Annotated in this window: 95 protein-coding genes and 1 tRNA gene (2 of these 96 only partly in view); 34 read left to right on the top strand and 62 right to left on the bottom strand. The window is 38.3% G+C overall.

What is annotated here, in order from left to right; all coding sequences use genetic code 11:
- The 3 genes from thrA to thrC all read left to right on the top strand — a co-directional run.
- Nucleotides 1-1,648, top strand: partial view of a bifunctional aspartate kinase/homoserine dehydrogenase I gene (gene thrA, locus IEV57_RS02630; protein WP_188439350.1) — the 3' portion only. The gene continues 809 nt to the left of window position 1, outside the view; 1,648 of the gene's 2,457 nt are visible here — the last part of the coding sequence; the start codon falls outside the window, past its left edge; the stop codon is at nucleotides 1,646-1,648.
- On the top strand, nucleotides 1,645-2,574 hold the full coding sequence (locus IEV57_RS02625; RefSeq protein WP_188439348.1) for a homoserine kinase: 930 nt from the start codon (nucleotides 1,645-1,647) through the stop codon (nucleotides 2,572-2,574). The genes thrA and IEV57_RS02625 overlap by 4 nt, the downstream gene beginning before the upstream one ends.
- 169 nt (nucleotides 2,575-2,743) lie before the next feature.
- Nucleotides 2,744-4,051, top strand: a complete 1,308-nt coding sequence (gene thrC / locus IEV57_RS02620) for a threonine synthase (RefSeq protein ID WP_188439346.1) — start codon at nucleotides 2,744-2,746, stop codon at nucleotides 4,049-4,051.
- A 199-nt stretch (nucleotides 4,052-4,250) separates the two neighbouring features.
- Here thrC and lpdA read toward each other — a convergent pair whose 3' ends face one another.
- From lpdA to IEV57_RS02560, 12 genes are all read right to left on the bottom strand, one after another.
- The gene (gene lpdA / locus IEV57_RS02615) at nucleotides 4,251-5,648 is read right to left on the bottom strand and encodes a dihydrolipoyl dehydrogenase (protein WP_188439344.1); all 1,398 of its coding nucleotides are present in this window, start codon (nucleotides 5,646-5,648) and stop codon (nucleotides 4,251-4,253) included.
- Between the two features lie 52 nt (nucleotides 5,649-5,700).
- Nucleotides 5,701-6,057: a four helix bundle protein gene (locus IEV57_RS02610; protein WP_188439342.1), complete on the bottom strand. Its 357-nt coding sequence runs from the start codon at nucleotides 6,055-6,057 to the stop codon at nucleotides 5,701-5,703.
- Nucleotides 6,058-6,225: 168 nt separating this feature from the next.
- Nucleotides 6,226-7,770 carry a 2-oxoglutarate dehydrogenase complex dihydrolipoyllysine-residue succinyltransferase gene (gene odhB / locus IEV57_RS02605; protein WP_188439340.1) on the bottom strand — a complete coding sequence of 515 codons (1,545 nt, stop codon included), beginning with the start codon at nucleotides 7,768-7,770 and terminating at the stop codon, nucleotides 6,226-6,228.
- A 112-nt stretch (nucleotides 7,771-7,882) separates the two neighbouring features.
- Nucleotides 7,883-10,684 (bottom strand): 2-oxoglutarate dehydrogenase E1 component, encoded by a 2,802-nt coding sequence (locus IEV57_RS02600; protein ID WP_188439338.1) that lies wholly within the window; start codon nucleotides 10,682-10,684, stop codon nucleotides 7,883-7,885.
- A 309-nt stretch (nucleotides 10,685-10,993) separates the two neighbouring features.
- A complete protein-coding gene (locus IEV57_RS02595; protein WP_188439336.1) occupies nucleotides 10,994-12,442 on the bottom strand; it encodes a RagB/SusD family nutrient uptake outer membrane protein in 1,449 nt (482 codons plus the stop codon).
- Between the two features lie 12 nt (nucleotides 12,443-12,454).
- The gene (locus tag IEV57_RS02590; RefSeq protein WP_188439334.1) at nucleotides 12,455-15,394 is read right to left on the bottom strand and encodes a SusC/RagA family TonB-linked outer membrane protein; all 2,940 of its coding nucleotides are present in this window, start codon (nucleotides 15,392-15,394) and stop codon (nucleotides 12,455-12,457) included.
- Between the two features lie 219 nt (nucleotides 15,395-15,613).
- Nucleotides 15,614-16,975, bottom strand: coding sequence for a RagB/SusD family nutrient uptake outer membrane protein (locus tag IEV57_RS02585; protein ID WP_188439332.1), 1,362 nt, complete (start codon nucleotides 16,973-16,975; stop codon nucleotides 15,614-15,616).
- A 13-nt stretch (nucleotides 16,976-16,988) separates the two neighbouring features.
- Nucleotides 16,989-19,994: a SusC/RagA family TonB-linked outer membrane protein gene (locus IEV57_RS02580; RefSeq protein WP_188439331.1), complete on the bottom strand. Its 3,006-nt coding sequence runs from the start codon at nucleotides 19,992-19,994 to the stop codon at nucleotides 16,989-16,991.
- Between the two features lie 572 nt (nucleotides 19,995-20,566).
- Complete coding sequence (locus IEV57_RS02575; RefSeq protein ID WP_188439329.1) at nucleotides 20,567-21,049, bottom strand: hypothetical protein; 483 nt, start codon at nucleotides 21,047-21,049, stop codon at nucleotides 20,567-20,569.
- A 34-nt stretch (nucleotides 21,050-21,083) separates the two neighbouring features.
- The gene (locus IEV57_RS02570) at nucleotides 21,084-21,650 is read right to left on the bottom strand and encodes a 5-formyltetrahydrofolate cyclo-ligase (RefSeq protein WP_188439327.1); all 567 of its coding nucleotides are present in this window, start codon (nucleotides 21,648-21,650) and stop codon (nucleotides 21,084-21,086) included.
- Nucleotides 21,643-23,211 carry a bacillithiol biosynthesis cysteine-adding enzyme BshC gene (gene bshC, locus IEV57_RS02565; RefSeq protein ID WP_188439325.1) on the bottom strand — a complete coding sequence of 523 codons (1,569 nt, stop codon included), beginning with the start codon at nucleotides 23,209-23,211 and terminating at the stop codon, nucleotides 21,643-21,645. The genes IEV57_RS02570 and bshC overlap by 8 nt, the downstream gene beginning before the upstream one ends.
- 281 nt (nucleotides 23,212-23,492) lie before the next feature.
- Entirely contained in the window at nucleotides 23,493-23,714 is a 222-nt protein-coding gene (locus IEV57_RS02560; protein WP_188439317.1) for a hypothetical protein, read from the bottom strand.
- Between the two features lie 308 nt (nucleotides 23,715-24,022).
- Here IEV57_RS02560 and IEV57_RS02555 point away from each other — a divergent pair, with 308 nt between their 5' ends.
- The 5 genes from IEV57_RS02555 to mnmC2 all read left to right on the top strand — a co-directional run bounded on the left by IEV57_RS02555 (nucleotide 24,023) and on the right by mnmC2 (nucleotide 28,988).
- Entirely contained in the window at nucleotides 24,023-26,206 is a 2,184-nt protein-coding gene (locus IEV57_RS02555) for a heavy metal translocating P-type ATPase (protein WP_188439315.1), read from the top strand.
- Nucleotides 26,207-26,227: 21 nt separating this feature from the next.
- Nucleotides 26,228-26,431 carry a heavy-metal-associated domain-containing protein gene (locus IEV57_RS02550; protein ID WP_188439313.1) on the top strand — a complete coding sequence of 68 codons (204 nt, stop codon included), beginning with the start codon at nucleotides 26,228-26,230 and terminating at the stop codon, nucleotides 26,429-26,431.
- A 56-nt stretch (nucleotides 26,432-26,487) separates the two neighbouring features.
- Nucleotides 26,488-27,732 (top strand): M16 family metallopeptidase, encoded by a 1,245-nt coding sequence (locus IEV57_RS02545; protein WP_188439311.1) that lies wholly within the window; start codon nucleotides 26,488-26,490, stop codon nucleotides 27,730-27,732.
- Nucleotides 27,733-27,819: 87 nt separating this feature from the next.
- Nucleotides 27,820-28,302, top strand: coding sequence for a 2-C-methyl-D-erythritol 2,4-cyclodiphosphate synthase (ispF, locus tag IEV57_RS02540; RefSeq protein ID WP_188439310.1), 483 nt, complete (start codon nucleotides 27,820-27,822; stop codon nucleotides 28,300-28,302).
- Between the two features lie 2 nt (nucleotides 28,303-28,304).
- Nucleotides 28,305-28,988 carry a tRNA (5-methylaminomethyl-2-thiouridine)(34)-methyltransferase MnmC2 gene (mnmC2, locus tag IEV57_RS02535; RefSeq protein WP_188439308.1) on the top strand — a complete coding sequence of 228 codons (684 nt, stop codon included), beginning with the start codon at nucleotides 28,305-28,307 and terminating at the stop codon, nucleotides 28,986-28,988.
- 131 nt (nucleotides 28,989-29,119) lie between these two features.
- On the opposite strand, the gene IEV57_RS02530 is transcribed toward mnmC2, so the two are convergent.
- The 3 genes from IEV57_RS02530 to IEV57_RS02520 all read right to left on the bottom strand — a co-directional run bounded on the left by IEV57_RS02530 (nucleotide 29,120) and on the right by IEV57_RS02520 (nucleotide 36,356).
- On the bottom strand, nucleotides 29,120-30,370 hold the full coding sequence (locus IEV57_RS02530; RefSeq protein ID WP_188439306.1) for a glycosyltransferase: 1,251 nt from the start codon (nucleotides 30,368-30,370) through the stop codon (nucleotides 29,120-29,122).
- A 56-nt stretch (nucleotides 30,371-30,426) separates the two neighbouring features.
- The gene (locus tag IEV57_RS02525) at nucleotides 30,427-34,770 is read right to left on the bottom strand and encodes an AsmA family protein (protein WP_229744209.1); all 4,344 of its coding nucleotides are present in this window, start codon (nucleotides 34,768-34,770) and stop codon (nucleotides 30,427-30,429) included.
- Nucleotides 34,771-35,315: 545 nt separating this feature from the next.
- Nucleotides 35,316-36,356, bottom strand: coding sequence for an RluA family pseudouridine synthase (locus IEV57_RS02520; protein WP_188439303.1), 1,041 nt, complete (start codon nucleotides 36,354-36,356; stop codon nucleotides 35,316-35,318).
- Between the two features lie 62 nt (nucleotides 36,357-36,418).
- Between IEV57_RS02520 and IEV57_RS02515 the strand changes: the two genes are divergently transcribed.
- On the top strand, nucleotides 36,419-37,333 hold the full coding sequence (locus IEV57_RS02515; RefSeq protein WP_188439301.1) for a 1-aminocyclopropane-1-carboxylate deaminase/D-cysteine desulfhydrase: 915 nt from the start codon (nucleotides 36,419-36,421) through the stop codon (nucleotides 37,331-37,333).
- Here the strand turns inward: IEV57_RS02515 and IEV57_RS02510 are convergent, their stop codons facing one another.
- From IEV57_RS02510 to IEV57_RS02500, 3 genes are all read right to left on the bottom strand, one after another.
- A complete protein-coding gene (locus IEV57_RS02510) occupies nucleotides 37,334-37,969 on the bottom strand; it encodes an AlbA family DNA-binding domain-containing protein (RefSeq protein WP_188439299.1) in 636 nt (211 codons plus the stop codon).
- Nucleotides 37,970-38,154: 185 nt separating this feature from the next.
- Nucleotides 38,155-40,197, bottom strand: a complete 2,043-nt coding sequence (uvrB, locus tag IEV57_RS02505) for an excinuclease ABC subunit UvrB (RefSeq protein ID WP_188439297.1) — start codon at nucleotides 40,195-40,197, stop codon at nucleotides 38,155-38,157.
- A 58-nt stretch (nucleotides 40,198-40,255) separates the two neighbouring features.
- On the bottom strand, nucleotides 40,256-41,455 hold the full coding sequence (locus IEV57_RS02500; RefSeq protein WP_188439294.1) for an Lnb N-terminal periplasmic domain-containing protein: 1,200 nt from the start codon (nucleotides 41,453-41,455) through the stop codon (nucleotides 40,256-40,258).
- Between the two features lie 38 nt (nucleotides 41,456-41,493).
- On the opposite strand from IEV57_RS02500, the gene IEV57_RS02495 reads away from it, so the two are divergent.
- Nucleotides 41,494-43,821 carry a T9SS type A sorting domain-containing protein gene (locus IEV57_RS02495; RefSeq protein ID WP_188439292.1) on the top strand — a complete coding sequence of 776 codons (2,328 nt, stop codon included), beginning with the start codon at nucleotides 41,494-41,496 and terminating at the stop codon, nucleotides 43,819-43,821.
- A gap of 97 nt (nucleotides 43,822-43,918) precedes the next feature.
- On the top strand, nucleotides 43,919-44,383 hold the full coding sequence (locus IEV57_RS02490; RefSeq protein ID WP_188439290.1) for a RidA family protein: 465 nt from the start codon (nucleotides 43,919-43,921) through the stop codon (nucleotides 44,381-44,383).
- A 159-nt stretch (nucleotides 44,384-44,542) separates the two neighbouring features.
- Here the strand turns inward: IEV57_RS02490 and IEV57_RS02485 are convergent, their stop codons facing one another.
- From IEV57_RS02485 to IEV57_RS02475, 3 genes are all read right to left on the bottom strand, one after another.
- Entirely contained in the window at nucleotides 44,543-45,529 is a 987-nt protein-coding gene (locus IEV57_RS02485; protein ID WP_188439288.1) for a D-alanine--D-alanine ligase, read from the bottom strand.
- 141 nt (nucleotides 45,530-45,670) lie between these two features.
- Nucleotides 45,671-47,161 carry a RagB/SusD family nutrient uptake outer membrane protein gene (locus IEV57_RS02480; protein ID WP_188439286.1) on the bottom strand — a complete coding sequence of 497 codons (1,491 nt, stop codon included), beginning with the start codon at nucleotides 47,159-47,161 and terminating at the stop codon, nucleotides 45,671-45,673.
- A 12-nt stretch (nucleotides 47,162-47,173) separates the two neighbouring features.
- Complete coding sequence (locus IEV57_RS02475) at nucleotides 47,174-50,308, bottom strand: SusC/RagA family TonB-linked outer membrane protein (RefSeq protein ID WP_188439284.1); 3,135 nt, start codon at nucleotides 50,306-50,308, stop codon at nucleotides 47,174-47,176.
- A gap of 361 nt (nucleotides 50,309-50,669) precedes the next feature.
- Here IEV57_RS02475 and IEV57_RS02470 point away from each other — a divergent pair, with 361 nt between their 5' ends.
- The 3 genes from IEV57_RS02470 (at nucleotide 50,670) to IEV57_RS02460 (ending at nucleotide 54,027) form a co-directional block, all read left to right on the top strand.
- The gene (locus tag IEV57_RS02470) at nucleotides 50,670-52,850 is read left to right on the top strand and encodes a S9 family peptidase (RefSeq protein ID WP_188439282.1); all 2,181 of its coding nucleotides are present in this window, start codon (nucleotides 50,670-50,672) and stop codon (nucleotides 52,848-52,850) included.
- Between the two features lie 259 nt (nucleotides 52,851-53,109).
- Nucleotides 53,110-53,487, top strand: a complete 378-nt coding sequence (locus IEV57_RS02465) for a hypothetical protein (protein WP_188439280.1) — start codon at nucleotides 53,110-53,112, stop codon at nucleotides 53,485-53,487.
- 66 nt (nucleotides 53,488-53,553) lie between these two features.
- Nucleotides 53,554-54,027 carry a Clp protease ClpB gene (locus tag IEV57_RS02460; protein ID WP_188439278.1) on the top strand — a complete coding sequence of 158 codons (474 nt, stop codon included), beginning with the start codon at nucleotides 53,554-53,556 and terminating at the stop codon, nucleotides 54,025-54,027.
- Nucleotides 54,028-54,325: 298 nt separating this feature from the next.
- Here IEV57_RS02460 and IEV57_RS02455 read toward each other — a convergent pair whose 3' ends face one another.
- From IEV57_RS02455 to IEV57_RS02435, 5 genes are all read right to left on the bottom strand, one after another.
- Complete coding sequence (locus tag IEV57_RS02455) at nucleotides 54,326-54,985, bottom strand: phosphatidylserine decarboxylase family protein (RefSeq protein WP_188439276.1); 660 nt, start codon at nucleotides 54,983-54,985, stop codon at nucleotides 54,326-54,328.
- An 81-nt stretch (nucleotides 54,986-55,066) separates the two neighbouring features.
- Nucleotides 55,067-56,344, bottom strand: a complete 1,278-nt coding sequence (locus tag IEV57_RS02450) for a Glu/Leu/Phe/Val family dehydrogenase (protein ID WP_188439274.1) — start codon at nucleotides 56,342-56,344, stop codon at nucleotides 55,067-55,069.
- 74 nt (nucleotides 56,345-56,418) lie between these two features.
- Complete coding sequence (locus tag IEV57_RS02445; protein ID WP_188439272.1) at nucleotides 56,419-57,276, bottom strand: phosphatidate cytidylyltransferase; 858 nt, start codon at nucleotides 57,274-57,276, stop codon at nucleotides 56,419-56,421.
- Complete coding sequence (locus IEV57_RS02440; RefSeq protein ID WP_188439270.1) at nucleotides 57,260-57,466, bottom strand: putative signal transducing protein; 207 nt, start codon at nucleotides 57,464-57,466, stop codon at nucleotides 57,260-57,262. Before IEV57_RS02440 ends, IEV57_RS02445 begins: the two co-directional genes overlap by 17 nt.
- Complete coding sequence (locus IEV57_RS02435) at nucleotides 57,450-58,400, bottom strand: CPBP family intramembrane glutamic endopeptidase (RefSeq protein WP_188439268.1); 951 nt, start codon at nucleotides 58,398-58,400, stop codon at nucleotides 57,450-57,452. The genes IEV57_RS02440 and IEV57_RS02435 overlap by 17 nt, the downstream gene beginning before the upstream one ends.
- 38 nt (nucleotides 58,401-58,438) lie before the next feature.
- Here IEV57_RS02435 and dusB point away from each other — a divergent pair, with 38 nt between their 5' ends.
- A complete protein-coding gene (gene dusB / locus IEV57_RS02430) occupies nucleotides 58,439-59,431 on the top strand; it encodes a tRNA dihydrouridine synthase DusB (RefSeq protein ID WP_188439266.1) in 993 nt (330 codons plus the stop codon).
- A 32-nt stretch (nucleotides 59,432-59,463) separates the two neighbouring features.
- Nucleotides 59,464-60,363, top strand: a complete 900-nt coding sequence (locus tag IEV57_RS02425) for a DMT family transporter (protein WP_188439250.1) — start codon at nucleotides 59,464-59,466, stop codon at nucleotides 60,361-60,363.
- A gap of 1 nt (nucleotide 60,364) precedes the next feature.
- Here the strand turns inward: IEV57_RS02425 and IEV57_RS02420 are convergent, their stop codons facing one another.
- From IEV57_RS02420 to gltX, 5 genes are all read right to left on the bottom strand, one after another.
- Nucleotides 60,365-61,441, bottom strand: coding sequence for a DUF3810 domain-containing protein (locus tag IEV57_RS02420; protein ID WP_188439248.1), 1,077 nt, complete (start codon nucleotides 61,439-61,441; stop codon nucleotides 60,365-60,367).
- 4 nt (nucleotides 61,442-61,445) lie between these two features.
- Nucleotides 61,446-62,027 (bottom strand): NifU family protein, encoded by a 582-nt coding sequence (locus tag IEV57_RS02415; RefSeq protein WP_188439246.1) that lies wholly within the window; start codon nucleotides 62,025-62,027, stop codon nucleotides 61,446-61,448.
- A 61-nt stretch (nucleotides 62,028-62,088) separates the two neighbouring features.
- Nucleotides 62,089-62,754: a porin family protein gene (locus tag IEV57_RS02410; RefSeq protein ID WP_188439244.1), complete on the bottom strand. Its 666-nt coding sequence runs from the start codon at nucleotides 62,752-62,754 to the stop codon at nucleotides 62,089-62,091.
- A 10-nt stretch (nucleotides 62,755-62,764) separates the two neighbouring features.
- Nucleotides 62,765-62,968, bottom strand: coding sequence for a hypothetical protein (locus IEV57_RS02405; protein ID WP_188439242.1), 204 nt, complete (start codon nucleotides 62,966-62,968; stop codon nucleotides 62,765-62,767).
- A gap of 56 nt (nucleotides 62,969-63,024) precedes the next feature.
- Nucleotides 63,025-64,563: a glutamate--tRNA ligase gene (gene gltX, locus IEV57_RS02400; protein ID WP_188439240.1), complete on the bottom strand. Its 1,539-nt coding sequence runs from the start codon at nucleotides 64,561-64,563 to the stop codon at nucleotides 63,025-63,027.
- A gap of 279 nt (nucleotides 64,564-64,842) precedes the next feature.
- Here gltX and IEV57_RS02395 point away from each other — a divergent pair, with 279 nt between their 5' ends.
- A complete protein-coding gene (locus tag IEV57_RS02395) occupies nucleotides 64,843-65,739 on the top strand; it encodes a M23 family metallopeptidase (RefSeq protein WP_188439238.1) in 897 nt (298 codons plus the stop codon).
- Between the two features lie 81 nt (nucleotides 65,740-65,820).
- On the opposite strand, the gene rplS is transcribed toward IEV57_RS02395, so the two are convergent.
- The 4 genes from rplS to IEV57_RS02375 form a co-directional block, all read right to left on the bottom strand.
- Complete coding sequence (rplS, locus tag IEV57_RS02390; protein WP_188439236.1) at nucleotides 65,821-66,192, bottom strand: 50S ribosomal protein L19; 372 nt, start codon at nucleotides 66,190-66,192, stop codon at nucleotides 65,821-65,823.
- A 92-nt stretch (nucleotides 66,193-66,284) separates the two neighbouring features.
- Nucleotides 66,285-66,971, bottom strand: coding sequence for a tRNA (guanosine(37)-N1)-methyltransferase TrmD (trmD, locus tag IEV57_RS02385; RefSeq protein ID WP_188439234.1), 687 nt, complete (start codon nucleotides 66,969-66,971; stop codon nucleotides 66,285-66,287).
- A 2-nt stretch (nucleotides 66,972-66,973) separates the two neighbouring features.
- Nucleotides 66,974-67,504 (bottom strand): ribosome maturation factor RimM, encoded by a 531-nt coding sequence (gene rimM / locus IEV57_RS02380; RefSeq protein ID WP_188439232.1) that lies wholly within the window; start codon nucleotides 67,502-67,504, stop codon nucleotides 66,974-66,976.
- 14 nt (nucleotides 67,505-67,518) lie between these two features.
- Nucleotides 67,519-68,091 carry a 30S ribosomal protein S16 gene (locus IEV57_RS02375; protein ID WP_188439229.1) on the bottom strand — a complete coding sequence of 191 codons (573 nt, stop codon included), beginning with the start codon at nucleotides 68,089-68,091 and terminating at the stop codon, nucleotides 67,519-67,521.
- A gap of 298 nt (nucleotides 68,092-68,389) precedes the next feature.
- On the opposite strand from IEV57_RS02375, the gene IEV57_RS02370 reads away from it, so the two are divergent.
- A tRNA-Arg gene (locus IEV57_RS02370) sits at nucleotides 68,390-68,461 on the top strand.
- Between the two features lie 183 nt (nucleotides 68,462-68,644).
- Here the strand turns inward: IEV57_RS02370 and IEV57_RS02365 are convergent.
- Nucleotides 68,645-68,893 (bottom strand): tyrosine-type recombinase/integrase, encoded by a 249-nt coding sequence (locus IEV57_RS02365; protein WP_188439227.1) that lies wholly within the window; start codon nucleotides 68,891-68,893, stop codon nucleotides 68,645-68,647.
- A gap of 250 nt (nucleotides 68,894-69,143) precedes the next feature.
- Between IEV57_RS02365 and IEV57_RS02360 the strand changes: the two genes are divergently transcribed.
- Nucleotides 69,144-70,487 (top strand): tetratricopeptide repeat protein, encoded by a 1,344-nt coding sequence (locus IEV57_RS02360; RefSeq protein WP_188439225.1) that lies wholly within the window; start codon nucleotides 69,144-69,146, stop codon nucleotides 70,485-70,487.
- A 317-nt stretch (nucleotides 70,488-70,804) separates the two neighbouring features.
- A complete protein-coding gene (locus tag IEV57_RS02355) occupies nucleotides 70,805-71,149 on the top strand; it encodes a hypothetical protein (RefSeq protein ID WP_188439223.1) in 345 nt (114 codons plus the stop codon).
- Between the two features lie 239 nt (nucleotides 71,150-71,388).
- Here IEV57_RS02355 and metK read toward each other — a convergent pair whose 3' ends face one another.
- The gene (metK, locus tag IEV57_RS02350) at nucleotides 71,389-72,642 is read right to left on the bottom strand and encodes a methionine adenosyltransferase (protein ID WP_188439221.1); all 1,254 of its coding nucleotides are present in this window, start codon (nucleotides 72,640-72,642) and stop codon (nucleotides 71,389-71,391) included.
- A gap of 178 nt (nucleotides 72,643-72,820) precedes the next feature.
- Here metK and IEV57_RS02345 point away from each other — a divergent pair, with 178 nt between their 5' ends.
- Both IEV57_RS02345 and IEV57_RS02340 read left to right on the top strand, forming a co-directional pair.
- Nucleotides 72,821-73,267 carry a hypothetical protein gene (locus tag IEV57_RS02345; protein ID WP_188439219.1) on the top strand — a complete coding sequence of 149 codons (447 nt, stop codon included), beginning with the start codon at nucleotides 72,821-72,823 and terminating at the stop codon, nucleotides 73,265-73,267.
- A 12-nt stretch (nucleotides 73,268-73,279) separates the two neighbouring features.
- Nucleotides 73,280-73,465: a hypothetical protein gene (locus IEV57_RS02340; protein ID WP_188439217.1), complete on the top strand. Its 186-nt coding sequence runs from the start codon at nucleotides 73,280-73,282 to the stop codon at nucleotides 73,463-73,465.
- Between the two features lie 55 nt (nucleotides 73,466-73,520).
- Here IEV57_RS02340 and IEV57_RS02335 read toward each other — a convergent pair whose 3' ends face one another.
- The 3 genes from IEV57_RS02335 to IEV57_RS02325 are packed head-to-tail and all read right to left on the bottom strand — an operon-like array spanning nucleotide 73,521 to nucleotide 76,184.
- Nucleotides 73,521-74,363, bottom strand: coding sequence for a mechanosensitive ion channel family protein (locus tag IEV57_RS02335; RefSeq protein WP_188439215.1), 843 nt, complete (start codon nucleotides 74,361-74,363; stop codon nucleotides 73,521-73,523).
- 37 nt (nucleotides 74,364-74,400) lie between these two features.
- Complete coding sequence (locus tag IEV57_RS02330; protein WP_188439212.1) at nucleotides 74,401-75,108, bottom strand: methyltransferase domain-containing protein; 708 nt, start codon at nucleotides 75,106-75,108, stop codon at nucleotides 74,401-74,403.
- On the bottom strand, nucleotides 75,108-76,184 hold the full coding sequence (locus tag IEV57_RS02325) for a type III polyketide synthase (protein WP_188439210.1): 1,077 nt from the start codon (nucleotides 76,182-76,184) through the stop codon (nucleotides 75,108-75,110). The genes IEV57_RS02330 and IEV57_RS02325 overlap by 1 nt, the downstream gene beginning before the upstream one ends.
- An 86-nt stretch (nucleotides 76,185-76,270) precedes the next feature.
- On the opposite strand from IEV57_RS02325, the gene IEV57_RS02320 reads away from it, so the two are divergent.
- Nucleotides 76,271-77,161, top strand: coding sequence for a UbiA family prenyltransferase (locus IEV57_RS02320; RefSeq protein WP_188439208.1), 891 nt, complete (start codon nucleotides 76,271-76,273; stop codon nucleotides 77,159-77,161).
- Between the two features lie 3 nt (nucleotides 77,162-77,164).
- Here IEV57_RS02320 and IEV57_RS02315 read toward each other — a convergent pair whose 3' ends face one another.
- Nucleotides 77,165-78,277 carry an NAD(P)/FAD-dependent oxidoreductase gene (locus tag IEV57_RS02315; RefSeq protein ID WP_188439205.1) on the bottom strand — a complete coding sequence of 371 codons (1,113 nt, stop codon included), beginning with the start codon at nucleotides 78,275-78,277 and terminating at the stop codon, nucleotides 77,165-77,167.
- 118 nt (nucleotides 78,278-78,395) lie between these two features.
- On the opposite strand from IEV57_RS02315, the gene IEV57_RS02310 reads away from it, so the two are divergent.
- Nucleotides 78,396-80,903, top strand: a complete 2,508-nt coding sequence (locus IEV57_RS02310) for a zinc-dependent metalloprotease (protein WP_188439203.1) — start codon at nucleotides 78,396-78,398, stop codon at nucleotides 80,901-80,903.
- Nucleotides 80,904-81,442: 539 nt separating this feature from the next.
- Nucleotides 81,443-81,862, top strand: a complete 420-nt coding sequence (locus tag IEV57_RS02305) for a Fur family transcriptional regulator (RefSeq protein ID WP_188439201.1) — start codon at nucleotides 81,443-81,445, stop codon at nucleotides 81,860-81,862.
- Here IEV57_RS02305 and IEV57_RS02300 read toward each other — a convergent pair.
- Nucleotides 81,859-82,092 carry a hypothetical protein gene (locus tag IEV57_RS02300; protein WP_188439199.1) on the bottom strand — a complete coding sequence of 78 codons (234 nt, stop codon included), beginning with the start codon at nucleotides 82,090-82,092 and terminating at the stop codon, nucleotides 81,859-81,861. The genes IEV57_RS02305 and IEV57_RS02300 overlap by 4 nt on opposite strands.
- Before the next feature lie 167 nt (nucleotides 82,093-82,259).
- Between IEV57_RS02300 and IEV57_RS02295 the strand changes: the two genes are divergently transcribed.
- Entirely contained in the window at nucleotides 82,260-82,739 is a 480-nt protein-coding gene (locus tag IEV57_RS02295) for a YcxB family protein (RefSeq protein WP_188439197.1), read from the top strand.
- A gap of 62 nt (nucleotides 82,740-82,801) precedes the next feature.
- Here the strand turns inward: IEV57_RS02295 and IEV57_RS02290 are convergent, their stop codons facing one another.
- On the bottom strand, nucleotides 82,802-83,305 hold the full coding sequence (locus tag IEV57_RS02290; RefSeq protein ID WP_188439195.1) for a fasciclin domain-containing protein: 504 nt from the start codon (nucleotides 83,303-83,305) through the stop codon (nucleotides 82,802-82,804).
- A gap of 250 nt (nucleotides 83,306-83,555) precedes the next feature.
- Here IEV57_RS02290 and rlmH point away from each other — a divergent pair, with 250 nt between their 5' ends.
- A complete protein-coding gene (gene rlmH / locus IEV57_RS02285; protein WP_188439193.1) occupies nucleotides 83,556-84,029 on the top strand; it encodes a 23S rRNA (pseudouridine(1915)-N(3))-methyltransferase RlmH in 474 nt (157 codons plus the stop codon).
- Between the two features lie 104 nt (nucleotides 84,030-84,133).
- Nucleotides 84,134-86,932 (top strand): M16 family metallopeptidase, encoded by a 2,799-nt coding sequence (locus IEV57_RS02280; protein WP_188439191.1) that lies wholly within the window; start codon nucleotides 84,134-84,136, stop codon nucleotides 86,930-86,932.
- A 225-nt stretch (nucleotides 86,933-87,157) separates the two neighbouring features.
- Here IEV57_RS02280 and guaB read toward each other — a convergent pair whose 3' ends face one another.
- On the bottom strand, nucleotides 87,158-88,636 hold the full coding sequence (gene guaB / locus IEV57_RS02275) for an IMP dehydrogenase (protein WP_188439188.1): 1,479 nt from the start codon (nucleotides 88,634-88,636) through the stop codon (nucleotides 87,158-87,160).
- 545 nt (nucleotides 88,637-89,181) lie between these two features.
- Between guaB and IEV57_RS02265 the strand changes: the two genes are divergently transcribed.
- Entirely contained in the window at nucleotides 89,182-90,648 is a 1,467-nt protein-coding gene (locus IEV57_RS02265) for a glycine--tRNA ligase (protein ID WP_188439183.1), read from the top strand.
- A gap of 127 nt (nucleotides 90,649-90,775) precedes the next feature.
- Here the strand turns inward: IEV57_RS02265 and IEV57_RS02260 are convergent, their stop codons facing one another.
- The 13 genes from IEV57_RS02260 to IEV57_RS02200 all read right to left on the bottom strand — a co-directional run bounded on the left by IEV57_RS02260 (nucleotide 90,776) and on the right by IEV57_RS02200 (nucleotide 105,709).
- Nucleotides 90,776-91,303 carry a hypothetical protein gene (locus IEV57_RS02260; protein WP_188439181.1) on the bottom strand — a complete coding sequence of 176 codons (528 nt, stop codon included), beginning with the start codon at nucleotides 91,301-91,303 and terminating at the stop codon, nucleotides 90,776-90,778.
- Between the two features lie 196 nt (nucleotides 91,304-91,499).
- Nucleotides 91,500-92,174: a 3'-5' exonuclease gene (locus tag IEV57_RS02255; RefSeq protein WP_188439179.1), complete on the bottom strand. Its 675-nt coding sequence runs from the start codon at nucleotides 92,172-92,174 to the stop codon at nucleotides 91,500-91,502.
- A 1-nt stretch (nucleotide 92,175) separates the two neighbouring features.
- Complete coding sequence (locus IEV57_RS02250) at nucleotides 92,176-94,122, bottom strand: DUF294 nucleotidyltransferase-like domain-containing protein (protein WP_188439177.1); 1,947 nt, start codon at nucleotides 94,120-94,122, stop codon at nucleotides 92,176-92,178.
- Between the two features lie 295 nt (nucleotides 94,123-94,417).
- On the bottom strand, nucleotides 94,418-96,310 hold the full coding sequence (acs, locus tag IEV57_RS02245) for an acetate--CoA ligase (protein WP_188439175.1): 1,893 nt from the start codon (nucleotides 96,308-96,310) through the stop codon (nucleotides 94,418-94,420).
- A gap of 24 nt (nucleotides 96,311-96,334) precedes the next feature.
- Nucleotides 96,335-96,691, bottom strand: coding sequence for a response regulator transcription factor (locus IEV57_RS02240; protein ID WP_188439173.1), 357 nt, complete (start codon nucleotides 96,689-96,691; stop codon nucleotides 96,335-96,337).
- Nucleotides 96,692-96,698: 7 nt separating this feature from the next.
- Nucleotides 96,699-99,422 (bottom strand): sensor histidine kinase, encoded by a 2,724-nt coding sequence (locus tag IEV57_RS02235; protein ID WP_188439170.1) that lies wholly within the window; start codon nucleotides 99,420-99,422, stop codon nucleotides 96,699-96,701.
- A complete protein-coding gene (locus IEV57_RS02230) occupies nucleotides 99,415-99,621 on the bottom strand; it encodes a hypothetical protein (RefSeq protein ID WP_188439168.1) in 207 nt (68 codons plus the stop codon). The genes IEV57_RS02235 and IEV57_RS02230 overlap by 8 nt, the downstream gene beginning before the upstream one ends.
- Before the next feature lie 100 nt (nucleotides 99,622-99,721).
- A complete protein-coding gene (locus tag IEV57_RS02225) occupies nucleotides 99,722-101,407 on the bottom strand; it encodes a sodium:solute symporter family protein (protein WP_188439167.1) in 1,686 nt (561 codons plus the stop codon).
- 21 nt (nucleotides 101,408-101,428) lie between these two features.
- Nucleotides 101,429-101,692: a DUF4212 domain-containing protein gene (locus IEV57_RS02220; protein ID WP_188439166.1), complete on the bottom strand. Its 264-nt coding sequence runs from the start codon at nucleotides 101,690-101,692 to the stop codon at nucleotides 101,429-101,431.
- A 12-nt stretch (nucleotides 101,693-101,704) separates the two neighbouring features.
- On the bottom strand, nucleotides 101,705-103,156 hold the full coding sequence (locus IEV57_RS02215) for a porin (RefSeq protein ID WP_188439165.1): 1,452 nt from the start codon (nucleotides 103,154-103,156) through the stop codon (nucleotides 101,705-101,707).
- A 135-nt stretch (nucleotides 103,157-103,291) separates the two neighbouring features.
- Nucleotides 103,292-103,714 carry an IS1/IS1595 family N-terminal zinc-binding domain-containing protein gene (locus IEV57_RS02210; RefSeq protein WP_188439164.1) on the bottom strand — a complete coding sequence of 141 codons (423 nt, stop codon included), beginning with the start codon at nucleotides 103,712-103,714 and terminating at the stop codon, nucleotides 103,292-103,294.
- Nucleotides 103,715-103,849: 135 nt separating this feature from the next.
- Complete coding sequence (locus IEV57_RS02205) at nucleotides 103,850-104,620, bottom strand: ZIP family metal transporter (RefSeq protein ID WP_188439163.1); 771 nt, start codon at nucleotides 104,618-104,620, stop codon at nucleotides 103,850-103,852.
- A gap of 27 nt (nucleotides 104,621-104,647) precedes the next feature.
- The gene (locus IEV57_RS02200; RefSeq protein WP_188439161.1) at nucleotides 104,648-105,709 is read right to left on the bottom strand and encodes an FAD:protein FMN transferase; all 1,062 of its coding nucleotides are present in this window, start codon (nucleotides 105,707-105,709) and stop codon (nucleotides 104,648-104,650) included.
- A 156-nt stretch (nucleotides 105,710-105,865) separates the two neighbouring features.
- Here IEV57_RS02200 and ruvB point away from each other — a divergent pair, with 156 nt between their 5' ends.
- Nucleotides 105,866-106,900 carry a Holliday junction branch migration DNA helicase RuvB gene (gene ruvB / locus IEV57_RS02195; protein ID WP_188439159.1) on the top strand — a complete coding sequence of 345 codons (1,035 nt, stop codon included), beginning with the start codon at nucleotides 105,866-105,868 and terminating at the stop codon, nucleotides 106,898-106,900.
- A 12-nt stretch (nucleotides 106,901-106,912) separates the two neighbouring features.
- Nucleotides 106,913-107,848 carry a tRNA epoxyqueuosine(34) reductase QueG gene (queG, locus tag IEV57_RS02190; RefSeq protein WP_188439157.1) on the top strand — a complete coding sequence of 312 codons (936 nt, stop codon included), beginning with the start codon at nucleotides 106,913-106,915 and terminating at the stop codon, nucleotides 107,846-107,848.
- Between the two features lie 37 nt (nucleotides 107,849-107,885).
- Here the strand turns inward: queG and IEV57_RS02185 are convergent, their stop codons facing one another.
- Complete coding sequence (locus IEV57_RS02185) at nucleotides 107,886-108,077, bottom strand: hypothetical protein (RefSeq protein ID WP_188439154.1); 192 nt, start codon at nucleotides 108,075-108,077, stop codon at nucleotides 107,886-107,888.
- Nucleotides 108,078-108,192: 115 nt separating this feature from the next.
- Here IEV57_RS02185 and IEV57_RS02180 point away from each other — a divergent pair, with 115 nt between their 5' ends.
- The 3 genes from IEV57_RS02180 to IEV57_RS02170 are packed head-to-tail and all read left to right on the top strand — an operon-like array spanning nucleotide 108,193 to nucleotide 112,076.
- A complete protein-coding gene (locus tag IEV57_RS02180) occupies nucleotides 108,193-109,635 on the top strand; it encodes a BatD family protein (RefSeq protein WP_188439152.1) in 1,443 nt (480 codons plus the stop codon).
- Nucleotides 109,635-110,711, top strand: coding sequence for a chorismate synthase (gene aroC, locus IEV57_RS02175; RefSeq protein WP_188439150.1), 1,077 nt, complete (start codon nucleotides 109,635-109,637; stop codon nucleotides 110,709-110,711). Before IEV57_RS02180 ends, aroC begins: the two co-directional genes overlap by 1 nt.
- Before the next feature lie 18 nt (nucleotides 110,712-110,729).
- Nucleotides 110,730-112,076 (top strand): dicarboxylate/amino acid:cation symporter, encoded by a 1,347-nt coding sequence (locus IEV57_RS02170; protein WP_188439148.1) that lies wholly within the window; start codon nucleotides 110,730-110,732, stop codon nucleotides 112,074-112,076.
- 99 nt (nucleotides 112,077-112,175) lie between these two features.
- On the opposite strand, the gene IEV57_RS02165 is transcribed toward IEV57_RS02170, so the two are convergent.
- The 4 genes from IEV57_RS02165 to glyA form a co-directional block, all read right to left on the bottom strand.
- The gene (locus tag IEV57_RS02165) at nucleotides 112,176-112,967 is read right to left on the bottom strand and encodes a M15 family metallopeptidase (protein WP_188439146.1); all 792 of its coding nucleotides are present in this window, start codon (nucleotides 112,965-112,967) and stop codon (nucleotides 112,176-112,178) included.
- A gap of 132 nt (nucleotides 112,968-113,099) precedes the next feature.
- The gene (rpiB, locus tag IEV57_RS02160; protein WP_188439145.1) at nucleotides 113,100-113,537 is read right to left on the bottom strand and encodes a ribose 5-phosphate isomerase B; all 438 of its coding nucleotides are present in this window, start codon (nucleotides 113,535-113,537) and stop codon (nucleotides 113,100-113,102) included.
- Nucleotides 113,538-113,541: 4 nt separating this feature from the next.
- Nucleotides 113,542-114,390: a twin-arginine translocase subunit TatC gene (gene tatC, locus IEV57_RS02155; protein WP_188439144.1), complete on the bottom strand. Its 849-nt coding sequence runs from the start codon at nucleotides 114,388-114,390 to the stop codon at nucleotides 113,542-113,544.
- 15 nt (nucleotides 114,391-114,405) lie between these two features.
- Nucleotides 114,406-115,343, bottom strand: partial view of a serine hydroxymethyltransferase gene (gene glyA / locus IEV57_RS02150; protein WP_188439143.1) — the 3' portion only. It continues 331 nt past the right edge of the window; only the last 938 of its 1,269 coding nucleotides appear in the window; its start codon lies off the right edge, out of view; its stop codon occupies nucleotides 114,406-114,408.

The raw sequence follows: 115,343 nt of genomic DNA, 5'->3' as shown, positions 1-115,343 counted from the left end.
TGCGATGAAAAAGGGAATTCCCATTTACATCAAAAATACTTTTGAGCCATCAAACCCAGGTACCTTGATCAACGGCGATGCCCCTGCTGGAAAGTTGATTAAAGGAATTTCGTCCATGTCTGACATTGCTGTGCTGAATATTCAGGGAGCAGGAATCTTGGATGTCATTGATGTTAATAGAAGGATTTTCACAGCACTGGCTAGTGTAAATGTAAATGTCCTTCTGATTTCTCAAGCATCTTCGGAGCAAATCACTTGTCTCGCCATCAAAGCAAACGAAATTTCTCTCGCCAAAGAAGCAATTGAAAAAGAATTTTTCCATGAAATTAGAAATGGAGAAATCGATGTCGTTCACGTGATCTCTGATTTGGCCATTGTAGCGGTTGTGGGTGAAAATATGAAGCAAAACCCGGGAGCAAGTGGAAGGATGTTTCAAGCTTTAGGGAGAAACAATGTGAACGTCTATGCCATAGCTCAAGGAAGCTCTGAGCTAAATATTTCCGCAGTCGTATCGAAAACCGACCTTCAGAAAGCGCTCAATGCCTTGCATGAAGCTTTCTTCTTGTCCGACAATAAAGTGTTGCACGTTTTCTTAGTCGGCGTAGGTTTGATCGGACAGGCTTTGATTAAGATGATTGCCAATCAGCAAGAAAAGTTACAAAAAGAAAACTTACTTGATATTCAAATCCACGGTATCGCCAATTCGAGATTTATGGCATTTCATGAAGACGGTTTTGAGCTAAAAAACAGTCCGCTTCCTGAAAATGCTGAAGGGGCTTTGCCAATGAATCTAGACCAATTTATCTCTCAAATGGAATCCATGAACTTCTCCAATTCCGTTTTTGTGGATTGTACGGCAAGTCAAGATGTGGCTGACTTTTATGAAAGAGTATTGGATGCTAAAGTGGCCATCGTCACTCCAAACAAAAAGGCGAATTCAAGTTCTTTAGAAAAATACAAAAACCTGAAGAAACTCGCTGGGAAAAGAAGTGTCAAATTTCTCTACGAAACCAATGTAGCAGCAGGACTTCCAGTCATCAATACCTTACAGGATTTGATGCTGAGTGGAGACAAAGTGATCAAAATAGAAGCTGTCCTCAGTGGATCTATGAATTATATTTTCAGTGAATTGGAAAAAGGAGCGCCATTTAGCGACGTCGTCAAACTAGCAAAAGAAAAAGGCTACACCGAACCTGATCCAAGAGATGATTTGAGCGGAATGGATGTGGCTAGAAAAATTTTGATCTTGGGAAGAGAAGCAGAACAAGACTTACATTTCGAAGATATCAGCATTCAAAGCATGGTTCCTGAAGATTGTGTTGATCCAAAAACAGTTAGTGAGTTTTTTGAGAAACTGAAAGGACACGACCAAGAGTTTGCAAAACTTCTTTCTGAAGCATCAGACAGAGGAGAAAAACTTCGCTTTATGGCTACGCTTGAAAATGGAAAAGCAAAAGTTGGACTGAAATCTCTTGATAATTCGCACCCATTCAGCACCTTGAAGGGAAGTGACAATATGATCTTGTTTACAACCGAAAGATACCATGATTTTCCGATGATTATCAGAGGACCTGGAGCAGGAGCAGACGTGACTGCGGCAGGTGTTTTTGCGGATGTCATTCGTCTTGGAAATTACACGAGATCATGAAGAAAACTATAAGAGCATTTGCCCCGGCTACTGTGGCCAACGTGTCATGTGGCTTTGACATCTTAGGTTTTGCCATAGATGAATTGGGTGATCAGGTGGAGGTAAGCTTGAGCGAAACTCCCGGACTCAAAGTCATAAAAATAGAAGGTGATGGAGGAAGATTGCCTTATGAAGCGGATAAAAATACGTGTACAGTAGCAATTCAAGCGATGTTGGATCACCTTGGATATACTAAGGGGATGGACATCTCTTTGTACAAAGGGCTTCCTTTAGGTTCTGGAATGGGTTCCTCCGCCGCAAGTGCTGCCGCAGCTTTAGTGGCTGCTAATGCTTTGCTTGGATATCCATTTGACAAAAAACAACTTGTGAATTTCGCCATAGAAGCTGAAAGAATCGCTTGTGGTGCTGCCCATGCTGATAATGTAGCGCCTTCCCTACTTGGCGGATTCGTTTTGATCAGAGATTATGAACCTCTAGATGTCATCAAGCTTCCTGTTCCTTCTGGACTTTATTGTACGCTTTTGCATCCTCATTTGGAACTCAATACTTCTGATTCACGGTCTGTATTGAGAAAGCAGATTTCCCTTAAGGATTCGACCATCCAATCTGGCAATATTGCTGGTTTGATCGCAGGACTCTTTCAAGAGGACTTCAACTTGATCAGTAGATCGCTCAAGGATGTGATTGCAGAACCAACAAGGGCACTATTGATCCCAGGGTTCTACGAATTGCGTGAAGCTATTCAAACTATTGGCGCATTAGGATCGGGAATTTCGGGTTCTGGCCCTACCATATTTACCTTGTCTCCATCGCAAGCCATCGCAAAAAAAGTGGGGTCTGCGGGAAAAGAAGTCTTCAAAAAAATTGGTCTTGACGTTGATGTTTATATATCTGAAGTCAATGACAGAGGCGCTTATGTGATTTAAAGCGTTGTGTTTATACGCTATGATCTCAGGAAGTAAACACCTGAATTATTTATCATCAGTCCTCTGTCGACGGTCAACAGCTGATTAAAGAAACTTTAAATACTGTTGTAAGTAAAAAAATAATGAAGAGGTGATTTTATATAATATTTTATACTAAGTTTTAATTCTTATGAATTTTTATAGTACCAATAATCCAAAACATTCGGTCAGTCTCAAAGAGTCTGTGATCAGAGGTCTTGCACCTGATCAAGGTTTATACATGCCTGAAAAAATACCAGTTTTATCTAAAGACTTTATTCAAGATTTACCAAACTTAAGTTTCCTTGAGATTGGTTATCATGTAATTACCGAACTTTTTGGTGAGGATTTGACAAAAGAGCAAATCAAAGAGCTTGTAGATCATACGTTGACTTTTGATGCACCTTTGGTCAAGGTTGAAGAGGATGTTTATAGCCTTGAACTTTTTCATGGTCCAACATTGGCTTTCAAGGATTTTGGTGCTCGTTTTTGCTCCAAATTGATGTCGATCTTGATGCATGGCGAAGAAAGAAATGTTCGTGTCCTTGTAGCAACTTCAGGAGACACGGGAAGTGCAGTCGCCAATGGATTTTATAAAGTCCCAAACGTAGAGGTAATCATTCTTTACCCAAAAGGAAAAGTCAGTGAACTCCAAGAAAAGCAATTCACCACTTTAGGAGAAAATATTACCACGCTTGAAGTGGATGGCGTTTTTGACGATTGTCAAAAAATGGTCAAAGAAGCATTTTTGGATAAAGAACTCAACGAAAAAATGCTCTTGACTTCTGCAAATTCCATTAATATTGCTCGATGGATTCCACAATGTTTGTACTATTTCTATGCCTATTCAAGGCTTCCTAAAACAGATAAAAAAATAGCAGTATCAGTTCCTAGTGGAAATTTTGGAAATCTAGGAGCAGGAATTTTGGCAGAAAGAATGGGCTTACCCATTGATGTCTTTATAGCTTCCACCAACCTAAATAATGTTGTTCCTGATTACCTAGCTGGGAATCCGTTTATTTCAAAGTCTTCTCTACAAACTATAAGCAACAGCATGGATGTAGGAAATCCAAGTAATTTTTTCAGACTCCTCGCCTTGTATGACAATGATGAAAAGCTATTTAGAGAAAAGGTGAAAGGTTTCTACTTTGAAGATCAAGATACCAAATATGGAATGTTGAAAGTCAAAGAAAACAGCAACTATATCATGGACCCCCATGGTGCAGTGGGATATTTGGGTTTAAGGAACTTTAGAAAGCAGAACCCTGATCAATATATAGGTATATTTTTAGAAACCGCGCATCCAGGAAAATTTAGAAATGTGGTAGAAGAAACCTTAGGGCTCAAGCTTGAGCTTCCCGAGAGATTAGAAAAATTTATGAAAGGCGAAAAGAAAACTACTCCTTTGAAAAATGATTACCAGGAGTTTAAGAAGTATTTGGAAAATGTAGTTTCTTGAATGCTCAAAAGTGAGCAAATTAAGAGAATAATTGGAATTGGAAATAACTAAAGGAAAGCCCTTCAAAAATTAATTTTGAAGGGCTTTTTAATTCTATCCTCCACCCCATTTGGGGTTAGATTTTTCTAGGACTATTAAAAGTAAGTTTCTCTCTTGCGTCCTCGGCTCCTTTGCTACCTTAGCGAGATGCCTCCCACTACTAAATATGCAATGCTCTATTATCCGTAGCAGCCAAACAAGCTTCTTTGAAAGCTTCGGTGTAAGTTGGATGTGCATGGGACATTCTAGCAATGTCTTCAGCAGATGCACGGAATTCCATGGCGACAACCGCCTCAGCAATCATATCAGCAGTTCGCGGACCGATCATGTGAACTCCTAAGATCTCATCTGTCTCAGCATCTGCCAATACTTTTACCAAACCATCTGTATCCATCGAAGCTCTTGCTCTTCCTGATGCCATAAATGGGAACTTACCTGTTTTATATTTTACACCTTTTTCCTTCAATTCTTCTTCCGTATAGCCTACTGCTGATACTTCAGGCCAGGTATAAACTACTCCCGGTATTAAATTATAATTGATATGCGGCTTTTGTCCAGCAATTACCTCTGCTACAAATGTTCCTTCTTCCTCCGCTTTGTGAGCAAGCATAGCGCCTTTGACCACATCACCGATAGCGTAAATATTTGGAACATTTGTTCTCAAATGACCATCTACTTCTACTTGTCCACGATCTGTGATTTTTACTCCTGCAGCTTCAGTATTCAATCCCTCGGTGTAAGGCTTTCTACCTATAGATACCAACACATAATCACCTTTCAATTCTATAGTTTCGCCTTTAGAATTTTCTGCTTTAACGGTTACCTCTTTACCTTTATTTTCTACTGCTACCACTTTATGTTTCAAGAAGAACTCAAAGCCCAATTTTTTCAAAGACTTTTGCAATTCCTTGCCCATTGTTCTGTCCATCGTTGGAATTAAAGAATCCATGTACTCTACAACAGAAACTTTCGCTCCCATTCTACCATAAACAGAACCCAATTCCATTCCTATAACACCACCGCCGATTACGATCAGGTGCTTAGGAATTTCTTTCATTTTCAACGCTTCCGTAGAAGTAATCACTCTGTCTTTATCTAGTTTGATAAAAGGAAGTGACGCAGGCTTTGAACCTGTGGCGATGATGATGTTTTTGCCTTGGATACTTTCTGAAGAACCGTCATCCTTGGTCACTTTCACTGTTGTCTTATCGACAAAAGAACCCAATCCTTGATGAACATCAATCTTGTTTTTCTTCATCAAGTAATCAATCCCATCCACATTCTGCTTGACCACATCATCTTTTCTAGCGATCATCTGCTTCAAATCAACTTTCAAACTGCTCAAGTTGATCCCATGCGTTTTGAAAGTATGAGCGGCATTATGGTAATGTTCAGAAGAATCCAAAAGTGCCTTTGAAGGAATACAGCCAACATTCAAGCATGTTCCGCCAAGTGTTGGATATTTTTCAATGATGGCAGTTTTCATTCCCAATTGAGCTGCTCTGATAGCTGCCACATATCCTCCAGGTCCGGAGCCAATTACGATTACGTCGTACATATTTTTCTATTTGTACCAAGTACCATGTAATAAGTACAAAGTCCTTAGTCTGTTATTGAAATTTAATACTCATCTTCAACTTTGCGATCATATTTTGAAGATGTTCTAATTCATTTTCCAAGATTTGAAAATCCTGATCATTTAAGTAATCTAGTCGATTCGAAATAATTACTTGCGTATCCAATTCAAATGAAGAACCTAAAGCCATGCCCAGAAAATTATTGAAATCCTTCTCTGTATTTCTCCCAGCTCCTTCGGCAATATTTGAAGGTATGGAAACTGCTGCTCGATTCATTTGGCTAATAAGGCCAAAACGCTCTTCTTTTGGTAGTTTTTCTGTAATTCTATAGACTTCAACCGCTAGATCTATGGCCTTTTGCCATACTTTTAATTCTTTGTATCGATGCATGATAGAATGGTTTTAGTGAGAAATGATAAATCTGAATTTACTATATCTCACTGAAAACCTGAAATTAACCTATCATTTTAAACGTATAATATCAGTTGCTTTTAATTCCACTGGGTTTTTGAAAACTCCGATACTTGGTACATCGTACTTCGTACTTTGTACAATCAATTAAACTCCGAAAAGCAATCTCGTAGGATCCTCTAGAAGTTGTTTTACTCTTACTAGGAAGCTAACAGATTCTCTGCCATCAATGATTCTGTGGTCATAAGAGAGTGCCAAGTACATCATTGGAAGGATTTTTACCTCTCCATTCACTGCCATTGGTCTTTCTACGATATTGTGCATTCCAAGGATTGCGGATTGAGGGGCGTTGATGATTGGAGTAGACATCATGGATCCGAAGATTCCACCATTAGTCAAAGTGAATGTACCACCTGTCATTTCCTCAATAGACAATTTATTGTCTCTCGCTTTCATAGCAAGTCTTACCACCTCTTTTTCGATTTCTTCAAAGCTCATGGCCTCAGCATTTCTGATGACAGGAACTACAAGTCCTTTTGGCGCAGAAACAGCAATAGAAATATCACAGAAATCATTATAAACGATTTCGTTTCCATCAATTTGAGCATTCACAGCAGGCCATTCTTGCAATGCCACGCATACTGCTTTGGTGAAGAAAGACATGAAACCAAGGTTCACACCATGCTTCTCCTTGAATTGATCTTTGAATTTCTTTCTCATTTCCATGATTGGACCCATGTTCACTTCATTGAACGTGGTCAACATGGCTGTTTCGTTTTTCACAGAAACCAATCTTCTGGAAACAGTTTTTCTAAGAGAAGTCATTTTCTCTCTTCTGCTATCTCTTGATCCAGCTACTTTTGGAGCAGCTTCAGATTTTTCTTCTTTTTTGGATTCAGCTGGTTTCGCTGCTGCTGGTTTTGGTGCAGATTTCTCAGCTTTTTCAGCGTCTTCTTTCGTGATTCTACCATCCTTGCCAGTTCCTTTGATTTCATTGGCACTGATTCCTTTTTCTGCAAGAATCTTCGCAGCTGCCGGAGAAGCATGTCCAGTGGCATAAGTGTCCTTATCAGTAGAAGATACACTGGATGAAGCAGAAGACCCTGAGGCAGGAGCAGCTTCTTCCGATGTAGGAGCTCCACCTTCCATCACTTCGATCTTACAGATCAATCCGCCGATTTCTAAAGTATCGCCTTCCTGAGCTACATGTCTTAAAATACCATTTGCCTCAGCAGGAAGCTCAAAAGTTGCTTTGTCAGAATCAACCTCAGCGATGATTTCGTCCAACTCCACATAATCTCCATCAGCTTTTAACCAATTAGCCAACGTAACTTCAGTAATTGACTCACCTACTGTTGGAACGATCATATCTTTCATTTCGCCAGTTTTTCCTCCTGCAGATGAAGAAGTGGATTCAGCAGGTTTTTCTGATTTTTCAATTTTCCCACCAGCTTGGCCATCTGTATTGATTTCACAAATAACAGCACCGATTTCTAAGGTATCGCCTTCAGCTGCCATGGTTTTCAAAATTCCAGCAGCCTCTGCCGCCAATTCAAAAGTTGCTTTATCGGATTCTAATTCACAGATCACTTCATCCATTTCTACGAAGTCGCCGTCTTTTTTGAACCACTGTCCAATGGTCACTTCACTGATAGATTCCCCTACGGTAGGGACTTTGATTTCTAGGCTCATTGTTTTTTCTTTTTTACCCCCAAATTCATTTGCAGAATTTAAGGTTAATTTAACATGAATAAATTTAAATTAAACCTAAGCCAGCTATTTAGTAAAAGCTGGCTAGGGGTTTTTATGAAAGTTTTAATGCTTTTTTAACAATATTTAATTGCTCTTCTACGTGGACTTTGTTGTAGCCTGTAGCTGGGGAAGCACTCATTTTTCGTGCTATGACATCCATTGGGAGCTCTTTATACAACATCCTCAAGATGTAATTCCAATACCCCATGTTTTCTGGCTCTTCCTGAACCCATACGATCTCGGCATCTTTGTAAGCCTTCAAGGCTTCAGTCATTTGCTTTTTAGGAAGTGGGTGGAGTTGCTCAATTCTAATGATCGCTACGTCTTTCACCTTTTCCTTTTCTCTCATCTCTTCAAGATCGTAGTAGATTTTTCCAGAACAAAGAAGCACACGCTTCACATCTTTAGCCTTAACGGTATTATCCAAAATAATTTCTCTAAAGCCTCCAGAAGTGAATTCTTCAATTGGAGAAACAACCTTTGGATGTCTCAAAAGTGATTTTGGTGACATCACGATACATGGCTTTCTAAATTCCCAAGCCATTTGTCTTCTCAATAAATGGAAGAAGTTGGACGGTTCAGTAATGTTTGCAACGACCATGTTGTATTCAGCAGAAAGCTGTAAAAATCTTTCTGGGCGGGCATTAGAGTGTTCTGGACCTTGACCTTCGTATCCGTGAGGAAGAAGCATCACCAAACCATTCATTTTTTGCCATTTGGATTCTCCAGAAGAGATAAATTGATCAATCATAGTCTGCGCACCATTGGCGAAATCTCCAAATTGCGCTTCCCATATCGCCAAGGAATTAGGACTTGCCATGGCGTATCCATATTCAAATCCCAATACGGCATATTCTGAAAGTAGGGAATTGTAAATACTGAATTGACCTTTGCTGTCTTTCATTTCCTTAAGGAAATTGTATGGCTTATTGGTCGTAGAATCATGCACTACTGCATGTCTGTGAGAGAATGTACCCCTCTGAACATCCTGACCTGTTAATCTAACTGTCTTTCCTTCCAAAAGCAAAGAACCATATGCCAATAACTCTGCTGAAGCCCAATTCAATGATTTAGCATTGAAGAACATGTCTTTTCTTTGCTTCAGCTGAATATCAATCTGCTTGATAGGCTTGAATCCTTTTGGAACATGCGTGATCGCATCAGCCACTTTTTCGATGAAATCTTGAGAAATGGAAGTGTCCGGAGATTGATCAAAATCCTCAGGTGTTGATCTTCTAAGTGATTGCCACTCCTTCTCAAACTTGGTAAATTGATACGGAAGAGGTTTTTCCTTTACCATATTCAATCTGTCCTGAAGCAATTGTCTAAACTCAGCATCCATCTGCTTGGCAATTTTTGCATCAAGGTCTCCCCTTTCAGAAAGTCTCTTTACATAAATCTCTCTTGGGTTTGGATGCTTTGAAATGATATTGTAAAGCTCTGGCTGCGTGAATTTCGGTTCGTCAGATTCATTGTGTCCATGACGACGGTAGCAGACCATGTCAATAAAAATATCCTTTTTGAATTTTTGACGGAATTCTGCTGCTAATCTTGCTGCAAAAACTACTGCTTCTGCATCATCTCCATTCACGTGAATCACAGGAGCATCGATGATCTTCGCTACATCTGTACAGTAAATTGATGTTCTAGCATCATCGAAATCAGTAGTAAAACCAACTTGGTTGTTGATGACAAAGTGGATGGTTCCACCCGTATTGTAACCTTTCAAGCCTGCCATTTGTGTAACTTCATACACGATCCCCTGACCAGCAACAGCGGCATCGCCATGAATAAGAATTGGAAGTGCTTTGGTAGAATCACCTTGATGTTGAGAATCAATTTTTGCTCTGATAAAACCTTCTACAACAGGATTAACCGCCTCTAGGTGAGATGGGTTTGGTGCTAACTTAAGGTTTACTTTTTTATCGTCTATTGTAGTGATATCACTAGAATAACCCATGTGGTACTTCACGTCACCATCACCCATGGTCAAGTCAGGCTTCGCCGTTCCTTCAAATTCTGAGAAAATTTGCTCGTATGTTTTCCCCATGATGTTGGCAAGAACATTTAATCTTCCTCTGTGTGCCATCCCAATCATGACTTCCTCTACTCCTAATTGAGCACCTTTATTGATGACAGCATCCAAAAATGGAATAGTACTTTCTCCACCTTCTAGTGAAAAACGCTTTTGACCAAGGTATTTGGTATGTAAAAAGTTTTCGAAAACTACCGCCTCGTTAAGTTTAGAAAGTATTCTTTTCTTTTCCTCAGTTGGGGGGTTGAAAGAAAGTGCTTCTTTTTCAATTTTGGTTTTCAACCAATCCAACATCTCAGGATCTCTGATATAGAGATACTCAAATCCCATTGGACCTTCATAGATGGTTTTAAGAGACTCAATGATTTTAGAAAGCTTAGCTGCCCCTATTCCAATCTCATTTCCTGCTTGGAATTCGGTGTTCAAATCATTTTGATCCAAACCAAAATCTTCCAAATCAATCAATGCTTTTCTATCTCTTCTTTCCCTTACAGGGTTTGTTTTTGAGCGAAGATGGGCTCTGGAACGATGAGCGTGAATCAAAGCGCGAACTTTGATTTCTTTTGGCAACTGCTCCATATCCATGATGGTACCTCTTGTGGCAAGAGCACCATTTTCAGCTGGTTTGGATTGATTTGAAGCAGAGGATACTTGTGCCCCACCATTTTGATCTTCCCCGTATTGGGTAATGGCAAATTCAAATCCATCAAAAAATGTTTTCCAGCTTGGATCTATAGCGTCTGGATTGTTTTTGTAATCTGCGTAGAGCTCATCAATGTAAGCTACATGTGCATTGGCGATATATGAATATTTATCCATGATTGAGTTTTTGCTAATGACACAAATGTACTGAGGATTGTTTTTAATTGAAAACTGTTTATTCGTTTATACAAATATTATTGATAAACAAACTGATAGAACAAGCATTTATTAAACGAAATTAATATAATGTCCAGATGAAAGTATTCATTTAAATAAAAATAAAATATGGGATAGATAAGATAAACAAATAAAAATTATGGAATCAATACCAAAAAACTCTTCAAAAAATTAAATCAAATCATAACAATTAAAAATAAAAGAGGCTCCAAATGGAGCCTCTTTTACTGATACTTCTTAAAAGTTAAATTAATAACCTGGATTTTGATCCTCGTCATTAATCAAATCATTAGCGATGATTTCACCAATAGGAATTGGCCAAACCCAAGCTCTATTTCCTGACACCAAAGAACAACTTGTGAAATTAGTACCGCAGTCTGATCTAACAAGGTTTCTGTCTGTTCTTTTCACATCAAAGAATCTATGGCCTTCTACAAATAGTTCTTTTCTTCTTTCCAATTCAATAGCATCTCTCAACCCTTGTCCAACAAGAACCGCAGGCACATATCCAGCGATTCTAGCAGTTCTAAGAGAATTAAGATCTGCTAATGCATTAAGATCATTTCCTGGAATATTGGTATAAGCTTCCGCTCTGATCAAATACATTTCACTTACACGGATAACTTTCCAGTTGACAATACCATCTCTCAAATTACCTTTTCCTAAATATTTGCTCACTACATCTCTATTTCCCACCCTTTGGAAATATGAAGCAAATCTGATGTCATTTACCTGATCATACTGCCCATAAACTTCAGAAGATGGTCTGAATGAAGATCTATTTCCGCTTGCAAAGTAAACATTAGCTGCTGGAGTTCCTTCACCAGAATTAAATGGAATACTCCAGATCAATTCATTGCTTCCGATATTCTCATCTCTCCAAATCGCACCAAAACTTTGTCTTGGAGCTAAAGGAACTTGATTAATTACCGAAGTTGCAGCAGTTACCGCTTGGTCATATTGACGAGAATATAAATAAGCTCTAGCCAATATTGCGTCCACAGTAATCAAATCAATATTTGCTCTTAAAGAAAAATTACCAGAACTATTAACAGTTCTGTCTACATCTCCTAGCAAAGCTCTCGCATCAGCAAGATCAGCAAAGATACCTTGCCATGTTTGAGCAACAGTTGGTCTTGCAATATTGTCTTGGTTGAATTCAGTTTTGTAAGGTACACCAAGAGTGGTCGAGTTTACTCCCAAATCATCAGCAAAATATCTCAAAAGATCAAAATGAACATATGCTCTAATTGCTAGTGCTTGTCCTTTGATTCTATTGTATTGACCTGGATTCTCTGAAGCAAATTCATCAATCCCTCTCAATGTAACATTAGCTTGTGCAATGATTCTGTAAGCTGCTGTCCATAATCCCTCTATGGCTCCATTATCAGAGGCGTAATCCCAATTAACCAACTGTCTGAAGTTAGCTAAGGACTCACCTGTTTCGGTCAAATTATCTGACATCATATCAGGCATAGTTGAAAACCCTCCGGCTGGACCAGAAGCATTTCCATAATAAGCCGTAGACCTAAATTGAGCGTAGGTTCCAATTAAGGAAAACTCATAATCATCAAGACTTTTAAAACGTTGAGTACCGTCAAGAACGAATTCTGGCTCAATATCAATTACATCATTACAAGATATCAGCATTGAAGCAGATACCATTGCTAGACTTAGAATTACATATTTAAATTTCATGTCTTCTTTATTTTAAAATCCTACATTAACACCAAAAGTAACTGTCCTAAGAGCAGGATATTGAGAACCAATAAGGTTACCTGATAATTCTGGATCAAATCCTCTGAAATCTGTGAAAGTCAAAAGATTTTGTCCTTGAACAAATACTCTCAAGGATGCAATTTTCAATTTCTCAATTGTTGCTGATGGAATTGTGTATGATAAATTCACATTTCTTAATCTGATGAAATCTCCTGATTCTACAAATCTGCTTGTACCAGAGAAGAATGGATTATCTGCAGCTGGTATATCAGTAATTTGACCTGGAGTTCTCCACTCATTGATCATCACTCTTGACAAGTTGTCAAACAGGTAAGCAGGGTTTTCAATGTTATTTCTATCGTTGTTATAAAGAACATTACCTGATACGTAACTAAATAACGCATCAAATCTAAAGTTTTTGTAACTAAACATAGTGCCAAAACCACCAAACCAAGGAGCATCAGTAGTTCCTAAAATAGTTCTGTCAGCTGGATTATAGACATTGGTAGTTTCATTATTAGAATTCAAATAAAGTGCATCTCCATTCGCTGGATCAACACCATCGAATCTTACCAAATATAAACTATTGATAGGTTCTCCTATTCTAGTAATAAAATCACCAGAAATAAATTCGTCTTGATCGCCTACTAAAGAAAGTACTTCATTTTGATTGTAGGTAATATTCGCACTTAATTCCCATTTGAAATCAGCCTTATCGATAACCTTACCAATGAAAGATACTTCAACTCCTCTGTTTCTCATGCTACCAATATTGGTGTTTTGAGAAACAAAACCTGATGTTCTAGAAAGTTGTCTATTTAAGAAAAGGTCATCTGTTACGTTATCATAATATTCAACAATACCGTTGATTTTCCCTTTTGCTAAGGCAAATTCCACACCTGTATTAAACATTCTTTGCTTCTCCCATCTTAAAGCAGGATTAGGCAAACCAGATAAAGCAAAACCACCGATACCATTAAAGATAGATCTTGTTAAACGTTCTCTTGAATCAAAATTACCAATACCTTCTTGGTTACCTACTGTACCGTAACTGATCTTAAATTTCAATTCATTAAAGAAATTACCTTTAAGACTTTGCATGAATTCTTCATCACTTACAATCCAACTTGCTCCCAAAGAACCAAAAGTTGCGTATTTATTATCAGCACCAAATCTTGATGAACCATCACGACGAATACCTCCACTTAAAAAATACCTTCCCTTGTATCCATAAGTCGCATCCGCGAAATAAGAAACTAAAGCATTCTGACCGCCATTACCTCTTACAACTGGAATAAAACCATTAAGTGGGTTACCTGGAGTAATCCCTGCTTCATTCTGGAAAGGACCTACTAATCCAAAGCCAGTAAAACCAAAGCTTCTGAAATCATTGTCCAATACTTCATTGTATAGGGATACACTAAATTCATTATCTACATTAATTTGTCTTTTGTAGCTAATTGAAGTAGTACCTGTGTATCTAAAGTTTCTGTTGAAACCTCTATCCAAACTACCATTTCTACCTTGAGCGATAAAGCCTCTATACGACTCTCTATCAAGATATTGTTGTGTTTCATTTTGCGTATAATCTATACCCCAATTCGTTCTAAATGACAACCCTTCTAGGAAAGGAGCATCATATTGAACAAATCCAATAGCAACCCCTTTAATTTGGTTACGCAATGTTTGGTTTTGCAATAGCTCTTGAAGTGCATTTGGCTGACCAGAAACTAACTGAGTGTAGCTTCCATCTGCCTGATATGGTGTTTCATAAGGGTTAGACCATCTGATTGCATTCAATGGAGATCCAATAAAAGAATCACCTTCTAGCGTATTGTTAAACTTAGAATAACCACCTGATACGTTCATACCGAAAGTGAAATTATTCAACTTCGTCTCAACATTCATTCTTGCAGTATATCTTTTCAAATCTGTATTAGGAACAGTACCTGTTTGATCAAATACAGATCCTGACAAGAAGAAGGTAGTATTATCATTTCCACCTGAAGCTGAAATCTGATGATTCTGAGTATAGCCTGTTCTCAACAAGACATCTTCCCAATTGGTATCCGTTTGTCTAAGCTCTTCTAACTCTGCGTTAGACCAACCATAAGGATTACCATTTGCCAATTCATATTCCAACTTCTCAGCTGTATTCATTACTTGCTCAGGATGGCTAGGTGCTTGAGAAAATCCAGTTTGAAAATCATAATTCACTCTAGTTTTTCCACTTTTACCACGTTTGGTAGTAATCACGATTACACCATTTGCTCCTCTCGATCCATAAATAGAAGTTGAAGAAGCATCTTTCAAAATCGAAAAAGATTCAAAATCATTTGGGTTCAATGTAGCAAAATCAGCAGCTGTAATTTGAATACCATCCAAAATATACAAAGGATCATTCGAACCATTGATTGTACCCTTACCTCTGATTGTCACAGAAGCTGCTGCTCCCGGCTGTCCAGAGTTTGCCTGTATCAATACGCCTGGCGCTCTTCCTTGTAAAGCCTGGTCAAAAGAACCAATAGGAACTTCACGAATTTGTTCGCCAGATACCACATTTACTGAACCTGCTATTTCTCTTGAATTCTGAGTCTTATAACCAGTAACTACAACTTCTCCTAAGATTTTTGAATCTAATTCTAAAGTCAGATCTATCGTTGATCGGTTTCCTACCGAAACTTCCTGTGTAGTAAACCCGATAAATGAAAAGATCAAAGTTTCATCATTAGAAGCCTGAATAGAATATTCCCCATCAATATTGGAGACAGAACCTCTTGTAGAGCCTTTAACTCTAACATTCACACCTGGTAAAGGCAAATTATCCTCAGCGGATAATACCGTCCCAGTTATCTGTCGCTGTTGCGCCCATACTTCTCCATGAAGTGAAAAGGCGAATAGCGTAACAATTAATAGTAAAGCTTTTCTCATTATTTTATATTTTATTTAACTAACAAATATGAGTCAAATATATGTTTAATCAAAAAAAACCTTAGAAAAACTATACTAGATTTCGAATTTATATATATTTATTATATTAAATTTTGATAAGTTTAATCTATACAAAATAAAAAAGAGGCTCTTTGCAGAACCTCTTTAATAATATAAGTTTCGTTTGGAATCTTATATAAAACTTACATTGATGTTTAATTAATTATACCCTTGATTCTGAACCAAATTTGGATTGGCATCCATTTCTCTTTGAGGAATAGGGAATACCATTCTTGGATCATTGAACTGATAACTTGTGCTACCTTCAGTTACTGTTCCACGGGTTCTTCTGATATCGTGGATTGAATGGCCTTCGTGAGCCAATTCAAGTTTTCTTTCTCTCAAAATCTGAGAAACAGAAACAGTCAATAGCGGAGGCAAACCAACTCTTGCTCTTATCCTATTGACATCAGCCAAAGGTGTCGCACCTACAGAGGTGCTTTCTCTTAGGTTAGCCTCTGCCCTTGTCAGGTATAATTCTGCCAAACGCATCACTTTCACATTCTTAAATTGATCTCTCCATTTAGCAGTTCTTTCTTCACCAGCTGAGAAGAAAAACTGACTTCTTCTATTGTCTAGTAAATCATATTGATCGATGTGTACTGGCTGAATTGACACATCCCCACCTCTAGCACCAAACTCCGGCAAGGAATAAAATGTGAACATATCATTTGCAGGATCTTGAGTATTCACTTGAATAGTAAATAAATCCTCATTGGAATCATTGTCTGTATTAAAGGCATTCATGTAAACAGGTATCAAACTTTTACCGTTTGTCGTAGCTGCATTAATAGCTCTATTAGCAGCATCTCTTGCATCAGCAAATCTTTCCATTTGAAGATACACTCTAGAAAGCTGTCCAGCGGCAACATAATTACGAGCCAAAAAGCTATTTACAGCCGGCAAAAGAGACTCTGCTCTATTCAAATCATCAAGAATTTGCTGATAAACTTCTGCTACTGTATTCCTAGAAACAAAATTCTCCTCCGTGATTGCTCTAGTTGGAGTTAAGATCAGCGGAACACCAAGGTTAGTTGTTGTATTTCCACTCGACCATGGCTGGGCATAAAGTTTAATCAATTCGAAGTACATTGACCCCCTAATAAATAAAGCCTCTCCTTCTACTCTTGCTCTGTCTGATTCATTCACCACATCAAGTGCAGAAAGAACATTATTTGAAATATTGATTGCTCTATAAGCTGCAGCCCAAGTACCTTCTACAAAGGAGTTGTTTACAAAGATTTGTTTGTTGAACATTTCTCTTGGCTGATTGAAAGTACCCTCCCATCTTACCTCACTATTTGCGCCAAGCATTTCGGAAAAAAGCTGTAATCTTCCTCCATAAAGTGGCGTCCCTCTCATCTCTCCATATGCACCGATCAATACACTTTTCACATTAGCATCGCTATTCAATGCTAAACTTTGATCTATACTTTGAAAAGGTGTCTGAAACAGTTGATCATCGCAACTACTGAAAATTGCAGTCAAACTGATTAGTCCTGTTATTATATATTTTTTCATCTTCTTTTCTTAATTAAAATCCAACATTAATACCAAGAGAGAATGTTTTTGCCTGAGGCGCTGAGTAGAAATCATTGCCTTGGAATACGTTGCTAGCGAGGTAATCTGCATTTACTTCAGGATCCCATCCTTTATATTTCGTGAAAGTCAGTAAGTTTTGTCCCGTGAAGAAAACCCTCATTGAACTTACCTTGAATCTTTCTAGAGTAGCCTTAGGAATAGAATAACCAAGAGTCATCGTTCTTAATCTCAAATAACTCCCATCAGAAATGTATCTACTTGACGCATTACATCCATTACACTCACCTAATCTAGCTTGAGGCACATCTGTAATATCACCAGGATTCTGCCATCTATTCATTTGATCTAAGGTAGAGTTATCAAACCAATCTCCGTTAGCAGCGAAGAATCCGCCACCACCATCGTAGATATCATTACCAAATACTCCCTGAAATAAAATGCTCAAATCGAAATTACCAATAGTAAAACTATTCGTCAGACCTCCAAAGAATCGTGGATTTGGATCTCCAACAAACATTCTTTCGGCGTCATTGTAATTATTGGTTGTTTCAGTTTTCTCAGCATTAGAATAATACAATGCGTCACCGTTGGCAGGATCTACTCCTGCATAAGCTGGACCATAGAATACCCCAATGGATTGACCAATAAACACACCATTCAAGAATCTAGAAGAAGCTGGAGGTATTGATTCCTGACCTGGAGCTAATTCTCTCACTCTATTGATATTTCTAGCAAAGTTGAAAGATGTATTCCAAGTAAAATTCTGCTTAGCAACATTGACAGAATTTAAAACTACTTCAAAACCATAGTTCTGCATTCTACCAATATTCTGCCTTTGGATGTTGAATCCAGAAGTAGCAGGTACAGGCACATTCAAAAGAAGGTCAGTGGTATTTTTGTCATAGAAATCCAATTCCCCCGTAATTCTATCATTGAATAAGGCGAATTCAATTCCCAAATCTAGTTGAGCAGTTTTTTCCCAAGTCAAATTAGGATTTGGAATCTGAGAAGGTCTCAATCCTGGAATCAATGCATACGAAGAAGAACCAAAAAGTCCCAAATGATCAAAGTTTCCAATTTCAGCATTCCCCGTTAGACCATAAGACCCTCTTACTTTCAAGAGACTCAATTTTGAGTTGCCCTTTAAGAAGCTTTCCTCAGAAACCAACCAACCTACAGATGCAGCTGGAAAGAAACCGTATTTGTTATTGTCACCAAATCTTGAAGAACCATCAACTCTTGCACTAAAAGTAGCTAAATATTTATCTGCATACTTATAGTTGATTCTTGAGAAATAGGACAAGAATGTAAAGTTGGTTACTGAAGATGAACCTCCAGTAATTTCAGCCGCCGAAGCTAAAGTTCTTAACTCGTCCAAAGGAAACTCCTGACCTTCTACAAAAGTAAAATACTGATCAGACTTTTGGAATGACATCCCAGCCACTGCTTCAAAATTATGTTTCTCAGCAAATACTTTGTTGTATGTAAAGTAATTATTGGTGTTGTAATTGAAAATTCGCGTCCATCTAGATCTACCAAAACCATTGGTAGAAAGACCTAGATTGGTTCTTGAACCAAAAAACTGCTCCTCATTCTGATTGAAAATATCAACACCGAATTCAGATCTGAATTTCAGATCTTCTCTTATTTTGTATTCACCGAAAATATTGGTGATGTTTCTAAAAGAAGTATTTAACCATTGGGCATTTTCAGAATCTATTAGATTATTATAGTATGTAGCCGTTGGTCTATCATAAAGCTGACCATTCAGATCTCTGATTGGTGTAATTGGTGCAAGTGCTACCAATTGAATTGGATTATTGAATTGGTTATCATCAGCCAATCTATTATTCTGCGTTCTGCTCAATCCAAAGTTTGCCCCAAGCGTAAATCTTTCAGTTACTTTATGATCTAAATTCAATCTTCCTGAAATTCTCTCGAAGTCATTTCTGATCAAAATACCAGTTTGATTGTCATAAGCACCACTGAAAAAGAATCGGGTTTTTTCATCCCCTCCTGAAGCCGAGAAATTCACATTTGTAGTTCCAGCATCAGGGTTAAAAGCTTCTTTCTGCCAATCTGTGTCAGTTTCGTTAGTTCTCCAGTCTGACCAACCAGAGTATCTATCAAGTCTAGATTCCACAAAAGCTAAATCCCCAACATTATCGCCGGATTCTCTCATTAACTCTACAAACTCTTCCGCATTCAAGAACTCTCTCAATCTAGTAGGTGAAGAGACACCCCTTTGAATTCCTACATTGAATTTAGTTTTCCCTTTTACTCCCGATTTGGTTGTAATCAAAACAACCCCATTTGCGGCACGAGCACCATAAATGGCTGCTGCAGAAGCATCCTTCAATACTTCAAATGACTCTACATCATTAAAGTTGATATCTGAGAGTGGATTATATAAACCAATACCTCCCGACGAAGTCATTGGTACACCATCGATGACGTAAAGAGGGTCATTACCACCAGAGATTGACGTAGTACCTCTGACCCTGATTTTAACTCCTTCTCCCAATTTACCACTGGAAGATTCCACAAAAACACCTGCCATTCTTCCTTGAAGTGCTTCTTGGAAATTCGGAACAGGAATAGTTGCTAAGTCTGCTCCTTTAACGGAAGCGATGTTTCCCGTTAGGTCACCTTTAGTTTGACTACCGTAACCCACGACTACCACTTCTCCAAGTGTTTTGGCATCTGGATCTAGTGTTATATTGATATTTGATCTGTTTCCAACAATAAATTCTTTGGAAACAAAACCGACAAATGAAAATACTAAAGTTTCATTTGCATCCGCTTGGATAGAATATCTTCCATCCAAATCTGAAATCACTCCTCGGGTTGTTCCTTTAATCAAGATATTTACCCCTGGTAGAGGTTCATTATCTTCACTAGAAATTACTGTCCCCGAAACTTGCCGCTGTTGCGCTGTCACTTCTATACTGAGTGATAACGTGAAAAGCGCAATAACAAAGAGTAAAGCTTTTCTCATAAGGTAATTTAGTTTAGTTAGACAGTAAATATTGCCCAATTCATGCAAATATCAAAATCATACAACTAAGCTATTTTTGTTGTAAATATTATGTTTTATATAAAAAATATATAATTTTTTCCGATATAGAAAAATAAATAAAATATTGAACAATGTATAATAAAATAATAAGGAAATAATCAATTAAGAGTGGTTTATTCTTAATTTAATCGGTAAATAAGTTGATTATTTGGTTTATAATAAAAAAAATAAAACGATTCTACTTTACAATATTGAAAATTGGTTATAATAAAAATTATCTATCGAAAACATTATTCATTACCTGTTATTAAAATTTTAAATATTTATTACTTTTTTTAAAAATATTTTATTGTTACGACATACTTTTGTTAAAAAAGTAAATTATTACCTAATTTTTTAACTAAACAATAAAAGATTAAAATATGTCTAAGAATAAAGCATCTAAAAAATTTTATTCTTCTTTTTTTACAAAAAAATTTATAAAAGACTAATAAAAAACAAAAGCCATAGAATTAATTCTACGGCTTTTGACAATTGCAATATTTTAAATTTTAGAAAGTGAATCTTATTGATAAGGCTACTTCATCACCCCACCAACCATTATAACCAGAGAAATTGAAAGCAGGCTTATAATCTAAGGACAAGTTCACTGGAGCATCTTGAAATTTGTAATCCAAACCAATAATTGCATCTAGCCCGAATACTGTATAACTTCTATTTGGTTCACCCCAAGGTGTATTACCTCTATTGGCATTCCAAGTACCCAAATGAGCTCCACCACCATAAAACCACTGAAGCCCTTGAACTTCGCGAATATCATTGTGAACTTCATATAGTCCACCAACGATTAATCCTCTCCAACGGGTATAAAGGATACCTTCTAATGCAGCCTTTTGGCTTATAAAATGCTTCACAGTAAGACCGTTACCAGAACCTGCTCTAAGACCTATTCCGGTATTATAACCTTGCGCTAAGGCCTCATTTCCTAATGACATAAAGGCAAATAGGATTAGTGTGTAAATAACTTTTTTCATTTCGTGTGTTGTTTTGAATAAATATATCAAATAATCAGAATAAAAACACCTCTGAGGGCGTGATACAAACATCTAAGGGAATATCGTGCCATTCTGCTTCAATTTGATCAATAGGCTGAAAAAAATTTAATCCTACTTTCAAAACGTCTGACGCTAGGGTATTTAAAAAACCATCATAATACCCCTTTCCATAACCGATTCTATTCCCATTTTTGTCACATGCCAATAAGGGTATCAAAACCAATTGTATTGGATCTGTAGAAACCACTTGTTTTTGACGTGGAATAGGAATGCCCCAAGAATCATGATCTAAATCCTGAATGTCGGTTAGGCAAACTGTTTCCAAAACTCCTGATTTTGCATCCAAAATCGACGTATATAATTCATGCCCTTCCTGAAGGAGTTCATCTATCAAAGGGAACACATCAACTTCCTTCAATTTCAATATCGGCAAAAATAGATGAATGTGACGAAGCTGTTTTCTTTCATTTAAAAAATCACGGACTCTTTGTCGAATCTGAATCGATAAGCGATCGATCTCTTCCCCCTTAAGCTGTTTTCGCTTTTCTTTAAATAAAACTCGAATTTCCTCTTTAGTCATTTTCTGGCTTCAAAATCATAAAGTTAAAATCAAATGGATCAAATAGGCCAAGCAATTCATCGATGAAATACGGATTTTCAAGGTAGAATTTCATGAAATTCTCAACCCTTTCCTGAGGACTTCCATTGGGATTGATAAATGCTTTTATCGCATCCATCCTTCCAATTTCAATCCTTAACCTTCTTTCTTCAGCTTTTCTTACTTTTCCGGAAAGATGATCCATAATTTTACTCACTCGGACTTTTGCAGCTTCGTAAGCACTATTCAAACTTTGATCAACCTGCGATGCCTCAGTTCCTGATTCTTCAAAAATTCTCGATAGTTTCTCCTTTTCGGCTTTCAGAAAAATGTCTAAACTGGATTTTTCTGCTACAAAACTTTTCTTCCAAGCTATATAATCACAAAAGAGATCTTCATTAGATAAACTTAGTGAGTTCATCTTTTTGACTGTCAAAGAATCCAAAACCAAAGCAAAATTTCTCGGCATCACCGCAGGAAATACTTCCCCAAAATGATCAAATACAGTCTTCAACTGCAGCCAATAAATCACCTCCGCAGGCCCTCCCAAATAAGCAATATTTGGAAGAATCATTTCCTGATATAGTGGTCTCAATACAACATTTGGACTGAATTTTTCAGGACAATTATGAATCAGAGCTTTAATCTCCTCTTCCTCAAACTTCAATTCTGTATCTAAAATGTAATATGTTTTATCCCGCTTTTCTATTCTTTCGCGAAGCCCATTTTCCATGTAGAAAAAATTGATCTCCCTCGGGAAAATCTGACTTTTATAACCTAATGCTTCTAATTTATCTGTTTGCTCCTGAGCTTTTTCATTAGCAACACCAGTTAGAATATCTTGTTCTATAACTGGAATAAGCAGTTTTTTCAGTTCAGAATCATTTCCATCAACGATCACAAGACCTTTTTCACCAAATAGATGATGAACATATTTTCTCACAGCCTCTGCCAGCGTCTTTGAACTTGAATATGCTTCTTTGAAGAAATCCGGAGCAAAACTCACAGACTTCAGGAATTCAGCAAATGATTTGTCTAACTCAAAATCTCCTACTGCGCCACTTTGATCTGAATTCCACTGATACTTTTTTCCATCAAGTTTGAAATAATTGATCTCATCAAAATCATGGTCTTCTGTTGCCATCCAATAAACTGGCACAAAATGATGTTGAGGATACTTTTTACCTAACTGTTTGGCCAAATTAACCGTCGAGACAATCTTATAAATAAAATATAATGGCCCAGTAAATAAATTGAGCTGATGACCTGTGGTAACTGTGAATGTATTCTCTTTCCCGAGACTTTCAATCTGTTCGGCAAAATCATCTGAGAAATCTATTTCCTGATATTGGCTTTTCAAGGATTGAACCAGAATTTCTCTTTTTTCAGCAGTGAATTTTTTGGCTTCGATCAGCTTATCGAAATTCTCAATTCTAGGGTATTGACTGTAAAAGTCCCTTAATTCTGGTTTTTCTTGGATATAATCTAAAAATAATTGTGAGAATTGGCCTGTACAGGCGGGGTCCACTGTTGCCTTGATCATGGAAATATCGGGTTGAAAATGATGTTTATCGGTACAAGTTCAATAAACTTGTTAACAAAGTTTTTTAAGCCTTGATAATCAATGTTTTATTGAATTTAGGGTGTGTTTTAGGGTTAAAATGAAGTGAAGTTATTCATTCCTTTTTATTAACCTTTTGTTTATAACATACAGTTCCAAATGTAAAAAAAATATTAGGATCATGAAGACCAAAGGGATTATAAAACGTTTTTCATTAAATAAATCTCAGGACATTTAAAAAGATTTATCGCTGTTTATCAATTCTAAACTCTTACTAGTTTTAATAACGGTTCAAAAGCATAAAGAGCAGGCCTTCTACCTGATGATTCTTCGATAGTTCTTATAAGCTCTTTTTCTAAAAGCATGCGTGTGAATCTAGCTGCTGTTGGACCCGGAATCCCACTTTTTGAAGTAAATCTGTTATTTCTGAAAATTGGATATGTAAAAATATAATCTAGTGCATTTAAACTCCATTTGACGTTCATATATTTCAATAAATGATTGTCAAGAATGTTTGACGTTCATAATTAAACATCAAAATGAAAGACAATACATAATACACGGTTTTAGAAGGGTAGCTTTACTTGTAGAATTTAGATCATTCTTAATATTTATCTTTTCCCAATCTAAAGTTATTTCAATGTCGAATTAATGATCAGAAAAAAAAGAAACATTATGATATTTTCGAAAGGTGTCAATTAAAAAAACGGTGCTTTGCTGTTTATTAAAATCAAAAATTATGTAAGTCTGGCAGCGTAAAGGATTCTACCTTTACAAACCAAAGCATAAAAAAATGAAAAAGAAAGAAATTCCTGTAGATGGAATGAGCTGTGCCGCTTGTGCCATTTCTATCGAAAATACATTAAAGAATACCCCCGGAGTCAAAGTTGCCCATGTCAATTATGCCAACCATGCAGCAACATTGGAATGGGAAGAAAAAGAAGTAAGCTTAGAAGATTTACAAAACCATGTACGGTCAACTGGCTACGATCTCCTTATTGCGGATATCACGCAGGAGGAACTTGATGAAAAGCAGAAGGAAGCCTATCTCAATGTAAAGAAAAAAACAATCTATGCTGGGATTCTGGCGTTACCTGTATTTTTGATTGGGATGTTTTGGATGAATATGCCCTATGGAAATTACATCATGTGGGCATTGACGACACCGATATTGTTGGTTTTTGGCAATCAATTTTTCAAAAATGCCTGGAACCAGACTAAGAATCTGACAGCAAACATGGACACCCTTGTCGCCATCAGTACCGGAATAGCCTATCTATACAGTAGTTTCAATACATTTTTCCCAGAATACCTCAGCCAAAAGGGGATAGCGCCACATGTCTATTTTGAAGCTGCTGCAGTTATTCAATTTTTTATTCTCTTGGGAAAAACCTTAGAAGCAGGTGCAAAAGCGGGAACAGGTGAAGCGCTTAGAAAATTGATGGGACTGCAACCAAATGATTTGACAGTGCTGGAAAATGACAAAGAAATCATCAAAAAAACAAACGAGGTAAGACTAGGAGAAAAAGTGCTGATTAAACCTGGCCAAAAAATCCCCTTGGATGGCAAAGTCATCGAAGGTGAATCTTATGTCAATGAAAATATGCTAACAGGAGAACCTATTCCAGTCATGAAGACACTTGACTCCAAAGTTTTTGCAGGTACTATCAATCAATCTGGAAGCTTTGTCTTTGAGGTCGAAAAAGTAAGTGCCAACACATTATTATCTCAAATCATTAGCAGAGTAAAAGAGGCACAAGGCTCCAAAGCTCCCGTTCAAAAGCTGGTAGATAAAATCGCCTCTATTTTCGTCCCTGTAGTTTTATTGATTGGATTGATTACGCTTTTGGTCTGGGGATTTAGCGGTGTGGAAGAACCTTGGCTTAGAGGAATGCTTGCCATGGTGACAGTATTTGTAATCGCTTGTCCATGCGCACTTGGACTCGCCACTCCAACTGCCATTATCACAGCGATGGGACGAGGTGCCGAGATGGGCTTTTTGATCAAAGATGCCGAAAGCTTGGAAAAAGGAGTTAAAATAGACACCATCATCCTAGACAAAACCGGCACCATCACAGAAGGGAAGCCGAAAGTCTCCACCTTCCGACAAACTCAATATTATAATTCCGCTGACGCAAAAGCACTTTACAGTTTGGAAAAGAAGAGTGAACACCCACTTGCAAGTGCTATATCAGCCTATCTAAATGAAGAATTGGTCACGATTCAAAACTTCAAAAGTATCACAGGTAACGGTGTCAAAGGAGAATTTGAAGGTAAATCCTACAAAATAGGAAATCTAAAATGGTTGAAAAATGAAGGACTTGGGCTTGATGAAGATCTAGAAGCTGAAGCAAATCAAGCTTTAGAAGAAGGGGCTATTGTCGTCTTCGCTGCCAAGAACGAGCAAATACTTGGCTTCTTCAAAATTGCCGATCAGATCAAAGAAAATTCCAAAAAAGCTATCAGCCGATTGCAGGAGATGGGTATAGAAGTTCATATGGTAACCGGTGATCAGCAGAAGACTGCTTCCTATATTGCATCACAAGTTGGCATAGACCAAGTCGCTGCAAGCATGCTTCCGCAAGACAAGTCACAATACATCAAAACGCTTCAAGCCAAGGGTAAAAAAGTCGCGATGGTTGGAGATGGAATCAATGACAGTGAAGCATTAAGTGTGGCAGATTTGAGCATCGCGATGGGACAGGGAACTGACATTGCCATGGATATAGCTGAGATCACCTTGGTTCATTCTGATCTGAATCACATTCCTCAAGCGCTCGGATTGACAAAAAAAACCGTAAAAATCATCCGACAGAATCTCTTTTGGGCATTTATCTATAATGTGATTGGAATTCCTTTGGCCGCGGGGGTGTTATTTCCTGCCTTCGGATTCCTTCTCAATCCAATGATTGCAGGCGCTGCGATGGCTTTATCATCTGTTTCCGTCGTGGCAAATAGTTTAAGATTAAGAAAATAATTGACTTTAAATTTAAAAAATATGAAAACGCAACAATTCAAAACAAACGTAAAATGTGGCGCTTGTGTCGCTACGATCACTCCTGAAATGGAAAAAATAAATAACGCAACTTGGAAAGTGGATCTTTCACATCCTGATCGCATTTTGACCGTAGAAGGAGAGGTGACAACCGAAACGATCATCGAAGCCATTGAAAAATCGGGATACAAAGCGGAAAGCTTTTAATTAAACAATTTTCAGTCATTTTACATTAATTGTTTAGCTTTGCTCAAAATAAAAATATGATTAACTACCAACAATTCGTACTGGATAATGGCTTGCAAGTGCTGGTTCACGAAGACCACAGCACCAAAATTGCCGTAGTCAACATCCTGTATAAAGTTGGCTCTAGAAACGAAATCGCTGGAAAAACCGGTCTTGCACATTACTTCGAACACTTGATGTTTGGAGGCACGAAGCATGTACCTGTTTTCGATACAGCTTTGGAGAAAGTTGGTGGCTCTTGCAATGCATTCACAAATACAGACATTACCAATTATTATATCACTTTGCCGGCAGTAAACATTGAAACTGCTTTTTGGCTAGAGTCTGAGAGAATGTTGCACTTGAGTTTGAGCGAAAAGACCATCGAGACACAAAGGAAAGTGGTTATCGAAGAATTCAAGCAGCGCTATCTCAACCAACCTTACGGGGATGTATTCCATCACCTCAGAGATTTGGCTTATGATAGACATCCTTATCAGTGGCCTACGATCGGAAAAGATATAGAAGATATCGTCAATTACAAAAAGGAGTTTGTAGAAGAGTTCTACTACACTCACTATCGCCCTGACAATGCCGTCATGGTAGTTGCTGGAGATGTCACGCTAGACCAAATTAAAAAACTATCAGATAAGTGGTTTGCTGATATCCCTTCTGGAAAAATCCCTAAGAAAACCATCACAGAGGAACTTCCTCAAGTAAGTAAAAAAGCTATCACCATAGAAGCAGATGTCCCAACTGATGCACTTTACAAAGTATATCACATGCCGGGAAAATTGCAAGAAGGGTATTTGGAAGCTGATTTGATTACTGATATCCTAGGGTTCGGCAGATCTTCGACACTCGAGCAGCAACTTGTCAAAAACGGAAATATCTTCGCTTCAATTGGTGGATATGTTTTGGGCACAGTGGATCCTGGATTGATGGTGTTTTCTGGAAAGATGGAAAAAGGACAAAGTGCAGAGGCTGCCGAAAAAGCTTTGGACGAGGTGGTGGAAGAATTCAAAAAGAATACCATATCAGATAGCATCCTCCATAAAGTAAGAAATCAAGCAGAAGCGATGAAAACTTATGAATCCATTCAGCTTTTGAATAGAGCGATGAGCTTGGCATATTATGCACATTTGGGCAATCCTGATTTGCATGAATTGGATTATCAGAAGAAAATCCAAATCCCTTCCGAAAAGATTTTGGATTGGGCTAATACAATTCTGAGAGAAGAAAATTCTTCTGTCATCTATTATAAGAGTAAAGCTTCGAGTTAAGGTTGAGGTAAGATACAAGAGGTAAGACCGAAGATATAATAGCCAAGAAATAAGAAAAATCACACGATTTAATTTAATTTAAATAAAATGGGAAAAATTAGAGTTGGATTCGGATATGATGTGCATCAGCTGAAAGAAGGTTACGACTTTTGGTTAGGTGGAATACAAGTGCCACACGAAAAAGGTGCAGTTGGGCATTCGGATGCAGATGTGTTAATTCACGTTATCTGTGATGCACTTCTAGGTGCAGCTAATTTGAGAGACATTGGTTTCCATTTTTCAGATACAGACCCACAATACAAAGGAATAGACAGCAAGATCTTGCTTAAAGATGTGATGCTTTTGATTCGTGAGCAAGGCTATGAAGTAGGAAACATTGACACGACAATCTGCCTTCAACTCCCTAAGGTAAATCCACATATTCCTGAAATGAAGAAATGTTTGGCAGAGGTGATGGGGATTGAAGAAGATGATATTTCTATCAAGGCAACTACGACAGAAAAACTTGGTTTTGTAGGCAGGCAAGAAGGCGTTTCTGCCTACTGTGCAGTATTGATCGAAAAGAAATAAATATGGCAAAAGAAGTCAAAATCATCACAACCGAAGACGGTTCTCATTCTTTGTTTTTACCTGAAATCAACGAAGCATATCACTCTTTCCATGGTGCATATCGGGAATCCGTACACGTTTTTATGCTTTATGGATTAGAAAGCTGGTTTGTACGCAATCAAGGCGTTCAGCCGATCAGAATCTTCGAAGTGGGTTTTGGAACAGGCTTGAATGCTTGGCTTTCTCTAGTTTGGGCAGAGCAAAATAAAACTCCAGTATTGTATCACAGCATAGAACCTTTTCCATTGGAAGAGAAAATATACAGTCAGCTGAATTATACCAAGATCGATGAAACGATCATGCATTATGAGCCATTTTTTCAGATTATCCATCAGGAGCCTTGGAATGAAGGTGGAGTAGTGACGGAATATTTCAATATGAAAAAAGACAGTGTCGGATTGGAAGAGGCACAACTTTATCCATGCGATGTAGTATTCTACGATGCCTTCGCACCCAATAAACAACCTGAGTTATGGACAAAGGAAATGCTGTCTAAAGTCGTCGATGCAATGAATCCAGGTGGAGTTTTCGTTACTTATTCTGCAAAAGGAAAATTAAAAAGAGATTTGGAAGAATTAGGATTAAAAGTAGAAACGCTGCCAGGACCTCCAGGAAAAAAAGAGATGACTAGGGGGGTGAAAATCTGATATACGGAGATTAAACTCTTATTTAATTATACCGAATATTAGTGGAAGAAGTGAAATAAGGTGGAAATACTGTACGAATATGCCTTCGGCGAAATATGTGATTCACTTGGATTTAAATATTTAAATTAAGCTTATTTCATGTTATCAAATCCTTCGACAAAAATACTTTCTATTTTTTCAATAGTCTTTTGAATTCCGTTTTCCTTATCTAATTCCAACTTGAGCTGAATGGCTTTTTCATACCTTTTTTCAATTATTAAAAGGTCCTTGACTGATTCTAAGAAGCTTCTTTCTGTCATTTTGCCTAATGGAACAGGCTTCACTGCCAACCCCATTTCGAATGATACTTTTCCCCAAAATGCTTGGTCACCGATCGGATAAAGTATGGGACAAATCATAAAAGGCTTACCCGCACGAAGGCATTCCGATGTTGTACCTATACCTCCATGATGTATAATCGCTTTTACTCTCGGAAACAATTTTTCATAAGGAGCATTGTCAATTATCTTTATATAGGAATTATTTTCAAGATTTTCCGTGGAGTCAAAACCCCAACCTTTGACTATAACAAACCTTACATTTAATTGAGTGGACAGCTTTAAGATCGCTTCTTGCAAATCAAATTTACATTTGAAAGGCATACTTCCGAAAGTAACAAGAAGTGGTGAATCTCTCTTCTCAAGAAACTCTTGCAGGTCCTCAGGCAGATCCTCTTCTGTTTCCTCAAACCAAAATCCAGAGAATTGAGATGAGTCGGGATAATCTTTTGGGGTTGGTAAAAATAGCTCACTCAAATTATAAATATTCTTGACCTCAGGAAGTTGGTATTTCTTCGGTAAATTAAAATTTGCCCTGAATTCTCCGATTGGCTTAGAAAGTAATTTGATACTTGCGTTTGCTAGTTTAAAGCTCAACCTATTCATGAATTTTGGAATGGGAATTCCGCTTAGTGCTGGATTTGCAAATTCTTTTGTGGGCTCTACAATAGGCAACAAAGATGCTCGAATCATCTTTTCAGGAAACTGATCTGCAAAGGTATCTGCCAAAGTTTTGACATGGTAAAGGACGATATCGCTGTCTTTTGCCAAAGCATAAAATATACTAAGTGAGTTGGTAATTAATGGATAAATCCATGTTTTTAGATTCCTTTTGATGGTAAATGGATTGGCTTTCATCATTTTCTTCCCTTCATCGGAGGCCAATACTTCTTGAAAGTCTGCTTCTACAGGTTGGAATCCAATCCCGTAAGAATTGACAAGGGATTCAAAGTTTTTTGCTGTTGATAAAGTTACTTTATGACCTCTTGCTTGGAGGGCTTTGCCCAAAACAGCATAAGGCTGAACATCTCCACGTGTTCCCAATGTCAAAATCGCAATCTTCATCTTCTAGATATTTTATTCGCTAATGACTATTTCAACACGTCTTTAGGGAAAAACCACTACTTCTCATCTTCTTTCCTTTTTAAGATTGGTAATTTTTTCGGTGGTTTGGCTTGTCCAAGACCAAGACTTCCCTTCAAGCCAGACAATGTTGTGGTCCACCAATAATTGAAGATGAATTTTTCAGTATTGCGAGGTTCGTAGATCGATCCACGAACGGTATTACGAGGAAATTTACGAGGGTTGTTGCTTTTCACTGCAAATACATTCAATACAAAAGTCAATATTTTTTTTCTTCCCAATCCTCTTTCAAGTGTCCTCTCGTCCAAAAGCATCACATTGAGATCATTGTAGAGCAAGAGCATGCTTCCTTTCGCTTCTTTGTTGTCAGCAGTAAAAGACCAATCTCCACTCTGTACACGACCTTCTCTTATCCTCGCAAATGCATTAGGAACCAAGATTGAGTTGATCGATCGCAAATCAAATTCACCTATTTGTGCATTGATATTCATGGGATAAGGAGCATCAAAAGACATTTGACCTTGCAAATTGATTTGAGCTTCACCGTTTAGCTTAGCCATTGCCAGTAAATTAGCGTTTTTGATTTCATATTCGGCTGGATTTTTTCCTAAATGAAAGGGGTAAACAGCAGCATAGAGTTCAGAAAAATAAATCTCTCCTGGAACCAGACCCTTTTCAGGAAACTCTACATATCGAATATTACCATTTCTTAATTGTAATGTGTCTAGTTGAGCGACAATGCCAACTTGCTTCATCAGTTCTTGAGGCATGAATTTATAAACGCCTTGAGGAAGTGGAAAACGCTTATCTCTGTAAATGGTCGCGTCAAGATCCAATACTTCAAGTAAAACTGCACTCAGCTCCTGCCTTTCAATCAAACGTGGCAAATCTGGGTGGTGGATAATTATTTCGGGAATGAAAAGTTCTATCACATCTACTTCCTTGCCAACCTGCCTGGTGTATGAAAAACGACCCATTCTTGGTTTCATACTGACATTTTGAAGCGAAATCCTATCATTTGAGACAGTTGCTAGACCAATCTCAATGACATTCATGCTGTCTTTAGTCAAAAATTTATAATCAGGTAGATTTATTACAAAAGCCTTCTCAAGAAGATCTAACTTATCGAAACCAGACATGTTGTCAAGGTCAAATTTAAGCTCATCTAGAGAAATATTGAGTCCCTTAAAATGCTGTGGTTCTTTAGAAGAGTTTTTATCAAAGAAAGCTAAATTACCTTCCACAATTTCAAATTCATCAATCCGAATCGTTTCCAAAACAGATTTTATATCTTCCTCTGCTTCTTCTTCAGTTTTTTCAGCCTTAACTTCATCTAAGAAAATCTCAATATCAGGTCTAAATAATCTTAACTCACTAATCCATAAATCTTTCCGCATTTGAATATCTGCAAGAGCCGAAGTCTTTATCAAAGCGGTGGGTACATGCCCAGAAATCACAGGAATCCCAGGCTTGCCAGAAAGAGAATGAGGTATAATTCTTAAATTATTTAATAGAATTCCTTCATATCGTGTATCCAATTCTACCTTTGAAAAAGTGACTCTATGCACACTGTCTGAGAGCGTCAGCCAAAACTCATCTATATCTAAGGCTAAGCCACCAAAAAACCCGGAAATATCTCCCTTAGCCAGAACAGTAGAATCCAACATAAAATCGAAAATAGACAGATTAATTCCTGTTTTGACTAACTCACTTCTACTCCCTTGCTCTTGGTATGAAAGGCTGAAGTTGGCATTTTCAGCAGAAACGGTATCGATGGTGATGACATTGATTGTTTTGGGTAAAATTCGCTCTCGGTTTCTCTGTCTATTGCTGACTTCTTTATTTTCAAAATCTCTGTCTACTAGAATATTTACCGAAGAACCTGAAAACTTTACTTTTTTGAGATTAAGATTATTTTCAAATAGAAATGATTCCAAATCAACCCCCGTAAATGAGAGTGTTGGGATTACAGCTGAGATTTGTGTCTTTACATCTGCCTGTCTACTTGGTGTCAGCCTAACATTGGACGTGATGATTTCTTCTCTCGAAGTATTAAAATTAATCCTGTCAGCGACAATATTGTACTTCCCATCTGCAATGCTAAAAACGTAATTATTCAAACTCAAATCTACTTCCTCAGAAAATAAAGACCTGAAATCTTCCGAATCTGTATTTTGATCGATAAAGAAATTCTTCACTGCAATACTCACATTATCTTCAGCAAATGTCCTCAATCTATCCCTTATGGTATTTTCATAGTTAAGGCTTCCTTTAATCAAAATCAGAGAGTCTACAGATACTTCTGTAAAGTAATTTTCTAATAAATTCAAAAGCTCCTCTCTTTCAACTTTCTCCTCATTTTCTTCATCTTTTGATCGGTAAGTATAAATATTGATTTTTGGAGAAGGAATGCGAATTTGATTGATGTTCAGTTTTTTATTAAAGTAAGCCTCTGAAATATCAACTCCAACAGCGGTAAACCTTGGAACATAAATATCCAAAGCTGTATGTTTATCATACCTATCAAGGGCTGTTTGAATCTGACTTGGCGCAAAGGGACGAATTGAAAACCCATCGATCTGAACTTGGGAAGATTTTGTATCTAAGAACAGCCTATCTGCCTTGAATACATGGAGATTATCCGCCAATTTCAAAGCATAATCAGTCAGCTCGATTTGCAATTCTTCAGCGAAAAAGATATCCCTATTTCCATATCGATCTACTTTTTCATCAAGAGCAAATTTCTCCAAAACAAAACTAACCTTCCCAAAGGAAAGACTATCTTGCCTCACTCTCAAGTTGTTATCAACAACCAAAGACCCTTCATTTACTTCAAAGCGATCAACATATATTGCTTTCAAAAAATCTTCTGTCAAATCCTGAAGATCAAAAGGTTTTCGCTCTTGGTTATTTCCTTGAACATCCCTCAAAATTATTTCAGGTCGATTGACATATATTTCCCGTATATCGATGATCCCTTCATTATAAATCTTTCGAAGATCTGCCTCATTTAGCTGCAACTCTGGAATATTGATTTCAAAAAGGGTTCTATCGTCATTTGTATTGCCGTTTTCCTCAGGCAAGATTTTCATTCCTGTAATCTCTATTGCATCAGTAAAAGAGGATAAAGAAACAAAATCACCTTTGATCATATGAACCTTATCTCCAAGAGCTACTTCTACTTCACGAAGCTCCAAAGCAGCATCTTGTGCATAAAAAAACTGATTGATTTTCCTCTTTTCATCAGGACCGACATAGACATTTTGCATCATGAAGTCTATCTCATTTGCCTTTATCCTGTGATTTGCTTGATCTTGATAATCTCTCTGAACAAATTTCCCCTCAACAATTTGAAGGTCTCTGATTGCAATGGATCCCAAAATACCTTCTATCAATTCATAAAGATCAAAAATGCCTTTATCGGATTTTTGCTGTACTCCAGCAGAATAAAGGCTAAACTCAGGTCTCAAAAGCATTAGCGCTCCAATATCTACTTCAGAGGTATAGAAAACTTTGTTGATATCAGCTTCTGTGAGATTTAAATCCTCTAATTTTACTTCGAAATAGTTTGTCGACTTTTGGGTTAAGTCTGGAATAATATCTACTTTTTGAACTTTGATAAATTGCTCCAATGATGAAATATGCACTTCGGAAGCCCGAACAGTATGAACCGAATCAGCCAGTAGGATTTCGAAGTTTTCTAGATCAAGAGCAAAACCTTCCGCATTGAATGGTGTCTCAGGATCTCGTTTTTTCAAAAGCTGAATATCCTTGAGCTGAACATGTGCATTTTCTACTTGAATAGCTCTTTGAGAAATAAAATTTTGCAAAAGTAAATCCGCATCATCCACAAAAAGATTCTTGATTCGGATTTCTTCTAAACCCAAATCTCCAAAGGTCTTCTTAATTTCTTCCTCTAGCAGTTTCAAAGCTGAAGTTTCACCTTCATTAAACAACTCTTCAAGTTCATCTTCAAGTCGGAATTCGATAGAAGGGCTTGTCAAATTGATCGCCCCAAGTTGAAGCTCTTTCTTTCTGAAAAGATAATTGAGTCGAGTAATGGAGATTTCTGGAGCTGAAATTTTGTAATAAGGGATATCTGTCAATTCTGCAAAAGCTTCTTCTACAGGAATTAGGGAAAAACCTTTTAAAATCACCCCTCGCTGAAAAAGTGAGATGTAGAATTTGTCAAAATCAATTTCGTACTTCTCTCCGGATGCTTCACTGACTTTTTGCTTCAAATAGCTCCGAAGAAAAAAGTCGGAAGTAAAATAAATGACCACTTGTAAAAACAACAAAATCGACAAAACAATCACAAGAGGTTTGAGAAATCTCCTACCTGCATGATTTGATTTTTTTGATTCTTTTTTTGCTTGACTCATAGTGCTTTCTACTAAAGTAAAAGTAATACAAATCATGTGCAAAAGAAGAATTTGCTCGATTTATCACAACTGATATTTGCTAATTTTGCATAAAAAAAGCTATGAAATAGAATTCCATAGCTTAGTCAATTAACAATAAACCCAAAATAACCTGCTGATTGATAAGGATTCGAACCTCTTTTCTATTTATTAAAGAACCGTGACCAACTCACTTCAAACAGTTGAAAGAAACTTTTTTTTCTTATTACTCTACAAATATACGCACTAAATTTTATTCTTGAAAATATTACAACTTATTGGCTAAAAATTTACATTAAATTTAATTTTAAGCCTAAAATCATGAATGATCAATAATTATAACGATTGCGAAAATTCGATTATTGAAAACTTGATAACGGAAATCAAGTTTCCTTTTGATTATATTAGAATGTACAGGCGGAATTTTATAAATCACATAATTATATTGATAAATTTTACGGATTCATAAAAGAGATGTCTCTAAAGAGGTTTTTCTTCATTCTAAGAAGAAAATGTTTTGCTATTTGTTAATTTTCATAAATAACATACTGCTCCCATTTTTCTAAAACAGCTCTAAAATCCTCAGGAAGTGGGGCCTCAAAATACATTCTTTCCTTGGTAATCGGGTGAACAAAACCTAAGGATTTGGCATGAAGTGCTTGTCTAGGGATGATTTTGAAACAGTTGTCTATAAAAGATTTATACTTCGAAAACTGTGTCCCTTTTCTGATCTTATCTCCTCCATACATTGCATCATTGAAAAGCGGATGACCAATATGCTTCATGTGTGCACGGATTTGGTGCGTCCTCCCAGTCTCAAGGTTACATTGGATCAAAGACACATAGCGCAATCTTTTCATTACGCTGTAGTGGGTAATTGCATGTTTGCCTTCACTTCCATCAGGGAAAGCGGCCATCACTTTTCGGTCTTTCGCACTGCGTCCGACGTGTGCATTGATTGTCCCTTCGTCTTCCTGAGGTTCTCCCCACACCAAGGCAATATAAGTTCGGTCTATGGTATGATGAAAAAATTGATTTGCAAGATCAGTCATCGCTGTTTCTGATTTTGCAATTACCAGCAAGCCTGACGTGTCTTTATCTATCCTATGAACTAGACCAGGACGGCCACTATTCCCAGGCAACTCGGGCAATTGATTAAAATAATGTACTAGGCCATTGACCAAAGTGCCCGTCCAGTTACCATGGGCAGGATGTACGACCATACCTGCAGGCTTATTGATGATCAACAAGTACTCATCTTCAAAAATAATATCTAAAGGAATTTCTTCAGGTAGTACCTCAGAATGCATCACCGGCTTCTCAAGAAACACCTTGATTTCATCCAAAGGTTTGATTTTGTAATTAGACTTCACGGTCTTTCCGTTGACCAGTACATGGCCATTATCTATTGCTACTTGAACCTTGTTTCTTGTTGAATTCGCAATTCGATCTGTCAAAAACTTATCAATCCTGAGCAAGGACTGTTTTTTGTCTATATTAAAACTGTAATGCTCAAAAAGCTCAACTTCCTCTTCATCGAAGTTTTCTAATTCAAATTCCTCTGCCATAGCGCAAAAGTAAGGCTTGTTTAACAAAGTTTCGGATATTTACTCATATAAAAACCTTTTCTATGCTTATACCACAATCGATCAGCACTCAGAAAATCAATTATCCACTTTGGGAAAATAGAAATATAGAAGTCTGGATCAAGCGTTTGGATCAGATTCATCCACTTGCTTCAGGCAATAAATTTTTCAAACTTAAGTACAATCTTGAAGAAGCAATTTCTGAAAATCACGACACCATTTTAACCTTCGGTGGTGCCTATTCCAATCATATTTATGCAACTGCTGCCGCTGCAAAATCTTTGGGGCTTCATAGCATTGGAATCATTCGGGGAGAAGAAACACTACCTCTCAACCCAACGCTCGCATCGGCTAAAGAAAATGGGATGGTGATTCATTATGTAGCAAGAGAAGCCTATCGAAAAAAAACTGAGCCAGAATTTTTATTTTCTCTCAAAGAAAAATTTGGAAACTTCTATCATATCCCTGAAGGCGGAACCAATGCTGAGGCGATCCAAGGAACAAGTGAGATTTTGGAAGAAAAAGACGCTGAATTCACACACATTACTTGCTCTATAGGAACCGGAGGCACTTTTACCGGACTTGCCAATTCAATAGAAGAACATCAGACGCTCCTTGGGTTCTCGTCATTGAAAGGAGATTTTATTCATACAGAAATCAAGGATCTATTGAAAAGTCAGCAAGTGAACCCTAAGGGAAAATACCAGATTTTAGATCAATTTCACTTTGGTGGCTATGGAAAAGTCACTGCTGATTTGATTGATTTCATCAAATGGTTTTATAAAGAATTTGAAATTGCTTTGGAGCCGATTTATACTGGGAAAATGATTTATGGCTTATTCGAGCTGATCAAAAATGAAACAATCGAAAATGACTCTAAAATTCTAATTATTCATACAGGCGGGCTTCAGGGTTTAGCTGGGTTCAATCATCGCTTTGGAACTTCCCTGCCGCTTTGATCAAGATTTTAAAATGTAATAATCCTCGATTTCTTGTGGGACAATTTGAATGACATTTGCTAGAGTAAGTCTTACTAATGTCTTTGAAGCTAAAAACTTTGGTAATTTGGCTAAAACCGCAAATTCCTTGACAGTGATTTTTTCTTTTTCTGCCAAGGCTTGCATCAGTACGGTTTCTTTTTGACCGTAAGTAAAAACCATATCTTTAGGATTTCTACCCCTACGCAAAATCTCCCAAACTTCCTTACTTGCTTGGACAGTCTTGTCTTTTACACGGATAAATGCCTTCCTTTTTTCCCCTTCTTTGATGTAATGTGGCCTCGAAAGTGATTTAGGAATCTGAAAGACTGCCACACCTTTTTTGGGATTCATTTTGAAAAATTTCACCTCGTATTCCAAAACTGGGAGAATTAATTCCTTGATCGCTTTCTCCATCACAAAAATCTCCTCTTCGATAAATCGCTGACCACTTACCGTTCCATCATCGTCCACCCCAAGCAACAAAACCCCTCCTTCTGTATTTGCCAAAGCAATAATTTCACGCACAATCTTCTCAGGATGGGCTGCTTTTTTCTTGAATTCTATCTTCAAGCCCTCCCCTTGTTGTGCATATCTCTGAATTTCTTGCAATGTCATATTGAATTTGTTTTTAGAAAGGATTTGGGATAAAGAGAAAATAGGTAGGGTGGATTAAAGTCCATGGGTTGATACCCATGGCAAATGAATATTTAAACCAATTTAGAAAATCTCATCCGCCTAGGCGGACAAGTCATCTCATATCTAGTTTCTCCTCTTGGTTCTAGCTTCTTAGCTCTTGCTTCTCACTTCTTCACTCCCCTTTCTAGATCAGCAAGTCTATTTTTCATTCCTTGCCATTCGTCTCTTAGACGAGCAGCTTCCATGAAGTTCAATTCTTTTGCCGCTTTTTCCATTTGCTTTTGCGTGGATGCAATCAGTTTCTCCAACTTTTCTTTGCTGAGATATTGTACCAGCGGGTCTGCTGCCACCATAGCTTCGAGTTCGAGATTCTCTTGATAAAGCTTCGCATTCTTTTTGCTATCAGCGACCTTGGTTTGACCCATAATTCGGTCTCTCGATTTGAGAATTGTAGTTGGAGTGATACCATGTTTTTCATTGTATTCCATCTGAACTCCTCGTCTTCGCTTAGTTTCGTCGATAGCCAGTTTCATAGAATCAGTAACTTTATCAGCATACATGATTACTCTGCCATTTTCGTTTCTAGCAGCACGACCAATCGTCTGAACCAAACTCCTTTCATTTCTCAAAAACCCTTCTTTGTCCGCATCCAAGATTGCAACCAACGAAACTTCAGGTAAATCAAGCCCTTCTCTCAGCAAATTCACTCCTACCAAAACATCAAATACGCCGAGCCTAAGCTCTCTCAAAATCTCTACCCTATCCAAAGGCTTCACTTCTGAGTGAATATATCTGCTTTTGACACCTGTTCTCTCCAAATATTTCTGGAGTTCTTCGGCCATCCTTTTCGTTAAAGTAGTTACCAAAACTCTTGCATCAGTCTTGATCGTCTGATCAATTTCTTCCAGTAAATCATCAATCTGATTGGCACTCGGCCTCACCTCAATCAATGGATCGAGCAAGCCTGTTGGTCGAATGATTTGTTCGACGACAATTCCTTCTGTTTTTGCCAATTCATAATCAGCCGGTGTAGCACTGACATAGATGACTTGATTCGTCAAACTTTCAAACTCATCAAACTTCAAAGGTCTATTGTCCAAAGCCGATGGTAATCTAAATCCATAATCTACCAAGTTCACTTTTCTAGACCTGTCTCCACCCCACATCGCTCTAACTTGTGGCAGGGTCACGTGACTTTCATCTATCACCAATAAAAAATCATCAGGAAAATAATCTAGCAAACAGAACGGCCTTGTTCCTGGCATTCTGCGATCAAAGTAGCGAGAGTAATTTTCCACTCCAGAACAATATCCAAGCTCTCTGATCATTTCCAAATCAAACTCAGTCCGTTCTTTTAGCCGCTTGGCCTCTATCAATTTCATATCTTTTTCAAAAAATGAAACTTGAGCCATCATATCGTCCTGAATTTCGTGGATAGCGGTGTCAATGACATCTCTGCCCGTTACGAAAAGGTTAGCAGGGAAAATAGAAATAATTTTTTCATCAGAAATCTTCTTCCCAGTAGCTGGGTCTACTCTCTGAATAGCTTCAATCTCATCACCCCAAAAGAAAATTCTGTAAGCAAAATCTGCATAAGCAACAAATATATCAACCGTATCTCCTTTCACCCGAAATGTACCGTGGGTAAGGTCATTGTTTGTTCGGCTATAGAGAATGTCCACCAATTTAAAAAGCAATTGATTCCTTGGAATTCTATCTCCCTCTTGAAGTCGGATCACATTTTTGGCAAACTCTTCCGGATTTCCAATACCATAAATACAAGAAACAGATGCCACCACGATCACATCTCGTCTCCCTGATAATAAAGCCGAAGTAGCGCTTAATCGCAATTTTTCAATTTCTTCATTGATCGAAAGATCCTTTTCGATGTAAGTTCCACTTGTAGGGATGAAAGCTTCCGGCTGATAATAGTCGTAGTAAGAAATGAAGTATTCTACGGAATTCTCGGGGAAAAATTGCTTGAACTCTCCGTACAATTGCGCTGCAAGTGTCTTGTTGTGACTCAAAACCAAAGTCGGTTTTTGGACTTGCTGAATCACATTGGCTATGGTGAAAGTTTTTCCAGAACCCGTCACTCCTAAAAGAACCTGAGCCGGATCTCCCTCATTCACTCCATGAACCAATTGCTCAATGGCAACAGGCTGATCTCCGGTAGGTTTGTACTCTGATTGTAAGTTAAAATCCATGTTGTCTTTGCGCTATCCATGCTTAACAAAGAAAGACCCTCAAATAGTTTGAAAAAATCTATTTTTCCATATTCAATTTGTGCTTTTTGAATTTTTCAAAATTGTAATAAAGGAAGTTTGTTCGAAGAATAATCACCAATAAAATAGGAATCAAACTAGGGTGAAAAGACTGCCAACCAAGTATCCAAAAGATAACCGCCGCATCAGCCATAATCAAAGCAAACATCAGATATTTCCTCACCCAAACGGATGCTTCTTTTTTCAACAAACCATAAACCAATCCCAAATGCAAAGGAAAAGCCCAAAGTAAATTCCAGTTCCATTTGGTTTGAGAATGGAAGGTTAGGAACCAAAGCACCACGACCAACAGGCCTACAAGACCCAAAACTGTAAATAAAGCCACATCAAATCCTACATACAACCTTTTCCTTTTATAGCCAAAATAAGTGATTACCATAAAGACAATCGCAATCAGCCACATGATCAAATAAGGATTGAACAAACTTCCACCCGTATTTCGCTCAGGAAACTCTAGGATAGTTCTTTGTGACAACACCAAAGGTCGGGAAGGTCCGTCGCCTTCTATAATCGCTCTTTGGAAAGCTGCTTCCATATAATCTGGAAGAAATTGCTTATGCCTTTCACTCGCTTGGGCATCGATCACTGACCCCAAAGCCAGATCTATCCCCAAATCATACCAAGGCAGCGGATAAACATATTCATCAATCAATTCCCTAAAAGACTTTTCCTCAGCATTAGGTTGATCATTCCACTGAAGTTGATTACCTAGCACCGTTTCGAAAAGGTCTCGAACTCTCGTAGCACAATTGTCATAAAAGAAATCGTAGCGATAAAGCTTGTTCTCTGGAAGGGCATTGATCTGCAGAAACTTGATGATTTCTTGCGTTTGATCCGGATTAAGGTCGAGCACTTGCTCCCTTACATTTCTTTGAAAATATTGGTATTCATAAATAAAACGATCAAACGTCGTCACACTAAGCATATAATCTAATGTTCGCTGAGTGAATTTGACCACGAAATAAGGAGCATTAAAGTCAAAAGTCCCATAGTTGAAGACTAAATCCTGCCCAGTTTCCTGATTGATAATTCTGATCGCACTGTGCCCAAACACAGAGTAAATCTCATCTCCAGGATCACATGTCAAGAGGCTAACCTGATAAGTCTCTGCTTGTGCAAAAAAGCTAAACGTATAAATAAACGTATAAGTGAGGAAAAGCTTTTTGAAAGTACTATTCATAAAACTAAATTTATATCCTTGGTCAATTTTTTATACCTATGACTTTTTGGATTTATATATATCAATGTGAAGCAGTTCGTAATTGGCTACGAATTTACAGGATTATCTTGTTTTTTTTGGTTTATCTTTTTTTTGTCCTTTCATCTTTCTCTCAGATCATCTTAGAAAATGGAGATTACCGAACCATTGCAACAGGAGATTTTGACAACCCAGCGATTTGGGAAGTATGGAATGGTACCACTTGGCAGGCTGCTACTGTAAAACCAAACGATGCAAACAATATATTCCTTCAGCAGGGTCACGAAGTCAGACTTCTAGCAAATGAAGAAGCAAAAAATGTTTATTTATATAGTGCTGCAACTCCTGGAAGAAAATTGAATTTGCAAACCTTTGAGCTTAGAGTTAGTGGTGCACTTAGAGGGCTGAGATTAGAATCGGGTGAATTTGAAATTAACACCGTAACAAACGCAACGACGGACTGGATTTATCCTGAGACTGGAAGTATTGTGTTTGTAGGAAATTCTAGAATTGTTGTAGACCGAGCTTCTTGGAGTGCTAATAATAGTAACAGCAGATATCGGATTATTTTTAGGCCGAATGCAGGGCAAACCCTGACGGTAAATTCTGCTTTCAAAGCAAATGCTTTTATAATTGAATCTGGAACAGTAAGGCAAACTTTAAATACAACTGGTGTTCCAGCATGCTCCACCTTTTCTTACAACATACAAGCAGCCTTCAATGGAACTGGTCCTTATGGCGATTTTATCATAGAACCTGGAGCCACATTGATTTCTGAATGTATAGGACCTCCGCAGGAACAAATCATCAGAAGAACGAATACCATTCCCGGCGCAATATTCCATCTTAAGCTTGGAGCAAATTTTATTTTGCTTGGAAATAGTCCTCAAATGGATGTGGCAGAGTTTCGGTTCGAAGGAAATGTCTATTACCGATCAAATGCAGGAAGCCAAAATCTGATTCAAACAACCTTTGCCAATTCAGGAAATCCAAAACATTACCATAATCTCCTTTTCGAAAATGCAGCGTTGAAAGTATTGCCTGACTCTATTTTCTTAACCGGAGATATTGGAAGATTGACAGGTCCTGAGCCGAGTGATGGTCCTACTTTCTTGAGTTTTCAAGGGACCGGAGAGCAACAAATTGTCAATTGGGATATCGATGTTTCTCAGATTGAAGTTGATAAACCATCAGGAAGAATCATGGCTTTCAATGATATAGCCAGTAAAGGAAACTTCTTTATGAACTCTGGTCAGATCGATTTCAATGGTTTTGATCTTGATGTAAATACAGCTGGAATTGGAGAATACATTTATACAGGTGGAACATGGAGAAACATTCAGAATTTCAACTACCAAAATATTCCAACTACACTAAATGGAAGCAATTCCAATTTTCCATTTGAAGACGCCTATCAAGGTGGAGTAAGGCGCATGCGCCTTACTGGAAATTCTCCAGGAGGGAATTTGAACATAAGATACATTGAAATCCCTGGATCAAATGATAACCCCGATTATAATGATACAGACGGAACACCAATTTTGTATCAATTGAATTCATATTTCGAGTTAAGTGGGTTGTCTTCCGGAACAGATCCAATTAGGATGGAATTAGCAGCAGAAAATTTAATTGTAGATGCAGTTGATGACCTCAGGATAGTCAGAAATGGTCTTGCTGCTCCTGGCACACATGTCCCTGGTGTGGATGCAGACACTTTATGGGCAAGAAGAGATTTGCTATTTGACGAGCTCAATAATCAAACTTTTACCATCGGAAGTTACAGATACCTTTCCATCCTTCCAGTAACTTATTTAGAACAAAAAGCAATATGGAGCCAAGGAAAAATCAAAGTAACCTGGACCACGGCCGAAGAAAAAGACAATCAATTTTTTGAAATTGAAAAAGCTATCGAGACGTTAGATAATTTCCAAGTAATCGCAAAAATTGCTAGCAACACAAAAAATGAATCAATAAATACTTACAGTTATGAATTTGAATCTAAGGAACCAATCAAAAACACTTATTTCAGAATTAAGCAAACAGATGTGGACGGAACAAAAACTTTTAGCAAGGTTTTTCGATTAGAAGGAGCTTGGAAAGAGTTAGAATCACCAAAACTTTATCCAAATCCAATTGGATCGGAACCACTGCATTTGATTCTGCCTTCACATTACAACCAAGAAGAGACAATGATACAAATCGTTGACATGAATGGAGTCATCCGTTTTTCTGATTCACTACCAGTCTTCAAAGATTCTTTTGACAGCTCAACACTAAATCGTGGAATCTATATTTTTATAATTCATGATAGAGCACATCGCCACACTATCAAGCTTATAAGGAAGTGATTTAAGACTTAATCAAAGATATTACTTTAGGCTTCAGCGTTTTTTTATATCTTTTCGTTTCATTACATTAACGATTCATCTTAAATAATTCGGATTCATGCAAAACCCAGAAGCAAACTTTGAAGCCTTAGGCCTAATTTTACCGCCTCCACCCAAACCAATTGGAGTCTACAGACCTTTTTTAATTGACGGTAAACACCTTTATCTATCCGGACATGGCTCCTTCAATGAAGATGGAAGCTTGATTATTGGAAAGGTTGGTGATGATATGGATATTTTAACTGGCAAAATGGCTGCTAAACAAGTTGGCCTCGCCATGTTAGCCACTATCAAAGCCAATCTTGGTTCCCTCAACAGAGTTAAAAGAGTGATCAAAGTTCTTGGTATGGTCAATTGTACCCCGGATTTTGAAAAACACCCCTATATCATCAATGGCTGCAGCGAGCTTTTTGCTGCTGTGTGGGGGCCTGATAATGGTATTGGTGTAAGAAGTGCCGTCGGTTTCAATTCCCTTCCTGACAACATCCCTGTGGAGATAGAGGCAATGTTTGAATTAATATAGGGGATTAGTTAATTGAGTAAAAGGTTAATTGGGCAAAAAAGTTATTCCATAAAAATAGACCTGTCAGATTTTTAAAACCTGACAGGTCTTTCAACTTCAAAATTTTTTAATCTTTCAATCCTGTGCGCCTGGGGCGTAACGGATAATTTCTTCCAATCTTTAATCAAACATCTCCTCTATCAAATCAGTGTAAAAATCTTTGGCTTCCATTCCGATGGCTCTGACTTGCTGAGAAATTAAGCTGGTTTCTGTTTGTCCAGGAACTGTATTGATCTCAATGAAATAGAATTTTCCCGTTTCATTTTCCAGAAAATAATCTACCCTTACAGCACCTTTACAATTCAATTTCAAGTAAATTTTTTCACAAATCCTTTTTACTCTTACCACTTCCTCCTCACTCATCCTTCCTGGAGTGATTTCTTCTGCTACTCCAGGAGAATACTTCGCCTCAAAATCAAAAAATTCCTTGCTACTCACTATTTCTGTGGCCGGCAATACGGTTGTTTTTCCTTTAGCATGGAAAATTCCAATAGAAAATTCTCTTCCTGATACAAATTCCTCAACCAAAACTTGGTCATCCTCCGCAAAAGCTTTGACCAATGCTTCTTCCAATTCGCAAGGCTCTTTGACTTTAGTCATTCCAATGCTACTCCCTCCATTATTAGGTTTCACGAATAAAGGAAGTCTTAAATCACGAAGAATCTCTTTCCTTTTTTCTTCCGTGTTTTTAAATAGATGAAAAGATCGGGCAACAAACAATTCGGGAATATCATGAACGATCGCTTTTGTGTAGCCTTTATTCATGGTAATTGCTGAGGTCATTGCATCGCATGTAGTGTATGGAATCTTTAGCATATCAAAATAGCCAGCCAACTTCCCATCTTCACCAGGAGAACCATGAAGGATATTAAAAACACCATCAAAAGTGATTTTTTGATTATCTAAAAATATCGAAAAGTCATTCAAATCAACTTTGATTTTTTCTCCTGATTTGGTTTCATGATACCAACTTCCAGGGTAGATTAAAATTTTGAAAACATCATATCTTTCCACGTCCAAGTGTTTTTCTACTACAGCCGCACTTTTAAGTGAAATGACAGATTCCCCTGTAAAACCTCCGGTAACTAAGGCAATTCTTTTCTTCATAGATGTAAAATTAGTGCGGATTGTTTGAAATTTTAAGGAAGATAGAAAAAGACTCAAAGAAAATAAAAAAGGCCAGCTCAAAATAAATTTGAACTGGCCTAATTAATATTTTTTCAGGCATTTACCCGAATTATCAAAACCTTAATCAGGATTTTGAACTATAAATTCATTCGCATTCAATTCCGAAATAGGAATCTTGAACTGCCAATTATTTGTACCTGCTGGCTCTTCAAATTTACCATTGATTACCGTCGACACGTGATTTGCACCTGTTCTGTCCAATGGCAAGTTCAAACGCTTCAAGTCATAGAATCTAAATCCTTCTCCCCAAAGTTCAACTCTTCTTTGAATCATGATTTCATCGATAAGTGCTTGACCAATATTTGTTGATTTGGTGTATTCACTATCTCTAGCCGAAGCAAATTCGAACAACACATCTTGTGCAGCACCGACTTGACCATCTCTTGCTAAAGCTTCTGCTTCAATCAGATACATCTCTGCAGCTCTCATGTATGGAACGTCTCCAACAGAAGAAGCATTTGCTTGAGCTACAAACTTTCTATTCATATAATTTCTTTTAGAGAAATTTGAAAGAGTAACCTCATCAATAAAAGGGTCTCTTAAAGTAGCATTGGCCGCATTTGGATCCCATAGCCTCTTTCTAGAATCAGTATCTGAAATCTGATCATAAAGTAAACTGTTAATTGCTTTCGGATTACTTCTAATGTTAGTAGAACTGAAGTTTACTGACAAATAGGCGAAGAAAGAAGCAAAGAAAGTCTGCTGATCATCTTGCTGTCTACTTCCCCAAATCCACTCAGGATTATCAAGATTATTGAATCCCTCTAATATCTGCGTCTGAGACATCAATGGATAGCCTTCTCTTGCCAATCTCGCCTGCTGTGCTGCAAGTGGATAGATACCTTGAGTCATTGCTACCCGAGCTTTAATACCCCTTGCTACATTGATATTAATATGTGACTTAGCTGTTCTGTTAGTTTCTAACAAAGCAATAGCGGCATCAATATCCGTATTTACTTGAGCATATACTTCTGCAACAGTATTTCTTGGGCCTCCCTCTGTGATTGGTTCTAATACAATAGGAACACCTAATTGTGTGTTAGCACCACCTACTTCAAAGCGCTGACCAAACAACTGAACCAAATTCCAATGAGCCCAAGCTCTATAAGCTAAAGCCTGTCCTTTGATCTCGTCCTTATCTGACTGAGGACCTTCAGCATTGTCAATATTTGCGATAATCATATTTGCATTACCGATGATCGCATAGTAGAATCTCCATACAAAACGAACATCTCCACCATTCTCATTGACGTGATTCAACCACCTTGAATAGGATACAAACCAACCATTACCTTGAGTGGTCATTACCAAATCATCACCCAATACGTCTCTTGCTATCATAACGCCACCTTCTCCAGGTTGACCTTGGCTATCCCAACGAATAAACATAATTCTGTGGATACCATTCAAGGCTGTTCTTGCATTCTGTGTAGTCGTGAATACTAAGCCCTCTGATACCGCATCAGTTGGTAGAGTATCCAAATAATCTTCAGCGCATCCAAAACTTAGGAATGCAACCAAAATGAATATTTTATTTATAATTTTTTTCATGATCTTTATCTATTAAAGGTTCAAGTTTACACCTAAAGTAAAGGTCCTAGCTGGCGTATAAACATTGCCAGTCGTCCCCGCAAATGAACCAGAAACATACATACCTTTTCTAGCTGACCACCATCCAAGGTTTTCTCCAGCTAAATATACTGTAGCTGATTTCATTTTTAATTTATTCAGCAATGGCTTAGGCACATTGTAGGATAAATTCACCGAACGCAAGTTGAGATAAGATGAAGACACTAACCACCTGTCCGATGCCACATCTGTTTGTGCAGAACCAGTTACATCCATCTTAGGAACATCTGTAATGTCTCCAGGCTGCTGCCATCTGTTCAATAAGTCAACATGTGAAGCTCTTCCATTAGGATCAGCACTCATCAAACTTGCATAAGCACCATCATAGATTTTACCTCCAAGAGAATAACTCAAAAGTACATTTAGAGAGAATGCTTTGTATCTGAAAGTATTTCCTATACCACCAAATAACTTTGGTATAGCGTTTCCATTGAAGTGGAATCTAGCATTTTGGAATCTGGTAGTCAAGGTATCAGTGCCTATGATTTTTATGTTTTCATCATCAGCATCATAAACATCTGCTCTGTAAAGACCTTCACCTGTTTCTGGATCCACACCATACCAATCTCTCAACCAGAAGTCATAAATACCTCTACCTACTACAAGTTTCTTTGTGCCTGTGATTTGCTCTTCGAAAGGAAGTTCTTTGAACTCATTTCTGTAAGAAGAAGCATTGAAGTTTGCATTCCAAGAGAAATCACCTCTTCTCATCACTTCACCTTGGATGTTGAATTCAAATCCTTGGTTAGCCATTGTACCAATATTTTGGAATACACTTGATAAACCAGTTGTCAAAGACAAAGGAACTGAGAACAACAAGTTTTGAGATTCTCTATTGAAGAATTCCAATGTACCTGAGAATCTTCTACCAAAAGCAAAATCAACTCCAATGTCATAAGTGGCATTAGTTTCCCACTCTAATTGTCTTGCTGAAAGAGAAGCTTGTCTAATGCCTGGTTCAGTAGCGTTATTGAAACCTAAGTCATAAAGTGCTTGCCACGGATAGAATCCTCCTACGTTGTTGTTACCAACTTCACCATAAGAAGCTCTCAATTTCAACATTTGGAAGAAATTAGAACTGAAAAATGCTTCTTTATCTATATTCCAAGCACCACCTACAGAGAAGAAAGTACCCCATCTTGATTCAGGAGCGAATCTAGAAGAACCATCTGCTCTTAATGAAGCTGAGAATGAATATTTATCATCATATACATAATTCACTCTAGAGAAATAAGACTCGATACGATCTCTATCTACTCTACCGTTTGCGCTACTGATAGTTACAAAATTATCCAATTCAGTATTACCCGCAAGAATTTGATCTTGCTTAGAAATAGTCTGCACTGCAAAGGTGTAATCATAATTCTCATGACCTGCCAATACTTCAACAAAATGCTTGTTATTGAATGTATTTGTGTAAGTCAAAAGTTGATTGATTGTGTAAGAGTTCGTTCTGCTGTTGTTTCTTCTTGATCTACCAGCAGGTGCACCATCACCAACGATCGTGTTGTCATATCCAATACTCAAAAGGGAAGTAAAGTCATTTGACGCGTTTACTCTAAAAGTGAAATTTTTCAAGAAAGAAGCCTCAACAAAGAATCTTGTTGATACAGCATCTCTATCGAATAAGTCATCATTCAAAAGCGTCTCTTGAACGACATGTCTTCCTGGGAATGACCCAGCACCTCTAGTTGGTAAACCAAATTGAGACAAATCACCTGTATCAAATATTCTATTCCCGTCTGGATCAAGTATAAATCCTCCTGTTTGCATATTTTGTGCATATACCGGGTAAATAGGTCCTACCGATCTTGCTGTGAAGAAAGGATTTACAAAAGAAGAACCTCCATCAGCACGAGCATTGTTACCATCACTCATCGTTGCTGACAAATTGATGCCAGTTTTCAACCAATCTGTGGCTTGTGTATTGATATTGATTCGACCTGTGAAACGTTCAAAATCTGATTTTTGGATATAACCATCTTCTTTCAAATAATTGATAGAAGTATAAAAATCAGTTCTATCAGAAGCTCCTGAATAGGTCATGTTATACTCACTTCTAATGCCTGTACGCTCAATTTCATCCCACCAGTTAAGGCCTTGGAAATTATTTACTGCATTTGGATTCAACTGACCATCAACTCCTACAACTTGATTATTTGGGATATTGTAAATGTTATAACCTAAAACGTCAATAAGTTGATTTGAAGCTGTTTGTGCAGCTGGACCTGGTTCGATACCCTGACCAAGTTGAGAGTTTCTCAAAGCTTCCCACTGAAGAGGATAATACTGATCTGCATTTACTCTGTCATACTCAGGCAAAGCTCTTGAAGATGTACCTTGCTGACCTTTGAAACTGAAATTTGATTTTCCTTTAGTTCCTTTTTTGGTTGTAATCATAATTACACCATTGGCAGCTCTTGATCCATAAAGTGCAGCAGAAGAGGCATCTTTCAATACTGTCATATCCGCAATATCTTCTGGGTTCAAATTTGATAGGTTTCCGTCAAAAGGAACACCATCGACTACGTAAAGTGGCGAAGATGAAGCGTTAACTGAACCAACACCTCTAATTCTCACCGCGGGAGTAGAACCTGGTTGACCGTTTGCTGAAGTTGTAATTACCCCTGCAACTTGGCCTTCAATCGCGTTAACTACGTTGTTGATTGGTCTGTTAGCTATTTGATCAGATTTCAAGGCTACAGCAGATCCTGTAAAGTTTCCCTTATCGGCTGTACCGTAAGCTGTAATGATTACTTCCTCCAAATTTTGAGTATCTGGATTTAAAGTAACATTTAAAACTGATCTGTTACCTACTACCTCTTGATATGTAGTATAACCAATAAAACTAAAAACAAGGGTTGCATTATCACCTTGTACCGCGATGGAAAACTCTCCATCTAAATCTGTAATTACACCAGTTGTTGTGCCTTTGAGTACAACGTTTACACCTGGCAATCCTGCTGGCTCCTCCTCTGAAATTACCTTACCTGTCACAATTCGCGTTTGCGACCATGCCATTGAGATAGTGAAGAGCACTAAGACGAAACTTAGTAGACCTTTTCTCATAAATTTTGTGGGATTAATTTAATTTAATTAGAAATTGACCACTCGATCAATTCTATACTAGACCTTAAATATAAGAGAGCTAATTCAAAAATTTCACAATTATTAACTTCAATAGGTGGAAATTTGCTCGTTTTTTATTTTAATGGTGTAAAAAGCTTAAATTTTGGTTTAAACTAAATCAGGTTTATAAGCACTAAATAATTAGACTATTCAGGTACAATCAGAAAATGTTTTTTACATAACCTTAATAGTTCTGCAAGACTTTATTTATATATCTCTAAACTCAATTTGATCAGAGGTTAGCAATTAAGTCTGGCTTTTCTCTAATTTAGCACTTAGAAAATAAACTCATAAAAATAATATGTATCTATTGAATAGAATTTTGAGTACTGCTTTAGTCATGCTCTTCAGTATCGGCGCATTCGCTCAGGACAAAAAAAAGATTAGCCTAGAGGATGTTTTTAAATCCAATACTTTCTCAGCAAAATCAGTATACGGGATCAATTGGATGAATGATGGGCAATATTACAGTTCCCTCGTTCGTGGAGCCAATGGCTCATCCGTGGTGAAAATCAATGTAGCCACAGGCAAGGTTGAACAAACACTAATCGATGGTGCTAAAATTGGAGTGAACTTCTCATCCTACAGTTTTAATTCTGACGAAACAAAAGCACTGATCGCCTCTTCTACTGAAAGAATATACAGAAGATCTAGTAAAAGTATCTATCACCTTGTCGACCTCGCGACTGGAGAAGCACAACTCTTGATCGATGGAGCGAAAATTATGTATGCAAGTCTTTCTCCAGACAACGACAAAGTGGCTTATGTGAAAGACAACAACCTGTTTTTCGTAGAGTTAGCAAGTAACAAAATAACTCAAGTGACGCAAGATGGAAAATGGAATCACATCATAAATGGTTCTGCTGATTGGGTTTATGAAGAAGAGTTCTCAATGGCAAAGGCCTTTGATTGGTCACCTGACGGAAAAAAATTAGCATTTATCCGATTCGATGAAAATGATGTCCCAGAATTCAACATGCAAACTTGGGGGGAACTTTATCCTCAGGATTACAAATTCAAATATCCTAAGGCTGGAGAGAAAAATGCAGAAGTAAGTATCCATGTTTATGATTTAGCTTCACAAAAAACGATAAATGTTAATTCAGGAGAAGAAAAAGACATTTATTTGCCAAGGATTTATTGGACAAGTAATTCTAATACACTAGCCTATTTGAGATTGAACAGGCTACAAAACCAGCTTGACTTACTTTATGCAAATACTGCTACTGGAGATAGTAAATTAGTCTTACAGGAGAAATCTGACACCTACGTGGATTTGAATTATAACGATAACCTTTATTTCTTAAAGGACAACAAAGGGTTCATTAGAACTTCTGAGCAAGATGGTTTCAAACATATCTATCACCATGAAGAAAGTGGGAAGTTGATCCGTCAGGTGACTTCTGGGAAGTGGGAAGTAAGCAGCATGGTAGGTGTAGATGAAAAAGGAAAGAAAATCTATTTCATTTCCACTGAAGCTTCACCATTGGAAAGAAACCTGTATGTCATTAACATGGATGGAAAAGGTAAAAAAATTCTTACCCCTGAAAAAGGTACTCATTCAGTCAACATGAGCAAGGATTTCAAATATTATATCGGTTATCACAGCGATGCAAACTCTCCATCAAAAGTCACTTTAAACCACGCTTCAGGAAAGCAACTGCAAGTATTAGAAGATAATCAGGAGTTGAAGGATAAATTGAAAAACTTTGCCATCTCAGAGAAGGAATTTTTCGATTTCAAAACTGTAGAAGGCACCTCTTTGAATGCATACATGATTAAGCCTGCTGATTTTGACCCTACAAAAAAATATCCTGTATTGATGTACGTATATGGAGGGCCTGGCTCTCAAAACGTAACCAATTCTTGGGGAGGAACGCGTGATTTCTGGCATCATCACCTTGCTGCTGAAGGCTACATTGTAGTTTGTGTAGACAACAGAGGCACAGGAGCAAGAGGTAGAGATTTCAAACATAGCACTTACGCCAATTTGGGTAAAATCGAAGTAGAGGATCAAATTGCGGGAGCAAAACACCTGGGAACATTGCCTTATGTTGACAAGGGAAGAATTGGAATTTGGGGCTGGTCTTATGGGGGCTACATGTCTTCGCTTGCCTTGATGATCGGAAATGATGTTTTCAAATCTGCTATTGCAGTAGCTCCTGTGACTACTTGGAGATACTATGACACCATCTACACAGAACGATATTTACAAACACCACAACTCAATGCTGCGGGTTACGACGACAATAGCCCTATAACGCATGTGAATAAACTGAAGGGCAACTTACTGTTGATCCACGGAACAGGTGATGACAATGTGCATTTCCAAAATGCGGTTGATTTGGTGGATGCATTGATTAAAGCAGACAAACAGTTTGACTCCTTTTATTATCCCAACAGAAATCATGGTATTTCAGGAGGCAACACAAGTTGGCACTTGTACAACATGATGACTGATTTTATCAAGAATAAATTATAAAAATGAAAATGATTATCCGCTATAATACCAGTATTTGAATATTTCACTTATAATCATGCGGAAAATCGCCCACAGAAGCTACAAATAAATATTATACATTACTTTAAGTCGCTTCCAGTGGAAAATAGATATTTCTAAATGATGGTATGGCTTTGATTGACATATTCATTCAAAGCCATACCTTTTTTATTCAATAAGTCAAATTGCATTTAAAGGATTTAATACCTATCTTTTTTATTCAAACCCAAAACACCCCACTATGAGAGAAAGATTAAATACTTCTATTCAGTCCTTAAGTTTAATTCTTGTTGCAGCTGGCTTAGCTTGGGTCGTTTGGTCTGGTGATACGACCATGAAGCAGATGCTTACTTATTTGATAATTGCAGTAGCATTTATTGAAATTCTGAGCTTGTATTTGGTTAATAAAATCTATCCTGAAAGTCATACTTCATTTAAGATGGGGTCAATCGCATCCCTATTTATTCTTTTGGGGATAAAATCTATGGCTCCCGGTTTTTTTATACCTTTGACAATTGCGGTTTTTGCAGTCAATTTCCTCTACAATTTTTATACAAACAACAAGAGAAGAGCCGGTACATTCAAAAGACGTGCTGGTAAAAAGATGAAGATGCGTTAAGTAAATTATGATAGTGTTGTGATCGGCACATTATTTGATTTTGGGGTATAGAAGAATTTTATACTCATGAAAAAATTAATACTTATAATCTTATTATCCCTCCCTTTCAATCTTTTTGCTCAAGCCAAGCTTGATAAAATGTTGCAAGACAGACAAGCTTTACATCAACAATGGCAAAATGCGGAGAGCAAAAAATCTGGCATTTTTGGCAATAGGACAAAAAAAGACATGATCGAAACCAACAATTGGATGGAAAGAATCATACAAAAAGACAATCAGATTATGGAGGAATTGCGGATGCTCAGTGATATTGAAAAGACTGAAATTACCTACGAAAAGAATGATTACAAATTCATCTCACAAAAGCAGGAAAGAGAAATCGCAACTTTGAAAAGAGCTTTACTAGAAAAAGATTCCGAAATCGTAGAAAAGAAATCTGATAAAAGGTCTTACGAATGGACAACACTTATTTTCTTCCTCTCCACACTAACCTTTGGTTATCTGTATTGGAAAAAAGTCAAAGGAAAATTCATCAACTAGTCTTGCCAAGAACAATAAATATTTAATCACAACGAAAACAAAGGTTTCAAAAAGAACTGTAATGCCCTCTTTGAAACCTTTGTTTTTAATTTGTATATTTTTTGATTAGCTGTTTTGGGTACAGATTTATTATCGGTAGCTGCTCAAAATAATGCAGTATTGATTTTCTCTCCAGCTACTGTGGACGGACGGCTGTGGACCGTTAGCAGTTGACACTTGTGCGCCTAGTTGACAATTTTATCCGCAAGATTATTTATGATAAAATTGTATACTGATGTCATTGCGGAAAATATTTGCTCTATTTCAACCTTGCTATAGGCGTTTTTCCTCCTTTTGTTTTTTGATCCATATTGACCAATACTTCTGCATCTAGTGGCAAGAAAACATCAACTCTTGAGCCAAACTTGATAAATCCGAATTCGCCACATTGCTGAAGCGGGGTGCTTTCTGATACATACCACTTGATTCTTCTTGCTAAAGCTCCAGCAATCTGTCTTACAAGAACTTTCGTTCCATCTGTTCCTTTGATCACCATGGTGGTTCTTTCATTTTCGAAGCTGGATTTTGGATGCCAAGCTACAAGATATTTTCCTGGATGATATTTGAAATATTCCACAACTCCCGCCATAGGAGAGCGATTGACATGGACATTAAAGGGAGACATAAAAATGGAAATTTGCTTTCTTTTTTCCTTCAAATATTCATCCTCTACAGTTTCTTCAATCACAACAACCTTACCGTCAGCTGGTGCATAAATCATCCCATCATCCTGCCTGATTGGCACAAATGGATTTCTGAAAAACTGTAAAACAATCAAGTAAAATACTACACTTATAAGTAAAACCAAGTTTAATAGTAGCTCTTGACTAGGGAAATAATAATATAGAGCATAATTGCCCGCGGAAAGTATCAAGAGCAACCAAAATAACAGGGATCTTCCCTCACGATGTATCGACATAATTATATATTTTTCTAATGTAAAAAGGTGTGAAAGTTTGACTTCCACACCTCAAATATAACAAACTTTCTTTTGAAGCTCTTAGAAGCCCCCTCTGTAGGTATAAGTTTTTGCTACTTTATCAATTGCGACGATATATGCGGCTATTCTCATAGGAACATCATATTTGATAGAGGCTTCATATACATGGTCAAATGCATCCTTCATGATCCTATCAGATCTTCGATTGACTCTTTCTGCAGTCCACTTGTAACCTAATCTATTCTGTACCCATTCGAAATAGGAAACTGTTACACCTCCTGCGTTTGCAAGTATATCTGGAACAGCCATAATTCCTTTTTCATTGATGATTGCATCTGCTTTGGCCGAAGTAGGTCCATTTGCACCTTCTACAATTAGCTTAGCTTTGATTCTATCCACATTGTGAATCGTAATCACATCTTCTACCGCTGCTGGCACCAAAACGTCGACTTCAAGTTCTAAAAGCTCCATAGCATCTGCCATTTTTTCTGCTCCTTTGAAACCTTCTAAAGTACCATTATTTCCATCTCTATAAGCAATCGCTTCTTGAATATTGATCCCGTTTTCATTGTGGTACGCTCCTGAAATATCAGAGATTGCCACAATCTTCAAGCCTCTTTCTTCCAAAAGAATAGAAGCCCATGAACCAACATTTCCAAATCCTTGTACTGCACAAGTCGCTTGGAATGGATTGATTTTTAATTTCTGCATTGCTGCCAAAGCAGAAACCATTACGCCTCTACCTGTCGCCTCTGTTCTTCCAAGAGATCCACCCAATACAAGCGGCTTCCCAGTAACAACCGCATTTACAGTCATTCCATGCGCTTTAGAATATTCATCCATCAGCCATGCCATTTCTCTAGGTCCTGTACCCATGTCCGGAGCAGGAATATCTTTATCTGGACCGAATACATCAATCATTGCGAGCGTGTAAGCTCTCATCAATCTTTCGATCTCACCTTTTGACATTTCTCTAGGATTGCACTTTACTCCACCTTTACCACCACCATAAGGGATGTCAACTACCGCACATTTCCATGTCATCCATGCTGCGAGGGCTTTCACCTCATCTAAGTGTACATCTGGTGCAAATCTAATTCCTCCTTTGGCAGGGCCAAGAATATTGGAATGGATCACACGAATTCCTTCGAAAACCTGGATTTTTCCATTATCCATGGTAATTGGAAGTGAGACGATAACTTGTTTTGCGGGGTTTTTCAGGACGTTGTAAACTTCTTCTGAGAGTCCTAGTTTTTCAGCTGCAAGGTTAAACCTTTCCATCATTGACTCCAAAGGATTTTCTGCATCCTTAATTGGGGCCGGTTCAATGTAAGCCATATTTGGGTTTCTTTAGTTGAGCTTTGAATTATAATACAATATTAACGAGTATTTTCAATATGATATAGGCATTTTTAAAAGATTTTCAAAAATGCTGCTATAAATGGTGCCGATAATAGCAATCCGTCAAAACGATCCATAAATCCTCCATGTCCAGGAAGTATTTTTCCTGAATCTTTGATCTCAATACTTCGCTTAAAAAGTGACTCAATCAAGTCCCCATAAGTTCCAGCAATGATGATGATTGAACTGATACAAAACCACTGCCATTCTTCGAGTGAAGTAAAATATTTACTCAAAATATACGCTACAGTAAATGCTAAAAGCGCTCCACCAAGAAAACCTTCCCAAGACTTCTTAGGAGATACCCTTTCGAATAGTTTGGTCTTCCCGAATTTGGTACCTGCAAAATATGCCCCCGAATCGGATGCCCAAAGTATCACCAAAGAACCTATGATAATTTCGTAATGAAATGTACCATCTACTGAGAAAGCTGCTAGGTTGAGCAGCGAAAATGGAACAGCTACATAAAAAATCCCAAGAAAAGTATATGCTACACCTGTGAAGGGTTTTTTATCAGATTTTCGATAGAGCTTGATAAAGAAAACTAAAGAGACCAAAGGGAAAATGAGAAAATAATATTTATCCTCAAGATGCTTCAACTCAATCAGAAATGTCAGCGTAAAAATAGCCACACCAAGGAAAGTCCCAAAGCTCTTCAGAGGAAGCATACCATCCAAGCCCGAAAGCTTGTAAAACTCCATTTGAGAAAATATAAGTATCGAACCAAAAATGATGAAATAAAGCCATTCACTGTAATAGGCCCCAGCTACGATCGCAGATGCTCCGATAAGTCCTGTGATTACCCTTTGTCCGAGATTACTGTAATTATTGATATTAAATCTTGATCTGAGCTTAAAAGGTGACCTCATCTTCGATTATTTTTGTCGCTATTGAAGAATTCTCTTTCTGCACCATCACCTCGCAGTAACCATGGATTTTGTAAGCAGACTCTTTTCTGTCAAGAATCACTGCTCCGATGCCGTGGGACTCTAAGACTCCTTTCACAATTTCTGCTCTTACAGGTGACGCGTCTTCAAATATCTTAATCCAATTCTCCATTTTTAATTTGAGTTTTATTCTTCTCTTTGAAAATCCTTAATCCTATTAACAATATCAAAAGGCCAAGCAATGCTAACGGTATTGATACTTCATCTGTTTCTTCGATATTGAATTCAACTTTACCCAATTTATTCATATAAACCAAGATTACCGTCACGGTATTGTTGAGAACATGAGCAATAATAGGATATATTAAACTTCCTGAATATAGATATAAATATCCAAATACCGCTCCCAAAAGCACTCTTGGAAAGAATCCAAAAAACTGAAAGTGAATCGCTGAAAAAATAAAAGCTGTCAACCATACCCCTACATGGGCATTCCCTGTATAAAGATGAAGCTTAGGCTGAAGGACTCCACGAAATAATAACTCCTCTCCCAAGCCTGCAAAAACTCCAATCACCAAGATCCCCATCAGAAACTCTGCAAAGGAATCAAAATCAGTGATGTATTTTGTTAAGACCATGGCTGAATCCTCCATCGCTCTCATTTTCTCCTCCAAGGAAGACAAAAAATCAGGGAATTGAACATTGGCATTCCAATCGATCAGAAGGGTGTTGAAAATCATCCCTCCAAGCAAAACCATAATCATCACCATAAAAGAACTGAACCTAAACCTATTCACTTGCTGTTTCCATCTCAAGTCAGCCTTGTCAATTAATTTGGCTACTAATAAAGCAGCTACAAAAAAACCAAGACCTGCACCGAGACCTTGGACAAAAAGTAAAGCCATCCGTGCATTAGGATTGCTACCTTGTCCACTCAAGGTGGCCATAAATTCATCTAAAGGAATCTCAAACAAGGGTGGAACAAGAACAAGGGCAAGGCCTTGAAGAACAGCCATTACACCGAAAGTGACGAGCAGGATAATAATTAATGACAATAACCAATTACCTTTGCGGGCAATCGAGGCTTGGGTTTTATAAATCTCCATAATTGCCGTAAATTTACAAGATTAAATAGATTTCAGAAGTGGTAAAGATAGGAAACTTAGAATTAGGGGATTTTCCCTTGCTTTTGGCTCCAATGGAAGATGTGAGTGATCCGCCTTTCAGAGCAGTATGTAAGGAGAATGGGGCGGATTTGATGTACACGGAGTTCATCAGCTCAGATGGGCTGATTCGTGATGCAGCAAAAAGTATTCAGAAGTTAGATATTTTTGATTATGAAAAACCAATAGGTATACAAATTTTCGGAAGTGATATTGAGTCTATGCGTGAAGCTGCAGCTATTGCAGCAGAAGCAGGACCAGATATTTTAGATATCAATTATGGCTGCCCCGTGAACAAAGTCGCCTGTAAAGGTGCTGGCGCAGGCATTCTTCTCGATATCGATAAAATGGTCTCCATGACAGCGGAGATTGTGAAAGCTGTCAATATTCCAGTAACCGTAAAAACCCGACTTGGCTGGTCACAAGACACGATCAGAATCGTAGAAGTAGCCGAGCGTCTTCAGGATGTCGGCATTCAAGCCATCAGCATCCATGCTCGTACTAGACAACAAATGTACAAAGGTGAAGCAGACTGGTCTTATTTAAATTTGGTGAAAGCTAATCCAAGGTTGCACATTCCAGTCTTCGGCAATGGAGATATAGACTCGCCGCAAAAAGCAAAAGAATACAAAGAAAAATACAATGTGGATGGCATGATGATCGGAAGAGCATCAATCGGTTACCCTTGGATTTTCAATGAAATCAAGCATTTCTTGGCAACCGGTGAAATGCTAGCTGCTCCAGGGCTAGAAGAAAGAATCAATGTGGCAAAAAAACACCTGGATTTTTCTGTTCAGTGGAAGGGTGAAAAGCAAGGTATCTTAGAAATGCGCAGACATTACACCAATTATTTCAGAGGAATGCCGAATTTTAAACCGTTCCGAACAGAGATGGTAACAGCGGAAACTTATGAACATGTAGCAACTATCCTAGATCAAGTTGCTGAGGTTTATGCCGATTATCAATTTCAATGATTTCCAGTTCCAATAAACCTCTATAATCACTTATGTCCCGAGATATACAAGCCGAAGGAGCCTTAAAGGCTTGGGGCTTTTTGTTTTTACTTGCTTTGATTTGGGGAAGTTCATTCATCCTAATCAAGCGTGGTTTAGAAATATTCTCCCCGGGCGAAGTAGGTGCCTTCAGGATTGTAGCTGCTGGTATGATACTTTTGCCACTTTCTCTTCCAAGACTCAAAACCCTCAATAAAAGACAAGTTAAAAACTTGATCATCGTCGGGTTTGTAGGGAGTTTTATCCCAGCTTTTCTATTTGCCAAAGCACAAACTCAACTCAGTAGCTCCCTCACAGGTGTGTTCAATGCCATGACACCTCTTTTTGTTGTGATAATTGGTGCTTTGTTTTTCAACGCGAGAATTACACGAAGAAATACCATAGGTTTATTCATCGCATTTATTGGGGTGGTGTTGCTACTTATTGTTAAGGAAGGAAGCGGTTTTGGTACATTTTCGGACATCAATTCATATGCGTTTTTTGTACTCCTTGCTTGTGCTTGTTATGGTGTGAACTTGAATATCATCAAATACAGATTTGTTGAACTCAAGCCGATAGCAATTACTGCCATTTCACTTTTGATGGTATTGCCGCTTGGATTGATTTACTTATTCGCATTTACAGACTTTTCATTCAAACTGATCCATGTAGAGGGCGCCATGGAAGCAGCTGGCTACATTACCATTTTAGGTGTTGTCGGCACTGCATTGGCACTAATTCTATTCAATATCATGGTCAAAGTAGCTACTCCTGTTTTCGCAAGTTCGGTCACTTATCTCATCCCAATTGTTGCAATTGTTTGGGGACTATTTGATGGGGAAGTTTTACTCTTAGGCCATTACATTGGCATAATCGCTGTAATTTTTGGTGTGTGGGTTGGGAATAGAAGGTAAATTAATCACCTGATTTCAATCTTTTTCTCCAAGCATAAGCAAGCATGGGCAGTTGCTGATAACTCATAACTCCGGCCTTCACTCCTTGAGTTTTTAGAAAGATATCATTCGATTTCCTACTCAATTCCAAATTGAAAGGTTTGTAAAGCGCCGCATTTTTACTGATAGAAACCAAATCATTTCTTACCCCGACAGGAATTGTTCTGTAAAAATGTGTGTAAAGTTCCTTAGACATCCTGTACAAATCGTTCATTTGGTACCGAAGAAGTTTGAGCTGTGCTGAGTATTGCAAAAGCGCATCGTCACTATTTGAGCCAATTACCCATGCAATGAAATTCGCCTCTCCTTCATCTGTTACTCCATAGCTGTGCGCCATTTCGTGGGCAATCGTAAAAGGTTTTTCCAATGGATGCAATGTTGGATCGATATAACTTTCTCCAGTAAAAGGGAAGTAAATTCCTAAAATTCCCATTTTCCTCATGAATCCAGCGGGATAAAACTGCTTGGTTCGTGGTTCTCCTGTGAAATTCATACCAAGTAGATACAAGTGCTCTCGCATATTTGCTCTTACCAGTTTTTCTAATTCATTGTAGTCCATGATGGACTCGATGGCCGTCGTATCTTCATGGATATTTGATCTCAATTGATTCAGAATATTTCGAGTAAGTTCGATTTCAGTAATCAACTGCTCCTCAATTAAAGCAGTAGGTTTCATACCTATTTGCTCGAAGACAGGTATTCTCTGATAGTTATAACCCCATAAAACCAAAAAAAAGAAAATCAATGCACCTAGGTAGTTAAAGAGTGATCTTATAGAATATCCAAGCTTATTTTTCCATCCTTCTTTTTTGAAGAAATAGTAAAAAAAGATCCCAATAAAGAGAAAAACAGAAGCAATGAAAATATAAACGGTTGCAAAAGGAAGCTTAGAAAGCGTCAGATCTATGACATTTCTTACTCCCGGAAAAAATTTCCTAGCATAAAGTTCTTCCGTTTTCTCAGGGGACTTAAGCGCAAAATGCCTGATCAGAATACTGATCAGGCCTAAGATTGTCCAAGTCCAATTTCCTCGAAACATGCGTTTAGACGCCTTGAGCTTGTACTTCCTTTACCTCAGGAAGCATACGTGTCAATAAGTTTTGAATTCCAGCTTTAAGTGTAACAGTACTTGATGGACATCCTGAGCAACTGCCTTGAAGTAACACTTTCACGATACCATCTTCAAAACTATGGAAAACTATAGCTCCACCATCTTGCTCGACAGCAGGACGGATATATTCATCTAAAATTCCTTTGATCTTCTTCACCACCTCAGAATCATTTTCGTCAAAAAGTGGATCTTTATCAAATTCCGCATTTACAGCAGGCTTGCCTGATTCTAAATAAGACTTGATGTGATTTCTGACAATATCCTGAAGTTCGAGCCATTCCACCTCCTCTTTTTTCGTCACCGTCACAAAATTTGAAGCGACAAATACGCGGTCTACAGCTGCAAAATTAAATAATTCATGTGCTAAAGGTGAATTCTGAGTGCTTTCTTGATTTGGATAATCAAAACTAACCCCTTCATCTGCCAACATAAAATTCACGACAAACTTCAATGAATTTGGGTTTGGATTGGCTTCCATATAAATCGTAGTCGGTCTTTTCTGCGCTTGTAACATAATCTTGATTGTTGATTTTGAAGTATGATTGGATAACAGCTGTCAGGCTATTTAGTTCCCGCTATGGCTTATTTTGCCACTTGGGTTTGATGATTTGAAACAAGTAACTCAGCGTGAATTCCAAATTGGTCGAAGTCATATCAAAAATCCGCTCTTGAGTTTCAGGACGGTTGAAATCATATGAGAATCGAACTTCTCCTGCCAAAGTACTTTTCCCGAAAAGCTTGGATAGTCCCGCACCTGCAGAGAGACCATAAAGAAATCTTCGTGGACTATCCTCTATTCCTCCATAAGTAGGCAATACTCCTGGGGTTTCATATTCCCGAATCGGGTCAGCTGCATTGAGCATATATCCGAAATGGGTTCCCAATTTAATATGAAACCTCCCTTTGTTGCCAAAATAAAAGTTTGACATAAAGGGGACTTTAATAAAATCAAAAGTTGTCTGATTGGTTCGATCCAGAGTATCTCTTTGGGTATAACCCAACTGCACATACTGGATTTCTATCTGAGCACCTGCATTTTTTGATAAAAATTGCTCAATTACAAAACTGTAAGTTGGCGCAGCAATGCCACCTGTCCGCGTGACAGGAGATCCTGGCCTGAATCTATAGCTGTAATTCGAAGAAGAGTAACCACCACGGAAACCAATACTTGTCTGTGCGAGTAAGCCTTCACTTAGCATGCCCAAAAATAAAAGTAAAAACAGGGTGAAAGTCTTTTGCATTTTCACCTTTCTATTTCTTTTTACCCTTTTTGATATCAGCGATATCTTCTCTGTCCTTCAATTTCTTATCTTCCACATTGTTGTTCAAAAACTCATTGAGTTTATCAATCGGAAAACTGCTAGAAATCTCCCCAAATGAATCAATATTCATATGGAATCCTTCAAGGTCTTTGTGGACTTTAGGGCTTTCTTCTTTTTTTGATTTCTTTGCCATCCTATTTAGTATTTAAAATGAAAGTGGCTTTTTCAAAACCACTTTCAGAATTCTAATTAATCTTGAACTTGTAACATTTCTAACGCAAAAGTTATTCTTTTAGCTAATTCTTCCTTGCCAATGATCGTGAAAACAGCCATCAAATCTGGTCCTGCTCCTACTCCCGTCACTGCTAAACGAACCGCCTGCATCACTTTTCCAATTTTAATTTCATTTTCTTCAGCAGCCACTTCCAATAATGATTTAGCTTTCTCCATTGTAAATTCTTCTCCGTCATTTACCAGTTTTTCCTTATAGGCATTCAAAACGGTAACGACATCCGAATTCCACTTTTTGGAAGCTATGTTTTCATCAAAAGTATTCGGAGCAATCAGCATAAATTTACCTTCATTCCAAAGATCAGAAGGGAATGTAGCCCGCTCTTTCATGATCGCCACAATTTGCGCAGCTTTATCCATTCCTACAGTCAATCCTTCTTTTTCAACATCTGCGATAAGGAAAGTTGCCAATTCTTCGTCAGACTTATTTCTGAGGTATTGTTCATTGTACCATTTGGCCTTATTGATGTCAAATTTTGTTCCTGACTTGCCGATTCTTTCAATAGAAAAAGCCTCAACCAGCTCATCCAAAGAGAAAATCTCTCTGTGGTCACCTGGATTCCAACCTAGGAATGCTAGGAAGTTTAAGAAAGCATCAGGAAGGTAACCACCTTCTTTGAAGCCACTAGCCTTGTCACCTGTGTTAGGATCTGTCCAATCCATTGGGAAAATTGGGAAACCATGTTTGTCAGCATCTCTTTTGGATAATTTACCATTCCCATCAGGCTTCAACAAAAGCGGTAAATGTGCAAATTGAGGCATGGTATCTTCCCAGCCAAAATATTTGTAAAGCAACACATGGAGTGGTGCAGATGGCAACCATTCTTCTCCACGAATCACGTGCGTGATGCCCATCAAATGATCATCCACGATGTTTGCCAAGTGATAAGTAGGCATTCCATCAGACTTCATCAGCACTTTATCATCCAAAGTATTGGAATGAACCATTACCCAACCACGGATCATATCATTCAGTCTCACCTCTTCTTTTCTAGGGATTTTGATACGAATCACATAAGGATCGCCAGAGGCCAATCTCTCTTTCACTTCATCTTCCGGAAGCGTAAGGGAGTTTTTCATCTGTGTTCTAGTGATCGAATTATACTGTGGAGAGACCACTCTTGCCGCGGTCAGTCTTTCCCGCATCGCATCCAAGTCTTCCGAAGTATCAAATGCGTAGTATGCATGTCCTTTTTCTACCAAATCCATCGCATACTGCGTGTACATTGGCTTACGCTCTGATTGTCTATAAGGACCACAATCGCCAGGATTCCACGGACTCTCCTCAGGAGAAATACCCAACCATTCCAAAGATTTCTGAATATATTCTTCTGCTCCGGGAACAAACCTAGTTTGGTCTGTATCTTCAATTCTCAAAAGAAACTTACCCCCCATTTTCTTGGCAAAAAGGTAATTGTAAAGGGCTGTTCTTACTCCGCCAATATGTAAAGCTCCTGTAGGAGAGGGTGCAAATCTTACGCGTACTTCTCTATTCATTTGATGTGATTTTCTGATTTGTTGAAAATTTAGTGTCTTCAATTGAAAATACTCTAAATATCAATCTACAAAGATAAGGAAATCATAGAGTCAAACCTTATTTTTTTCCAAAGGATAAAGGGAAAAAAGACAGTTTCATGCGATTGATCAATTGAAATGACCCACTCAATTATCCCAAAAATGTATCAATTTTTAATTTTAAACTTTATTTTTAATTATAATTTCTCTTTATTTGGAAATGATTTTTATCTAATCAAATGAGATTCAACAAAAGTTTATATGAAAATACGATTATTAGTTTCAGCTTTATTTTTAATCACCATTCAAGGAATCGCACAAGTAACTTTGAAGTCGGAAAGAGACAGTGATGGAAATGTCTTGATTTATGCGGATAATACAACTCCTATTCCATACACAGTAACAATCAAATATCAAAACCTCCAAAACTTAGTGCCAAATGGAGGAATGACAACAATCAAAGTTGTATCACCTGGAAGATCCCAAATAGCAAGACTCAAAAAAGAAAACCCAACACAAGCCTCCACTAATTTAAACTATACTTACACCTATAGAGGAGGAGATGTAAAAGCTCAACCTATAGAGGATTTTATCTATCTCCCTCCAGTAAAATCAGGGGAGAAAATCAAATCAACACCCATGACCCATATTGAAAACACACTTCGAAACGAGCAAGTGAATGACAGCTATGTAGGGTTGTCTTTCACCTTTGACGAACCTACGACCATTTGTGCTCCTAGAAAAGGTATTGTTTCAGAAATAAAAATAGATGAAGAGATCAAAGGAAATAGTGTGCATTACAATTCACTAGACAATTATATTGAAATCTACCATGAAGATGGGGTGTTTAGCAGAATCATGGTCCTCAAGCCAGGAAGTGCAAAGGTAAAAGTTGGGGACACAGTATTTCCAGGTGATGCTCTTGCGGAATCAGCAGGCGAAAACTACAGAACTGGTCCACATGTACGAATGGTCCAAAGTAAATTGGTCAAAACAGATGACTTAATAACTCGCTCCTACACTGAAGTGTCAATAAGAGGGACAGATGGTGTACCAATTCAAGTCAAAGACAGAATAGAAATATTGGTTGAACATCCTGAAGAAATCATATTGCTAGAAATGACTAAAAAAGAAAAGAAAAAGTATATGCTTAAGTAGCTGTTGAAGTTAGCTGCAGAATAAAAACAAAAAAGGAAACCCGAATGGATTTCCTTTTTTGTTTTTGATAAACAAGATTGCTTATGCGTCTTTTCTTGTTCTGATCTTTTCTCTGATCTTGGCAGCTTTACCTTGACGTCCTCTCAAGTAGAACAATCTTGCTCTTCTTACTCTACCTTCTCTTAACAATTCGATTTTCTCGATTGATGGTGAAAGGATTGGGAAGATTCTTTCTACTCCGATTCCATTAGAAATTTTTCTTACAGTGAAAGTTTCACCATTAGTATTTACATTTTTTCTTTGGATTACAGTACCTTGAAACTGCTGAACACGCTCTTTGTTACCTTCTTTGATCTTTACGTGAACATTGATGGTATCACCTGCCTTGAAAGAAGGGAAAGAAGCTCTTAGCTCTTTGTATTCCGCTTCTACAAATTTAATTAATTCGCTCATAGCTGTATATTTTATGTGCTTGTAGCAACTACACCTCGGTGCAGCCGTCTGTTGAATTCATTTATTTTAATGCTTGATGCTGTTATCGCCACTTAGAAATCTTTCCCTTCCATCAGGTCGGGTCTTCTTTCTTTAGTTCGGCGAACCGATTGCTCAAACCTCCAATCATCGATTTTTGCTTGATGTCCTGACAATAATATCTCTGGTACTTCCATTCCATCATAGACTGCTGGTCTGGTATAAACCGGAGGGGCTAATAATCCATCTTGAAATGAGTCTGTCAATGCTGAAGTTTCATCATTGAGTACCCCGGGGATCAATCGGATAATGGCGTCAGTTAATACTGCTGCGGCCAATTCTCCTCCTGATAAAACATAATCTCCAATACTAATCTCCTTAGTAATAAATCTTTGTCTCACCCTTTCATCCACACCTTTATAATGTCCGCAAAGCATGATCATATTACCTTTTAGAGATAGTTCATTCGCCATATTTTGGTTGAATGTCTCTCCATCCGGAGTCAAGTAAATGACTTCATCATACGCTCTTTCACTTTTCAGTGCTTCGATAATCCGCGCTATAGGTTCGATCATCATGACCATTCCTGCACCTCCTCCAAAAGCGTAGTCATCGACCTGCTTTTTTTTGTTTGTGCTGAAGTCTCTCAAGTTGTGTACCCGTACTGCAGCTAGGCCTTTGTCTTCGGCTCTTTTGAGAATCGAATGGGCAAATGGTCCATCTAACAATCCGGGAACTACTGTGATGATGTCTATTCGCATCTTTAGTCCTCTAAATATATGTCAAGTAAGCCTTCGGGAAGTAAACAGAAAACTTTCTTCTCTGCTTTGTCAACTTTTTGGATAATGCCATCTTGAATTGGTATCAAGACTTCTTTTTCTTTGTAGTCAACCCCGATTAAATCCTGTGTTTGAAGGTCATAGATAATTTTAATATCTCCGATTACTCCGAGATTTTGATCTATAACTTCATATCCTATCAATTCATGGAAGTAATACTGATCCTCTTCCAATTCTGCCAATGCCGTCAGTGGAAGGTATAATTCCGATCCAACAAGTTTTTCAGCATCGCCCATGGTATCATGGTCTTCGAATTTTGCAAGCACCTTATTATTGGGCTGCAAATCAAAATACTCAAGAAAATAAGGAACAAGTCTGGATTTTTGATCAATGAAAACATGTTTTAAGTCTTCATATTCCTCTGGATAATCCACATCCAATACTACTGTTACACCTCCATGGAGTCCATGAACTTTAGAAATATAGCCCAATTGAAAGCAATTGTCTTTGTTCATGGTATTGTAGGGTATTAAGCTTGAGTTTCTTCACCTTCAGCAGACGCTTCAGGAGATTCTGGTGCCGCTTCTTCAGTAGCAGCAGGTGCTTCAGCAGCAGCAGCCTCAGCGGCAGCAGCAGCTTTCGCTTCGTCTTCTCTAGCTTTGATTGCATCAAGTCTAGCTTGGTTTTTAGCAGTCTCAGCATCAAGCGCTTTCTGACGTGCATCAGCTTTCGCTTGTGTCAATTTATCCACCTTACCGGTGATTGCTTGATCTTTTGTTGCTTTCCAAGCTTCGAATTTGCTATCAGCATCTTCTTGTGAAATTGCGCCTTTCAAAACACCAATTTGAAGGTGTTTTTGTAACAAAACTCCTCTGTAAGAAAGCATTGCTTTTACAGTGTCTGTTGGCTGCGCACCATTCAACAACCATTTTAGAGCTCGCTCATTGTTGATGTTGATAGATGCAGGGTCAGTGTTTGGGTTATAAGTTCCCAATTTTTCGATAAAGCGTCCATCACGTGGAGCTCTTACATCAGCTACTACTACGTCATAGATGGCCATTCTTTTTCTACCTCTACGCGCTAATCTGATTTTAACTGCCATATTTTATTGATATTTAGTGTATTGATGGATCCCGTCCATCGTAAATTTTGGACTGCAAAGATAAGATTTTTAAATTGAAAGTCACAAGTAGTCAATAATATATTTGCTTGGATAGGAGATTTTGAGTTAAATTGGAGTTTGGTAGGGTCTGGAGTTTTGAGAAACGAGATACGAGAGATTAGAATCAAGAGACAAGAAGCAAGAGAAATGAGCAAAGAAGTGGGTTTTGCGAACTTAGCTCCTTTGCAAACTTTGCGAGAAGTGAGATCTGAAATATGAAAAGTTCTTAATATAAAATGGCTGCGTAGTTCAACGGATAGAACAAGCGTTTCCTAAACGCTAGATCTAGGTTCGATCCCTAGCGCGGCTACTTAGTTGTTTTTCAATTACTTAAGTATAAATTAATTTCCTTTTTAACTATCAAAACCCCAACATTGCAGTTGATATTGCAGTTATTTTGAGGGAATTGTAAAACCTCCTTTAAAAGTTTATGAAGTATCTTATAATGTAAGAGATGTTTTTTACCAATTCATAACTTGAAAAGTATTAAAAACTAGGAACCCTTCTTCATCCCTTCGTGGAATTTCTTCATAAGTTCATAACTTCCAGAAAAACCATGTCTCTCTCTCAGATAAACTTTAGTAGTTCTTACTGTAGAATGTGCTAAAACTTGACGAATACCTTCCTCTGAACATCCAGAAAAAGCCATATGATAAGCTAAGGTGTGTCGTGGTACATGTCCTGTCAAAGTGGATGTTCCCATATCTCTTGGAGCAAAAGATAGCTGCCATAATTGTGGCAAAATTTATTGGCAAGAAAAAAAGTTGCGATTAGACCTGAAACATCCATTAGACCTTCTATTACCTGATAATCATTCTAGGTGGATTACCGAAAATGATAGAAACAGGAATAGCGTAACGAGAGGAAAAATAAAGGTTTTGAGAGCTTCTAACAGAAATATTTCCTAAATTCCCGAATCTGTTTTCGCATACTCTAACCTTGGTTTTTACGATCAAAAAACCAGGTTCCTGACCAAATAAATTTGAACGACTATGAATAAAATGATCTTAGGAATTTTTACCCTTTTATTGGTTGCCGTTTCCGTACAGGCGCAGCAGGCAGATGTGAAGGCAGCTAAGAAAGCAATTTCCGCGTATAAACTGGATCCCTCTGCGTCTAAAGAAAAGCTTAGAGAAGCGTTAGCGGCTATTTTGCCGGAGCCTACTGGTGAAGATGTTTCCGATCCGGGATTTTTTATCCTGAAAGGGGAGATATTAAACGAGCTGGCTGCCCAGATCGTTGTTGTGAAACAGACCGGCTTTGGTTCTCTAGAGGAACTTCCGCAGGTAGACGGGGTAGCTGTCAAGGCTTTTCAAGCACTTGTAACCGCTTTGGAGAAGCATGCACAAGCCGTAAACTCACCCAATTATCTTTTTCAGGATGCGATGAAAGGTATCCAAGAAGTGCAAGCCAACCTGTACAACTTTGGAGTATACGCCTATGAAGCCCAGGACTACGGATCGGCTTATCTGAACTTCTCATCGGGTCTGGCTTGCCATGAAATCCTAAAGAAAGAAGGCCAGAAAAGCAGTTTGGATGATGCTTACGCCATGAAGGACCAGAAATTCTTTACGGGCATGGCGGCTCTGAACAACAATATGACCGAGGCGGCCAAACCGCTCTTTGAAGACCTCTACCAAGCGAATTACGATAATCCAGCAATCTACGAAGCCCTGTACGCCATCAATGCCAACGGCGAAGCCGCCAACTTGGATGCCGCTTATCATTACCTGAAGACGGGTCGGGAAAAATATCCCGAAGAAGTATCTCTGCTGTTTGCCGAGATCAATCACTTCCTGAAGCTCAACCGACTGGATGAACTGACAGAAAAATTGAAAACAGCCATTAATCGAGAACCGGACAATCCGGCACTCTACCTTACCCTGGGTAACGTTTACGACAACTTGTACCAGCGCGAATACAGTGCTGGAAACAGCGACCTGGCCGGCAAATACTTCGACCAAGCCTTCATTTATTACAATCAGAACCTAGAAAAAGATCCAACCAACTTCGATGCGCTGTATAGTATTGGTAATCTGTACTATAACCGTGCTGCTACCCTGACGGCAGTGTTGAGTGAACTGTCCTCAGACAGTAGCTCGGCGGGTATGGAGAGATACAAAGCCATTGAAGCCGAGGTATTCGTTGCGTTTGACAAGGCACTCCCTTATTTCCAAAAGGCGGAAAGGCTAAATCCCAACGACACTAATACACTTATTGCTCTAAAGGAAATTTACATCAGAAATAATCAACCAGAAACTTCAAATGCCATAGACGAGCGCTTAAAGAACGTCAGAGATGGTGGCTTCAATGCAACCGCTTTCTTCAACGAATAGAGAGCAAGAAAGATAGGTACCTTCTGAAAGATTTCCCGTTATATACACATAATTAATGTTTTTTTATATTTTCATCGTCAATAATGCGTCATCTGCACTAGTATAATCCGCTAAAACATGGGCAATTGTAGCTATTATTTAGAACGCAAGTTTATATCCATATTCTCCTGTTTTTATACATTTCTGCCTGCACGCAAACCAAAACGGAAGGTAACATGGATGACTGAGCAACCATTCTCGATCACCCTATAAGCAATCAATGCTCCACTCCGGATCAAATAAATACAGATAATTTGGATCAATTGGAATTGGCCTAGATGTATCTAAAGAGTGACTCTGCCGACTATCAAAAGAATCCCTTTATTATCGATGGTTGGTTATTCATAACCACCGCAAACAGCAGGGTGGTTACTTTAGATGGTAATGCAGGGAAGGAATACAGGACCTTTGAGCCTTCCAATGCTCACGAATCACTAGCTGATGGGGGCCAACAGAGACTGATGAATTGGTATGATGATGAAGCTGGTAGCATACTCACTATGAAAGGACACAGGTTTTATTCATTGAATGCTAAAAGTGGTGACCTCATCACTTCTATTCTTGGAAAATTCTTCAACATTTATAAATTCAAGGGAAATAATAAATTCCTTCCATTCATTTAATCATTGAAATAAAACTTGTACCTTCCTTACAAATCTTAAGATCATGGCAAAAGAACACACCGCAAAAAAAGCCGAAAAGAAAAAACCTGAAAAGAACTTGAAGGAAAAAAGGGCTGAAAAAAAAGCCAAGCAAGAAGATAAGAAAAAAAGAGACTAACCATTGTATTTTTCTTTATAGCTTAGGCCAAACAAAAAAAGCGACTCTCGAGTCGCTTTTTTTGTTTTATCTATTCTTTCAATCAAAGCCCAAAAGCTTTTTTGATTCTGTCTACGTAGTCTAATTTTTCCCAAGTGAAAAGTTCTACATCCAAATTGATAGACTTGCCATCAGGTGTGAAGAAAGTCTTATTAACAACCTCATTGGTTCTCCCCATGTGTCCATAAGCAGCGGTTTCTTCATAGATCGGATTTCTCAATTTCAATCTCTGCTCGATAGCATAAGGACGCATATCGAAAAGCTCTTCGACTTTCTTAGCAATTTCCCCGTCAGACAATCCTAGTTTTGAAGTTCCATAGGTATTCACATAAATCCCCATAGGCTTAGCAACACCAATTGCATAGGAAACCTGAACTAGGATTTCATCTGCAACACCAGCTGCGACCATATTTTTGGCGATATGCCTTGTTGCGTATGCAGCAGATCTATCAACTTTAGAAGGATCTTTTCCGGAAAATGCTCCTCCACCATGTGCGCCTTTGCCTCCGTAAGTATCCACGATGATCTTTCTACCTGTCAAACCCGTATCACCATGCGGTCCACCAATGACAAACTTGCCCGTTGGGTTGATGTGATAAGTGATTTGATCTGTGAAAAGTGCTTGAATTTCAGGTTTCAATTGTGCCTTTACTCTTGGGATAAGGATTTTGATTAAGTCCTCTTTGATCTTCTCAAGCATAGTTGGTTCGTCTGCGAAATCGTCATGCTGTGTAGAAATTACAATGGCGTCAATTCGCTGCGGCTGATTGTCATCAGAATATTCGATGGTCACTTGCGACTTGGAATCAGGTCTCAAATACTTAATTTCATCACCTTCTCTTCTCAATGCTGACAATTCTCTCAAAATCCTATGAGAAAGGTCAAGCGCCAAAGGCATATAATTATCTGTTTCCTTGGTTGCATAACCGAACATCATTCCCTGATCACCGGCACCTTGTTCTTCTGGACTCTGACGATCTACCCCTTGATTGATGTCAGGTGATTGTTCATGAATCGCAGACAAAACACCGCAAGAGCTCCCATCAAACATGTATTCGCTTTTGGTATAACCAATCCTGTTGATCACGTCCCTGGCAATTTTTTGAACATCCAGGTATGTGTCTGATTTTACTTCTCCAGCAAGAATTACCTGACCAGTAGTAACTAAAGTTTCGCAAGCAACCTTTGACCTTGGATCAAAAGCTAAAAAATTATCAATCAGGGCATCCGAAATTTGATCCGAAATCTTATCAGGGTGTCCCTCAGATACTGATTCTGAGGTAAATAAATATGGCATATTGTTATTTCTTTTTTTACAAATTCTAAATAGTGCGTAAAAATAAGGTTTCAAAGGGAAATAAAAAACCTGAATTCACTTGATATAAAAAGTATCACTCAGTAACAGAATATACTTTGTCTTTTCTGTTCGCTATTAATTCCTAAATTTGATCTCCATTTCAAAATACACCTCTTGAATGAAAAAAATAACAATAATCTTATTTGCTGGTCTTCTGTTATTGAGTAGCATGAAAAGCTTCGAGCCAGATATGTGGGCTTTATTCTCGAAAACAAAATTTGTTGAAAAACTTAATGATGAATTTGGGATGTATTTTCTATACCCTAAATTTCCAGAAGAGCTGAAGGAATTTGAAGGGAAAATAGTAACTGTTTCTGGATTCTACATTCCTTTGGATATGAATGCATCCAACATAGCTGTTTTATCCAAGTTCCCCATGGCTGAATGTTTCTTCTGCGGCGGTGCGGGGCCAGAGAGTATTGTCGTAGGATATCTAAAAGCCAATCCAAAAAGGAAAATCAAAACTGACGAAATAGTAAAAGTTCGGGGCAAGTTAAAGTTGAATGAAAATGATATCGACGAGCTTAATTTTATCCTCCAAGATGCTGAAATTATTTTAGACTAATTTTGAAAAAGAATGAAAAAGGATGATCAAAAAAAGCCTATTAGAGAAGAAGAAGCTGAGGAGTGGGATTTCAGTGAAGGATTTGGGGGAATTCCTGATGATGTGGATCTGACAAGAAATATTGGCTGTGCTTCTGATAGTAAAAAAGGGAAGATTCAGAAAAACTTGCCTGAAAAAAAGGATTCAGAAAAAGAATAAAAAAAGCTACTCAATCAAATTTGAGTAGCTTTTTTGTTGAATTGAATTTCAGACTCTATTCTTTTTTACCTTCAGGATAGAAGTGATTTACATCTCGCTGAGGGAAAGGAATTTCGATATCATTTGCCTCGAAAGCTTCTTTGAGCGCTTCCATATTATCCCAGTATACTGGCCAAAGATCACCTGTGTCTGTCCAGCATCTTACAGATAAATCCAGTGAACTGTCTCCAAAACTTGTGAATTTCACAACAGGCTCTGGATCGGCATGAATTCTTTCATCTCTTTTCAAAGTACTCAAAATCACTTGTCTTGTCTTTTTCAAATCTGTACCGTATGCTACTCCTATAGCCATGTCAACTCTTCGAGTTGGTTTTTCCGAGTGATTGGTGATTAAATTATTCGCAAGGGTTCCGTTGGGAATGGTGACCAATTTATTATCAAAATTTTTGATTTTGGTATATAGTATATCAATACTTTCTACCGAACCTATGGTTCCTTGCGCCTCTAAAGTATCTCCAACTTTGAATGGCTTAAAAATCAAAATCAAGACTCCACCCGCAAAATTTGCCAAGGAGCCCTGCAAAGCCAAACCCACAGCCAAACCCGCAGCACCAAGGATGGCTATGAAGGAGGTGAGCTCAATACCAATTTGTGTGGCGATGGTAATAAATAGGAGCACATATAATATTGCTTTGGAAAAGCTCTTTAAAAAAGTAGCTAGTGATGCATCAATGTCATATTTGACAAATATTTTATCCAATGCCTTGAGCAAAAGGCTAATGATGTATTTACCAATAAAAAATACAATTAAAGCTCCTAAAATCTTTGGGCCGAAGTCCAGTAAAAATTTGATCGCTTCTTGTTTAATCGTTTGTATTGTTTCTAAATCTAATTCCATTTCTTAAGGTTTAAGTTTAAAATGAATTTCTACAAAATTAAGAAATCATTACAACTACTTGCCATCTAAAGGCCCAAAACCATTTGATTTGGCTGTTTTTAATACCCGAGTTAGCTAAAATCGAAATAAAATCCTCTTTGGAAAACCCCCTCAATACGGATAAGGGACCATCATTTTGAACCATAGGTGATTTCGAAAAAAGACGGGTCAAAGCTTTAATACTAAAATAAGCCAATCGATGTCTGTGCAAGTCATTGATGATAATTCCTAATCTTGCCTTCTTTAAAAAAGAGCTAAAAAGCTTCAAAAGTTCCTCATCCGTGAAATGATGCGTAAAAAGTGTGCAAGTGATGATGTCAACTTGTTCATGCTCAAAACTTTCGTCGAAGACATTTTCTACCTTAAAATTGACATGATCCAAATCTTTCAAACGCTCTTTGGCAAACTCAATCGTATTGGGGTTGGCATCGATTCCGATAAAATTACAGGGAATCAGATTCTTCTTTGCCCAGTCTGCCATTACTCTGATCATGTCACCTCCCCCACAACCGATATCTGCGATAGAATAGGATTCTTGAGGGTTTTTCTTGATCAGTTGATTAAGTCCATTGGTAGTGACTTTATTTCCACCCAGAAGTTTGTTGATGGTCCGAAGTTCTTTGAGGGATTGGTCTAATACCGGTCCCTCAAACTCCAAATCATCCATGATTTCCTTCTCATAACTCCTATGACTGAATCTCCCCATTATTTTTCTAGTAAAAGTGTCTCCAGTGTCAACCCAGGACCAAATCCCATCGCTAGAATATTTCCTGTTTTTGATTCATTATTTAACCATTTTTCCAAAACAAACAAAATGGTAGCAGACGACATATTCCCTTTTTCTTGTAAAACTTCGTGAGAATAATGATTTTGTTCTTCGCTGATTTCAAAGGCTTCTTCTACTTTTTGGAGAATTTGCTTTCCTCCCGGGTGAATGGCAAAATGCTTGACTGTAGACAATTCATGCTTTTCCTCCAAGTAATGCATCAAGGTATGCAGACCCTTGTTGAGTAGCTCGGGAACATATTTACTGAGCTTCATTTCAAAACCAAAATCTCCAATAGCCCAAGCCATGTCTGCCTCTCCCTCTTTCACAATTTGGCTACCGTAATTTTTGATTTTCAAGCCATTGCCCTTCTTTGAAATTAATGCAGCGGCACCTCCGTCTCCAAATATTGCATTGGCGATCAAGTTGTCTTCGGTGTAGGTTTTCTGAAAATGAATCGTGCACAGCTCTACTGAAAGCACCAAAACGTTTGCTTTTTCATCTGAATCGCAAATCCTATCTGCCAGCTTGATCGCGTTGAAAGCTGCATAGCACCCCATAAAATGAATGCTATACCGCTCCACGGTAGGAGAAAAACCCATCTCGTGAATCAAGTCAATCTCTAATCCCGGTGCATACATCCCCGTACAAGAAACCAAAATGAAGTGCGTAATATCTTTGGTCTTGAAGGAGGTGTTTTTCAAACAGTTTTCAATGGCCTGTTTTCCAACAGCCAATGCTGTTTGCTGGAAAAGATCCATTCTGTTTTTTGTTGTCGGGAAAGGTTCTAAGGTTTTATTTTTTGGAAAAAAAGTAAATGCTTGCGGATCCTGATGCCTAAAATCGTTTACGACGCTATGTCTGGTTTTGATTCCTGACTGTCTATATATAAAATTCAATTTTCTGGACTCTCTTTCATCCAATTGATGGGCAAGCTGCATAAACAGACTTATTTGTTCTTGTGGGATGGGGCTGCCAGGATTCGCCGTTCCTATACTTAAAATATAATTATCCATAAAGGAGGTTTTGCTTTAAATAATTTATTTGGATGATGTAGGTTAAACAAGTACTTTTCACAAAAGTTAGTAAAACAAATCAATATATGTTCAGTCTATCGAGTTGGAAACACCTTAGGATTCCATTTTCTTTTTATCTTCTCCCTATTTTTATCTTTGCTTTAGCATTTACACCCAATCATCATGCCGAACGGATGTTGTTGGTATTCCTATCCTTACATTTGTTTTTATACCCCTCGAGCAATGGTTATAACAGTTATTTTGACAAAGACGAGGGAAGCATTGGTGGATTGAAAAATCCTCCAAAAGTAAAAAAAGGTCTTTATTACCTTTCATTAGTTTTTTTCCTGGTTGCGATCATTCTTGCTGCTTTGATCAATATTTATTTTGCAGGAATGGTCGTGATATATGGTTTGGTCTCTATGGCTTACAGCCACCCAGCAATCAGATTAAAGAAAATGCCTTATGTGAGTTGGATTGTAGCGGGCTTTTTTCAAGGCTGCTTTACCTTTTGTATGGCTTATGCAGGATTAAGTGATTTCGGGTTTGAGGTATTATTGATGCCTCATGTGTTTATTCCAGGGCTGCTCACTTCGGTCATGCTGTGGGGCTCATACCCGCTTACTCAGGTCTACCAGCATGAAGAGGATGCAAAAAGAGGCGACCAAACCCTCAGTCTCAAGCTTGGAATAAAAGGTACCTTTCTATTTTCATCCATTTGGTTTTTATTTACCGGTCTAGCATTCGCTTGGTTTTTCTTAGATAGAAATCAAGATTGGGCTTTTTACGGGTTTTTAGCAGCTTTATTACCTGTAGTTTTGTATTTCTACACTTGGTTTTGGTTTGTCAAAAAAGATGAAAATAAATACGCCAATTACTCTTGGGCAATGTGGATGAATCGAATATCGGCAATAGCTTTGAACATCTTTTTCTTTTGGTATTTCCTCGAAAACACTCAAATCTTACAAGTCATCTAATCATCAAAAAGGTTGACCGTGGGTTCTTTTCATAATGTTTTGGGCGATAAAATTGGAGTTTTTGATCAGACCAACGGCAAACTCTGATATTCCCTTAGCGCCAAAGAGTCTTTGGACATTTCTTCCAACCCATAGCCTCCCCTTGAAGTTTGTGTTCCAAGCGTACTCGTAGTTTTGTTCTATTTCTGCTCTTTTATTAAATTTTAGAATAGATTCAGCCGCCAGCTTTCCTGAGTGGATTGCCATAGCCATCCCGTTACCACAAAGAGGAGTGATCAGTCCTGCTGAATCCCCCGCCATAAGCACATGCCCTTCTATTGGGTTTTTGGGGGAAAAATTCACCTCGTTGATCACCTCAGGCTTCTCGAAAAGAAATTCACTTTCCTTCCAGATTTTCTCAAGAAATGGATTCTTCCACAAATAAGTTTGCTCCATTGCCTCGATATTTCCTGACGCTCTCAATTGATCACGAGACCCTAGATAACACAAGTTGTATTTGTCACTTTCTATTTTGTTGATGCCACAATACCCCCCTTCAAAATTATGTAATGCCACGGTATTCGGGTCAAAATCTGTTTTGATATGATATTTTACCCCGATAAATGAACTTCGCTGTTTGATGAAATCGCGATCTAGAGACTTATCTATTTTCGATCGCTTTCCAAAAGCCCCAATGACATGCTTTGCGATCAGTTCGATTCCATTATCCAATGTGATTTTAAAATTATCCTCATTTTCCTCAAAAGCGACTTCTTCTACTTGAGTTTGAAGCATAAATTCTACACCTGCAACGACTGCCTTATTGTATAAGAATTCATCTAGAACATATCTGCTAATTCCAAAACCACCGAGATCTAAAGGCATGGTGATGCTTTTCCCTCGCACAGAAGTCAGCTGAAACGTGTTTATGTTTGCAACATTCACTTCATTAGGAAAAAGATCTTCTTTTTTCAAGAATGCGGTCACCTCATTGGAAATATACTCACCACAAACCCGTTGAAAGGGATACGTCTTTTTTTCTATCAACAAAACATTTTTATTTTGCTTTGCTAATAAACTAGCCGCTGTAAGCCCTGCCAATCCTCCACCAATAATTACAATTTCATAAGAAGACATAGAAAATATTACCTTTTATTTTGGAGAATAACCGCTTATCAAATTTAGACATTGTGCTTTAAGAATAACCGTCAATTACGGGTTAAATTCAAAACTTTAAAAGTCAACTAATATAAATATGAAGAAGTTTACCCAAGTTAAAATTCGTCGTGGCTTGATAGGTGTTCTTTTTTTGAGTTCAATGTTCTTCTCTGAAGATGCATTGTCACAGAGAAAAAAGAAAGAGGATCCTAAAGCTGCTATACCAGCTGCGCCAGCACCAAAACCACAGGCCAAGTCAGGCCCTAAGGCATATTCTGAGGTGATTACTGCCAAAGCAAAAACCAAAGAAGGTTTATTCAATGTTCACGAAATTGAAGGAAAGTATTTCTATGAAATCCCGGAGGAAATGTTGGGAAGAGAAATGCTTATCGTGACTACAATCGCAAAAACTGCAGATGGAATCGGTTATGGTGGAGAAAGAACCAACACCCTTTTGGTAAGATGGGACAGAGAAAATGACAATGTTTTATTAAGAGTAGTATCTTATAGCAATACCGCTGCGGATTCATTACCAATTTCTATCGCAGTAAAAGCTTCTAATTTAGAACCAATTTTACAGAAGTTTGATGTAAAGGCATTTTCTAAGGATGAAAAAGGTGTGGTAATCGAAGTTACTGACTTGTTTTCTAAGGACGTACAAGCAATTGGTCTTCCTAGAAGCAATAGAACACAGTTTAAAGTACAGAGATTGGACTCAGAGAGATCTTACATCGAAAGAATAAGTCCATATCCAATGAATATCGAGGCTAGGTATGTAATGACTTATGCAGCTTCTGAGCCACCGTCAAATTCTAGTACAGGTTTGATCACAGTAGAAATGAACTCTTCTATGGTTTTATTACCAGAAGAGCCAATGATGCAGCGTCTAGCTGACCAAAGAGTAGGTTGGTTTAGTAGATCTGTTGTAGATTTTGGCCTAGACGAGCAAAAAGCTACTTCAAGAAGATTCCTTGACAGATGGAGACTTGAAGTCAAAGAAGAAGATTACGACAAATTCAGAAGAGGTGAATTGGTAGAACCAAAGCAGCCTATTGTATTTTATATTGACCCTGCTACACCTAAGCAGTGGGTTCCTTTCTTGAAGCAAGGTGTAGAAGATTGGCAAGCTGCTTTTGAAGAAGCAGGTTTCAAAAATGCAATCATTGCGAAAGACGCACCTACTCCAGAAGAAGATCCTACTTGGAGTGCTGAAGATGCAAGATATTCTGTAATCAGATACTTTGCCTCAGACATTCAGAATGCATATGGTCCTCACGTATCTGATCCAAGATCAGGTGAGATCATTGAGTCAGATATCGGATGGTATCATAACGTAATGAACTTGTTGAGAAACTGGTTCTTCATCCAAACAGCTGCTGTGAATCCAGAAGCCAGAGGAGTGAAATTCAGGGAAGAGGTAATGGGTCGTTTGATTCAATTTGTATCTTCACACGAAGTAGGTCACACGCTTGGTCTACCACACAACTTTGCATCTTCACATGCCTATCCAGTAGATTCTTTAAGATCTTCTACTTTCACAGATAAATTCAGTACAGCTCCATCCATCATGGATTATGCGCGATTCAACTACATCGCTCAGCCAGAAGATAAAAATGTAAGCTTAATGCCTAATGTAGGCCCATATGATAAGTATTCTGTGGCGTGGGGTTACCGTCCAATCTTGGATGCAAAAACTCCAGAAGAAGAGCAGCCAATACTTGACAAGTGGATATTAGAAAAAGCTGGTGATCCAGTTTATAGATTTGGTCGTCAAGGCAATAGCTATGATCCAAGCACGCAAAGTGAGGATTTGGGTGATGATGCTATGAAAGCTTCTGATTATGGTATCAAAAACCTTAAAGTAATCCTACCAAATCTAATGGATTGGACAGCTGAAGATGATAAGCCATATAAAGGTTATGCTGATTTGGAAGAAATGTACGGACAAGTATTAGGTCAGTTCAATAGATATATGGGTCACGTAAGAACAAACGTGGGAGGTGTATATGAAATCTACAAATCGACAGGACAAGATGAAGCAGTGTACGAGCATACTAGCAAATCAACTCAAAAAAGAGCTGTACAATTCTTAAACAAAGAATTATTTGCTACTCCTACTTGGATGATGGATCAGGAAATCATCAGTAGAATTGGTGATTTCGGCGCACTAGAGAGAATCAGAGGTGTGCAAGTAGGTACGCTTAATGGTATCCTTGAGTGGGGAAGATTAGGTAGAGTAATTGAAAATGAGGCATTGAATGGCAGTGATGCTTATTCTATGATTGAGTTATTTGATGACCTAAGAGCTGGTATTTGGACAGAGTTACCAAGCGGAAAAACAATTGATGTTCACCGCAGAAGTCTTCAGAGAGCCCATATCGAAAGATTGGAATATCTAATGACTAACGACGAACCTGCTGCTGCAAGAAGATTTGGAGCTATAATCAACGCATCTCAATCTGACATCAGACCGATGGTTAGAGGTGAATTGAAAACACTTCAGAGACAAATCACTGCTGCGATTGGAAGAACATCTGACAGAACATCTAAACTTCATTTAGAAGATGCTTTGGAAAGAGTAAAAGCTGTATTAGATCCAAAATAAGGATTTACTTATAAATTTATTAAAGGCTGCTGGTTAATTCTGGCAGCCTTTTTTTATGGATGACAGCTTCATAGATACGCCGTTAAAAATTGAAAGAGATAAAAACGATTTTGAAACAGGTTGAACCAACCAGCATGAAATTTTCTGTATTTAATGTCAATACGAGTTTTATTTCCACTATTATTTCAGATTTCGAGTAAAGGCAGACGTAAATCAAATCCCTCTATATTAACAAACCTCTCAAATACTTCTTAAACTATACACGACCAGTAAAAAGTTAAATAGCAATGGGATTGGCTATGGGCTTGATACGTATTTAATACGCAGTTGATATAGAGTTGATATATAGTTAATATTTATTATTACCTAATTAATATCACTTTCATGTCTAGAAATCATGAATATAGACTCTTGGTTGCTGCTTTGCATTTCCCAAATCGAAAAGGAAAAAACGTGTGGTGCATTCAGATTCTAGATTATGCTGTAGTAGTAAAAATAATCTTTATTTTTACCGTTAGTTAAACAGTAAACCTTTTGGCATGACAGTGACCCCTTTAGATATCCTCCAAGATCATAAGCTTAGAATTACAAATTGCAGAAAAGAAGTCCTTGCGGTTTTTTTGAAGAGAAAATCTGCGCTTTCACATGCGGATTTGGAAGAGATGCTTAAAAAAGATTTTGATCGGGTTACTATTTATAGAACATTAAAGACATTTCTTGAAAGTGATTTGATTCACAAAGTACTTGATGATAGTGGTGCCTCTAAATACGCATTGTGCGCACACTCTACTGAATCGAACCACAGTCATGACCACGAACACGTACATTTCAAATGCGAAAAATGTGGTAAAACCAAATGCATTGAAGAAGTCACCTTACCGAATATCATCCTTCCAGCAGGATTTGTCAATAAGGAGGTAAACTTGCTAGTTCAAGGGATTTGTGATCAGTGCAGTTAATAATTGACAGGATTTTTTTCTCTTCTTTGTACTGGGCTGCCTGAAGGCCATACCACACCAGGTGGTAGATCAATTTTTGGTTCTGTGTAGTTTTCTATTCCACCCTCACCATCGTCTTCTCCACCATTTCTTCTTCTAATTTGTCGCGCTTTTGTCAAAGTAGCAACAAAATAAATCAACACCACATAAGTGAATCCTAAGAGAATCAAATCAACTACCAAGCTACTCATAATTAGAAAAGGTTTTTGAAATTAATGTTAAAGTAATTAGAACTTAACTATTTAACAAATAGAATTTAAAATTGATTTGATATTTACGTAAAAACTCCAAAGTTTTATCATTGGCTTGTTAAATAGGGGATATCATCGGATATTTGCAGACTGAAATTTTAGATCTAATGATAGTAAAAACGAAAAAATACAAACTTGAGTCTGGTACCTACATCAAAATGGGACTTGTCAACGTCTTGAAAGAGCAGTGGTGGGTCATCTTAATCGCCGTTGCAATCGCTTGCGGCTATTTTTGGATTTCTTCCTGGTGGTGGATTAGCATGGCAATCTTAGCTTATCTGTTGTACCTCCTTTTCTGGGTAATCCAATTTGCTGGCGTAACACAAATGGAACAAAATAAAGTCATGTTCGAAAAAATGGCTTATGAAATTGATAGCAGACAGATATTGATGAAGCTCAATACCAAACAAGGTATGCCAATCAATTGGAATATGATTAAAAAGGTAGAAACGACTAAAGACGCCTTTGTCCTCACTATGTCAAAAGCACAATTCATCCACCTTCCTTACAAAATATTTAACTCAGAGAATGATAAAAAATTCGTTGAGACTATCCTTCGAAGAAAAGGGTATCTCGCTGAAAAATAAAAGCAAAAAAAAAGCCTCACTGATTTCTCAGTGAGGTTTTTTTCTACAAATAATTTTTTGAATTACATTGGTGGAAGAATTACCGTATCGATCACATGAACTACACCATTTGTAGCTTCAATATCAGCAGTCGTTACTGTTGCATTGTTAACCATAGCTTTTCCATCTTTCAATGAAATTTTCACTTCTGCACCTTGAACAGTTTTAGCAGCCATTCCATCAGATAAATCTTTAGAATATACTTTTCCTGCTACCACGTGATAAGTTAACACAGCTACTAATTGCGCTTTATTCTCTGGTTTCAATAATGTATCAACAGTTCCAGCAGGTAATTTTGCAAAGGCATCATTGGTTGGAGCAAATACAGTGAATGGACCATCTCCTTTCAATACATCTACCAAATCACCAGCTTTTACAGCGGCAACTAATGTAGATAAAAACTCAGTTTGAATTGCTAAATCCACAATATCTGCATTTGCATTGATGGTGTTGGCATCCTTGTTAAGCGTAAATGCTGATGTTGCAAACAATGCAATCATCAAAGCTAATGACATAAATTTTTTCATAATAGTATAGTTTTGGTTTGTGGCTATATAAGAAAAAAAGACAGGGTATTGTTTGTCTTGATAATTCCATGATTTACTTATATAATACTTATCATCTCAAAAGAACAGTTGGTTTATAAAAACAAGCACTTCGTTTTTTTAAGCCACTTGCTTTTTACATAAGCGGTATATAACTCCCCGTTCTAATCTATGAAAAATTTAAAAATTCTAAATCCTTTTATTGATCCTTGGGTAATCTTAACTTTGAACTATGCAGATAAAACTCTTGGCTGTTGGCAAAACTGATCACAGCGCTATTCAATCCTTAATTGAAGAATATATCAAGCGGGTAAATTTTTATATCAAGTTTGATTTGGAAATTATTCCAGATTTAAAAAACACAAAAAGCATTACCGAGACTATTCAAAAAGAAAAAGAAGGAGAATTGATTTTAAAAAAGATTGCAAATTCAGATGATTTGATTCTCTTAGACGAAAATGGTAAACAGTACGGCTCCATGGATTTCTCTAATTTCATTCAAAAAAAGATGAATTCCGGCTTAAAACAACTCATATTCGTGATTGGCGGACCTTATGGATTCTCAGATGCCGTGTATCAGAGAGCCAATGGGAAGCTTTCACTTTCCAAAATGACTTTTTCTCATCAGATGGTTCGTGTGTTTTTTATAGAACAAATTTATCGTGCCTATACAATCCTCAGAAATGAACCCTACCATCATAAGTGAAAATGATATTAAAACAATATTAATTAACAACTTTTCACAAAGTCATCATTCTAAACTAATTAAATTTTATTAGCTTACATCGCAATAAAATAAATAGATATAGAATGAAAAATACAAAGATTATTATTTTAATGGTCATTTGGTTCGGAAGCAGCTTTTCAGCTTTTGCTCAATCCGACCAAAAGGTACCACTAGACCCTCGAGTGAGGACAGGTAAGCTGGCCAATGGCTTGACTTACTACGTGCAACAAAATCCTAAACCTGAGAAAAAAGTGGAATTGAGGCTTGCTGTGAATGCAGGTTCCATCCTAGAAGATGATGATCAAGCAGGACTAGCGCATTTTACAGAGCACATGGCTTTCAACGGAAGCAAAAACTTTGAAAAAAATGAGCTGGTAAGTTATTTACAATCCATTGGTGTTTCATTTGGTGGAGATTTGAATGCTTACACTGGATTTGACGAGACCGTTTATATTTTGCCAATTCCTTCTGAAGATGAGGAGATTTTGAGAAAAGGCTTCCTTGTATTAGCGGATTGGGCAAATGGTGTTTTGATGAAAGAAGAAGATATCGACGGCGAGCGTGGTATTATCGTGGAAGAATGGAGAACAGGCCAAGGCTACAGCCAAAGGATCCGTGATCAATTTTTGCCGGTGTTATTACACGATAGCAAATATGCAGACCGTCTTCCTATTGGAAAGATGGAAGTTGTAGAGAATTTCGAATACGAAACAATCAGAAGATTTTACAGAGATTGGTACAGACCAGATTTGATGGCTGTGATTGCAGTTGGGGATGAAGATCCTGATAAGCTTGAGGCATTGATTAAGGAATATTTTGGCGAGATGGAAAATCCAGCCAATGCAAAGCCAAGAGAAAGCTTCCCAGTACCACAACATAAAGAAACATTTGTAACTATCGCGACAGATGCGGAAGCCCCTGGCATCCAACTTCAACTTTATTACAAGCATCCTGCGCTTCCTTCAGAGACCAAAGAGGACTACAAAAATTCTTTGAAGCGTACACTTTACAGTGGCATGCTCAATCAAAGATTAGACGAAATCAGACAAAAACCTGATGCTCCATTTATCTATGCCGGTACTGGGTATGGGAATTTTGTTAGAGAAATGGATTATTTCTCTGCCTCTGCGGCGGTAACTCCTGGTAAAGTGGATGCAGGCTTGACAGCCTTGATTTTAGAAAATGAAAGAGTTGCTCAGTACGGCTTTACCGAGGGTGAACTTGAGCGTGTCAAGAAAATCATCTTGAACAGTGCAGAAAGAGCCTCCAAAGAAATGGACAAAGCAGAGTCTGGTTCAATCGTGGGAAGATATGTTCAGCATTATCTGAGTGGCAGCTTTGCAGAAAGTCAAATGTGGAAATATGAATTCTACAAAGAAATTCTACCACAGATTACTGTTGCTGAAATCAATGCACTCGCAAAAGAATTGGTAAGAGATGAAAACCGCGTTGTGGTGATTATCGCACCAGAAAAAGAAAAAGCGAATCTACCTTCGGAAGATGGGGTTTTAGCCTTGATCAATGCAGTGGATAAAATGCCGATTACGGCTTATGAAGAAAAACTTTTAGCTGAAGACCTTATCACTAATCTTCCTGCAGCAGGTAAAGTTGTTTCAAAAAATTCCATTGACGAAGTTGGTGTCCAAGAATTGACTTTATCAAATGGCGCAAAGGTTTTTGTAAAAGTGACTGACTTCAAAAATGATGAGATTCTTATTTCTGCATCAGGAAAAGGTGGAACCTCACTTTATTCAGAAGAAGATCACTTGACGGCTAGTAATGCTGGCGTAATGGTGAATGTCATGGGTGTGGGTGAATTCTCTCCTACAGACTTGAGAAAAGTACTTTCTGGTAAAACAGTTTCAATCACGCCAAATATTGGGAACTATAGTCAAACTATCTCGGGTATTGCTTCTCCAAAAGATTTGGAAACCGCATTCCAATTGATGCATTTATACTTTACGAAGCCAAGAAAAGATACGGAATTGTACCAAGTATATGTAACCAACCAAAAATCTCAATTGGAAAGTGCACAAGCAAATCCTGATTATCAGTTTTCGAAGCAGTTGAATCAAATTATCGCTAATGGCAATCCAAGAGCACTTGGTATTGTAAACCCGGAGGATTATGATAAAATAAATGTGGACAGAGGAATTGAAATCTTCAAGGACAGGTTCTCAAATGCAGCTAACTTTGAATTCTTCTTCACCGGAAATATTGACATGAATACTTTCGTGCCATTATTAGAACAATATATCGGAAGTCTTCCTGGCGATGTAAGTAAAAAAGACAATTATGTAGATTTAGGAATCAGAGCCCCAAGAGGTCGAGAAGAAAGAATCGAAGTAGGTACTGACGAGAAAAGTCAAGTAATTATGTTTTTCTCTGGCGAAACAGAATATGACCGTAAGAAGGCGTCTGATATCAGTTATCTAGGTGAGATTTTGACGATTAAATTGATTGAAAATCTTAGAGAAGAAATCGGTGGTGTTTATGGTGTAGGTGCTGGTGGAAGTATGGGGATTCAACCTGTTGGTAGCTTCAGCTTCTCAATCCAATTCCCTTGTAGCCCAGATATGGTGGATAGACTTTCGGAAGCTGCTCTAGCTGAAGTGAAAAAAATCCAAGAAAACGGTCCTACGGAAGAAGATTTGAACAAGGTGAAAGAGAAAAGAAGAATTGCTTACGAAGAAAACTTGAAGCGTAACAATTACTGGAACTCTCAAATGTCAACTGTAAGGAACTATGAACTTCCTTGGGATGTAATTTTGGATGGTAAAGCTTCAATCGATGCGGTAACTCCTGAAAGAATCCAAGCTGCTGCAAAAACCTACTTGCAGAAAGAGAATCTTCTTGTTATTGAAAAATATCCAGCTAAATAGGGAATTTGAAAATCTGTGATGATACTAGACACTCATGTGTAAACCAAATTCAGGCAAGGTCAAACTAAACTGTCAATAGTCGACGGTCCACTGACACCTGATGATGGAAATATTATAAAATCAATCCTTTAAGTAGCTACTAGTAAGCAAGCGGATTAATAAAAAAAGGTCTCCAAGATGTGAAAATCTTGGAGACCTTTTTTTTTAAAATATCTTGTCTATTGGCTACATTTTCGCTGAGTAATTTGGAGCTTCTCTAGTGATACTGATATCATGTGGATGTGATTCTTTCACTCCTGCCGCGGTAATTTTGACAAACTTCCCATCCTTCTGAAGGTCTTCAATAGATTTTGTTCCACAATAGCCCATCCCAGCTTGTAGGCCTCCTACCAATTGGTAAAGAACTTCCTGCACCAAGCCTTTGTAAGCAACGCGACCCACGATTCCTTCAGGTACCAACTTCTTGATATTATCTTCTGCATCTTGAAAATATCTGTCTTTAGAACCGGATTCCATAGCTTCTAAAGAACCCATTCCTCGGTAAGATTTGAACTTTCTACCCTCAAAAATGATCATTTCTCCAGGTGCTTCTTCTGTTCCGGCTAATAGTGAACCAATCATAATCGAGCTTCCACCCGCTGCTATCGCTTTCACCAAATCACCAGAATATCTAATTCCACCATCTGCAATAACAGGGACATTTCTCCCTTTCAAAGCTTCTGCACATTCGAAAACCGCTGATAGCTGAGGCACACCAACACCTGCAATTACACGTGTTGTACAAATACTACCTGGGCCAACACCCACTTTAACGGCATCAGCACCAGCGTCTGCCAAGGCAATCGCTGCTTCAGGAGTTGCAATATTTCCTACAATCACATCCAAATCAGGGAATGCATCCTTGATTCTTCTACAAGTATCAATTACACCTTTGGAATGACCGTGTGCCGTGTCTATAGAGACTACGTCAACGCCAGCATTTTTCAATGCTTCAACTCGCTCTACGATATCAGCAGTCACACCAACAGCAGCACCAACTCTCAATCGACCATACTGATCTTTGCAAGCATGTGGCTTATCTCTTCTTTTTAGAATATCCTTGTAAGTAATCAATCCGGTCAACTTATTCTCATCATCGATGATAGGAAGTTTTTCGATTTTGAATTCTTGCAAGATCTCTTCCGCTTCCTCCAAAGTAATTCCTGCTTTCGCAGTAATCAGCTTGTCTTTGGTCATAATTTCTTTGATGTCTCGATTTGGATCTTTGATAAACCTCAAATCTCTGTTGGTGATGATTCCCATCAGGGTTCTGTTTTCATCTACGACAGGAATTCCACCAATGTGAAATTCAGTCATGATTTTCTCAGCATCACGCACTTTGGAATCAATATGTAGTGTAATTGGATCTAAAATCATCCCTGATTGAGAACGCTTTACTTTCCTTACTTGGGCAGCTTGCTTTTCAATCGACATGTTTTTATGAATGAAGCCTAGTCCACCTTCAAGCGCAATGGCAATTGCCAATTCAGCTTCGGTAACTGTGTCCATAGCAGCAGAAACCAAAGGAATATTCAGCCTGATGTTCTTAGTAAGTTGGGTGGAAGTATTGGTGTCACGCGGGAGGACTTCGGAATATCCTGGGACAAGAAGCACGTCATCGTACGTGAGTGCCTCAAAAAGGAATTTATCGGAATTTCTGTTCATAGCAAATTTGGTTAGGTAACCCTATTTGCACGTTAAAGTTACAAACAATTCTGAATGTCAATCAACTCTAGTGAAAAATAAATTTTATTTTAGGTAAAGATCGACCAAAAAAGGAAAGATTCTTTGGGGCGGAGGGTGGAATTGGAGGGTTGTAAGATTGCAAAGTTGGGAGGTTGGAAGGTTGAAAAGTTGGCTTGCGCAATTGATTGGGAAGTTAGATCGGCATTTCAGGATTTTAAAATTCTCAACACTTCATTTTTTATTTTGATAATCAGAAGACTATGAAATGGTCAAACATCTCAATATCTTTTCCGCCGTGGCGGAACCACAGGTGAAACACGTGGAAGGAAATGACGGCACGATCTCCACGACCCCTTCGGAGTCGAACTTAATCAGGATTGTAAAAAGTCAAACCCAATCAATGACTCAAGCAGGGCTTGATGGAGCAGACTCAATACATTGTTCTTTGTACATGGTACATCAAACCCTGCAATTGCTTCAATTTTTCAACTCCATTCTCAATAAGTTTCATTAATTTTGCGGCTATGGCAAAAAATGAACAAACTGCGGAAAACGCGCAACTGAAAGATATAATTGCCCATGCTAAAGAGTATGGATTTGTGTACCCTTCATCCGAAATTTATGACGGCTTACAGGCTGTTTATGATTATGGTGCCTACGGGGTAGAATTGAAAAACAACCTGAAAAGATTGTGGTGGGAGACGATGACGCGTCTCAATGATAACATCGTTGGGATCGATGCATCGATTTTTATGCACCCGACCACTTGGAAAGCCTCAGGTCACGTGGATAGCTTCAACGATCCCATGATTGACAACAAGGATTCCAAAAAAAGATACCGTGCTGATGTCCTGATCGAAGACAAAGCTGCTTCTTATGAAAATGCAGGAGACAAAGAACGAGCACAGGAATTACTCAATGCCATGGGCAGACTTTTGGAAGCAGAAGACCTTGCAGGGGTACGTGATTTGATCATTAATGAAGATATCAAATGTCCTATTTCAGGAACTACCAACTGGACAGATGTACGTCAGTTTAACTTAATGTTCTCTACGCAGGTTGGTTCTGTAGCTGAAGATTCTTCTACAATCTACCTGAGACCAGAGACGGCGCAAGGGATTTTTGTGAACTTCCTCAATGTGCAGAAAACTGCTCGAATGAAAGTTCCTTTTGGAATTGCACAGATCGGTAAAGCTTTCAGAAATGAAATCGTAGCCCGTCAGTTTATCTTCAGAATGCGTGAATTTGAACAAATGGAAATGCAATTCTTTGTAAGACCAGGCTCTGAATTGGAATGGTACAAGCAGTGGGCGGAAACAAGAATGAAATGGCATTTGGCTTTGGGTATTCCTCAGGAAAAACTCAGAAGACATGACCATGAAAAGCTAGCCCATTATGCCAATGCGGCAACGGATATTGAATACCAATTCCCATTTGGTTTCAAAGAAATAGAAGGAATCCACTCAAGAACGGACTTTGACTTGAAGAGTCATCAGGAATTCTCTAAAAAGAAGCAACAGTATTTCGATCCAGAAATCAATCAAAATTATATCCCATTTGTCGTAGAAACTTCTATCGGAGCAGACAGGTTATTTTTGATGACTTTGTGCAATGCCTTTGTGGATGAAGAAGTAGAAGGAAAGCAGAGAACTTACTTGAAATTCCACCCAGCTATCGCACCGGTAAAAGCTGCTATACTTCCATTAACGAAGAAAGATGGCCTACCAGAAAAAGGAAAAGAAATCTTCGATGCCCTGAAGTATGATTTCAATATTATTTATGAAGATGCTGCATCGATTGGAAAGCGCTACGCTCGTCAAGATTTGATCGGTACGCCATATTGCATCGCTGTTGATCATCAAACGCTCGAAGACAACACCGTTACCATCCGTCACAGAGATACCACAGAGCAAGAAAGAGTTGCTATCTCTGAACTTCATGGAAGGTTAGCTGAAGCTTGTAGCTTTAGGCGGATTTTCGAGAAGATCTAAGGGTTGAAAGATTAATAAAGTTGAAAAGTTAAAAAAAGAGCAAGTCAGGCCGACTTGCTCTTTTTTATTCTATGCTTTTAAAATAGTATTGGAATTTAGATTTCACAATTATTACACTTGAAAAACCTTATTTGCATTTTTCAAATAAATGATATGATGCATTGATTACGAGAGGATTTCCTGCACCTCTAGTCACGGTAAATTGATTTTCAATCAACTCACATGTACTCCAATCAGTTTCTTTGGGGATCTTCAATTCATAGGTTGCAGCATTCACAGTTTGGCCATTGATAGTCCCGATGACAGGCCTGCTATTATTTCCTGCCTTGATATGAAAGGCATAGATAATGTCGGTTGGTGTATTATAAATTTTCAAGTCTATCGAAAACTGTGCATTAAACCTGTGATTGCTTTCTTTCATAACCCAAGATTCAGGTGAATCAATAATGCAATAGGCTTCACAATCCACGTCTTCGAAAGATTTCATTTGGCTAAAAAACTCCCCATGAGTGAAGGATTCCAAAATAATCCGATCATTCTCACTTTGAGTGTCTGTTTCCAAATCAGGATCTAGATCTTCTTTTTTACTACAAGAAAGCAGAAGCATTAATGAAACGGAAAAAACCAAAAAAGGGCGAAGAGTTGCAAAGGTCATAAATATACCAAGTTTAAAGACTATCGAAATAATTCATTATTTATAAAAAAGTCAAATTTATCTCAATAAAAAATAATTTTTATTTAGGACTCTTGAATTAAAGAAATAAAGTGAATGCATTACTAAAAATCATTTTTCGGTATCAAACACACAAAAAGTTATTTCTAACAATAACAAACAATTAAATTGCTACTCGCTACTTCATTAACTCCCCAAAATCCTTAATCCCTTTTTTCTCAGCAAGTTTGAGCAGTTTCATCAATAGTTGGGCAGTCAAAAATGCATCCCCTGCTGCAGTGTGTCGGTCATCCAATGCTATACCGTAACGCTCACAAAGAGCATCTAGAGAATATTCTCTGGGCTTTCCCATTCTTGGATCATAATGCGGTCCCTTCTCCAAACGGATGGCCAAAGCATGGGTATCAATCACAGGATTAAGAAAATTCTCTAATCCGAAATTAACCATAATTTTCTCGAGCATCCCTAGGTCAAAACCAATATGGTGACCAACAATAATGTCATTCCCTACAAACTTTAATAAGTCTTCTGCAAAATCTTTGAGTGGAGTTACGCCAACGGGATAGAGTATTTCATGGACTTTCAAAGAAGCTTCTTTTTGCATTGGTGCGTCCAAGTAAGTTTCTATACTTTGATTGACAAGCATTCGATAATCCTTTACTGCAATCGCCCCAAATGAAACCACGTAGTCTTTTTTGGTGTCCAAACCTGTCGTTTCGGTATCTAATACAGCGAATCTCAATTGGGAGACTGGCCGCAATTTGGGAATCCTTTTTTCAAACAATGCCTCATATTCCAAGACAAAATCATATTTAGAAACTTTCTTTTTAGACAAAAAATCAAACCATCCCATATCAGCTATTGAAGTAGTCTAATTGAAATCTCACCCGCATGATTTTTTGCAATTCATCAATCGGAGCAAATGTATTTTTCAACAGCTGACGTTGCAATTTTCCCAAACTCTCAGGTTGAATATACCTCCCTGCACTCTCTGAGCGCATTCCTTCAATGGCACGCATTCGCATCAGAATTTCATATGCTTTGCCTGCTTCGAGCATCAGTTCTTGGTGATTGGGCTCCAACTCAGCCATTTTTTCAAATCGCTTGAAAGTATTGTTGATTCCCACCACGCGATGACTCAAAACCAAAATCCTCGCAATATCTGCCAAAGGCATCATCGCCCTCAACTTGATGTCAAATTTGTCTCGGTGTTCGCCTGTTTTCTCCACGATAAAATTTCTAAAGAAACCCAAAGGCGCTGGGTTAAGCAGTGCATTTTTGGCAAGGAAATTTAAGAAAATGGTCTTCCCTGCAATTTCATTGTAAATATGATCCGTCATTTCTTCAGACAATGCCTTGTGCCCAAATATCGGTCTAAAATCAAAGAAGATAGTGGCATGCATCAGCGCTTTTTGGTTTGGCGTGATGATCCAATTAGAAAAATATTGTTTCCAAACGGATATCGGCTGACACCATTTCGGATTATTCGCCATCATATCTGCTGGGCATGGATGAAAGCCACAAATCAGCAAAGTCTCAATGACATCTTCAGCTATCAAGAGCATGTATTTTTGAACCTCCTCTTGCTGCTCTTTAGGAACATCTTCGTAAACTAGAGCATTGTCTAAATCAGTACGGAGTAATTGCTCTTCTCTCCCTTCGCTTCCTAGAGAAAGGAAGCAGAATTTTACTTTTGACGCTTCAGGAAATTCTTTATCAATTTTGTTTTTGGCGATTTGAATGGCCCGTTGAATGATGATGTCATTGATTTCGGAAATGATATTTGCGACAAAGTCCATCGCCACTTCATTTTCCAAATAGTATTTCAAAAGAAGCTCAGCCCGATTTCTCACTTTCGCCATTTCGTTGACATCCCAAGTATTCATCAAAGCATTGATTAATACAGCTGGGCTATTTCCTTGGGAAAGTAAAATGTCATGATCTGACAAAATCCCAATTACAGCACTTTGTGCCGTACCATCTTCGGTGAAAATCAAGTGATGGAGCCTGTTTTTGATCATGGTCAGGTAGAGGTTCGAAAAACCTTCATCCTTACTTTTAGTAATTACAGGTGTGGTCATGATTTCCTCAACAGGAGTTGTGTAAGCCAGCCCTTTGGCTACAACTTTATTTCGAAGATCCTTATCTGTGATGATTCCCAGAGGAAATTTGTTTTCATCAATGATGATGACAGAGCCAACCCCTTTTTCAGACATCAGTTGAGCAGCATCACCAATGCTTTTTCCGGTCATACAGCAAAGGACATCCGATGAAAAATTCATATCTGATTGTCCAGTAAAGATCATCAAGCCATTGTCTTTTGACAATTCTTTGAATTCACTCCTTGCCTTCTGAGATTGAGAAAGATCAGACCGAATAACTACCTGACCTGATGCAAAACCCGCTGCAAAATACAAACTCACCCGACTATTTTCTTCCAAAATCTTCTCAAAAACCCCAACAGGAATGGCATAAACAAGGCTATCTTCCTTCGCTTGAGCATTGAGAATGTAGGGACGCTTTCCCAGAAGTGCTAATACACCAAACACATCCCCTTCATCACAAACTTCTACGACCCTTTCCCCATCTTCCTTATGCTCTGCCAACTGGACGATTCCTTCTTTCAATACAAAAAAAGCACTTTGCGCAGCATCACCTTGACGGAAAAGATATTCACCTTCCGCATAGTATTTCACCTCCACTTCTTTGGCTACCAAACCCAAGGTGGCATCACTTAGAAATGTAAAAGGTGGAAATCGCTTTAGGAATTCCTTTACCCGATTGACAATGACGTTGGACATAATCTTTTTAAATACAGAAGGTGACTCGTATGTAGATTGATTTTGGATTTAGGCTTGAAATAAATAGAAATAATTTGAAATAGTGTAGAAATAATTGCGACTATCAGATACGATTTGTTCTTATCAAGATTTCCATTTTTATCAAAACAGAAATATTTCACTAATCTTGTCTGCTTTATGAAAGAGGCTTATATCAACTATATTTCAGCAAAGCTATACTTCTATCTATTTCATACCAGTATTTTTTGGTAAAAGCTTAAATCAATTATTTACCACAAAGCTTATATCTATATCCCTATTGCCTCCCCTCAATAATCTCCTTCACTACTTCTGGATCAAGAAGAGTGGAAGTATCACCAAGATTATCTACGGTTCCTTCTGCAACTTTTCTCAAGATCCTACGCATGATTTTTCCTGACCTTGTTTTTGGAAGACCAGTTACAATCTGGATTTTATCTGGCTTGGCGATTGGGCCGATGATTTTGGAGACTGTCGCCTTAATCTCGTTCACCAAATTCTCTTCCGTTCTGTTCGTCATATCACAAATCACATAGGCATAGATTCCCTGACCTTTGACTTCGTGAGGATACCCGACAACAGCTGATTCTATGACTAGTGGATGTTCGTTGATGGCATTTTCTACTTCTGCAGTGCCCATTCTGTGTCCTGACACATTGATCACATCATCTACTCTACCCAATATTCTGTAATAGCCATCATGGTCTCTCTTGACGCCATCACCTGTGAAGTACATGCCCTTGTAAGTAGAGAAATAGGTCTGCTTGCAGCGATCGTGATCACCATAAGTAGTCCTGATCATTCCTGGCCATGGAAATTTGATACATAGATTTCCCTCGACAGAATTCCCCGTCAATTCTTTGCCTTCGGGATCTACAATACAGAGTTGAATTCCAGGCAAAGGCAAGGTCGCAAAAGCTGGCTTCGTAGGTGTGATTCCAGCAATTGGAGAAATCAATATTCCTCCTGTCTCTGTTTGCCACCAAGTATCTACAATTGGGCATCTCGATTTACCAATATGCGTATGGTACCAATGCCAAGCTTCTTCGTTGATCGGCTCGCCTACCGAACCGAGAACTTTCAAAGAACTCAAATCATAGGGTTCAATTGGGTCAGTTCCATAGGCCTGCAATGCACGGATAGCTGTTGGGGCTGTATAGAATTGATTTACTTTGTGCTTTTCTATCACTGCCCAAAATCTTCCTGCATCTGGGAAAGTAGGAACTCCTTCAAACATCAAGGATGTCCCGCCGGCTAATAACGGACCATAAACAATGTAAGAATGTCCTGTAACCCAACCTATATCAGCTGTACACCAATACACATCACCTGGAGAATATTGGAACACATTTTCAAAAGTATATTTGGTATAAACCATATAGCCTCCCGTGGTATGAACTACCCCTTTTGGCTTGCCCGTGGATCCTGAAGTGTACAGGATAAACAACATGTCCTCACTGTCCATTTCCTCGGCCGTATTGGTATCAGACTCTCCTTCGATGACATCATGCCACCAATAATCTCTTCCTGATTTCATGGTCACTTCTTGCTCTGTTCTTTTGTAGACAATCACTGTCTCCACAGATGAAGTTTCTAAAGCTTCGTCAACTACTGCTTTCACCGGGATTTCTTTATTTCCTCTATAATTTCCATCAGAAGTCAACACTGCTTTTGCTCCGCAATCAATAATCCTGTCTGATAAAGCTGAAGAGCTAAATCCTGCAAACACAATCGAATGAATAGCGCCTATTCTAGCACAAGCCAACATCGCTATGGCCGCTTCAGGAACCATTGGCATGTATATAATTACCTTATCACCTTTGCCAATTCCCTTGGCTTTGAGTGCATTAGAAAATCGACAAACTTCATGATAAAGCTCTCTATAGGTAATCGTACGTCCTGCTTCTTTTGGATCGTTTGGTTCCCAAATAATCGCTGGTCTATCTCCTAAGGTATATAAATGTCTTTCAAGTATATTTTCAGTAATGTTCAATTTTCCATTCACAAACCAATTCACATTTGGCCCATCGAAATCCCATTCTAGGACTTTATCCCATCTTTTTCTCCAATGAAATGAATCTGCTATCCTTGCCCAAAATTCCTCGGGCTGCGCTACAGATTTTTGATATTCGTGGAAGTATCCGCTGAGGGTATGAATTCTATCACTCATAATATAGTTATTTTAGGTTTTTAATTAATTCAATAAATTTTTCACTCTTGTGACCAAATCTTTGTTGCCAAAGGGTTTGGTCAAATACAAGTCTGCTCCTAGATTAAGTCCTTTTTCGACATCTTGCTGTTTACTTTTGGCTGTAAGAAAGACCACTTTGATATTTTTATGTTGATCCTTAATATGCTTACAGACTTCATAACCATCAACTTTCGGCATCATAATATCCAAAAGGACAAGTTCTGGCTCATCTTCTGAAATAATTCCTAAGGCTTCCTCGCCGTCTCTTGCAATAAAGACCTTAAATCCTTCTTTTTTGAAAAGGTACTCTAAAGACAAAAGAATATTAGGTTCATCATCCACAATCAAAATCTTATACATTGCTTTTCTATTTTATTAATTTCAATTTTTCCTTCGGTATTGGAAGCGAGAACTCAAAACAAGTAATTCCATTTTTTCTACCCACTTCAATTTTTCCCTGATGATATTCAACAATCTTCTTGGAAATAGCCAATCCTAATCCACTTCCAAGAGGCTTTTTACTTGTTTGATTTTTTGCCTGAAAGAACTTATCAAAGATATAAGGAACCTCTTCTTCGGGAATTCCTTTCCCGTCATCACAAACGCTAATCATCAAGTTGTCCTTACTTGCCTCTGCTCTAAGCATCACTTTAGATTTGGCAAACTTAGAAGCATTTGAGAGCAGATTGAGAATGACCTGCTTGATTCTATCTTGATCTATAGAGATCAAAACTTCTGATCTCATCAAATCCTTTTCAAAAAGCAAGTTCTTCTCCTTGAAAACTTGTTCCATAGATTCTGTAACCTCCAATATAAGTGTTTTTGGATTGGTAGCCTCAAGATTCAATTTTTGTCTCCCTGAGTCAAATCGCTCTAAATCCAAAACTTGATCAATCAACCTACTCATCCTTTTGGTTTCTTGAATAATAATCTCCAAAAACCTTGCTCTATCCTCATCCGGGAGGTCCTCATCCATCAAAATCTCTGAAAAAGCCCTGATGGAAGTGATCGGTGTCCGCATTTCATGCGTCACAGTGGAAATAAATTCATCTTTCAGCATATCGTTGAGTTGTAGAGATTCATTGAGTGACTGGAGCTTCTCAGAGGCTATTTTCAATTCTTCTGAATTCGTTTCCAGCTGATGATTCAAAGACTTTAATTCTTGTGTTTCCTGCAAAATTCCCATGACTTCTTCCATACTGATTTCTTCTTCTTTAACGACAGAAGCTACCATGATTCTTGCTGAAGCAGAACCGATAATTCCTGACAGCAAGCGTTCGGAAAAGTTCACCAACTCAGGGTCTGCATAGATTTTATCATCGAGCTTTTTACCTGAATTCAGCTTAAATTCTTCTAAGGCTTCTTCCATTTTTTCCTCTCCAAGAAAATTGACCAATAGCGTCTTCAAATCGGGCAAATAGGCTTGACCTTTCCAGATCACAGAAGCATCAAGAGAGGTGCTGTATTTGAAAATATCAACGAAAATTACCGCTTGATTATGCTCCTTCGAGGTTTGCTGGCTGAAAACAGAGATTATAAGATAAAGAACAGCATTCAGGGTCAGGCTATAAAAAAGCCCATGACTGATATAGCTCATGTCTGAGAAACCCAAAAGTGCCTGAGGTCGGAGGAATCGTAATCCAAATAATCCCTCTGTGAGTAAACTTTCGGGCACATAACCCGCTGTCACCATCGTAGGAACTACTAAAGTGTAAAACCAAACTGCGAATCCTGCTAAAATACCAACCAAAGCTCCTACTCTTGCTCCTTTTTTCCAGAAAATCCCACCAATGATTGCTGGTGCAAATTGGGCGATTGCCACAAATGAAATCAGCCCAATGGAAACTAGGGTGAACTGCCCTGCAATTTGTTTGTAGTATAAATATGCTGCTAGAATGATCAGTAAAATAGACAATCGCCGCGACCAAATTAAAATCTGACCAAGTCTATGTTGATATCTTTTCTGAAACTGATCATTGACCAAAAGGAGTGGCATCACCAAGTTATTACTTACCATGGTACTGAGTGCAATAGTCGAAACAATAATCATCCCTGTGGCTGCAGAAAAACCTCCCAAATAGACTAAGATTGCTAGCCATTCTTGATTGAAGGCAATCGGAAATGCCAAAACAAATGTATCAGCTTCAAAACTCCCACTAGTGAAGTGTACCAATCCTCCAAATGCAATCGGGAGAACAAAAATATTGATCAGAAGCAAATACAAAGGGAAAAGCCACATCGCTGTGTCAAGGTGTTTTTCATTTGTGTTTTCTATCACCCCCATCTGGAATTGTCTAGGCAAAAACAAAATCGCCATCATAGACAGGACGCTCATCCAAAACCATTCGGAGGCACTGCTTTGCCCTTGCATAACAAAAAGATGATCTAATCCTTCTTCTGCAACTTTACTGAAAACATCTGTGAATCCATCAAACACAAAATAGGTAACAAACACACCTACCACCAAAAATGCAATCAACTTGAATATAGACTCAAAAGCCACAGCCATGACCATACCTTCATGTTGTGCGGTGGCTTCTATATTTCTTGTCCCAAATAAGATCGTAAACAAAGCCAGTCCCAAGGCCAAATAAAAGGCTGTATCCTGATAAAATGGGAGATTTGCCAAAGAATCTGCAACTCCACTTCCCTGCAAAATCTGAAATGATGTGGCTACACCTTTGATCTGAATGGAGGTATATGGCAAAATTCCCAAGAGACAAACTACTGTCACTACGCCACCCAAAGTTACGTTCTTTCCATACCTGCTAGAAATAAAATCCGCAATGGAGGAAATCCTTTGAACTTTGGAAATTCTGATGATCTTCCGCATTACTATCCACCAAAGTGGGGCAACTAGACTTGGACCTATGTAGATTGTCAAAAACTCTAAACCGTTGGTCGCCGCCCGACCTACAGAACCATAATACGTCCAAGCAGTACAATAAACTGCCAAAGTCAAGGCGTAAATGGCAGGATGATTGGAGAGTCGTCTGCCGTTTTTTGCCGAGCGCTCAGAAAACCAAGCAATCGCAAAAAGCAATGCCAAATAGCCAAAGGTAAACGATATGATTACCGTATTACTAAACATCCTTTTTCTTGAGTTTAAGAATTATCAAAAAAGTGGCAAGGATAAGTAAAAGCCAAAATAGAAAAACGAAAAAGAACAAGACAGGTATTCCAAACCATACTTCTGGAATATTATAAATAGCTAAAATGGGATAATTCAAAAGAATCACACCCAAAACAAACACTACCCACAAATACTGATTTTTTAACCCTGACTTCATCTTTTCTGACTTTTACAAAACAGAAATTTAATTTACGCTATTTCAATTTTGAATAAAAGGAAACTCCGACATTGACTTGCCAGAGTTCCCTTTTTTTCAATTAATGATCATGTGCTTTTCCAGCACCTCGAGGGATTCTGATATCTTGAATCATATCTTGAACATCTTGAGGCGGAGCAGGAGTTGCTTTCGATACCGCATAGCAAACGATAAAGTTGATCAACATTCCTATCGAACCTATTCCCTCAGGAGAAATTCCAAACAGCCAATTGTCCACGCTATTCAGTTCAGGACTTATAAATTTGAAATAAGAAATATATCCTATCGTAAAAATCAATCCTGAGAGCATTCCAGCAATTGCTCCTTCTTTGTTCATCCTAGTCGAGAAAATCCCCATAATAATTACAGGAAAGAAGGATGCAGCTGCCAACCCAAAGGCGAAGGCCACGACTTCCGCTACAAAACCAGGAGGGTTCACACCAAAATATCCAGCCAACACCACTGCGCCAGCAGCTGAGATTCTTGCTATCAACAGCTCTCTTTTCTCAGTCATGTTTGGCCTAAATGTCCTAAACAAATCACGAGATACGGAAGTAGAAATCACCAAAAGAAGACCCGCTGCTGTGGAAAGTGCCGCAGCCATTCCTCCTGCAGCCACTAAACCAATAACCCAATTGGGAAGGTTTGCAATTTCTGGACTTGCCAATACCATAATATCCTTGTCGATATTCAATTCATTCGTTTCTTTATTCGCTGAATATTGAACTATTCCATCTCCATTTTTATCATCAACTGTTATCAAATTGGTTTTTTCCCAGTTTTCGACCCAAACTGGCAATTCATCCACAGGCTTGTCGGCTACCGTTTCGATTGCATTGTAGATACCAAATACAGCTACCGCAGGAGCAGTCGTGTACAATATAGCAATGAAAACTAAAGCATAACCTGCCGAAAGACGCGCATCTTTCACCCTTGGAACTGTGAAAAAACGAACAATCACGTGAGGTAAACCTGCTGTACCAACCATCAAAGCCAAGGTGATGGCAAAAATATCTACCATTCCTTTTCGACCGGATGTGTATTCTGCAAAACCTAAGTCTAATAAAACACCATCTAATTTGTCTAACAAATAACTCCCATCAGCAACAGTACTTCCCATTCCAATTTGAGGAATTGGATTTCCAGTCAGCTGCATGGATACAAATATCGCAGGAACCATAAAGGCAAATATCAACACACAATATTGAGCCACCTGCGTATATGTAATCCCTTTCATTCCACCCAAAACGGCATAGAAGAAGACGATACACATCCCGATTATTACGCCAGTATTAATATCGACTTCAAGGTATCGAGAAAAGACAATCCCTACACCTCGCATTTGACCTGCCACATACGTGAAGGAAATAAATAGTGCACAAATCACCGCCACAACACGGGCCTTATTGGAATAATAACGATCTCCTACAAAATCAGGAACGGTAAATTTCCCGAATTTTCTTAAGTAAGGAGCTAAAAGCAATGCTAAAAGCACATAGCCGCCTGTCCAGCCCATCAAATAGACAGATCCATCATATCCTGAAAAGGCGATAATTCCTGCCATCGAAATAAAGGAAGCTGCCGACATCCAGTCAGCTGCTGTTGCCATGCCGTTGGCGAGTGGGGAAACTCCTCCACCTGCGGTATAAAATTCTTTGGTCGATCCAGCTCTGGTGTAGATCGCAATGCCTATGTATAGCGCAAATGATGCACCTACAAGTATATATGTCCAAGTTAAAATATCCATTTTATGAATTCTTTTTTAAGATTAATCTTCATTTACATCAAATTCCTTATCGAGCTGATTCATGCGCACGACGTACACAAAAATCAAGATCACAAAAGAATAAATGGAGCCTTGCTGGGCAAACCAAAATCCTAACTTGAACCCACCAATGCGAATCGCATTAAGTTGTTCTACGAATAATATTCCGCATCCAAAGGATACAGCGAACCAGATGAACAGGAGAACACCCAATATCTTGAGGTTCTTTTTCCAATAGGCTTCCTTACTAAATTTGTTTTCTGACATGGTTATTGGGTTTTATAAGAATATTTGTGTTTGTAAGATAAATTCTCCCGCTGAACCTGATTTTCTGAAGTTTTCAAAAATCGGTCGCTGACTGTACTGCAAAGTGAATTTCGCATGGTGCGCATTGATATAATAATTGATACCGGCATCATATTGCCAAGTTCCTTGTTGATAAAATTCAAATTTTTTGTGGGTTAGCGCTCCAAAAGGTTGAAGCTTTCCTTTCTCTCCCAACCATCTTTCTGGGAGTAGCAGTCCAGATTGGGTATAGAAAATCCTACCTGTTCCAATCATCGGTTGAGCATTGCCAGGTCCATTTTGGGTAGACCCTGATCCAAATCCTACATTCATAATCCCTACATTTCTGATGTAATTAGGGCCGAAATCATAATGATAATAAACTGCATAGGTTGTAAGGGCAGTACCCGCTGCCTTGTTCAATGGTAAATCCAAAAAAGTATCTAGACCTAGCAAAGTAATGTCATGGTTTTGAACTGCGCCGGATGATGTTCTGGAATTAGTCGCTTTTGGATGATGATGCCACCCTCCACCAATGTTAAATACTTTTTTTGTACCTAAGTAAGAACCTACAAAGAAGGGTAATTTGTTGTTTTCTTTTTCCAAAAACTGATAAGCAATATAGCCTTGTGATGCCCAGTTATCGTTGACCACATTAGCAGCTACCTGACGCTCATTAGCGACATCATATCTACCACCAGACCCGATAGAGAATGGCTTGTTCAATGCTATTCTATAGTCCCATTTACCAATTTGTCCTTTGGCATAAAAGCCAAATTGACGTGCAAACTGATCTGTCAACTCTATGAGTGGCCAATTGAAGATTGGCGCATCAACCGCCAAGAAATTCAGCGTACTGTGGCTGGTCATTCTGGAAATTCCATTCCAATAATGAAGCCCCATCCCAGCATAGAGTTCGTCCGTCACCTTGAATTCTGTCCAGATATCATGGAAAAAAAGCTGAGGTTTTTTGGCTGACATGCCCGAAGCAGAGCCAATACCGGTCTCAGGATCTACTAAAACAGGAAAATTACCGGGATTACCAGTCAATCCTCCACCCGGAACTCCTCCATTAGTAAAGGTCTGATTATTGATTCCCCAATGGGTGAGGATCAAAAAGCGTGGAGAAACCTGGGCATATGCTAGAAATCTTGCTCTTCGAACTCCAATATCTGATGAATTGGATTGTGGATTTCCCGCTACGTCTAGCGTTCCGGGATTATTCTCTGTCACGCGGGCCCACATTTGATTCCAAACTAGAAATCTTATGTATTTGGTGCCATCATCGCTCAATTTGAGCGTCAGGGGCTTATAAGTATGATCTATGAAATCACCAGATCTATTCACAGGATTGACCACGAGAGGAATTGTATCTTGTGCTTGGGCATCATTCATCATCCATACCAAAGCATTTATGCTGTAGAGCATAATCCAAAGGTTTTTCATGATTATAGGGTTTATTGTTAATAACTTGTCCAGGCCCGGGTGCAAGTGGATGACAAGTTGAAAAGTTACTTTAGAAAAGAAAAAATAAGGATATATATCTGTTAACTAGTTATAGCTAAAAAAATAATATTTGGTCTATCTATTTTTGAACCGTTCCCATTTGATGATCATAAATTTATCACCTAATTCTGTGATCAACATACCGGTATCTGTCAGATTCTCTTTAATCGCCATAAACTTCACTAATTCTGTATGGTTCAACACTCTATAAGTAGGTCTATAATCGTTACTTTCAGGAGCTTTGATTCTATATTGTTTAACCCAATTCATCACTGACACATGACTCACTCCCAATATTCTTTCAATTTCCCGATAAGAAACTCCTTCAATATAAAGCTGTAAAGCCTTTATAACATAGTATTTGTCAATGGCTTTCCCAAGTTTGTTCACCGTAAAATGGTAACCACACTTTTTGCACTTAAAACGTTGTCTTCCGCCAACAACACCACTTTTGACTACTTTTACATGATCGCATTTTGGGCAGATTGGCTTTTCCATGGGTCCAGGATATTGACTTGATATACTAATTTAGCGAAACTATAATATATTAGCAATATATCAGGTTTTTTCAATAATCAAAAGGTCTAAACCAAATTAAATACTGAGAAACAAAACAATATCCAATGTAATATCCTACGCTAACATCTCAAACGAAATGGCTAATGCAAAAGCGATAATACTGATGATAACTTTATTCAAATGAAATCTGTGGTCAGGACTGCTTTCAAAGAATATGGTGGTTGAGATATGCAAAAAGCCGCCTGCTACCATTCCATAAAAGACATTTAGCGCTCCTCTGCCAATGAGATCCTGCTCAAATAAAGCAGAACTTAGCACCATCCCTAGTGGAGATGCCAAGGCAAAAACCACCAAAAGAGCAAATACCCATCGTTTTTTTAAAGCGCTCATCAAAACAGCTACAAGAGCAAAGGCTTCAGGACCTTTATGCAGCATGATACCAAACATCAAGTTGTTGCTGCCATGATGATGGTGATGTCCTTCATGTGCGGCATGATCATGAGCTACTAAAATCCCATCTTGGGAAAGTAAAGTTCCCTCCAAGAAAGCATGTAAAAACAATCCTATCATCAAGGTCCAAACTCCCGATTCAATCCCATGATGATGCCCATGATGATGAATATGCCCATGTTCGACTCCAGAGGAGAACAACTCCAAAACCTGCTGTAATAAAAACCCTAAAAGTATATATAGCCCCATCTTGGTAGCGTCTTCTGATCCTACAAACAATTCTGGGAGTATATGGAGTACTGTAATAGCAAATAGATATGATCCTGCAAAAACCAATATTAATTTGAAATAGCGCTCTTGCCAACTTGGAATAAAGTATGCAAGACTCCCAGCAATTAAAGCTGTGAAAAACAATAAAAGGAAATTTAAAAGCATCTTTGGTAAAACTCGTTTATGAGAATATTAATTTTCAACTGTAAATGACAAAAATGGCTTAATCCCTTCACTTGCATAAGACTTTAAGTTGCCATCTTCATCGCTGTAAATCAGAAAAATCTCAAAATCAGCATTCTTCTGTAATTCAATAGCTTGTTCTGTGCCCATGACCATCAATGAAGTGGCAATGGCATCTGCTTTCATACAATTCTCAGCAAGGACAGTCGCACTCAAAAGTCCATGACTTACTGGTCGACCTGTTTTTGGATTGATCGTATGTGAAATTTTCAACCCATCTACTTCATAGAAATTCCTATAATTCCCTGAGGTTGCCATTCCTTGGTTTGACAAAGCAACTATACTGTAAAGCTCATTAGCACTTGCGTCCTCCTCAGGCCTGTTGATTCCAACCTTCCAAAGCTCTCCTTCTTCATTAACACCCTTTGCTACAAGCTCACCGCCAATCTCAACCAGCATATTTTGTATGCCTTTCTCAGAAAGAAAAGTTGCTATCACATCGACTCCATAACCTTTGGCTATAGCTGAAAAATCCAAATTGGCACCTTCTTTTGTCTTCCAAACTTTCTCTTCGTCAAACTGAACCGATGAATAATCCACCAACCTCAACATGGCTTCTATATTTACACTGTCTTTCAATTGAGGACCACCAGGACCAAATCCCCACAAATTAACTAAAGGTGCCACAGTAGGGTCAAAAGCGCCAGAAGTTTGTTCATAGACATCTTTTCCCGTTTGTAAGACAGGCAAGAAATAGGGAAGCTTAAAAAACACAGTATCCATTCGGTTAAACCTGCTGATTTCTGAATCCTGTATATAAGTTGAAAGTGATTCGTTGAATACAATTAAAATAGAATCTACTTCATTTTTGAAATCTCTTTCCTCTTGATCTAAATAGACAATTCGGTACGAAGTCCCCATCGTATTCCCAGTAAAAACCACTTTCCCTGTAGATGTTTCTACAATTTGTTCAGCAGGCTTTTGTTGGTTTTGTCTGTACAAGTAGACAATCGCAACCAAAAGAAGTAAAATCAGTGAATAGATTATATTTTTATTGGCATTACTACGCATGATGGTTCATTTTTTTGCCAAAGTTAAAGTTATTTTTCTAATTAATTGGCTGATAAAAACACCATTTGCAATATTATTGCAAAGTGAATTTGAGGCAATCATTTCTCTTTCTGCCTTGCTTGATTTTTCTATCTTTGTCTTATAGAATGAAATAACATGAGAGAAGATTATTTGAGCGGCGACGATGAACACTTGAGTTCTACTGACAAAGAAATCGAAAAGGCCCTGCGGCCATTGAGTTTCGATGACTTCACGGGACAGCATAAAATCGTGGAGAATTTAAAAATCTTCGTTTTGGCTGCTAAAAGAAGACAAGAGCCATTGGATCATGTACTTCTTCATGGCCCTCCGGGACTTGGCAAGACTACTCTAAGTAATATCATCGCGAATGAATTGAATGCGGGCATCAAAATAACTTCAGGTCCAGTGCTGGACAAACCCTCTGATTTGGCGGGTTTATTGACCAATTTGGAAGAAGGTGATGTGCTATTTATAGATGAAATTCACAGACTCAACCCTATTGTGGAGGAATATCTCTATTCAGCCATGGAGGATTTTCGGATTGATATCATGCTAGATTCAGGTCCAAATGCGAGGTCTGTTCAGATTTCTCTTAGCCCATTTACACTGATTGGCGCTACGACTAGATCAGGATTATTGACTTCACCTCTTCGTGCCCGTTTTGGAATCAACTCAAGATTAGAATATTATGATGCAAAGTTGCTTACTGATATCGTCATTCGATCGGCGAGCATTTTACAAACACCCATCAATGACATCGCTGCTTTCGAAATTGCAAGGAGAAGTCGTGGAACACCAAGAATTGCAAATATGCTCCTTCGAAGAACGCGTGACTTTGCCGAGATCAAAGGGAATGGTACCATTACATTAGATATTGCCAAATTCGCACTGAATGCTTTGGATGTGGATGAAAATGGCCTGGACGAGATGGATAACAGAATATTGATGACGATCATCGAAAAATTCAAGGGTGGTCCAGTGGGCTTGAGCACCATTGCTACAGCATGTGGAGAAGAAGCCGAAACGATTGAGGAGGTATACGAGCCATTTTTGATACAAGAAGGCTATCTCAAACGTACCGCAAGAGGAAGAATGGCAACTGAACTTGCTTACAAACACCTTAAGATCAAGCCGAATTTTGGAGGAGAAACGGGAAGTCTGTTTTCATAAACCCAATTTACCTTGTTCAATACCAAAGAAAAATATGCACAGATTATAAAGACCCAGGCCAAAAACCTGGGCTTTGACTTTTGTGGAATTGCCAAGGCTGAATTTTTAGAGGAAGAAGCCCCAAAGCTTGAAGCATGGCTCAACCAAAATTATCATGGCGAGATGGCTTACATGGCCAATCATTTTGACAAAAGACTCGATCCTACCAAGCTCGTAGATGGAGCAAAAACAGTGGTCAGCTTAGTTTATAACTATTTTCCTGAATCAACACTTCCCAATGCCCCCTCAGATCTAAAAATAGCAAAATATGCCTATGGGAAAGACTATCACTTTGTCATCAAAGACAAGCTGAAAACCCTCCTTCAAAACCTTCAAGAAGAGATTGGAGAAATAGGTGGAAGGGCGTTTGTGGATTCTGCACCTGTGATGGAGCGACAGTGGGCAAAAAAAGCAGGTCTGGGTTGGACTGGAAAAAATAGTCTTCTTCTAAATAGACAAATGGGAAGCTTTTTCTTTTTGGCAGAGCTGATCATAGATCTTGAAGTGACTCCCGACTCAGCCATGACCAAGGATTATTGTGGGACTTGTACCAAATGCATTGACGCTTGTCCGACGGATGCCATTGTAGAATCAGGAGTAGTGGATGGATCGAAATGCATTTCCTACTTTACGATTGAACTCAAAGAGCAAATCCCGCAAGCTATGAAAGGGAAGTTTGAGAATTGGATTTTTGGATGTGATATCTGTCAAGATGTGTGCCCCTGGAATCGATTTTCAAAACCCCATCAAGAAGCTGAATTTCTCCCCCACCAAGATTTAAAAAATATGACAAGAAGAGATTGGGAAGAAATCACGCAGGAAACCTTTAATCGTGTTTTTCAAAAATCAGCAGTAAAAAGAACAAAATTGGAAGGCTTGGCTAGAAATATTTCTTTCATCAAAGAATAACATAAAAAAAAGGCTCTCTCCAGAGCCTTTGCTTTTTTTAACCAGCAAGTTTGACAAAATATTTATTCAAGACGGGTTCGTATAAACTTGAAAATGTCCTGTAACACCAAGCCTTGAATTCATTGATCTCTGTAGGAAGGATCAAATTAAGGCTTTTTCTCAGCTCTTTTTCGAAGAGCGCTTTGTCAAAACTCACTTTTACTAAGACTGTCTTAACGTATTCAAGCATGGTTCAAAATATATTTAGTTTAACAGAAACAATTTAATAGACATACGATACTACATATCGTTTGTTGCGTTTAAAATATAAAGTTAATTTGCACTCATTATTGAAACAAACAACTATGAATAGAACGACTGCCATTTGGGTTCTGGTATTTATCTTCTCCTTAATTTCACCAAATATTTTTGCACAAGAGGTAAATATTGAATTAGGTCCTGATCAAATCGCTCTCAATGAAACTTTCACTATCAAGGTTACGATTTCGAATGACAAGATAAAGTCATACGATCAATTCCCAGAGATCACAGGATTCCAAAAACAGGGGATTTCCCAATCTTCATCCATGAATATTGTCAATGGACAAATGAGTAGCAGCAGTAGCATTATCCAATACTACAAACCCAATCGAAAAGGGGACTATAGACTTGGTAATTTTACAGTGAAAATCAATGGAAATGACTATTCCTCAAGCGGAAAAACCATATCTGTCATAGATGCTCGTGCCGCTCAGAGGCAAAGCAATGCCTTTGATCCATTTGATGAAATGTTTGGCAACTCAAGAGAAGAGCCCGAATTTATCGAAATTGATGACGAAGCATTTTTCGCCACTTCGGTTGATAAGCCTGAGGTTTTTGTAGGAGAAGCATTGAATGTAAGTTTGGCTTTTTATATGGCAGAATCCAATCAAGCGCCATTTCAATTTTATGAGCCTGGCAGGCAGCTAGATGGCATTCTCAAAAAACTAAAACCGAGCAATGCTTGGGAGGAAAATTTTAATATCACCAATATTCAGCCAGAACGTGTCAGCATCTATGGCAAAAACTGGGTGAAGTATAAAGTTTATGAAGCCACATTTTTTCCTTTCTCAGAAGGAGAAATTACGATTCCGTCGATTTCTTGGGAAATGATCAAGTATAAGGTTGCGAAGAATCCGACATTTTTCGGAAACAACAGATTAGAGGATTATAAAACATTCTATTCTGCGGCCAAATCCATCAAAGTCAAGCCACTTCCTCCACATCCTTTAAAGAACGAGGTTAGTGTAGGTGTTTTTCAATTAAGGGAAAATATCAAAACACTCAATGCTGAGACTGGTGAAGGGATTACCTACAACTTCGGTATCAGTGGAGAAGGAAATGTCAATTCCATTTCCAAACCCAAAACCAAACAAATTCAGAAATTGAATACCTACGACCCAAATGTAAGACAACAAGTGAATCGAGGCGTTGGGAAAGTTACCGGAATCAAAGAATTTAGCTACTATTTGACCGTAAACGAACCTGGGGAAATCAAGCTTAGTGATCACTTTGAATGGATTTATTTCAACCCAAATTTGGCAAAATATGATACCCTACGCCCTCAGGCAGTCTTAAACATCACAGGAGAATCGAAGGTAAACCAAGCCATTTCCAACCAACGTCTCGGTGGAATCTATGATTTGATTGAAGTAGAGAACAATAAACTTTCAAACCAGCGATATAAGTACTATTTTTCCATCTTTATCAATCTATTGTTGGCGGTGTCAGTAATACTTATTGCTGTCTTGATTATGAAAAAGAGATAATGGGAAATTCATTTGGGAAACTATTTAAAATAAGCACTTTCGGTGAGTCTCACGGAGAGGGATTAGGTGTAATCATAGACGGTTGTCCTGCGGGGTTAGAAATTGATGAGGCATTTATCAGAAATGAAATGCAGCGAAGAAAGCCTGGGCAGTCTAAAATTACAACACAGAGAAAAGAAGAGGACGAGTTCCGAATTCTATCAGGAGTATTTGAAGGGAAAAGTACTGGTACACCTATCGGGATGGTTATCATGAATACTGACCAAAAAAGTAAAGATTATGGTCATATCGCAGATAAATACAGACCTTCACATGCTGACTACACCTACCAAGAAAAATACGGAATCCGAGATTATAGAGGAGGCGGAAGAAGTAGTGCAAGGGAAACATCCGCTAGAGTAGCAGCAGGAGCGATTGCGAAGATGTTGTTGAAGCATTTTGGAATCAGTATCCAAGCTTATGTAAGCCAAGTAGGTGATTTGAAATTGGATAAAACCTATCAGGAGCTTGATCTAGAACAAACGGAACAAAACATCATCAGATGCCCCGATCCCGAGATGGCAGAGAAAATGATTGATTTCATCGATGACATTCGAAAGTCTAGAGATACAGTGGGTGGCGTAGTTGCATGCGTGGCTAAAGGCGTACCTGCAGGTCTAGGAGAACCAGTATTTGATCGACTCAATGCAGAACTAGGTAAAGCTATGCTGAGCATCAATGCTGTGAAAGGGTTTGAATATGGAAGTGGATTTGAGGGGGTGAAAATGCGAGGTTCGGAGCACAATGATGCTTTCTACACAGAAGGCGAAAGAGTAAGAACTCGAACCAATCATAGTGGAGGAATCCAAGGTGGAATATCTAATGGAGAGGATATTTATTTCAAAGTAGCCTTTAAACCAGTAGCCACTATCATGATCGATCAAGAATCAGTAAACGAAGCTGGTGAGTCTGTGACAGTTTCCGGAAAAGGAAGACATGACCCATGCGTTGTACCAAGAGCAGTTCCAATCGTCGAAGCTATGGGAGCCTTAGTTTTGGCAGATTACCTCTTGTTAAGCAGGTCAAATAAATTGTAATTAATTAACCCAAATACTATGTTTAAAAAAATACCATTACATACCCAGATTATCGCTGGATTGGTTTTAGGTCTTGTTTTCGGTTTGGTGATCGTTCAATTCGGTATTTCTCCCGATTTCACGGTTAATTATATCAAGCCTATTGGGACGATTTTTATTAATGCTTTGAAAATGATTGCTGTGCCTTTGGTTTTAGCATCATTGATTGTGGGCGTATCCAATTTGGGTGATATTTCTAAACTGTCAAGAATTGGGGGCAAGACCATTTTTGCCTATTTGATAACAACTGTAATTGCCATTACTTTGGGTTTACTTTTGGTTAATTTCTTCGAACCTGGAGAACAGTTACCTCAAGAGACTAGAGACAAGTTGATGACTCAATTTGATGCTGCTGCAGGCTCCAAAGCCAGTGATGCCGCTGCCATCAAAGATGCTGGTCCATTACAGCCTATTGTAGATATTGTTCCAGAAAATCTAATTGCAGCAGCAGCCGATAATGGAAGTATGCTTCAGGTGGTTTTCTTTGCCATTATCGCAGGGATCGCTTTGCTTCAGATTCCAAAGGATAAGGCAAAAACGTTCACAGACTTCTTTGATGCCCTCAATGATGTAATTATCAAAATCGTGGAATACATCATGATGATCGCACCATACGGTGTATTTGCATTGATGGCCTCCTTGATAGTCGAGATTGCCGGGGAAAATCCGGAGTCAGCCGTAGAATTACTCTTAGCCTTATTAAAATATACCCTCGTGGTGATGGGTGGATTATTCTTGATCATCGTAGGTGTATATTCCCTAATGCTAAAAGCATTCACTAAAATCCCTTTCAAAGATTTTATTATGGCATTAAGACCAGCCATGCTTTTGGGTTTTTCTACATCGTCAAGCTCTGCAACACTTCCCGTAACCATGAAATTGGTAGAAGAAGAGTTGGGTGTATCTGAGGAAGTCAGCAGTTTTGTACTTCCACTCGGCGCTACGATCAACATGAATGGTACAAGTTTGTACCAAGCAGTGGCAGCGGTGTTTATTGCGCAGGCTTTGGGGATGGATCTTACCCTATCACAGCAATTGACAATTGTCTTGACAGCAACTTTGGCAGCTATTGGTTCAGCAGGTGTTCCTGGTGCTGGATTGATTATGTTGATTATCGTTTTAGAAGCAATTGGTGTTCCTGGAGCAGGTGTCGCCTTGATTATTGCACCAGATAGAATACTAGATATGTTCAGAACAGTAGTCAACATCACAGGTGATGCTGCTGTATGTGTGACGGTGGCTTCTACTGAGGGAGAAATGCCTGCAAGACTAATCAGAGATTCCAACCCATTCACCGCGAATGCTGAAGAAATGGAAAATAAATAACCCTTTAATAACCAAATTGAAAAAGCTACCTTATAAATGGGGTAGCTTTTTCAATTTCTAAATTTTGAGCATTAGAGGGTATATAGTAGGGATATTTATTTATAAAACTGCAGCTTGAACATGCATCCAGTCGAAGTTTCTCTGTCTTCCCAAACTTACCCAGCCTTCTTCTTCCCAAATCCTCCACCAAGCTTCATATTCAGGTTTGGCAAAGGTCGCCTTTTCTCTTCCCCACCTCAATTGATTATTAATCGGATCAAAATCTATTGCGATAGCCCAGCTATGCATACTTGGAAGTGTACCGCCTCTGATCGGCCGATCATTGTAGCAACCCCCAAAATAATCCAATCGAAGATCTTGGATACGTTCGAGGCCATAATGATTCAAAACTTTTTCAAAAATTCGCTCCACACTATCTTTTACTTTTGCATGGCATGTAAATCGATTGATTTGTTGATTGGGGTTCCAAGCAATTTTCAAGGGATATGGAGTATTTGCAAACACCAAACTGCTTCCTTTTGGGCCATAAAAATCCTTGAAAGCTGAGGAGTATTGCTTTGGCCAAGGACTTGGTTTGGTTGAAATTTCTTCAGGACGCCAGATCTCAGGTTGATTTCCAGTTTTTGCTATCAGAAGGCTATTTTCATAGGCATACTGTGTATTTGGACCGAAAAAACCATCAAGTTTTCCCGGATTTTGTCCAAACTGTGTAGTCACATATTGTAGCATGCCCACCAATTTTCTTCTTGCTGACCAATCTTTTGGAATTTGATCTATCGCATCTATTGCCGCGAGGGTCTTTGGACCAAAATCACCATCAATTTCACCATGATACAGTCCCTTTTCTTTGAGCCAAGACTGTACAAAAATTGTTACTTCTCTTGTGTTCATCTAATTATCGTTTAGGTTAAAAATCAATTCTAAAAAAACTAAACCAAAATCTACGAAAATATAAAAAAAAAGTCAAGCTAAAGTGCTGATAATCTGCAATAAAAAAAGCGAGAATATCTTCTCGCTTTTCTTTTATTTACAAGCAATTTTATTCACTCGGGTAGCATGTCTGCCGCCTTCAAATTCAGTAGTCAGAAAAACCTCCGCTAATTCTAGAGCCAAATCAAAGGATATAAATCTTGCTGGAAGAGCTAATACATTCGCATCATTATGCTGTCTTGATAAGGCTGCCAAGTCTTGATTCCAACATAAAGCAGCTCTGATTCCTTGGTGCTTGTTGGCCGTAATCGCTACTCCATTTCCACTGCCACAGATCAGGATTCCTTGTTCGAATTCTCCCTTTTCAATCGCGTCGGCCAATGGATGAACAAAGTCAGGATAGTCAGCAGAAGCATCTGAATAAGGACCAAAATCTTTGATTTCATATCCAGCAGCTTCAAGTTTGGCAATCATTTCCTTTTTATAGGCAAAACCGGCGTGGTCTCCTCCTATTGCGATTTTCTTTGACATGGTTTTATTGTTCTTTTTCTTTAAGTTCTTCTAAAGCCCTTTTCTTTTCGAGCCTTTTGGCAATCATGATTCCTGTTTCATACAGCACCATAATCGGCATAGCAATGATGATTTGACTGATTACGTCTGGCGGGGTAATAATCGCCGAAACAACTAAAATCACGACAATCGAATGTCTTCTATATGATTTCAGCGTAGCTGCTGATACCAATCCAGACATGGAAAGGAAGTAAATCACCACTGGCAACTGAAACATCAATGCTGATGCTAATACAAGCATCACTACTGTAGTCACGTAGGAAGTAATATCAAATTCATTGAGGATACTAGGATCCAACTGGTAATTGGCAAGGAAATTTATCGATAACGGAGATAGGATAAAGTACCCAAATGCCGCTCCCATAAAGAAGAGTAAACTCACAAAAAATACCGCTCCACGAGCAGCATTTCTCTCTTTGCTGTATAATCCCGGACTGATAAATCTCCAAATTTCCCAAAACAAATAAGGAAAAGCCACTACTAAACCTACCACCAAACTCGACGTGATGTGCATAGAAAACTGCCCCGTCATCTGCCTACTTTGAATAGTAAATGGGAGAGTATCTATACAAAGTGCTGGAATATTCAGGTATTCTGATATTCTACACAACACTTGATAGGTAATGAAGGTGATTTTTGATGGACCTAAAATTACTTTCCCGAATACGATGCTTTTGGCTAGGAATGCTGCAATTGTAAATATCAAAACTGCGGAAACGGATCGGAGCAAATGCCAACGCAATTGCTCCAAGTGATCCAAAAAGGACATTCCCTCTTCTTCTTCGTCTTCTTCTCTATACTGATCTAATGCCACCTGAAATTTGAGTAATTAATATAATGGGAATTGAACCATCCAAACGTTTACTTCGGATTTGATTTGTGCTAAGGCAGATTCATCTTCATGATTGCTTAGCGCCTTATCAATTAAAGTAACGATACGCTTCATGTCTGATTCTTTCAATCCTCTTGTAGTGACAGCGGCGGTTCCAACACGCATACCAGAGGTCACGAATGGAGATCTTTTGTCGAAAGGAACCATATTTTTATTGATCGTGATGTCTACTTTTCCAAGGGTCTCTTCAGCGATTTTACCAGTCAAATCTTTGTTGCCAAGATCGATCAACATCAGGTGATTGTCTGTTCCTCCTGAAATGATCTTGTATCCCAACTCCACAAAAGCATCAGCCATTACGCTAGCATTTTTCTTCACCTGAAGGATATACTCCATGTACTCGTCAGAAAGCGCTTCTTCAAAAGCAATTGCTTTAGCTGCAATAATATGCTCCAAAGGTCCACCCTGCGTACCTGGGAAAACACCCGAATCAAGCAAAGCTGACATTTTTCTCAACTCCCCTTTTGGTGTTTTGATACCAAATGGATTATCGAAATCTTCTCTCATCAAAATCAAACCACCTCTTGGACCTCTCAATGTCTTATGCGTAGTCGTAGTCACGATATGACAAAATTCCAAAGGATCATTCAGCAAACCTCTTGCAATCAAACCTGATGGGTGTGAAATATCTGCCAAAAGAAGAGCCCCTACTTGGTCTGCAATATCTCTCAAACGCTCGTAATCCCAATCTCTGCTGTAGGCCGAAGCTCCACAGATCAATAATTTTGGTTTTACCTCAAGCGCGGTAGCTTCTACTTTGTCATAATCAATTAGACCAGTCTCTTCTTCTACTCCATAAAAATGCGGCTTGTATAATTTTCCTGAAAAATTAACTGGCGAGCCATGTGTCAAGTGACCACCGTGTGCCAAATCAA

Origin of the sequence: Belliella aquatica, assembly GCF_014637795.1 — a bacterium.
Taxonomy (GTDB): Bacteria; Bacteroidota; Bacteroidia; order Cytophagales; family Cyclobacteriaceae; genus Belliella; species Belliella aquatica.
Note: the sequence above shows the minus strand (reverse complement) of the source record. Positions and strands in the feature narration are given on the sequence as shown.

What these genes read in the sequence shown, in the direction of transcription:
- IEV57_RS02625 (WP_188439348.1), top strand. Translation starts at nt 1,645, where the DNA reads ATGAAGAAAACTATAAGAGCATTTGCCCCGGCTACTGTGGCCAACGTG.
- thrC (WP_188439346.1), top strand. Translation starts at nt 2,744, where the DNA reads ATGAATTTTTATAGTACCAATAATCCAAAACATTCGGTCAGTCTCAAA.
- lpdA (WP_188439344.1), bottom strand. Translation starts at nt 5,648, where the DNA reads ATGTACGACGTAATCGTAATTGGCTCCGGACCTGGAGGATATGTGGCA.
- IEV57_RS02610 (WP_188439342.1), bottom strand. Translation starts at nt 6,057, where the DNA reads ATGCATCGATACAAAGAATTAAAAGTATGGCAAAAGGCCATAGATCTA.
- odhB (WP_188439340.1), bottom strand. Translation starts at nt 7,770, where the DNA reads ATGAGCCTAGAAATCAAAGTCCCTACCGTAGGGGAATCTATCAGTGAA.
- IEV57_RS02600 (WP_188439338.1), bottom strand. Translation starts at nt 10,684, where the DNA reads ATGGATAAATATTCATATATCGCCAATGCACATGTAGCTTACATTGAT.
- IEV57_RS02595 (WP_188439336.1), bottom strand. Translation starts at nt 12,442, where the DNA reads ATGAAATTTAAATATGTAATTCTAAGTCTAGCAATGGTATCTGCTTCA.
- IEV57_RS02590 (WP_188439334.1), bottom strand. Translation starts at nt 15,394, where the DNA reads ATGAGAAAAGCTTTACTATTAATTGTTACGCTATTCGCCTTTTCACTT.
- IEV57_RS02585 (WP_188439332.1), bottom strand. Translation starts at nt 16,975, where the DNA reads ATGAAAAAATATATAATAACAGGACTAATCAGTTTGACTGCAATTTTC.
- IEV57_RS02580 (WP_188439331.1), bottom strand. Translation starts at nt 19,994, where the DNA reads ATGAGAAAAGCTTTACTCTTTGTTATTGCGCTTTTCACGTTATCACTC.
- IEV57_RS02575 (WP_188439329.1), bottom strand. Translation starts at nt 21,049, where the DNA reads ATGAAAAAAGTTATTTACACACTAATCCTATTTGCCTTTATGTCATTA.
- IEV57_RS02570 (WP_188439327.1), bottom strand. Translation starts at nt 21,650, where the DNA reads ATGACTAAAGAGGAAATTCGAGTTTTATTTAAAGAAAAGCGAAAACAG.
- bshC (WP_188439325.1), bottom strand. Translation starts at nt 23,211, where the DNA reads ATGATCAAGGCAACAGTGGACCCCGCCTGTACAGGCCAATTCTCACAA.
- IEV57_RS02560 (WP_188439317.1), bottom strand. Translation starts at nt 23,714, where the DNA reads ATGAACGTCAAATGGAGTTTAAATGCACTAGATTATATTTTTACATAT.
- IEV57_RS02555 (WP_188439315.1), top strand. Translation starts at nt 24,023, where the DNA reads ATGAAAAAGAAAGAAATTCCTGTAGATGGAATGAGCTGTGCCGCTTGT.
- IEV57_RS02550 (WP_188439313.1), top strand. Translation starts at nt 26,228, where the DNA reads ATGAAAACGCAACAATTCAAAACAAACGTAAAATGTGGCGCTTGTGTC.
- IEV57_RS02545 (WP_188439311.1), top strand. Translation starts at nt 26,488, where the DNA reads ATGATTAACTACCAACAATTCGTACTGGATAATGGCTTGCAAGTGCTG.
- ispF (WP_188439310.1), top strand. Translation starts at nt 27,820, where the DNA reads ATGGGAAAAATTAGAGTTGGATTCGGATATGATGTGCATCAGCTGAAA.
- mnmC2 (WP_188439308.1), top strand. Translation starts at nt 28,305, where the DNA reads ATGGCAAAAGAAGTCAAAATCATCACAACCGAAGACGGTTCTCATTCT.
- IEV57_RS02530 (WP_188439306.1), bottom strand. Translation starts at nt 30,370, where the DNA reads ATGAAGATTGCGATTTTGACATTGGGAACACGTGGAGATGTTCAGCCT.
- IEV57_RS02525 (WP_229744209.1), bottom strand. Translation starts at nt 34,770, where the DNA reads ATGAGTCAAGCAAAAAAAGAATCAAAAAAATCAAATCATGCAGGTAGG.
- IEV57_RS02520 (WP_188439303.1), bottom strand. Translation starts at nt 36,356, where the DNA reads ATGGCAGAGGAATTTGAATTAGAAAACTTCGATGAAGAGGAAGTTGAG.
- IEV57_RS02515 (WP_188439301.1), top strand. Translation starts at nt 36,419, where the DNA reads ATGCTTATACCACAATCGATCAGCACTCAGAAAATCAATTATCCACTT.
- IEV57_RS02510 (WP_188439299.1), bottom strand. Translation starts at nt 37,969, where the DNA reads ATGACATTGCAAGAAATTCAGAGATATGCACAACAAGGGGAGGGCTTG.
- uvrB (WP_188439297.1), bottom strand. Translation starts at nt 40,197, where the DNA reads ATGGATTTTAACTTACAATCAGAGTACAAACCTACCGGAGATCAGCCT.
- IEV57_RS02500 (WP_188439294.1), bottom strand. Translation starts at nt 41,455, where the DNA reads ATGAATAGTACTTTCAAAAAGCTTTTCCTCACTTATACGTTTATTTAT.
- IEV57_RS02495 (WP_188439292.1), top strand. Translation starts at nt 41,494, where the DNA reads ATGACTTTTTGGATTTATATATATCAATGTGAAGCAGTTCGTAATTGG.
- IEV57_RS02490 (WP_188439290.1), top strand. Translation starts at nt 43,919, where the DNA reads ATGCAAAACCCAGAAGCAAACTTTGAAGCCTTAGGCCTAATTTTACCG.
- IEV57_RS02485 (WP_188439288.1), bottom strand. Translation starts at nt 45,529, where the DNA reads ATGAAGAAAAGAATTGCCTTAGTTACCGGAGGTTTTACAGGGGAATCT.
- IEV57_RS02480 (WP_188439286.1), bottom strand. Translation starts at nt 47,161, where the DNA reads ATGAAAAAAATTATAAATAAAATATTCATTTTGGTTGCATTCCTAAGT.
- IEV57_RS02475 (WP_188439284.1), bottom strand. Translation starts at nt 50,308, where the DNA reads ATGAGAAAAGGTCTACTAAGTTTCGTCTTAGTGCTCTTCACTATCTCA.
- IEV57_RS02470 (WP_188439282.1), top strand. Translation starts at nt 50,670, where the DNA reads ATGTATCTATTGAATAGAATTTTGAGTACTGCTTTAGTCATGCTCTTC.
- IEV57_RS02465 (WP_188439280.1), top strand. Translation starts at nt 53,110, where the DNA reads ATGAGAGAAAGATTAAATACTTCTATTCAGTCCTTAAGTTTAATTCTT.
- IEV57_RS02460 (WP_188439278.1), top strand. Translation starts at nt 53,554, where the DNA reads ATGAAAAAATTAATACTTATAATCTTATTATCCCTCCCTTTCAATCTT.
- IEV57_RS02455 (WP_188439276.1), bottom strand. Translation starts at nt 54,985, where the DNA reads ATGTCGATACATCGTGAGGGAAGATCCCTGTTATTTTGGTTGCTCTTG.
- IEV57_RS02450 (WP_188439274.1), bottom strand. Translation starts at nt 56,344, where the DNA reads ATGGCTTACATTGAACCGGCCCCAATTAAGGATGCAGAAAATCCTTTG.
- IEV57_RS02445 (WP_188439272.1), bottom strand. Translation starts at nt 57,276, where the DNA reads ATGAGGTCACCTTTTAAGCTCAGATCAAGATTTAATATCAATAATTAC.
- IEV57_RS02440 (WP_188439270.1), bottom strand. Translation starts at nt 57,466, where the DNA reads ATGGAGAATTGGATTAAGATATTTGAAGACGCGTCACCTGTAAGAGCA.
- IEV57_RS02435 (WP_188439268.1), bottom strand. Translation starts at nt 58,400, where the DNA reads ATGGAGATTTATAAAACCCAAGCCTCGATTGCCCGCAAAGGTAATTGG.
- IEV57_RS02425 (WP_188439250.1), top strand. Translation starts at nt 59,464, where the DNA reads ATGTCCCGAGATATACAAGCCGAAGGAGCCTTAAAGGCTTGGGGCTTT.
- IEV57_RS02420 (WP_188439248.1), bottom strand. Translation starts at nt 61,441, where the DNA reads ATGTTTCGAGGAAATTGGACTTGGACAATCTTAGGCCTGATCAGTATT.
- IEV57_RS02415 (WP_188439246.1), bottom strand. Translation starts at nt 62,027, where the DNA reads ATGTTACAAGCGCAGAAAAGACCGACTACGATTTATATGGAAGCCAAT.
- IEV57_RS02410 (WP_188439244.1), bottom strand. Translation starts at nt 62,754, where the DNA reads ATGCAAAAGACTTTCACCCTGTTTTTACTTTTATTTTTGGGCATGCTA.
- IEV57_RS02405 (WP_188439242.1), bottom strand. Translation starts at nt 62,968, where the DNA reads ATGGCAAAGAAATCAAAAAAAGAAGAAAGCCCTAAAGTCCACAAAGAC.
- gltX (WP_188439240.1), bottom strand. Translation starts at nt 64,563, where the DNA reads ATGAATAGAGAAGTACGCGTAAGATTTGCACCCTCTCCTACAGGAGCT.
- IEV57_RS02395 (WP_188439238.1), top strand. Translation starts at nt 64,843, where the DNA reads ATGAAAATACGATTATTAGTTTCAGCTTTATTTTTAATCACCATTCAA.
- rplS (WP_188439236.1), bottom strand. Translation starts at nt 66,192, where the DNA reads ATGAGCGAATTAATTAAATTTGTAGAAGCGGAATACAAAGAGCTAAGA.
- trmD (WP_188439234.1), bottom strand. Translation starts at nt 66,971, where the DNA reads ATGCGAATAGACATCATCACAGTAGTTCCCGGATTGTTAGATGGACCA.
- rimM (WP_188439232.1), bottom strand. Translation starts at nt 67,504, where the DNA reads ATGAACAAAGACAATTGCTTTCAATTGGGCTATATTTCTAAAGTTCAT.
- IEV57_RS02375 (WP_188439229.1), bottom strand. Translation starts at nt 68,091, where the DNA reads ATGGCAGTTAAAATCAGATTAGCGCGTAGAGGTAGAAAAAGAATGGCC.
- IEV57_RS02360 (WP_188439225.1), top strand. Translation starts at nt 69,144, where the DNA reads ATGAATAAAATGATCTTAGGAATTTTTACCCTTTTATTGGTTGCCGTT.
- IEV57_RS02355 (WP_188439223.1), top strand. Translation starts at nt 70,805, where the DNA reads ATGTATCTAAAGAGTGACTCTGCCGACTATCAAAAGAATCCCTTTATT.
- metK (WP_188439221.1), bottom strand. Translation starts at nt 72,642, where the DNA reads ATGCCATATTTATTTACCTCAGAATCAGTATCTGAGGGACACCCTGAT.
- IEV57_RS02345 (WP_188439219.1), top strand. Translation starts at nt 72,821, where the DNA reads ATGAAAAAAATAACAATAATCTTATTTGCTGGTCTTCTGTTATTGAGT.
- IEV57_RS02340 (WP_188439217.1), top strand. Translation starts at nt 73,280, where the DNA reads ATGAAAAAGGATGATCAAAAAAAGCCTATTAGAGAAGAAGAAGCTGAG.
- IEV57_RS02335 (WP_188439215.1), bottom strand. Translation starts at nt 74,363, where the DNA reads ATGGAATTAGATTTAGAAACAATACAAACGATTAAACAAGAAGCGATC.
- IEV57_RS02330 (WP_188439212.1), bottom strand. Translation starts at nt 75,108, where the DNA reads ATGGGGAGATTCAGTCATAGGAGTTATGAGAAGGAAATCATGGATGAT.
- IEV57_RS02325 (WP_188439210.1), bottom strand. Translation starts at nt 76,184, where the DNA reads ATGGATAATTATATTTTAAGTATAGGAACGGCGAATCCTGGCAGCCCC.
- IEV57_RS02320 (WP_188439208.1), top strand. Translation starts at nt 76,271, where the DNA reads ATGTTCAGTCTATCGAGTTGGAAACACCTTAGGATTCCATTTTCTTTT.
- IEV57_RS02315 (WP_188439205.1), bottom strand. Translation starts at nt 78,277, where the DNA reads ATGTCTTCTTATGAAATTGTAATTATTGGTGGAGGATTGGCAGGGCTT.
- IEV57_RS02310 (WP_188439203.1), top strand. Translation starts at nt 78,396, where the DNA reads ATGAAGAAGTTTACCCAAGTTAAAATTCGTCGTGGCTTGATAGGTGTT.
- IEV57_RS02305 (WP_188439201.1), top strand. Translation starts at nt 81,443, where the DNA reads ATGACAGTGACCCCTTTAGATATCCTCCAAGATCATAAGCTTAGAATT.
- IEV57_RS02300 (WP_188439199.1), bottom strand. Translation starts at nt 82,092, where the DNA reads ATGAGTAGCTTGGTAGTTGATTTGATTCTCTTAGGATTCACTTATGTG.
- IEV57_RS02295 (WP_188439197.1), top strand. Translation starts at nt 82,260, where the DNA reads ATGATAGTAAAAACGAAAAAATACAAACTTGAGTCTGGTACCTACATC.
- IEV57_RS02290 (WP_188439195.1), bottom strand. Translation starts at nt 83,305, where the DNA reads ATGAAAAAATTTATGTCATTAGCTTTGATGATTGCATTGTTTGCAACA.
- rlmH (WP_188439193.1), top strand. Translation starts at nt 83,556, where the DNA reads ATGCAGATAAAACTCTTGGCTGTTGGCAAAACTGATCACAGCGCTATT.
- IEV57_RS02280 (WP_188439191.1), top strand. Translation starts at nt 84,134, where the DNA reads ATGAAAAATACAAAGATTATTATTTTAATGGTCATTTGGTTCGGAAGC.
- guaB (WP_188439188.1), bottom strand. Translation starts at nt 88,636, where the DNA reads ATGAACAGAAATTCCGATAAATTCCTTTTTGAGGCACTCACGTACGAT.
- IEV57_RS02265 (WP_188439183.1), top strand. Translation starts at nt 89,182, where the DNA reads ATGGCAAAAAATGAACAAACTGCGGAAAACGCGCAACTGAAAGATATA.
- IEV57_RS02260 (WP_188439181.1), bottom strand. Translation starts at nt 91,303, where the DNA reads ATGACCTTTGCAACTCTTCGCCCTTTTTTGGTTTTTTCCGTTTCATTA.
- IEV57_RS02255 (WP_188439179.1), bottom strand. Translation starts at nt 92,174, where the DNA reads ATGGGATGGTTTGATTTTTTGTCTAAAAAGAAAGTTTCTAAATATGAT.
- IEV57_RS02250 (WP_188439177.1), bottom strand. Translation starts at nt 94,122, where the DNA reads ATGTCCAACGTCATTGTCAATCGGGTAAAGGAATTCCTAAAGCGATTT.
- acs (WP_188439175.1), bottom strand. Translation starts at nt 96,310, where the DNA reads ATGAGTGATAGAATTCATACCCTCAGCGGATACTTCCACGAATATCAA.
- IEV57_RS02240 (WP_188439173.1), bottom strand. Translation starts at nt 96,691, where the DNA reads ATGTATAAGATTTTGATTGTGGATGATGAACCTAATATTCTTTTGTCT.
- IEV57_RS02235 (WP_188439170.1), bottom strand. Translation starts at nt 99,422, where the DNA reads ATGTTTAGTAATACGGTAATCATATCGTTTACCTTTGGCTATTTGGCA.
- IEV57_RS02230 (WP_188439168.1), bottom strand. Translation starts at nt 99,621, where the DNA reads ATGAAGTCAGGGTTAAAAAATCAGTATTTGTGGGTAGTGTTTGTTTTG.
- IEV57_RS02225 (WP_188439167.1), bottom strand. Translation starts at nt 101,407, where the DNA reads ATGGATATTTTAACTTGGACATATATACTTGTAGGTGCATCATTTGCG.
- IEV57_RS02220 (WP_188439166.1), bottom strand. Translation starts at nt 101,692, where the DNA reads ATGTCAGAAAACAAATTTAGTAAGGAAGCCTATTGGAAAAAGAACCTC.
- IEV57_RS02215 (WP_188439165.1), bottom strand. Translation starts at nt 103,156, where the DNA reads ATGAAAAACCTTTGGATTATGCTCTACAGCATAAATGCTTTGGTATGG.
- IEV57_RS02210 (WP_188439164.1), bottom strand. Translation starts at nt 103,714, where the DNA reads ATGGAAAAGCCAATCTGCCCAAAATGCGATCATGTAAAAGTAGTCAAA.
- IEV57_RS02205 (WP_188439163.1), bottom strand. Translation starts at nt 104,620, where the DNA reads ATGCTTTTAAATTTCCTTTTATTGTTTTTCACAGCTTTAATTGCTGGG.
- IEV57_RS02200 (WP_188439161.1), bottom strand. Translation starts at nt 105,709, where the DNA reads ATGCGTAGTAATGCCAATAAAAATATAATCTATTCACTGATTTTACTT.
- ruvB (WP_188439159.1), top strand. Translation starts at nt 105,866, where the DNA reads ATGAGAGAAGATTATTTGAGCGGCGACGATGAACACTTGAGTTCTACT.
- IEV57_RS02185 (WP_188439154.1), bottom strand. Translation starts at nt 108,077, where the DNA reads ATGCTTGAATACGTTAAGACAGTCTTAGTAAAAGTGAGTTTTGACAAA.
- IEV57_RS02180 (WP_188439152.1), top strand. Translation starts at nt 108,193, where the DNA reads ATGAATAGAACGACTGCCATTTGGGTTCTGGTATTTATCTTCTCCTTA.
- aroC (WP_188439150.1), top strand. Translation starts at nt 109,635, where the DNA reads ATGGGAAATTCATTTGGGAAACTATTTAAAATAAGCACTTTCGGTGAG.
- IEV57_RS02170 (WP_188439148.1), top strand. Translation starts at nt 110,730, where the DNA reads ATGTTTAAAAAAATACCATTACATACCCAGATTATCGCTGGATTGGTT.
- IEV57_RS02165 (WP_188439146.1), bottom strand. Translation starts at nt 112,967, where the DNA reads ATGAACACAAGAGAAGTAACAATTTTTGTACAGTCTTGGCTCAAAGAA.
- rpiB (WP_188439145.1), bottom strand. Translation starts at nt 113,537, where the DNA reads ATGTCAAAGAAAATCGCAATAGGAGGAGACCACGCCGGTTTTGCCTAT.